Source organism: Flavobacterium sp. DW-iso2, from assembly GCF_058725285.1.
Window position 1 is genome coordinate 1 of record NZ_JBZXDY010000010.1, and the last position, 115,343, is coordinate 115,343.

The window sequence follows — 115,343 nt, forward strand, 5'->3', positions numbered from 1 at the left end:
GATGAAAATTAAAACAATGAAAATCAAATAGATAAAAAATAAAATATTACGATTTTATTTTTTATCGGACATTAATGTTTTGTTTTAGTATTTGTATGCTCTTATAGTTAAAAATGTAAACTTAATTAGGATATGATATACAAACGTTTCGTTCCAGTTTGGTAAGAGTGCAAATAATTCGACACTTAAAACATGCTTAAAATAGCTTTGAAAAGTTATCGTTATTATTGTTCTTTTATAGGTGCTTTCTTTAAACGTTTATTGGTAAAGTGAATTTAAATTCGCTTCCCTTTTTAGCAATGCTTTGAACCCATATTTTACCTCCTAGTTTTTCAATGAATTCCTTGCACAAAACCAGCCCTAATCCGTTTCCTTCTTCATTTCCCGTACCTATTTTTGATTTATTAAAATCTGCTGTAAAAATGTTTTCAATTTCAGTTTGTGACATGCCTATGCCCTCGTCTTTAATTGTAACTTCAACAAAATCATTTTTCGCTATGGAAGTGACTGCTATTTCTCCATTAGAAGTAGAATATTTTATGGCATTGGATATTAAATTTCGTAAAACTGTACCTAACATGTTCTCGTCTGCAGCGACACAAGTGTTTTTATCAACATTTATAATTATTGAAACTTTCTTATGTAGTGCTTGTATTTCAAGTATTTTTATCTCATCTGTAAGCAAATTTAAAAGTAGGATACTTTTAGTTTTAAGAATAGTCTCTTGACTTATTGCCCAAATAAATAACTCATTTAAAATAGCGGAAGCTTTGCGAGCTGCTTCATTAATGGATCTCAAAAACAACATCTTTTCGTTCTTATCTAGGGAAGTACCGTCATCAATCATTAGTTCTGTGAGGCCTTCTATTGAACTTAACGGATTCTTTAAATCATGTGCTAGAATTTTAAAGAACTTATCTTTTGCACTGTTTAAAGCTTTTAAGTGATCTCGCTGAAGAAGAATTTCATCGTTCATTACGCTAATCTGTTCGCTTTTGGCTGCTAATAATTTGTAAGACTTCTTTTTTGCGGTCTGTTGTATTATTAAAAACGCAATAAAACCGATAGATACAGAAAAAATAAAAACAAAAAAATAATTCAATCTTTTTTTAGATTGTAATTTTAGCTCAGTATTTTCATTTTTTATTGTTAAGTCATTTATGGTGACTAATTTTTTCTCATGATCAATCAACTGTTGAAATAATTGAATTGTTCCATCATTGCTGTCGGAAAGCATTTTTTCTTTTACTTCAATATATTGATTTTTATATTTTAGTGCAGTTTTAAAATTTTTGAGTTTTTCATATGCTTTTGATAACGTTAATAAATTAATATTTTGATAGTACAAATCATCAATTGCTATACTTAACTCCTGACTTTTATTAGCATAATTAATCGCTTCTATGAAATTATTTTGTTCGTATTTTATAGTTGCAACATTCAAATAAATTAATGCAATCATTGCTTGGTTATGAATCCTTTGAGAAATAGACAAGGATTTTGCAAAATATTCCAAGGCTCGATCATATTCTTTTAAAATAATGTAAGTGTCGCCTATATTGTTATAGTTTACCGCTACACCATAGTCATCTTTAAGTGAAATGAGTATTTCGTTTGACTTGGTGTAAAAATCTAATCCTTTATCAAAATTGCCACCATCTGTAATAGAATTAGCAATGCTGGTATAACAATGAGCCACTCCATTTTGGTCATTATTTTTTTTATAAAGTTCTAATGCTTTATTAAAATAGTCAACAGAAATAGTGTAATTTTTTTTCTTATAATATATATTTCCAATTCGAGAATACACTTTTGCGATTCCTATTTCGTCTTTAATCTTACTATAGATATTTAAAGCGCGTAAATAACTTTTAAAAGCTTTGTCTTCAGAGTAAGAGTACTCATAATCGCTCCCCATATAAATATTAACCAAAGCTAGTTTCTTGTTATCTTTTAGTTCGACTAGCAATAAAGACGCCTTTTCAAAATATTTAATCGCTTCTATATAGTGATATCGATTATGATAAAACTTGGCTTCGCTTAGTAATACTTCTGCTAGTTGAGCTTTAGAATCCACTGAGTATGCTAGTGCTGTTGCTTTGTCAAAATATAAAGTAGCAGAATCCAAGTGCTTTATTGAGTAGCTATTTGCTTTTTTAAGTAGAGATGCTATTTCATTGTTGGAAAAAGAATTAATTGTAATATTCAATTCCTCTTTTTTAGTATTTAAAATATCTTGTCCCAATACAAGGCTCGAAAACCCTATTATTATTATTATTAAAAATAATAAATACTTTTTCATCCTGGTAAATATATGTATGCTTTGCAATTCTATTGTAAATTATATCGTAGTATGGTTCACTTGTTACCTATAAAAAACATTGGTCATGACTTAAATAGTATATGCTAATTTGTAAAGAGATTTATTTGAATAATGAGTATTTCATACAAGCTGTGAAGTTAGACTAAAGAAAGGTTAAAATGCAAATTAATACGTTAAAGTGTAATTAAATTCTGGAACTATATGTTAATTACTATAGTCACTGTTCATATTCTTAGTAATTATATGACTGTTCTAACTGTGTTTATTGGTCTCAAATGGAGTTTAAAACTATGTAGTTTCAATGCATCTCGCTTAGCTTCTAAAAAATGTTAACACCGCAGATTAGCAAATTTTAAAATAATTGGTACAAAACAATTTGCGAATCTTCGGTAAATATTAGTAATACAACATGCAGACTTTAAGTATGACAACCAAATCTATGGACTTTAAGTCCATAGTGGTTTAGTTTTCTTTTAATTATACTGTTTTTTTATTGAAAAACGTTGCTTTTACAAATCTTGATAATTTGTCATTGATAGGATACTATTTTTCTTTTAGTGATCCCACCAAATAGTAATATTGGACAAAAGCCGTGTTAAGTTCAATACTTTTCTGAGAAAGTCATAAGAAAACAAGCTGCGTTAAAGCAGTAATAATATTAAAGCAACGTTAATATTATTTTCTCAGGAATTATTATCCTCTATTCCAACTGGGATTTAATAGGTTGAATTTCAATATGGAAATACACAAAAAACAGTCACTATTCTATAGTTAGGGAAACCTTAATTTATTCTTTGGCACGCTAGTTGAATATCTCATTTCAAATAACAATGAAATAGCGTAAGCCGAAAAGCTCAAGAGTAGGCAAAACACAAAATATAAATATCATGAAAAAAATTACCTTTTTAGTAGCTAGTATTTTCTTAATTGGAGGTAGTGTAGCAAATGCAACAGTTAAAAATAACTTGCCAAATGCAACAAGAGTTGCTGTGGATTTTAGAAATGCGGAACCAATTATTTTCACAGATGGTGGAATTGAGTTCTACGTGTTTGCCGATGGACAATTTGATTTTAATGCACGAGCTTTTGCTCGAGATAAATCTTTTAAACCAAATAGAAGAGGCAGTGGAAATAGAAACTATGGTACAGCTGCTTCTTTTCGGAGAGATAATTACGGTGTAAAAGTGGAATACAATAGAAGAGGGAATATAACACGTATTGGAAATGTTTCTATCAATTTTGATTTAAATGATAGAATTAAACGTATCGGCTCTGTTCAAATGTCTTACAATCGTTATTCTTTAGAACGTGTAGGTGGTTTAGAGATTATCTATAACCGTCGTGGTCAAATTGTTGATACTTATGGTTCTGTAAAAGGTGTTAGAGGGTATGCAAGTAACCAAAACAACGATAATGACTATGTAATTAATAGAAATGTAAGTGATCGTGATTATAGAGTGAACGATACTAAAGTCGTACAACGAGATACTAGAGTTGCAACTACTATAGATGTAAGAATCGTAAAAAGAAACTAGTTATTTATATATAATTGATAGTAAATGTCCCGTTGGTAATTGTATTAGCGGGATTTTTGCTTTTATTAGTAACAGTATTAAAAAGCTTTTCATAGAAAAATAGCTTAGCTTATTTGGGTTGCCTTAAATATTAAAATTGATTAGAGTCTACAATCATATTATTTGTCTGAGAAATAGTTTTTTATAAATTGATGTTGTTCCGCAGGATTCATCTGATCGGTATTTGTGATTTCGATTTTTGTTTTTAGAAATCTTTCGTCTTCACTTAATACATCGAAGAGTTCGGTTTTTGCATTTGTGGGGCCAAAAATAATTATTCTGTCGTAGTTTTTTATTTTACTAGCTATTTTATAATAATAAGTTTGTAAAAGACGATCTCTTTTCTCTAATAGTGCAGCCAGTGTTTTAATAGGGTATAGTTTAGTCGATTCGAAAGAAGTCGATTCGGCTTTTATTATTTCAAAGGAGTTTGAAGTAAATCCTGTTAAATAAGCGATGGAATAATCCATCCATATTCCCATTTTCTTTGGTAGTCCCATTTTATCTATATTTTAATTAGACTTAAAGTTCAGTTTTTTAGGCGTTAATGTTTCTGATAATAAGGCGGTTGTCTTCTTTTCTAAAGGCAAATAGTAATAAAGTGTCGATTAGTGGAAACGAATTATTTTTAAACGGGGGTGTTGTATTTGTAAACTGAAGAGAGCAAAAAAAAACCATTCGTCGCGACGAATGGTTTTTTGTATAGTTTTAAAAGATAGTTTAAGCTAATAAATCCAAAACATAGGATGGAAACAAACCTAATGCAATATTCAATACAATCGCTATTACTGCAACTGCATATATCACAACGGGAGTTCCTGTTCTTTCTTCGTTAGGCTCCTTGGTGTACATTGCCATGATCAATTTAAAGTAGTATCCCACGCTTATAATTGAGTTGATTACTGCAACAATCACTAAAGCAATAAAACCTGCTTGTAACATGTTATTGAATAAAAATAATTTGGCAAAGAAACCTGCGAATATTGGAATTCCGGCCATAGACAATAAGGAAGCAGTTAAGATTGCCGCTAATAGTGGGTGCGTTTTTCCTAATCCATGGAAATTAGCCATGTCTTCATTTTCGTTGTTTTTACAAACATAGATTATTACACTAAAGGCAGCGATTCCCGCCAATGAGTAAGCTGAGGTATAATACAATAATGTTCCAGCTGCGTTTGTCGTGTTCAGTAAAGTCATTAACATAAAACCTGCATGTGAAATTCCAGAGAAAGCTAAGATACGTTTTACGTTTACTTGACGCAATGCCATTATATTTCCTACGGTCATCGAAGCCATGGAAATGATGACAATAACTATTTGAAATGAAGGCGAAATATCCGCATTCATAATCGTTAGCAATTTAAATAAAGTGGCAATAGCTACTACTTTTGCCAATGTACTCATTAAAGCAGTAGTTAAAGTAGGAGATCCTTCGTAAACATCAGGAGCCCAGAAATGAAAAGGTACTGCGGCAATTTTGAAAAACATTCCGATAGTAACTAGTACAATCCCAATTGGGAACCAAACTGGCAATTCAGCTGATTGTGATAATTCACTAATTTCGATAACATCAAAACTTCCCATCGCTCCGTAAATTAAACAGATACCGAAAAGGATAATTCCTGAAGCAAAAGATCCCATTAAGAAATATTTTAATCCAGCTTCATTACTTTTTATACTCAATCTGTTGCTTGCCGCCAAAATGTATAGGGCAATAGATAATACTTCAATCCCTAAAAAGAACATAGCTAAGTTTCCAAAAGAAACCATCGCAACAGTTCCTGCCAATAAAAATACTTTTATGGCAATAAAATCAGAGATCTTAGTTTGGTGATGCTCATAGAATTTATGGCTCAAGGCCGCTAAGAAAATGGTTAATATGATAAACAAACCACTGAATGCAGTTGAAAATTTACTCACAATAATCATGTTGTTGTAGTAGGTGGCAGGAGAATTAAATTCTGAGATATCAAGACCAAGTATAGCAAGTAACCCAATAATTGTTATCGGAATAATGGCTTTTCTTAAATTGAAAATTTCAAATAAAAGGCATAAAACACCTAATCCTATTATAGCTATTAATGTATTCATTTTTTTTATTTGACTAGTTAATTCTATTAATATGAGTTAAAATATTTTCCAAACTTGGTGTGATTAAGTCTGTAATTGGTTTTGGATACATCCCAAAAAAGAATAAAACAGCAATGATAGTAACCAAAGCAAATCCTTCTTTAAAAGTAACGTCGGTAAATACTTTTGTATTCGTTTCTCCAAGCATTACTTGTTGGTACATTTTCAACATATAGTATGCTCCTAAGATGATAGTTGTTCCTCCTAAAAAGGCAAACCATACATTTATTTGAGACAGACTGTATAAAACCGTGAATTCCCCAACGAAGTTAAAAGTAGTAGGAAGCGCAACAGAGGCTAATACTAAAAGTAAAAACATCGAAGCAAATTTTGGTGATTGCGAACGAATACCGCCCATTTCAGCGATAGTTCTTGTTTCATATCTTCTAAAAATAATTTCAGAGATGAAAAACAATCCAACTACCACAAAACCGTGAGAAATCATTTGTAATACTGCACCACGTAATCCATCAATTGTTAGCGTATAGGTTCCTGCTGCAATTAAGCCAACGTGAGCTAATGAAGAATAAGCAAGTAGCTTTTTCAAGTCTTTTTGTCTCAAGGCTACAATCGAACCGTAGATTACACCCGCAATTCCAAGGCTGATGAAGATATACATGTATTCTTTTGCTGCAAGCGGAGCAATAGGTAGTTGCCAACGAATAACGCTGTACAATCCCATTTTTAGCATAATCCCTGAAAGCAACATCGTTCCCACTGCAGGTGCTTTTTGGTAAACGCTTGCTTGCCAGGTGTGGAACGGAATAAGTGGAATTTTAATAGCGTAGGCTAAGAAAAACGCCAAGAATATCCACAATTGTTCGGTTGCTGATAAGTTTAATTTGTATAAATCTTCTAATAAAAAGCTTCCTGCTTGTTGGTATAAATAAACAAAAGCGATTAGCATAAATAAAGATCCAGCTAGGGTGTAGATAAAGAATTTTATCACTGCTTTTTTACGTTCTTCCGCATCACCATTACCCCAAATTAAGGCAATGAAGTAAATAGGAATTAATGACAATTCCCAGAAAATGTAATATAAAAGACCATCTGAAGCTAAAAATGTTCCAACCATGGCAAAGGCCATAAAAAGAATCAAAGCATAAAACGCTTTCGCATTTGTGTAAACATTTTCAAAAGAAGAAAAGATAATAATAGGTGTCAATGCTAATGTCAATAGTAACATAGCAATTGATAAACCATCTGCTTGTAGTGCAAATGAGATATTTGGTTGGTTGATCCATTGGTGGATAACACTAATGTTTTCACCAGCGTTAAATTGATTTAACAATACAATTGCACATCCTAAAGACGATAGGCTAAAGAACAGTGCTACTTTTGAAGCCAGTTTGTCACCAGCCAGATACGTTGCAAAGGCGCCAACAAAAAGTATAATTAACAGTATAGATACATTCATAATATAAAATTATTGAGCTAAAAATAAATAGGTTACAATGGCACACATGCCTAAAACAAACGCAAAAAGATAACGTCCGATACTTCCGTTTTGTATTTTCTTGCCTTGAAACCCGATTTCGTTGGTTACTTGTCCTAATCCAAAAACTAAAGAGGTCAAAGTAGTTTCCACATGGTCTCTAAAGAATTTTGATAGGCCGTTGATTGATTTTATGAATAAAAAGTCATAGATTTCATCTACATAATATTTATCGTATAACACTTTTGTAAAACCAGTAATTGCAGCATCTTCTGCAGGAACTTGATTTTGTTTGATGTATTTGGCGTAAGCAATTCCTATTCCTACTAATCCACCTATAACGGCAACTAGCATCAATGCATATTCAGTTGTTCCAAAGTGGTGTTCCTCTGTAGCTGCTTTTGTAAATAAAGGAGATAGGTATTCGTTCAACCAACTATTAGTGGGTAAACTAATTAATCCACCTAATGTTGCTAGAATTGCCAAAACAATTAAAGGAAACGTTATCAAAGTTGGACTTTCATGTAAATGACTTCGTTGTTCTGCGGTACCTCTAAATTCTTTGAAGAACGTAAGATATAATAATCTAAACATATAGAAAGCCGTCATTAACGATGCTAATGAAGCAATGAACCAAAGTATTTTGTTGTGTTCAAAAGCCACCATTAATATTTCATCTTTCGAGAAAAATCCAGAAAAAGGAGGGATTCCTGATATTGCTAATGAAGATATTAAAAAGGTAATAAATGTTATTGTCATTACTTTTTTCAATCCACCCATTTTACGCATGTCTTGTTCTCCGTGTAATGCATGAATAACAGATCCAGAACCCAAGAACAAACATGCTTTAAAGAAAGCGTGTGTGATTACATGGAAAACGGCTACTTCGTATGCTCCAAGACCTAATGCCAAAAACATTAATCCTAATTGAGAAACGGTAGAATAAGCAAGTACTTTTTTAATATCGGTTTGAACTAAAGCGATAGTTGCAGCTACAAGAGAAGTAACAGCACCAACAATAGCAATAATGTTTTGTACATCAGGAGCTAAGTCAAACACGAAGTTTAATCTTGTAATCATAAAGATACCTGCAGTTACCATTGTTGCAGCATGTATTAATGCTGAAACAGGTGTTGGACCCGCCATTGCGTCTGGCAACCAAGTGTATAATGGAATTTGTGCTGATTTTCCACAAGCTCCAATGAATAGAGCAAAAGCAGCAGCAGAGATCCAATACATATTCAAATCGGTAGCACCATTAATCGCTGTTTTTAAAGTAGCATAATCTAATGTAGAGAATAATGATCCTATAATGAAGATTCCAATTAGTAAACCTAAATCTCCAATTCTGTTCATAATGAATGCTTTTTTAGCCGCATCATTGAATTCTTGGTTTTTATGCCAAAATCCAATTAGAAGGTAAGAACAAAGTCCAACGCCTTCCCAACCGATGAACAATACTAATAAGTTGCTTCCAATGACCAAAGTAATCATGAAGAAGATAAAAAGATTCAAATAAGCAAAGTACTTATGCATGTTTTCGTCATCATGCATATAGCTGATGGAGTACATATGTATCAGAGCGCCAATTCCAGTAACAAAAAGCAGCCATAAAATTGATAATTGGTCTAATAAAAAACCAAAGTCTACTTTAAAGTTGCTGATTTGAATCCAATCAAATAATTGAATTTGGATCGCTTGATGCGTTTGATTTATTTGGAGGAAAAAATAAACAGATACTGCAAACGAAAGTGCAACTGTAAGTGTTCCAATTATCCCAGAAGCGGATTTTCCGATACTTTTTCCAAAGAAAACATTAAATAAAAATCCTAAAAAAGGAGCTAGTAATAAGAGTAAAGTTAAACTTGTATCCATTGAAATTTATCCTTTTAAGTTTTTTAAATTATTGATGTCAATTGAGCCTAAATTCCTAAAAATAGAAACTAGAATAGCTAAACCTACAGCAACTTCGGCAGCAGCTACAGCCATAGAGAAAAAGACGAAAATTTGTCCTTGTGCATCTTGGTGATAGGTAGAAAATGCAACAAACAAAAGATTGACTGCATTCAGCATAATTTCGATAGACATAAATACGATAATTGCATTTCGTCTGTATAAAACGCCAAAGACCCCAATACAAAAAAGTATCGTAGAAAGGAAAATGTAGTTTTCGATGCCTATTTCATTTAAAATATTGTTCATGTTATTTCTCTGTTTTTTCTTTTTTAGACAATAAAACCGTTCCAATCATTGCTACTAAAAGCAATATAGAGGCAAATTCAAACGGAACCATATACTCATTCAATAAGACTTTACCCAAAACTTTTATAGATTGGTAATCTTCTCCAGTAGTGATGTATTCTCCAACGATAGGTTTAGAGTTGATGAAAACTAATATCAAAACGATACAAATCAAGCAAAAAGAAACAATAGCTCCTAATCGTGTAATTCTAGGTTTATGTACTTCGTTTTCTTTATTCAAGTTCATCAACATGATAGTGAATAAGAATAAAATCATAATCGCTCCAGAGTAGACAATAATATGAACAATGGCTAGAAACTGAGAGTTCAATAATAGATAATGTCCTGCAATTGAGAAAAAACAAATTACAAGATATAAGGCACTGTGAATTGGGTTTCTGCTAAAGATGGTCAAAAAAGCGGTGGCTATAGTGACTGCTGCTAAAACACAAAAGATAATTAGTATAGTTGACATTAGTTAGCGTTTTTAAGTTGTGCATTTTGCATTGCGATATCTAAAGGCATGACCAATTTATCTTTTCCATAAATGAAATCTTCTCTGTCGTAACTAGAAGCTACTAGTGTTTTTGAGGTGGTCAAGTAGATGGCGTCTTTTGGACACGCTTCTTCGCACAAACCACAAAAAATACAACGCAACATATTGATTTCATATATCGAAGCATATTTCTCTTCTCTGTACAAATGCTTTTCCTCTGGTTTACGTTCTTCCGCTTTCATTGTGATCGCTTCTGCAGGACATGACAAAGCACATAATCCACAAGCAGTACAATTTTCTCTACCTTGTTCGTCCCGTTTTAATTGGTGCTGACCACGGTAAACCGGACTCATTTCACGTACCTGTTCAGGATATTGTATGGTAACTTTTCTTGTAAACAAATGTTTAATTGTGATTATCATTCCTTTGACAATCGCAAGTAGATACATTTTTTCCAAAAAAGACATCTCTTTGTTAGAGACTACTTTTTTTCTTCCAGATAAGGATATCGTTTCTATTGACATTTTTTTGTTTTATTAGTAGCTTATTCCTGCTATTCGCTTCAATCTTTAATTCTGAAAAGGTTCAGAATTAAAGGATTTTCACTGCTATCAGGGCTAGGCATTTTTCACTCCTATTTAAAATCCTAAGTAAATTGCTATTTCTGCTCTCAAAATTACAATTCCAGTAATAATGATATTGACGATCGAAAGTGGTATTAATATTCTCCATCCCAAATGCATCAGTTGATCGTATCTAAATCTTGGAATAGTCCATCGTACCCACATGTAAAGGAAAATGAAACCGCATATTTTGATAAACAAAGCGACAATTCCTAATACGTTAGCAAAGTTTACACCCCAGTTTTCTACTGCCCAACTCATTCCTGGATAGTTATATCCTCCAAAGAATAAAACAGCAAGAATAGTAGAGGAGATAAACATATTAGCATATTCAGCAAATAAGTAGAAACCCATTTTCATGGAGGAATACTCTGTGTGGTATCCACCAATTAATTCTGTTTCACATTCTGCTAAATCAAATGGAGTTCGGTTTGTTTCTGCAAAAGCACAGATTAAGAATATAAGGAACGACAACGGTTGGTAAAAAACATTCCAGTTCATCCCAGATTGTTGTAATGAGATTTCTCTCAAACTCAAAGTTCCAGTCATCATCAATAAAGCGATCAACGAAAGCCCCATCGCGACCTCGTAAGAGATCATTTGAGAAGCCGCACGAACAGCACCAATTAATGAAAATTTATTATTAGAAGCCCATCCACCAATCATGATTCCGTACACACCGATTGACATTACACCAATAAGGTATAGTAAAGCCACATCTATGTCAGTTGCCTGCAGAATAATGTCTCTACCAAAAAGATGAAAGTGATCACCCCAAGGGATAACGGCACTTGTCATTAAAGCAGTGGTCATTGCAAGTGCAGGCCCTGCAAAAAACAAAAATCGGTTGGGAGTATCTGGTTCAAATTCTTCTTTCGAAAATAATTTTAATCCATCCGCTAGTGGTTGTAATAATCCACCTTTTCCAGCTCTATTTGGACCGATACGATCTTGAAGCCAAGCGGCTACTTTTCTTTCAGCCAAAGTAGAATACATTGCCATTAGCATCGTAATTCCAAATACAACTAAAATAATAACGCTTTTTTCTATAATTATAGTACTATCCATTTTCTAAATGTTACCCTGTTTAAAATCTGCCTCTTCGTCTTTATCTAAAGGGATAGCAGGCATGCTTATTTTCTTACGATCTTGATCTCTACCTTTTAGAATCCCTTCTTCGGTAGCGATTACAACTGTTTCCAGTTCTTGAGTGTAATTATTTTGATTGATAACAGAATCTTTGTCAAATGCTCTTGGCCCTTCAATGACCCAGTCCGCAGTGGTTTTGTGGTCAAAACGACATTCGTTGCAAATGAATTCTTCTACTTCATGATAGACATCTTTACGACCGGTAACTCTTTGAATTTCGTCTCCAAACATCCAAAGAGTTGTTTTTCCACAACATCCTGGAGTCGTACACTCTCTATGAGCGTTGTAAGGCTTGTTGAACCAAACTCTAGATTTGAATCTGAAAGTTTTATCCGTTAATGCACCTACTGGACACACATCAATCATATTTCCGGAGAACTCATTGTCGATTGCTTTAGAAATACAAGTCGAAATATTCGAATGATCTCCTCTGTCCATCACACCGTGTACACGATTGTCTGTCAATTGATCAGCAACCATTACACAACGGTAACAAAGAATACAACGATTCATATGTAATTGAATATTTGGACCAATATCTTCTGGCTCAAATGTTCTTTTCTCCTCTATAAATCTACTTTTAGCTTTACCATGCTCAAAACTTAAATCTTGTAAATCACATTCTCCCGCCTGGTCACAAACTGGACAATCTAGTGGATGATTGATCAATAAAAATTCAGTTACTGATTCTCTAGCTTCTTTAACTCTGTCAGAAGATTTACTGTTAATTTCCATACCATCCATGCATCCTGTAACACAGGAAGCCATTAGTTTAGGCATAGGTCTGGGATCTGCTTCACTACCTTTCGCTACTTCCACTAAGCAACAACGGCATTTTCCACCACTTCCTTTTAATTTAGAGTAATAGCACATTGCTGGTGGCACAGATTCTCCACCTATCATACGTGCTGCTTGCAGAATAGTTGTTCCTGGTTCTACTTCAATTGCTTGACCGTCTATTGTTACTTTCATTGTATTTTTGTTTGTATGTTTCAGGTTTAGCGTTTGAGATTGTGAGAACCAAACTGAGAAACTTTAAACATTGAACTTTAAACTTATTATACTATTACTTTAGGAACTAAATGCTTTACTTTTTCAAAAGGTTCAGCAACAAAATGGTTTCTATTTTTTATTTTTTCTGGGAAACGAACATGATATTCAAATTCATCTCTAAAATGTCGAATAGCTGCTGCTACTGGCCATGAAGCCGCATCACCTAATGGACAAATCGTGTTTCCTTCAATTTTACTTTGAATACTCCATAGCAAATCAATATCTTCTTCACGTCCTTGGCCGTTTTCAATACGCCACAACACTTTTTCTAACCATCCTGTACCTTCACGACATGGAGAACATTGTCCACAACTTTCATGATGATAAAAACGAGCAAAATTCCAAGTGTTACGCACGATGCAAGAAGTGTCATCATAAACAATGAATCCTCCAGAACCTAACATCGATCCTGTTGCAAATCCACCATCACTTAATGATTCGTAAGACATCAAACGATCTTCGCCGTTCGCTGTTTTGTATATTAAATCGGCTGGTAAAATGGGCACTGATGAACCTCCTGGTACTAATGCCTTCAAAGGTCGGTCTGAACTCATTCCGCCTAAATATTCATCTGAATTCATGAATTCGTAAACACTTAGTCCCAATTGAATTTCGTACACACCAGGGTTTTTTATATGCCCTGAAGCTGAAATTAATTTGGTTCCAGTAGATCTTCCGATTCCAATTTTTGCATAGTCATCACCTGAATTGTTCACAATCCATGGCACTGATGCAATAGTTTCAACATTATTTACCACTGTTGGGTTAGCCCATAAACCTGATACTGCAGGAAATGGTGGCTTGATACGAGGATTTCCTCTTTTTCCTTCCAATGATTCAATAAGAGCGGTTTCTTCACCACAAATGTAGGCTCCAGCACCACAATGAACATAAAGCTCTAAGTCGTATCCTGTTCCTAATATGTTTTTACCCAACCAACCAGCTGCTTTCGCTTCGGCAATGGCTCTTTCTAGGATTTTATAAACCCACATGTATTCACCGCGAATGTAGATGTACGATAGGTTTGCACCCAAAGCAAAACTGGAAGTAATCATTCCTTCGATCAATAAATGGGGAATAAATTCCATCAAGTAGCGATCTTTAAAAGTTCCCGGTTCAGATTCATCTGCATTACAAACTAAATGTCTTGGTTTTCCTGATTTTTTATCAATAAAACTCCATTTTAATCCAGCAGGGAATCCAGCACCACCACGACCACGAAGTCCTGATGCTTTCACTTGCTCAACAACTTCGTCAGGAGTCATTGTTTTCATTGCTTTTTCCACTGAAGCGTAACCACCGTTTTGGCGATATACTTCATAGGTTTTGATTCCTGGAATCTTGATTTTGTCTAATAATATCTTTTTTGACATATTATTTATCGTGTAGTATTATTTTATTATCTCGGCAATCAACGATTAATTGATCGATTTTTTCCTTTGTAAGATGCTCTTTGTAAAAATCGCCTAATTGCATCATAGGTGCATACCCACATGCTCCTAAACATTCTACTCCTTTTACTTCAAAAAGTCCATCTGCAGTAATTTCTCCTGTTTTTACACCTAGCTTTTCGCAAGTGTAGTCCATCAAATCTTCTGTTCCATTTAAGCAACATGGAGAAGTGTGACAAAACTCAAAAAGGAATTTTCCAACAGGTTTTTGATTGTACATCGAATAGAAAGAAACAACTTCATATACCTCGATTGGTAATATTTGGATGATTTCAGCTACCTTATCCATCAATTCAGTACTCAACCAATTGTCGTGAGCATCTTGAACTTCATGTAAAACAGGTAATAAAGCTGATTTTCTTTTGTCTTCTGGGTAATGACTAATTAATTCATTGATGCGAGTCATCAATGTTTCAGTCATATTTATTTCTTGTTTGTAATGTGTTCTTTCCATTTTTCTTTTAAATCTGAAATCTAAAATCGTTATTCTTCAATCTGAAATCTCTATGCGTCTAATTCTCCTGCAATTACATTTAAACTTGATAAAATAACAATCGCATCAGATAGTAATGCTCCTTTTATCATTTCTGGATATGCTTGATAGTAAATAAAACAAGGTCTTCTAAAGTGCAGTCTGTAAGGAGTACGACTTCCGTCAGTCACTAAATAAAAACCTAGTTCTCCATTTCCACCTTCTACAGGATGGTATATTTCTGCAACTGGAACAGGAACTTCTCCCATTACAATTTTGAAGTGATATATTAAGGATTCCATGCTAGTGTAAACATCCTCTTTTGGAGGAAGGTAATAGTCAGGAACATCAGCATGGAAATCGTTTCCTTCTGGCATTTTTGCAAGTGCTTGGCGAATGATACTTATACTTTCCCAAACTTCAGCATTACGGACGCAAAAACGATCGTAAGTATCTCCAGATTTTCCAACAGGAATTATAAAATCAAAATCTTCGTAAGAACTATAAGGTTGTGCGACACGTACATCGTAATCTACTCCTGCAGCACGTAAGTTAGGTCCTGTAAATCCGTAAGAAATTGCTTTTTCCGCAGATATTGCCCCAACATTTATAGTACGATCCATGAAAATTCTATTTCTTTCGAATAGATTTTCGAATTCTTTCCAAGCAACTGGAAATTCTTCTAAAAACACATCTAATTTTCTGAAAGCTTCTGGTGACCAGTCTCTTTCGAAACCACCAATTCTTCCCATATTAGTTGTCAATCGAGCACCACAAATTTCTTCGTAGATCTCATATACTTTCTCTCTAAATTGGAAAACGTAAAGAAATCCGGTATAGGCACCTGTATCAACTCCTAAAATGGAATTACAAATAAGGTGATCCGTGATTCTTGCCAATTCCATTACAATAACCCTTAAATACTGAGCACGTTTTGGGACTTCAATATCCAATAATTTTTCTAAAGTCATCCACCATCCCATATTATTGATAGGAGAGGAGCAATAGTTCATTCGGTCTGTAAGAGGAGTAATTTGGTAAAAAGGACGATTTTCTGCAATTTTTTCAAAAGCGCGGTGTATGTAACCAATAGTTGGTTCCGCTTCTAAAATACGTTCCCCATCCATCAACAAAATATTTTGAAAGATTCCGTGCGTAGCGGGATGAGTAGGACCTAAATTCAGGATTGAAAGTTCACTTCCATCTTCGTTTAGCTTCTCTTTTATGATTTTAGCATATCGATGCTCTGGTGGTAATAATAGTTCTGACATTTATAGAATGTGAAAAATTATAGATTGTGTTTTTAGCAATTGTCGATTGTTCTACCGAAAAAACGGTCGTCTTTATCTGTTCGTCCGCCATCTTCTAATGGAAACTCTTTACGCATAGGAAATGAAATCATTTCATCCATGTTCAAAATACGTTTCAACTGTGGGTGACCTATGAAATCTACTCCGTAAAAATCAAAAGTCTCTCTTTCCATCCAGTTTGCACTTAGGAAAATGTTAGATATTGTTTTTATCTCCGGTTTTTCACCATTGATAAAAGTTTTGATTTTGATGCGTTTGTTGTCGTACCAATTGTGCATGTGATACACAATTGTAAATTGTCTGTCAACTTCATTATCTGGATAATGTATTCCACATAAATCAGTTAAAAAATTAAAACGCAATAATGGGTCGTTTTTCAAAAAAAGGATGATCGCTGTGATTTTATCAGCAGCTACTTCAAATGAAAAGATATCTTTCTCTTGATTAAAGTGAAAAACATACTCACCAAACGTTTCTGTTAATTTATCTTGAATATCTGTGTTTTCTAATGCCATGTCGTTATTTGATATTATAAGAGGCCAATAATTCTTGGTACTCTGGAGAACTTCTTCTTCTTACAGATTCCGATCTAACCAATTCTTGCAATTTCATTACGCCATCTACAATTTGTTCTGGTCTTGGAGGACAACCTGGTACATATACGTCAACTGGTATTACTTTGTCAATCCCTTGAAGAACGGAGTACGTATCGAAAATACCTCCTGAAGATGCACAAGCACCAACAGCAATAACCCATCTTGGTTCTGACATTTGTTCGTATACTTGACGTAAAATAGGAGCCATTTTTTTAGAAATAGTACCCATTACCATTAACATATCTGCTTGGCGAGGAGAAAAACTCACACGCTCAGAGCCAAATCGTGCCAAATCATAATGTGAAGCCATGGTAGCCATGAATTCTATACCACAACATGAAGTTGCAAAGGGTAATGGCCAAAGTGAATTGGCACGAGCCATACCTACAACGTCATTTAGTTTTGTGGCGAAAAATCCTTCTCCAACAACTCCTTCTGGCGGCTCAACCATTTTTATACTTGAATTACTCATTTTTTTGTATTTTGAATTAGAAAATTTGAATTACAAACTAATAGTAGTCTACGATTCAATATTTATAATAAATTCTTATTCCCACTCTAGCGCTTTCTTTTTGATGATGTAGAAAAACCCCACTAAAAGTAAAAGCATAAATATGATCATTTTGACCATTCCTTCCATTCCTAATTCTTTGAAATTGATTGCCCATGGATAAAGGAAAATAACTTCAACATCAAACAGAACAAATAAAATCGCAACTAGAAAGTATTTTACAGAGAATGGAATACGTGCATTTCCTATACCTTCAACACCACATTCAAAATTTTTATCTTTGGCTGCTGACTTTCTTTTTGGTCCCAATTTTCCAGAAACAATAATAGTTCCCACTACAAATCCGGCAGCTAATAAAAACTGTATTAAAATCGGAATATAACTTAATTGATCAGATTGCATAATTAATGATTTTTATGTACTAAAATAAGCAACAAAGATAGGTTTCAAGGATTTAAAACACAAGTGTAATACATAATTTAGTTACATTGAAAATCAAATCACCTCCTAATTTTTAATGATTATAAATAATAATTATAATTCTGTTTTTCTGTTGCCGATATTTAAGATGGAAGCAAAAAAAAAACGTTCCGAAATAAATCGGAACGTTTTAAACATTCGTAGGCAAAAAAATATTTTTTTGCTTAGATAACTGCTACTTTCGCAGCAACTTTTCCTTTTCTTCCTTCTTCTTCTTCATAGCTAACTCTATCACCTTCGCGTAATTCTTCCGCGTTGATTCCTGAAGCGTGAACAAAAATGTCTTTTCCTGTTTCTTCGTCTGTAATGAATCCGTAACCTTTTGATTCATTGAAAAATTTAACTGTACCTGTACGCATTGTAATAGTAATAATAATTTATAATGGAGCAAATGTAATATTTAATATCATATGATTGTTAATAAATATTCTTTTTTTTTGAAAATAATTGATATTCAACGTTTTCCGGTGATTTTTACCGATTGACTATTGAACATTTAATTTTATATGTAGTTCTTTCAACTGGGATTCATCAATTGCCGATGGTGCATCAATCATGACATCTCTTCCAGAATTATTTTTTGGAAAAGCGATAAAGTCACGTATGGTTTCCTGTCCTCCAAGAATAGCAACTAGTCGATCTAATCCAAAAGCTAGTCCTCCGTGCGGCGGAGCTCCAAACTGAAATGCGTCCATCAAGAAACCAAACTGCTCTTTGGCTTGGTCTGGGGTGAAACCTAAATATTTAAACATGAGTTGTTGCGTTGCTTTATCATGAATACGGATAGATCCTCCTCCAATTTCATTTCCGTTCAAAACCATATCATACGCGTTAGCGCGTACTTTTCCTGGATCTGTTTCTAATAAGTGCATGTCTTCCGGTTTAGGGGAAGTAAACGGATGGTGCATCGCGTGGTAACGACCACTTTCTTCATCAAATTCTAATAATGGGAAATCAACAACCCAAAGCGGTGCAAATACTGCAGGGTTTCTCAATCCTAAACGAGTAGCTAATTCCATACGCAAGGCACTTAACTGTGCTCTTGTTTTATCCGTAGGGCCTGATAAAACAAAAATCATATCGCCTGCTTTTGCTTCGGTTACTTTTGCCCAATTGCTTAAATCGTCTTGATCGTAGAATTTATCTACAGATGATTTGTAAGTGCCATCTTCGTTGCATTTTACATAAACCATTCCTGAAGCTCCTACTTGTGGACGTTTCACCCATTCGATTAAAGCATCTATTTCTTTTCTAGTGTAGTTTCCAGCGCCTGGAACTGCAATACCTACAACTAATTCTGCAGCATTAAAAACAGGGAAATCCTTGTTTTGTGCGACTTCGTTTAATTCTCCAAATTCCATTCCGAATCGAATGTCCGGTTTGTCATTTCCATAGGTTTTCATCGCATGTTCGTATGTCATACGAGGGAATTTGTCTACTTCAATTCCTTTAATTTCTTTTAGCAAATGTCTTGTAAGTCCTTCAAAAACATTTAGAATGTCTTCTTGTTCTACAAAAGCCATTTCGCAATCGATTTGTGTGAACTCTGGTTGTCTGTCTGCACGCAAATCTTCGTCACGGAAACATTTCACGATTTGGAAATATTTATCCATTCCGCCTACCATCAATAATTGCTTGAAGGTTTGAGGTGATTGTGGTAAAGCGTAAAATTGACCTTCATTCATTCGAGAAGGAACAACAAAATCTCTTGCTCCTTCCGGAGTTGATTTTATTAAATAAGGCGTTTCTACTTCACAGAAGTCCAAATCTGAAAGATACTTGCGTACTTCCATTGCTACTTTGTGACGAAATAGTAAACTGTTTTTTACAGGATTTCTTCTGATATCAAGGTAACGGTATTTCATTCGAATGTCTTCGCCGCCATCTGTTTCATCTTCAATAGTGAATGGAGGAGTCAAAGCAGCATTCAATATGTTTAGTTCGGTCACTAAAATCTCAATTTCACCCGTTGCGATGTTTTTGTTTTTAGCTTCTCGTTCGATAACAGTTCCCTTTACTTGGATTACAAATTCTCTTCCGAGAGTTTTAGCTAATTCAAAAATGGTTTTATCGGTACGACCTTCGTCGAATAACAATTGTGTGATTCCGTAACGGTCACGTAAATCTACCCAATTCATAAATCCTTTATCACGTGATTTCTGAACCCAACCCGCAAGTGTAACTTCAGTATTTATATGTGAGGCGTTGAGTTCTCCACAGTTATGACTTCTATACATTTTATTTATTTTTATATGCTGTTTTTACTAATGCAAAATACCTGAAGCCCACTGGGCTTCCTCCTTTTAATTTCAAATGCCACAATTATGACTTCTATACATTATGAAAATTTTAGGATACAAAAGTAACCACAAAAATTAAATTAATGCCGAAAACGGCGAAACTTCAATAAATTAATTTTTTGTTAATTTGTTATTTCCCTTCAGAATAATAAATTAGATTTGATTAACAGTATAAATACTACATTTTATGAAAAAATTATTTTTTATTGCTATTGCGCTGGTTTTCTCTTTTAGCGGAATTGGGCAGACGAAAGCAGCAGTTTCTTTTAAAGGCGAGATTGCCAATAGAAACACAGATTCGATTAGTATACTTAACAAGAATAATAGAAAGGAAATCAAAAAGATTTTAGTTGGAAAGGATGGTTTTTTTAAGGATTCTTTTGCAGTAGAAGAGGGTTTTTATATGTTGTTTGACGGAAAGGAATATACTGAACTGTTTCTTAAAAACGGATACGATTTGAATCTTACAATGGATGCTCAAAAATTTGACGAATCTATTGTGTACTCTGGTAAAGGAGCTTTGGAGAATAATTTTTTGGCACAAAATACAATAACGGAGCAAAAGTATGATTATGACGCGCTTTTAGCTTCAAACGAAGAAGTCTTTATGAAGTTGGTAAAGGAGAAAAAAGCGGCTGACTTTTTGAAATTAGATAATCAGAAATTAGATCCTGTTTTTGTATCGCTGCAAAAGAAAAGTATAGAAATGGCTATGGATAGTGGGACTGAATATTATATGGAAGGACTAGAAACCAAGAAATTAAATGGGGTCATGTCGCCATCTTTTGATTATGATAACTATAATGGAGGCAAAACGAAACTCGAAGAGTTTAAAGGAAAATATGTATATATTGATGTTTGGGCTACTTGGTGCGGGCCTTGTATTGGTGAAATTCCTTCTTTAAAAAAGGTTGAAGAGAAATATCACGATAAAAACATTGCGTTTGTGAGTATTTCTATAGATAAACTAAAGGATATCGAGAAATGGAAGTCGATGGTAAAAGGAAAAGAACTAGGTGGTGTTCAGCTTTTTTCTGATAACGACTGGAATTCGCAGTTTGTAAAGGACTTTCATATCACAGGAATCCCAAGATTTATCCTTATAGATCCCAATGGAAAAATTGTTAAAGCGGATGCGGCAAGACCTTCATCTCCGGGACTTGAAGCAGAGTTGGATGCGCTTTTGAAGTAGAGACTTTCTTTTAAATATAACGGAAACTGTTCATCATTTGGACAGTTTTCGTTGGTTTATAACCTTTTTTTTAATATACTTTTTTTAATAGTTAATGTGTTTTAATGCCAATTATGTATATAATGTGACCCAATACCACGTTATATACTTTCACAAACTACACCGCTTAGTTTGTTTCGCTGAAAGCGTCTCAGGATTCGTGAGCAAATGTGTTGAGACAATTCCAGCGTGACAAATAGTACGAATGATTGTTAACTAAACCACATTGGACTATAAAATAAATAGTATTGGTATAATTATAATGAAAGATGTTATGAGTCAATGTTCTAATGTATTATTTGCTATTTTGTTAATTACTGCGGTGTAGAATACGTAATGAAGAATGTGTTTTTCGAATTAGGCAGCAGTGCTTTCAAATTTCCAATGTTAAGTTTTCGTCCAATGTTATTAAATTGTTACCAAATAGTATTTTAAATGTAAATAGTTTTATATATTTGACAAAGAAACTATTAAAACCATACGTCATGAAAAAATATATAATTTTAGGTACAGTGTTAATTTCAGGAATGATTTTCGCGCAAAACACGAAACCACAGTTGGAAGCTGTTGGAAATTTAGTTAAAGCAACCTACCATTATGAGGATGGTAAAGTACAACAAGTAGGTTTCTTTAAAGATGGGAAATTAGAGGGAGAATGGACTTCTTATGATATAAATGGTAACAAAACTGCTATTGCAGTATACGATAAAGGTCAAAAAACAGGGAAGTGGTTTTTTTGGAATAATGCTGTTTTAAGCGAAGTAGATTATTCTAAAAATCAAATTGCCTCTGTTAAAAATTGGAAACATGATCCTTTAGTTAGCGCTGAGTAAGGAAATAATACAAATCGTAAAAAAGGCTTTCACTATCTGTGAAAGCCTTTTTCTATTTAATACAGTTTGCAGTGCAATCTGGTGAGGATAGCCAAAAAAAATTCCTGTTCAAATTAATGAACAGGAATTTTTATGGTTTAAAGAATTACTGTTAATCTTTATGTTCATTATTGTATTCGTCCTCACTCAATACTTGAGGCTCATAGTCAGCAACTATTAGCGCATCAAAATCTGTTTTTTGCCCTTTTGTGAACTTATGGATTAGTTTTTCCATGATTTCATAAATTACTGGAACAATAATTAACGTAAGGAATAGTGAACTGATCAGACCACCAATGATTACCCATGCCAATCCATTTTTCCATTCGGCACCTGCTCCAGCTGCTAGTGCAATTGGGAACATACCAAACACCATCGCAATTGTTGTCATTAAAATGGGACGCAAACGAGCGTGATTGGCTTGAATTAAAGCGGTTCTAATCGTTTCACCGGCAGCTCGTCGCTGGTTCGTGTAATCCACAAGCATAATCGCATTTTTACAAACCAAACCAATTAACATAATAACCCCCAGAATAGTAAATATATTTAAAGTGTTATTTGTTAAAGCTAAGGCTAATAAAGCTCCAATAAAAGAAAGGGGGATAGCAAACAATACCACAAACGGGTGCGCAAAACTATCGTATAATCCAACCATTACCAGATAAACTAGAATAATAGCAGCTAATAAAGCAAAACCTAAGGTTCCAAAACCTTCACTTTGATTTTCCTGATCGCCACCCCAAATGTAATTCACTCCAACAGGTTTTTTCATCGTCGTTAATTTCGATTCAAGTTGGGCAACAACAGTTCCTACCGGAACACCAACAGTCTGTCCTTTTACGGTAACAGATGCCGTTTTGTCTCTACGTTCTAATTGACTTGGTCCAGAACCTTCTTTTACAGTTGCAAATTGAGACAATTTAATTTGTTCCCCCCTGTCATTTGCAAAAATAAGGTTGCTCACATCATTAATGCTTTTTCTATCGAAACTGCTGTATTTGATGTTAATATCATACTCGTATTCACCCGCTCTAAATTTACCGTCCGTATTTCCGCTATAAGCAGTTTGCATTGTCATACCAACAGTTTGTAAAGAAAGTCCAAGTGCAGCCATTTTATCTCTGTCAACCTGAACGTTAATTTCAGGATTTCCAGTTTCTACAGATAATTTTACTCCAGTTGCCCCAGGAATTTTATTCAATTCTTTTTCGGCAGCTTTTGCAAAAACCATCGCGCTTTCTAAACTTGTTCCTGTTACGATTAATGCAATAGGAGCATCTTCAGCAGTTCCAAGAATACCTACTGGTACTGTTTTTACTTTGGCACCAACTAATATTTTTTCTAATTGCAGTTTCATTCTGGCAGCATAGACATAGGAGTCATCTGTTCTATCCTTTTGATCAATCATTTTTACGTCAATCTCTGATTTGTATGCAGTAGATTGAGAAGCACCCATACCTTCACTGGTTTGACCTACTTTAGTAATCAGACTTTTCACATATTTTTGTGTGTTCAAAAAAGCTTCTGCTTTTTGAGCCATAAAATTACTTTGTTCCAATGAAGCATCTTTTGGCAATTCTATTTGAACCAAAAATTCTCCACTATCTGATTTGGCAAAAAACTCTCCACCGATGAATCCAAATGGAACTAATGCTACGGAGCTAAAGAATAAAACTAACACAACGGCCAAGGTAGTTTTATAATGATCCAAACACCATTTTAGTAACTCAGTAATCCAGTTGGTAAAACGAGTTAATAATTTTTCGAATCCAAGAATAATTCTTCCAAAAGCATTTTTACCTTCAATATGTTCTAGTTTTCCAAAACGAGAAGACAACCATGGGATTATTGTGAATGAAGCTAATAAAGAGAATAAAGTAGAGATAATTACCGTAACACAAAACTGTGTAATGATATTCGAAACTAATCCTGTACTCATAGCAATGGGTAAGAATACAACAACGATTACCAAGGTAATGGAAGTTACGGTTCCACCTATTTCGGCTGTTCCGTCATAAGCTGCACGTACTCTGTTTTTTCCCATTTCCATGTGCCTGTAGATATTCTCTAATACCACAATGGCATCATCAACAAGAATACCCACCACTAGCGATAGTCCTAGTAAACTCATCAAGTTTAAAGTATATCCCAGATATAAAAATCCGATGAAGGTAGAGATTAAGGAGGCAGGAATAGAAATCATTACAATCAATGAGTTTCTTACGCTGTGCAAGAAAAATAACATTACAAAAGCAACAAGGAATACCGCGATCAATAAATCATGAATTACTGAATCAGCAGCTTCTAAGGTAAAAATAGTGCTGTCATTAGCGACATTCAATTTCACCGCGTTGTTTTTATAATCGTTTTCTAATTTCGTAATGGTTTTATACACTTGCTCACTAACTGCAACCGCATTAGCATCCGATTGTTTTACAATTTGTAAAATAATAGCGCTCTTTTGATCGACACGGGCAATTTTTTCAGCTGTTTTTTGCCCATCTTGAACATCGGCAATATCGCTTAAACGAACTTGAACTCCGTTTTTTGATGACACCACTAAATTTCTTAGCTCTTCTACATTTTTGTATTTACCGGCTAAACGAATCAATATTTTTTTATCACGTGTTTGAATATTACCAGTAGGAAAGTCTAAGTTAGAGGATAAGATTACCTGTTGTACTTGTGGAATTGAAAGGCCATACCCTTGCATTTTAATCGCGTCAAGACTCACTTGTATTTCGCGTTCCTGTCCACCAATAATGTTTACCTGAGCCACTCCATTTACACGGGACAAAACAGGAGCTATTTTTTTATCGATTAAGTCGTAAAAAGCAACTTCATCCATATTACCATTGGCGCCAATGGTCATAATTGGTAAATCGCTTAGAGAGAATTTACTTAATGACGGTGCTTTGGCATCTTTAGGTAAATCACTTATGATTGCATTTATTTTACGTTGCGCATCGTTTAACGAAAGATCAACTTTTGCTTTTGTGTTTAGCGTAATGGAAACTGTAGATAAACTTTCGTACGAACGAGAGTCGATTTTTTTAATATTTTCCAATGAAGCCACAGCGTCTTCAATTTTTTTTGTTACCGTATTTTCTACTTCAGAAGGGGACGCACCTGGGTAGATGGTTGCTACCGTAATTACATTCTGTTCAAATTTAGGGATTAATTCATACCCCAATTGGCTGTAGCTAAAGAGCCCACCTAGAATCAAAATTGTAAACAATACAATTACTAACGATGGACGTTTTATGGATATTTCTGCTAATTTCATATATAATTTAGTTTCAGGTTTCAGGGATAAAATTTTAGTTTAACAAACTTGAAATTTTACATCTGGAACAATTTTTCGATTTATTTGATAACCTCTACTTTTGTTCCGTCAGTCAAGTTAATTTGACCCGTGACAATTACAATTTCATTATCAGAAAGACCGTTTAAGATCTCTACTTTATCACCAAGAATTCTTCCTGCCGTTACATTCTTTAATTTAGCTATTCCGTTTTCTACAACAAAAATCTGATTGCTGCTTACACTTCCCACAAAGGCATTTCGAGGTACTACCATCATGGATTGTTTTTGTTGTTTTGAAGCAAATTCTGCCGTTCCGTACATTCCCGCTTTTAGGTCATTAGAAGCGCTGTTTGTAATTTCGATTTCTACTGGAAAGTTTAAGCTGGAATCTGCCATTGGAGCGATGAATGTAATTTTTCCTGCAAACTTCATGTCAGGATATACGCTAGCAGTTACATTTACTAGGTTTCCTAATTTCAAACCGGCCACTTGGGTTTCATTGATGGAAACTTGCAGCTTCAATTTAGAAACATTTACAATTTCAAACATTTGCGTAGCGGCACCCAATACAGAGCCGGGTTCAATATATTTTTTATTCACTATTCCGTTTATAGTAGACTTAATATTAGTGTCGCCTACATTTACTTTTGCTTGTTGTAATCTCGATTTTGAAGTTACCAAGTTTAATTTAGCCTGATCTAATTGTTGTTTTGTTACCCCTCCAGTTTGGTAGGCATTTTCAAAACGATTGAAGTCAGTTAATGCATTTTGATAAGAGGCTTCTGCTGTAGTTAAGTCAGAATTAATTTGTTCGCTTCTTACTATGGCCAAGGTCTGACCAATGCGAACAGAAGATCCTTCGTCAACTAAGACTCTTACAACTCGTCCTGGTTTTTCTGCTGAAAATTTCAATTCTTGTAGTGGCTCAAAAATTCCATTTACTGAAAAATCTAAAGAAATTTCTTCCGTTTTAACTGTTTCTGTTTTCACGGATACACTTGCATTCTTTTCTGCGACAATAGCAGTTTTTGCTTCGTTTTCTTTCTTATTGTTTATTAAAGTAAAAGTAATCAGCCCCAATGCTCCAAGTATTACAATTGCTATTAGTATATTTCTTTTCATTTTATTAATTATTTAGTAGTGATTTTAGTTCTCCTTTTGATTTTATTAATTGAATTTCCGCTAGTTTGTAATCTAATATTGCAGAGGTATAGTTATTTTGTGCCTCTGTAAAGGCATTTTCTGCATCTAACAAATCAGTTAAAGAAGCTAAACCCTGTAAGTAATTATTTTTGGTGTTTTTTAAGACGTCTTGCGCTAATTGTGCATTTCCTTTTTGATTTTCGATAGTGATAATACTATTGTCAATTTGGGTTTTCGCATTGGCATAAGCCAAATCAAGAGATAGTTTTGTGTCTATTAAATCTTCTTTCACAGATCTTAATTGGACATCTGCTTGTCTTACTTTAGATCGAGTCTCAAAACCAGAGAAAATAGGAACTTTTAAATTCAATCCTATAGAGGAAAAATCAGACCAATATACGCCATCGGAAGGTTTTGCTCCCCAAGGCATTTTTGGTCCCTGACCAATATAATTGTATCCTGCAGAAAGTGATAGCGATGGATAGTATCCCGCAATTACAGATTTCTTTTGGAATTCTAATAGTTGTTCCTGTTTTTTCATCAATAAAAACTCTGTTCGGGTCTCTGTATTCGGTACTTCTGAAAATGCTGAAGGCGTGACTTCGAATGCAGCTTGTGGAATATCTATTTTTGATTCGATTGGCATTCCCATATAAAACTTCAAAGCGTTTTCTTGAATTTGAACGGCATTCAAGACTTGCTGGCGTTGTGTTTTTATATTCGAAAGTTTCACTATAATTCGGTCTAAATCAATTTTTTTAGCTAAACCATTGTCATAACGTCCTTTTATAATATTTTTCACTTTGGTAGTATTTATGAAAGTACTATCCAAAACGGTTAAGTTTTGTCTGCGGACATAGACTTGGTAGTAGTTGTTTGCTACTCGTTCAATAACTTGTTCTTCAGTTAACTGCTCGTTAATTTGGTAGAACTCTCTCGTTGTTTTAGCGGCTTTTAATCCGATAAATACCGATTGGTCATACAGATTTTGAGTAAGGGAGACTCCGGCGGTAGAAATCCATTTTTGACCAAAAGTAGCCTGAATTGTAGTTCCTGGCTCTCCTCCAAAAGAGCCTGCATCTAGAAAAGTAGTCTGTAATATTGGATTATAAGTTAGTGATCCGTTTGCAGAAATTTTAGGTAATGCACCTGCGCGAACTGCTTGAATCTGGTACTCACTGTTCTCTACTTTAAGTCTTGCTTTCTTAGCGTCGGACTTGTTTTCTAAAGCATAAGTAATGGCATCCTTTAAAGTAAGTATCTTTACTTCTTGTGCATTTGCCGTGTAGGCAAATGTTAGGAATGTTATTAAAAGTAGTCTTTTCATTATATCGTCGGGTTTAGTAATTGTTTTTCAAGTTCGATTATTCCGGCATTGGTAGCCATAGCTCTGGTATGGTATTCTAAAATTTCCAATTCTAGGTTTTGTGATTCTTTTTCTGAACTGGTACTTTCTTTTATACAAAAAATTAAGTTGTAATAAAATCTTGTATAGTTTTCAATATTTAAGGTGTCACGATACAGCCCTTGTTCAATACCTTGTTCAATGTTTTTTTTAAAAACAGCATTACATTCATTTATTTCTCTAAGCATTACTTTTTCATAAATTTCAGGGTAATGTTTTTTTAATTGATAGATAGGAGAAGTATCTGATGATTGAAACATTTCTTTGAACATTTTTCGAATCTCAAAATTTTCTTGAATTGCATTATGTTTTTTAGTCACAATGTTTTCAATTATTTCGTGTACTTCTTTATGCAATAATGCGGTGCTTTCTTCAATAAGAACTTCTTTATTACAAAAATATTTATAAATTGTTTTTTTAGAAATGCACATTTCACCAGCAATATCATCCATTGTAATGCTCTTAAAACCTAGTTTTAAAAACATCTCGCTTGCTTTGTTAATTATTTTTTCTTTCATTATTGATCTTGACTTTGATCTGTTCTATTAATTTCTTTATATTTCCACAAAGGATTATAGTATAATTCGGGTGCAAAAGTAGTACGGAAACTTTTAACACCCAAATAGTTTCCGAAGTATTGATGTAAAATTAACATTACAGGATTTAAATCGTAAATTCTAAATTGGCAATTAGTTTGATGTCTTGACCCAGAGAAATTCCGGCGGCGTGGTGATAAGAGTTTGTTGTGAGTCCAAAATCTTTGCGATTTATGTTTCCAGTAATTTCAAACAAGGCTTTTCGTCTTCCTTCATACGTGGTTATGCCAATTAATGCGGCATCAAGTTCAACTACTTTTGTAATGTTTTTGATAGTCAGATTGCCTTTTAAGAAATTGATATTTTTGCTTATTTTTTGAAATGAGGTTGATTTAAAATTAATAGAAGGAAAGGTGTCAATGTCTAAGTAATCGTTTAGAATTAGATGAGTGTCAATATGATTGATGTTACTGTCTTTGTTTTTAACATCTAATTGAAATTCAACAGAAGCATCTTCTATCTCATTCTCATGAATATCTAAATGACCATTAAATTTATTTAGAGAGCCAGCTATGTATGCGATCGTGGCATGTCTTGCTTTAATTAGAACATCAGATTGATTGGAGTCGATAGTCCATTTTGTTGCTGTAAGAGGAAGAGTTGCATTCATAATTATAAAGTACAATAAGTTAAATTTCGAATGCAAATGTAAGACGGAAACTTTGGATACCAAAATAGTTTCCGATGTATTTTTGTTTATTTTGCATTTCATTTAAAAACGTAGTTTGTAATCAAGGTTGAATGCTGTAAATTAGCGCAAAAATTAGTTTTATGCACGCCATTGACCAGTTCCAGGATTTTTTCATTACCTATTTAGAAAAGCAGACAATTACTAAAGAACCTGAAAATCTTTATGAGCCCATCGCTTATATATTAGGGTTAGGAGGAAAGCGCATTCGTCCAGTCCTAACATTAATGACCACTGAGGTTTTTAACGGAGATTATAAAAAAGCACTTCCTGCTGCGATGGCGGTTGAGGTTTTTCATAATTTTTCATTAGTTCATGATGACATTATGGATGATGCTCCTTTGCGCCGTGGGAATACAACGGTTCACGAAAAATGGGATATTAACACTGGGATTTTATCTGGTGATGCAATGCTTATTTTAGCCTATCAATATTTTGAGCAGTATGAGCCAGTGGTTTTTATGCAATTAGCAAAATTATTCAGTAGAACGGCACTAGAAGTTTGTGAAGGACAGCAATGGGATGTTGATTTTGAAACCCGAGATGACGTCACCATCCCAGAATACCTCAAAATGATTCAGTATAAAACGGCAGTTCTTGTTGCGGCGGCCATGAAAATGGGAGCGATAGTTGCTGAAACTTCAGAGGAAAATGCTAATTTGATTTATGAGTTTGGATTGAACTTAGGTTTGGCTTTTCAGCTGCAGGATGATTATCTTGATGCTTTTGGCGATCCAAAAACTTTTGGGAAGCAAGTAGGCGGCGATATTATTGAAAATAAAAAAACGTATTTATATTTAAAAGCGATAGCATTTTCGACTAAAGAAGAAGTAGCACATTTATTGCATTTATTTTCGATGCAACTTGAAGATAATGTAGCTAAAATTGAGTCTGTAAAAAAAATATTTAATCTTTCAGGCGCGTCAAAGGCTACTCAAGAGGCTATACATGATTATACTTTCAAGGCTTTTGAGACCTTAGAAAAAATGGATATTGAAGAAGATAAGAAGAATGTTTTAAGAGCTTTTGGTGATAATTTAATGGGTCGAAAGGTTTAAAATTGCAGTTAATAACGCAAAATATCTAGGCTAAAAATCAACAGTACACAAAATAACGCCCATGTTTATAGCTCCAAAAAATACAGATTTATTACTTTCCGAGGCAGAAAGTGAAACCTTATATCTTAAATTAATTGAGCAAATTAATAAGGATTTTAATTTAGCTAATGAAGGGATAGATTTTTCAATGAGTATTTCTCCAAATGAACTAAAAATTCAATTGCATGAAAAAATCTACAGATTGATTCAGTACAAATTTGCAGAATACCTTAATCTGCTTTACATCATCGATGTTTCTGAAGAGGAAGTAAAAAAAATGGATGGTTCAGACTTAGTTGTATTAGCAGAGCAAGTTTCTTTTCTAATACTAAAAAGAGAATGGCAAAAAGTTTGGTTTAGGAATAAATATCGTTAGAGTTGTACTGATGACTAGCTTCGGTTCAGTACTCTATTCTTTTTGCTCTATATTCTATCTCTTTCTCAAAAATAAATCCTTACAAACGGCATGAAAGCGCTGCCATAAATATTATTACTATCGTTTAGTACATTATAACGGGCGCCCATTGTCACGTTTCCACTGCGGTATCCAGCTCCTAAAAATAGCCCAGTATTCCAATAGTCTTGTGAATTGCTATTAGATCCATCTAGATTGATGTTTACGCGCAACTCCTCTAATTCAGCAGAGAGCTGAATTTCTGGTATGGGATTAAATAAACCTATAATACTACCGCCATATAAATGGGAAGCATAATAATTTTTTTGCTTTAGATACGTATATTGTGCGCCTAGACCCAAAGCAACATATTCATTGAAATTATAAATGGCACTTGGAGCCAAAGTGATGTCAGTGTATCCAGTACCAAAACCTAAGCCAATTCCACCTCCAAATTGTACATTTTTCCAAAAATAACTGCTTGAATTTGATGTAATTGTTTGTTGCTGTGCCAACAAAGCATTTGAAATTAATGCGATAATGACAATCAAAACTGACTTCGAATCAGTCTTAAAGTTATTTTTTCTCATAAGCATCTATTTTTTTAACATATTAATATATAAAAGTAAATATAAATTTAGCGGATTATTGTACTTTTGCGAAACTATTTTAACAAAAAGTATATTCACTAATATTATGGATAGGTTTTCATTTCTAAACGCAGCACATACAGAATTTTTCGCACAATTATACGATCAGTACGTAGATAATCCAGATAGCGTAGAGCCAAGTTGGAGAAGTTTCTTTCAAGGTTTCGACTTTGGGATGGAATCTTACAACGGGGAAACTCCGGTGCAAAGTAGTCCCGGCATTTCTGCTGGAACGGTGGACTATGATCAAATTTCAGAAAAACTTCATAAAGAATTTAATGTATTAAAACTGATTGAAGGTTACCGTACTCGTGGACATTTGTTTACAAAAACGAATCCCGTTAGAGACAGAAGGATTTTTGAGCCTTCACTTGACATCAGTAATTTCGGACTTTCATCAGCAGATTTAAACACTGTTTTTGACGCAGGTAAAATAGTAGGTAAAGCACCTTCTACACTTACTGAAATAATAAAACACTTGGATACTATATATTGTCAACATATTGGTGTTGAGTACATGTATATTAGAAAACCGGAGATCATTCAATGGATACAGGAAAAATTAGGGGTTAATGACAACCAGCCTAATTTTTCAATCGATCAAAAGAAATCAATCCTAAATAAATTAAATGAAGCAGTATCTTTCGAGAACTTCTTGCATACAAAGTATGTTGGTCAAAAGCGTTTTTCACTGGAAGGTGGAGAATCGATAATACCAGCCCTTGATACTTTAATTGAAAAAGCTGCCGAAATGGGAGTGGAACAATTTGTAATGGGAATGGCACACCGTGGTCGTTTGAATATATTGGCAAACATATTTGGGAAATCAACTCAGGATATTTTCGGAGAGTTTGACGGTAAAGATTACGATCAAGAGTATTTTGACGGAGATGTTAAGTACCACCTTGGTTTAACCGCTGACAAAATAACAAGTACAGGAAAGAAAATTAATATCAATCTGGCTCCAAATCCTTCTCACCTTGAAACAGTAGGTGCTGTAATCGAAGGAATTACAAGAGCGAAACAAGATAAGTATTTCCCAGATGATTTTTCAAAAGTATTGCCTATCGCCGTTCACGGTGATGCTGCGATTGCAGGACAAGGTATATTGTATGAAATTATCCAAATGGCACAATTAGACGGATACAAAACAGGAGGAACCATTCATATTGTAATTAATAACCAAGTTGGTTTTACTACTAATTACTTAGACGGACGTTCTTCTACCTATTGTACTGATGTGGCCAAAGTAACCTTATCACCAGTACTACACGTAAATGCAGATGATCCCGAAGCAGTGGTACACGCCATGATTTTTGCATTGGATTTCAGAATGCAATTTGGACGCGATGTGTTTATTGACTTATTAGGATATAGAAAATACGGTCATAACGAAGGGGATGAGCCCCGTTTTACACAACCGGTGTTGTATAAAATCATAGCAAAACATAAAAATCCTAGGGATCTTTATGCTGAAAAATTGATTACAGAAGGTGTAATTGACACCAATTATGTAAAAGGACTTGAAAAAGATTACAAGTCTGATCTGGAAATGAATTTAGAAGCTTCTCGCAAAAAAGCCTTAACAATCATTACTCCATTTATGAAAAATGAATGGTTAGGTTTTGAGCAGGTTACTGACGTACAAATGCTTCAAAAAGTAGACACTTCATTCTCAAGAGCAGGATTGACTCAGGTTGCTGATGCCGTTTGTAATTTACCAACAGATAAAAAGTTCATCAACAAAATCCAAAAGTTGATCAACGATAGAAAAACAATGTTTTTCGAAACAAACAAGCTGGATTGGGGAATGGCGGAGCATTTAGCTTACGGGTCATTACTACAAGAAGGATTTGATGTTCGTATTTCTGGACAAGATGTAGAACGCGGAACTTTTTCTCACCGTCATGCGGTAGTAAAAGTAGAAGACTCTGAAGAAGAAGTAACTTTAATTAATAGATTAGAGGGGAAAAAAGGGAATTTCAATATCTTTAACTCGCTATTGTCTGAATATGGAGTTTTAGGTTTTGATTATGGATATGCATTAGCAAATCCAAATACATTGACAATATGGGAAGCGCAATTTGGAGATTTCAGTAATGGAGCCCAAATTATGATTGACCAATACATTTCATGTGGTGAGGACAAATGGAACAACCAAAACGGAATAGTTTTATTATTACCTCACGGATATGAAGGACAAGGAGCAGAGCATTCCTCAGGAAGAATGGAGCGTTACCTGCAACTTTGTGCAAGACAAAATATGTTTGTAGCTGATTGTACAACACCCGCTAACTTCTTTCACTTGTTGAGAAGACAAATGAAAACGAAATTCCGCAAGCCACTTATCGTGTTTACACCTAAGAGTTTGTTGCGTGATCCACGATGTGTTTCTACTATCGAAGAACTAGAAAACGGAAGTTTTCAAGAAACGATCGATGATGATGCAGTAAACAAAGCAGAGGTAAAAACGCTAGTTTTTTGTACAGGTAAATTCTATTATGACATAACAGCCGAAAGAGAGAAAAACGGACGTAACGATGTAGCAGTAGTAAGAATAGAACAATTATTCCCATTACCGGTAGAGCAACTAAAAGCGATTATTGCATTATATCCAAACGCTGACGATTACGTTTGGGCACAAGAAGAGCCAAAAAACATGGGGGCATACAGCTTTATGTTGATGAATTTTAACTTAGTGAAATGGAGATTAGCGTCGTTAAAAGCGTATTCTGCATCAGCTGCGGGAAGTTCTACAAGAGCAAAACGCCGTCAAGCAGATGCAATAAGAATGGTTTTTGATAAAGATTTATTTAATTCTTAGAAGCTATTTGCTGCTGTCCGCTGCATCTTTTTATTTTTAAAGAAAAAATAAAAGGTAATTGCGGGAGCAATTCGACCATCAGGGCTAAAAGTACAAGCATAAAACAAACAGTAATTGTTGTTAAAACAATTCAAACAATAAAATTCATAATTTAAAAATTATACAAGATGATTTTAGAAATGAAAGTCCCATCACCAGGGGAATCTATAAAGGAAGTTGAAATTGCAACTTGGTTAGTAAAAGACGGAGACTATGTAGAGAAAGACCAAGCAATAGCTGAGGTTGATTCAGATAAAGCAACTCTCGAATTACCAGCAGAAGCTAGTGGGATTATTACATTAAAAGCAGAAGAAGGTGATGCAGTAGCAGTAGGAGCAGTAGTTTGCTTAATTGATACAGCTGCCACTAAACCAGAAGGATCAGCTCCTGCACCAGCAGCAGTAGCACCGGTTGCTGAAGCGCCAAAAGCAGCGGCTCCAACTCCAGTTGCTGCAGCTCCAGTAGCAACTTATGCTTCAGGAACGCCATCTCCGGCAGCAAGAAAAATATTAGACGAAAAAAATATCGCTCCAGCATCTGTTACAGGAACTGGTAAGGATGGTAGAATCACTAAAGATGATGCTGTAAATGCTACACCATCTATGGGAACTCCTACAGGAGGAAGCCGTGGATCTGAGCGTACAAAATTGTCAATGTTGCGCCGTAAAGTAGCAGAACGTTTAGTGTCTGCTAAAAACGAAACGGCCATGTTAACTACTTTTAATGAAGTAAACATGACGCCTATTAACTTGATTCGTAATCAATACAAAGAGGAGTTCAAAGCAAAACACGCAGGTGTTGGTTTAGGATACATGTCTTTCTTTACAAAAGCGGTTACAAGAGCATTAAAATTATATCCAGATGTTAATTCTATGATGGATGGTGATTATAAAATAGCTTATGATTTCTGTGATATCTCAATCGCAGTGTCTGGGCCAAAAGGATTAATGGTTCCTGTTGTTCGTAACGCAGAGAATTTAACTTTCCGTGGAGTAGAAGCAGATATCAAAAGATTAGCGATTAGAGCACGTGATGGACAAATTACTGTTGATGATATGACTGGTGGAACTTTTACAATCACTAATGGTGGTGTGTTTGGTTCTATGTTGTCGACACCTATTATCAATCCTCCACAATCAGGAATTCTTGGAATGCACAACATTATCGAGCGTCCTATTGCCGTAAACGGTAAAGTGGAAATTCACCCAATGATGTATGTGGCGCTTTCATATGATCACAGAATTATTGATGGTAAAGAGTCTGTTGGATTCCTAGTTGCTATTAAAGAAGCATTAGAAAACCCAATGGAACTTTTATTGGATAACAATCCTAAGAGAGCTTTTGAACTCTAATAAATAGTTTTTAATTAAATACTAAAACCGCCTTATTGCTACAATAAGGCGGTTTTTATACTACTGCTAGTGTCAATAGGCTTATAGCAAATACAAGTAGTGATTGTAATAATCTACAATTGCCTTTCCCTTCAATAATATATCAGCCCCAATGATTCCGTGAATGGGTTTAGACTTGTGCTGAATTAAAGCTTCATTTACATGGGATAAATCAAAAATCACCAAATCAAATTCTAGATTTTTCCAGTATCCAAGTTGCAGTTTATTATTTGATGCAGTTTGTGTATGCATTCCCGTAGCTCCTGCTCCAGAAGCTTTGGTTTTGGACGCTTCTGCATTGAGTAAGAAAAACGCAATACTTTCAAACCCCACACAGCTGTTTGACGCTCCGGTATCAAGAATGAAATTACCTGAGACCCCATTGATTTTTGCTTTTATCAAAAGGTGTTGCGTTTTGGTAATTTTAAACTTGATCTTTTTGTATTTTTCTTTTTTAAGAATGTCTTGGAGGTTTTTCATGAAGTACGGATGATATTCAAAAGTAATCTAAAAAAGCTAAGAATCTAAAAAACTAACAATTCAAAATGGTAACTTTGCAGCTTTCAAATAAACAAAATGACAATTACTGACACACACACCCATCTATATAGCGAAGAATTCGATCAGGATCGAGAGGAGATGATTCAAAGAGCTATTGATTCTGGGGTTTCCCGTTTCTTTATTCCCGCAATCGACTCTTCGTGTACTGCCGCAATGTATGATTTAGAAAAGAACTATCCTGAACATGTTTTTCTAATGATGGGATTGCATCCTACCTATGTGAAGGAGAACTATCTGGAAGAATTACAGCATGTGGAAGAAGAATTGGCTAAAAGGAAATTCTATGCCATTGGAGAAATTGGTATTGATTTGTTCTGGGATAAAACTCGTTTACCCCAACAACAAATTGCTTTCAGAAAACAAATTCAATTGGCAAAGCAATATAAATTACCCATTGCGATTCATTGTAGAGAAGCTTTTGACGAGGTGTTTGAAATATTGGAAGAGGAGAAGTCACCTGAATTGTTTGGGATATTTCACTGTTTTACCGGAACTTATGAGCAGGCATTACAAGCGATTTCCTATAATATGAAATTGGGAATTGGTGGGGTGGTTACTTTTAAAAATGGAAAAATTGACCAATTTTTGAATCAAATTGATTTAAAACACATTGTTTTAGAAACGGACTCCCCTTATCTTGCTCCGATTCCTTTTCGAGGAAAAAGAAATGAAAGCAGCTATTTATTAAACGTAATAGATAAATTGGCTGGTATTTATAATCTTTCAGCAAAAGATATTGCTAATAGTACGACCGAAAATTCTAAAATGATTTTCGGGATTTAAAATAGAATTCATTAAAAATTAATATTTTTTTTGTTCATTTGCGCACCTAAAATAACCAAAATGCAAAAATTTGACGCTATTCGGCCATTTTATGATTCCGAAATTAACGAGGCTATACTAAATGTGGTTCATCACCCGATGATGAAGTCATTGATGAATTTTACCTTTCCAGAAATGCCTGATGAAGAATGGAAGGAACAACTAAAAAAAACACATTCTATACGTGACTTTCAATGTAATTTTATTTATCATACACTTTTAAAAGTGCTTGAAAAAAGTTCTGATGGTTTAACGACTACAGGTTTTGAAAAGTTAGAAAAAGGAGAATCCTATTTATTTATATCAAACCATAGAGATATATTGTTGGACACTACATTGCTTAACGTGGCTTTATTCGAACATGGCTTAGTAATGACTGCCTCAGCGATTGGCGATAACTTGGTACAGAAAGATTTTCTTAACATCTTGGCAAAGTTAAATCGTAATTTTTTGGTTCAAAGAGGTCTGACTCCGCGTGAGATGTTGCAAAGCTCAAAAACATTATCTGAATATATAGGTCATTTGTTGCAACATGAAAGCCGATCTGTCTGGATTGCACAACGTGAGGGAAGGACTAAAGACGGTAATGATGCTACTAACCCAGGAGTATTAAAAATGGTTGGAATGGGATCTGATGAGGATAATCTGATGGACTATTTCAAAAAAATAAAAGTGGTTCCGGTTTCCATCTCGTATGAATATGACCCAACGGATGTGCTGAAAATCCCTCAGTTGCTGGCTGAAGCCAATAATGAAGTCTATATCAAGGAAAAGAATGAAGATTTCATGACGCTATTAAGCGGAGTGATGGGGCAAAAGAAACGAATTCATATTCATATAGGTGATGTTCTTGATGCTGAACTTGATTCAATTAAAAAAGAATTTAATAATTCAAACAAGCAAATTCAAGCGCTAGCTCAGTTAATTGATGATTCTATAATTGAGAATTATAAATTATGGCCTACCAATTATATAGCGTATGATATTTTAAATAAAACCAGTACTTATTCTGATCTGTATACAGCCGATGAAAAATCGCTGTTTGAACGAAGATTAGAGATGCGAATAGATGCTGAAAACCCGGTTGCATTACAAGGATTGCTGGATATGTATGCTAATCCAGTAGCTAATAAATTAAAATACACGGATGAACTTAAAGGCTAAAATTCTTTTAATATATACTGGGGGGACCATCGGAATGCGCAAGGATTTTGATACTGGAGCCCTAAAAGCATTTAATTTCAGTAAATTATTACAAAGAATTCCTGAGTTGAAGCAATTGGATTGTGAAATCGAAACCATTTCATTTGAAGAGCCGATTGATTCCTCAAACATGAATCCGCAAGAATGGGCAAGAATGGCAACTATAATAGAGTCAAACTATTTAGAATTTGATGGCTTCGTTGTACTTCATGGATCCGATACGATGTCCTACTCTGCTTCAGCATTGAGCTTTATGCTTGAAAATCTGGCAAAACCAGTCATTTTTACCGGTTCTCAATTACCGATAGGGGATTTGCGTACCGATGCTAAAGAAAATCTGATTACCGCTATCCAAATTGCTTCATTGCAAGAAAATGGATTGCCCGTTATCACTGAAGTATGCCTTTATTTCGAATATAAACTATATAGAGGGAATAGAACTACTAAAATAAACGCAGAACATTTCAAAGCATTTACTTCGCCCAATTATCCTGCTTTGGTTGAATCTGGGGTGCATTTAAATATGAGACCGGAGTTGTTTTTAGCCAAAAACACAGGGGATAAATTGGTAGTGCACAAAAATTTAGACAATAATGTAGTAATAGTGAAAATGTTTCCGGGAATGAGCGAAACTGTTTTGTCTGCTATTTTTAATATACCTAGTTTAAAAGGAATTGTATTAGAAACCTATGGTTCTGGTAATGCGCCTACTGAAGATTGGTTTATAGCTTTATTGGTTAAAGCTATTAATAGTGGACTTCATATTATCAATGTAACCCAATGTTCTGGAGGTAGCGTAAATATGGGTCAGTATGAAACTAGTACTGGCATGAAAGCAATAGGAGTAATTTCAGGAAAAGACATTACTACTGAGGCTGCTATTACAAAGTTGATGTATTTATTGAGCCGAAATAGTGCGCAAGAAGACTTCAAAACTATCTTTGAAACTTCTTTGCGAGGTGAAGTACTATAATATTGTGATTTTACTTTTGTAAGTCACTTTTTTTAGTGTTCTTTGCAAACCTTAAATAAATAGAGAGGTGTCCGAGTGGTTGAAGGAGCTAGCCTGGAAAGCTAGTATGTGGGTAACTGCATCGTGGGTTCGAATCCCATCCTCTCTGCAATAAAATGAATGCTTCCTGAAAGGGAAGCATTCTTTGTTTGTGAGACTCTCTGTTTTTCGAGACACGAGGCCATCGCTTTCGATCAACAACAGCGCATATCAGCTTACTTTCACCGAGCCTTTTTAGTATAATTATCGTGCTGGGTCGGGAATAGTGCTTAAATTGTTTTTTGAAAGCAATATGCATCAAGAACCTTTCAAAATCCTATATTTGTATAATAATAGAAAAGAACCCAATCGAAAATTCTAGGTACGACCGCTATGAAGCAATCATTCAACCAAAATAATACTATGCGAATCATTTTTAGTTTTTTTCTTGTACTATCGGTTTCCGCTATTTTTTCACAAGAAATAGAGCCAATTATGGATAGTGCAACAGTGAAAGTTGATTCCCTATACAGAGAGGATCAGTTTTATTTTGGGTTCACGTACAATACATTACAACAGAAACCTATAGGGGTGTCGCAAAGTAAGTTCTCAACAGGCTTGTCTGCTGGTTTTCTAAGAGATATGCCGATAAATAAAGATAGAACGCATGCTATAGCAGCGGGGTTGGGTTTTACCTATAACAATTACATTCAGAACCTTGCTATAACTGGAACTGGGGAGCTGCCCGTCTATTCTGTTATAGACGGAAAAACAGCATATAACAAAAATAAATTCACCCAATTATTAGTCGATTTGCCCATCGAATTTAGATGGAGAACATCTACATATCAGAGTTATAAGTTTTGGAGAATATATGGTGGGGTGAAATTCAGCTACGTGCTTTACAATAAGTCTCTGTTTACTGATGATCAAAGCAAAGTAGTAATCACAAATAACAAGGATCTTAATAAATTGCTTTACGGACTCTCTCTTTCGGCCGGTTATAACACTATAAATGTATATGCCTATTATGGATTAAATTCTATTTTTAAGACGGCAAAAATTGATGGGGAAAAGGTAAATATGAGGTCACTTAATGTTGGGATTATTTTTTATATCCTATAACCACAAGTACAGCAACAGCATCTGTGGAATGCTGCCTAAAAAAAGCCCGATAATTAATTCTTTAAAAGTGTGTGCTTTCATCACTAAACGGGATGAAGCCACAAGTCCATTTATAAGAATGAGAAAAGTAATGGCAAAAATATTTTGGGTATGATAATGTAAGCTTAGCCCAAAAACAAAGATAGTCAATGCACTTATGCCCATCATATGAAGACTCACTTTTGTCTTAACAAACAAGAACAATAGCGCAATTAAAGCGCTCAATAAGGCTCCTAAAAGGAAAAAGTGTAATTCAGGATAGCGTTCAAGTGTAATACTTTTTCGAACTAAAAGAATAAGTAAAAAGGATTGAATCAGAAGTGGTATTTTCCGTTCAGATAACAATGGTGCCATCATAGAGCTAATTTTACCAGTTGCTCGCAAAAGAAGGAAAAAAAGTAGCGGAACTAGGACGGTAATAATGAGCACTTGAAGTAGTACAAAATATTTTTCTTGGTTAAAAAAATAAGAATTATTCGAAAAAAGATAAAATAGCGTAGCATATACCGCAATAAATATCGGATGAAAAACATAAGAAAATAAGGGAAGGATTTTTTTCAAGAGTACTGCAATTGATTATCCAAACAAATATAAGGAATATAGTAAAAAAGTCCCTTTAAAAGGTCATGATTTAAGCGAAATAAAAAATGGTTCCTCCTGTTTTAATTATGTTATGTTGTCGTAATTCTGAAAAGAAGTGTTATTTTTGAGAAAGTTCCAAATGACAATTATTTTCCAGTACGCTGCCGTTTCTATGATAGTATGCTATTTGTAACACTAATATAAATAAAAGTTGCGTTAATCGCATTACATAACAATGAGTATACGTATTCAAAACATAGTTCCTATTCTTAAGGCGAGAGCCTTTGGCAATACTGCAGAAGCGGTTATCGACACTGTTTCGATAGACAGTCGATCGTTACAAAACAGCGCTCATACTTTATTTTTTGCATTGGTTGGCCCTAATAATGATGCGCATGCCTATATTGAAGATTTGATAGCAACAGGGGTTCAAAACTTTGTGGTTTTGCATATTCCGGAAGGATGTGCAGATAAAGCTAATTTTCTAATTGTAGAAAACACCTTGGATGCTTTACAGCAATTTGCCGCCTATTATCGCTGCCTTTTTCATTTTCCCGTTATTGGTTTAACCGGAAGTAATGGAAAAACGATAGTGAAGGAATGGCTCAATTTCCTGCTAAGCCCTGATTTTAATGTGATCCGCAGTCCAAAGAGTTACAATTCTCAGGTGGGTGTCCCCTTATCGATATTTGCCATTAATGAAAAACACAATCTGGGTATTTTTGAAGCAGGGATTTCTACGGTTAACGAAATGGAGAAATTAGAAAAAATTATTCAACCTACCATTGGGATTCTTACAAGTATAGGTTCATCACATGACGAAGGTTTTCTTGATTTAGAAGAAAAAATTAACGAAAAATTAGTTCTTTTTAAGGAGGCCGAAATTGTAATTTACCAAAAAAGAGATCTTGTCGATAAATTGATTCTTCCAAGAACAAAAGCATTTACCTGGAGTTTTAAGAATGCGGAAGCAGATGTTTTTGTTTATAAAAAAGAAACCGAAAATCTAAACACCACAGTATATTACAAATACAAAGGAAACTCCCATGAGTTGATAATCCCATTTCAGGATAAGGCATCCATAGAAAATGCAATCTCTTGTTTAATGGCATTGTTGTATTTTAATTATGATAGTACAACAATTCAATCAAGAATGTTATTGCTTTTTCCTGTGGAAATGCGATTAAAAGTAAAGAATGGTATCAATAATTGCAGTCTTATCGACGACAGTTATAGTTCGGATTTTCAGTCGTTGAAAATAGCATTGGATTTTCTGGAAAGTCAAAAGCAATTTCCCAAGAAGACCGTTATCCTTTCTGATATTTTCCAAAGCGGTTTGTCCAATGAAGAGCTATATTCTAAAGTTTCGCAATTGATTATTTCCAATAATATAAGCCGGGTTATAGGCATTGGAGAAACCATATCGGCATTTAAAGATACCTTCGTCAATTGCATCACGTTTAATAATACGGCTGAATTCATCTCCAATTTTGAAAACCTAGATTTTGCAAATGAAACCATTTTGATAAAAGGGGCAAGGTCATTCCAATTTGAAGAAATCGTTTATTTGCTCGAAGAAAAAACCCATGAGACTGTTCTAGAAATTAACTTGAACGCCATCAGTTATAATCTGAACTTCTTTAAGTCTAAACTGAAACCCAATGTAAAAATTATGGTTATGGTAAAGGCATTCGGTTATGGGAATGGTGGTTTGGAAATCGCCAAATTACTCGAACATCATAAAGTCGATTATCTGGGGGTAGCTTTCGCCGATGAGGGCATTTCGTTAAAGAACGGTGGTATTCATTTGCCAATTATGGTGCTTAATCCTGAGAACACGAGTTTTTCGGCAATTATACAATACCAATTAGAACCAGAAATATATTGTCTAAAAGGGCTTTATGCTTTTTTGAAAATTGCAAAGGAAAAAAACCTGTATCATTTTCCAATCCATATCAAACTGGATACGGGGATGCATCGTCTAGGTTTTGAGGAAGATACAATAGAGGAGCTAATCGCTACTTTAAAGGGGAATGATACCGTTCAAATACGAAGTATTCTATCGCATCTGGCCACAAGTGATGATTTGATTTATCGTGATTTTACACTTTCGCAAATTAAGTTGTTCGATACGATGTCCTCTAGAATTGTGAGGGAATTGGGAATTGACCCGATTCGACATATTTTGAATACTTCTGGAATAAGTAATTACCCAGATTCTCAATTTAACATGGTTCGGCTAGGAATAGGACTTTATGGAGTGTCAAATGATCCTGCGGAGCAAAAATACTTGGAAAACGTGGGTACTTTGAAATCCGTGATTTCACAAATCAGAACGATTACAGCAGGTGAAAGCGTTGGCTACGGTCGAAAGTTTATGGCTGAGAAACCTACTAAGATTGCAACAATACCCATTGGTTATGCAGATGGTATTTCTAGAGGTTGGGGAAATGAGGTAGGATTTGTAAGTATAAAAGATAAAAAAGCAAAGATTTTAGGTAGTATTTGTATGGATATGTTGATGGTTGATGTCACTGAAATTGATTGTACAGAGGGGGATTCGGTGATTATTTTTGGCGAAAGCCCAACGGTTTCTTATATAGCAAAAAAATTAAATACAATACCTTATGAAGTACTAACGAGTATTTCTCAACGTGTAAAAAGAGTATTTTACAGATAATTAACTATTATTGAGGGTAATAATTTTAAATTATGTTAAAAATTTATTAATTTAGATTTTTATAAATAGTAACTAAAAAAAAGATATGGGATTTTTCAGTGATTTTAAAGCATCTTTAATGAAAGGTGATGTGTTAAGTTTAGCTACTGCCGTTGTGATTGGTGGTGCATTTGGTAAGATTGTCAGCTCAGCAGTAGATGATGTAATTATGCCAATTGTTGGTTTGATAACTGGTGGAATTGATTTTACAACAAAATTCATAACACTTGATGGCAATAGTTACGCCGATTTGGCTGCTGCTAAAACAGCAGGAGCTGCCGTAATTACTTATGGGAATCTCGTGCAATCCACTATCAATTTTGTTATTATTGCATTATTTGTCTTTGTCATTTTAAGAGCTGCTGAAAAAGCAAAGAAAAAAGAGGAAGTTGTTGCTACAGTAGCTGCCCCAGCTGGACCAACTCAAGAAGAATTACTAACTCAAATTAGAGATTTGTTAAAAAAATAAGAATACCGCTATACTATATGTTCCACTTAACCATCCGCAAAACGGATGGTTTTTCTTTACTGTTATAATTGTAACATTTTGTTATTTTTTGTGAAGCGTCTTGTTTTGATTTGAATATTACTTACTTTTGCAGTTCAAATTAAGAATTCTATAATAAATATATACTATGAGAATAGCAGTTGTTGGTGCTACCGGAATGGTTGGCGAAGTAATGTTGAAAGTATTGGCAGAGAGAAATTTTCCTGTAACTGAATTAATCCCGGTCGCTTCTGAGAAGTCAGTGGGTAAACTAATTGAATTTAAAGGAAAGAGCTATCCTGTTGTAGGAATGCAAACTGCAGTAGACATGAAAGCAGACATCGCTTTGTTTTCTGCTGGAGGAGAGACTTCTTTAGAGTGGGCTCCAAAGTTTGCTGCTGCCGGAACAACCGTTATCGACAACTCATCAGCATGGAGGATGGATCCTACTAAAAAATTAATCGTTCCTGAAATCAATGCCGCTTCATTGACAAAGGAAGATAAAATCATTGCAAATCCAAACTGTTCTACTATCCAAATGGTATTGGTTTTAGCACCCTTACATAAAAAATACAATATCAAACGCGTGATTGTTTCTACTTACCAGTCTATTACTGGAACAGGAGTGAAGGCCGTGCAACAATTAGAAAATGAATATGCAGGAGTTCAAGGCGAAATGGCGTATAAGTATCCAATTCATAGAAATGCAATTCCACAATGTGATTTATTCGAAGAAAATGGATACACTAAGGAAGAAATGAAACTGGTTCGTGAGACGCAAAAAATATTAGACGATAAAACAATTGCAGTAACTGCTACGGCGGTTCGCGTGCCTATCGTTGGTGGACACAGTGAGGCAGTAAATGTGGAGTTTTCAAATGATTTTGTGGTTTCAGATATTCAAAATATTTTACATCATACTGATGGAGTAGTAGTTCAAGATAACAATGACACCTATACGTATCCGATGCCAATGTATGCTCAAGGAAAAGATGATGTTTTTGTAGGTAGAATTCGTCGTGACGAAAGCCAGGCTAATACATTAAACATGTGGATTGTTGCAGACAACTTGCGTAAAGGAGCCGCGACAAATACAATTCAAATTGCTGAATACCTTATTGCTGCAAAGTTAGTATAAGGCTATAATAGACAGTTTGTTAAGTCTATCTAAGTTAATAATTCTTTATGTTTTATTAATTTAGATAGATTTTTTTTTAAGGTTTACCTACATTTGCACTCTATGAAAAAGATAAAACTATTATTAAGTCTTTCTTTGGCGATGACGGTATTGTTTTCAATACTTTTTCAATCGTTGCATAGTTATGCGCATTTTGTTCAGCAATTCTCGAAAACTGAATGCCACCACAAGTACAATGTAAAACATACCGCCGAAATTACGCACCAACATCACAGCTTTGATGATTGTAAAGTGTGTCATTTTAGTTTTGGTTCTTATATAACTCCTCAAGTATTTCCGTATTCACTTCATTCAAATTACGAACAGACTCCCTATTTCTATGAGAAGGGAAAAACCTTTATTTCGTTTCCTGGTAGTTTGTATTCTCTTCGAGGGCCACCTTCAGTTATTATTTAAATTAAAGTTATTTCCAACCAATTCTTATTGTTTTTTGTTGGGAAGTTTTACTTATTAAATAATTTCAATTCAGTTATCTTTTTAAGATTTCTGTTTGAGCATACTACAATCATTTCTGATGAAAAAAATTATAATTACCCTACTATTAGGGTTTTCAGCGCTGCTTCATGCGCAAAGCAAAGTATCTGGGACAGTATCGAACATAGCAAACCAACCTCTAAAAGGCGTGTCAGTTTATGCGGCAGAATTGCATAAAGGTACTACAACAGATGAAAACGGAAAGTACAGTTTGTCAAATCTTCCTAATGGAAATGTAAAATTGAGTTTTACTTTCGTGGGATTTACAACTGAGAATAAGACAATTAAAGGACTTCAACAAGCAAATACTCTAGATGTGATATTGGAAGAAACCATTTTCGAAATGGATGAGGTAATCGTTTCTACTGCTTTCAATAAAATACAGTCACAAAATGTGATGAAGGTGGAACATGCAACCATCAAGGAATTACAACAAAAAGGAACAGCAACCCTAATTGAAGGCTTGGCAACGATTCCTGGTGTTTCTCAAGTTTCAACTGGAACTTCGATAGGGAAACCAGTAATTCGTGGCTTGAGTGGAAACCGTGTGTTAGTTTATTCTCAAGGAGTCCGAATGGAAAACCAACAGTTTGGAGACGAACATGGTTTGGGATTAAATGATGCAGGAGTAGAAAGCGTTGAGGTAATCAAAGGTCCTGCTTCTTTATTATATGGCTCAGATGCACTGGGCGGCGTTTTGTATTTTAACCCAGAGAAATTTGCCGATGCGAATACGTTTAAAGCTAATTTTAGTCAGAAGTTATTTTCCAATACTTTAGGAAGTAATTCTTCTCTTGGATTAAAAACATCCACAGACAACTGGAAATTTATAACCAGGGGAAGTTATAATACGCATTCTGATTATAGAATATCGGGAGGAGATCGCGTAACCAATACTCGTTATAATGAAACAGATTTTAAAACAGGTATTGGCTACAGCAATTCTAGTTTTTCTTCGGTTCTTCGATACAATTATAACAAACTGGATTTAGGGATTCCAGAGGATGGGATAGCAGAACAAACGTCAAGTAAAAACACTGCATTTCCGAGACAAGGCGTTTTTAATCATCTGTTGAGTTTGAATTCAGTTATCTATCTAAAAGATTCAAAACTAGATATTGATTTGGGGTATATTGCAAATGATCGCTCTGAATATGAAGATAGTAATGTGGCAGGTTTACATATGAAATTGAAAACTTTTAACTACGATGCGAAGTATTATTTGCCTAACATGGGTAAATTGGAATCGATTTTTGGAATTCAAGGAATGCACCAAACCAATACTAATTCAGGCGAAGAATACTTGATTCCAGATGCTGTCACTAATGATTTTGGTGTTTTTGGGACTATTAATTATGAATGGGATAACAACAGTGCACTTCAAGGAGGTTTGCGTTTTGACAATAGAAAAATCACTTCAACCGAAAATGGAATACTGGGAGAAGAAGGTTATTTTAAAGCAGTTGATAAATCCTTTGACAGTTTTAATGCTTCCTTGGGGTACAAAAGGAAGCTTGCTCAGGATTTGACTTTAAGGATGAATCTAGCTTCAGGGTTTAGAGCACCTAATTTAGCCGAGTTAACGTCCAACGGAGTTCACGAAGGGACTAATCGCTACGAAGTAGGAAATAGTGATTTGAAAACAGAGCAAAACGTACAGTCTGATATTAATTTAGAATACAACAACAGTCATTTTGAGTTTTTTGTAAATGGTTTTTACAATCATATCAACAATTATATCTACACTTCGCCAACAGGAGCTGTATTGGATAATAATGATGTGTTCAATTACATTCAAAGCAATGCCAAATTGTATGGAGGAGAAGTTGGTTTGCATTTTCATCCTCATCCATTGGATTGGTTGCATTATGAAACTGCTTTTGAAACCGTTACGGCGAAAAAACAGAACGGAGACTACTTGCCACTGATTCCTGCAAACAATTGGAATAATACGCTTAGAGGTGAATTTAAAGTTAAAGAGTGGCTCGAAGCCGGATTCGCTACTTTTAATGTGAATACAACATTTAACCAAGACAATGTAAGTGGTTTTGAAACCAAATCTAATGGCTATACTTTAATAAATTTAGGCCTTGGCGGAACAGTAAAACTGGGGAAAACTGTTTTTGATGTTAACCTTAACGGAAATAATTTATTCGACAAAAAATACATAGCCCATTTGTCAAGATTAAAAAATGACGGAATCCCGAATATAGGCCGAAACATAGTTGTGGGTGTCAATTTCAATTTATAGAAAAAGTCTAAATAATGAAGCGCTATCCGAAAGGGTAGCGTTTTTTTTGTCATTTAATTTTGAGAGCATTATAGGCTTTTTCGGAAAAGAAAAATTACACGAAGCGTCGCAAAGCAAACGCTAAGTTTCTCAAAGAGTTTTAAACATGTAGAAATTAAGGGTCATTAAATGTTGGGTAGTTTTTTTACCATATAAGTCATATCAGTTTAATGAGTTTTAGGCTTACTTTTTGTAAATCATTGGGATAGTAAGAGACATTAAGAGTTGGCTTAATTTCTTAATGGTTTTAATTGTTTATGGTTTGCATATTTGTGTGGAACCTCAATGCCTCTCTCCGGAACCATTGCGCGTCTCTGTGGAATATATTTCCGTAATGATAAATTAATAAAAAACTTATATGGGTTATATGTTTTAAAATTTCAACCCTATTTTAAATCTAAGTTTCGTATCTTTGTTTATCAAAAACAATAAAAGATTAAACAACTTAATCTTAAACAAAAGCAATAAAAATCAATTAAAGTGCTTAAAACTACAATAAATATTGTTTGGTTTAAAAGAGACCTGCGTTTTACAGATAACGAAGCTTTGTTTAGCGCACAGAACTCAGGATTGCCTTTATTGTTCGTTTATTTCTTTGAACCGAGCGTTATGAATTATGACGATGCTGACGTGCGTCATTGGCGTTTTATATATGAATCCATTCAAGACTTACAAACCAAGTTAAACGCAACAAATTCTAAGCTGTATTTTTTTCACAATGAAGTGGAACCCGTGTTTGTCGAGCTGTTAAAACAGTATGACATAGACACTGTTTTTTCCCATCAAGAAATAGGTAACAAGCTTACTTTTGATAGAGATCTAGCGATGCAGGATTTTTTTCAAAAAAATAATATTAGTTGGAAAGAGTCACAAATGCATGGCGTCATTAGACGATTGAAATCAAGGCAGCATTGGGATAAGCGCTGGGAAGAAGTGATGCGTGCCGAACCTAAAATGAGTGTGATTCAAGATTTCAATTTAATTCAACTAGAGGATGTTTTTTATAGTTCCATAAAAGGAAATTCACTTTCTGAAAGCATTACAAATCCAAATAAAAATTTCCAAAAAGGAGGTGAAAATCTTGCTTGGCGCTATTTAGACAGTTTTGTAAAGGAGCGTTATGTCAATTACAGCATGCATATTTCGAAACCAGCATTGAGCAGAAAAGGCTGTAGCCGCTTGTCTCCTTATTTGGCTTATGGTAATATCAGTATGCGATTGATTTATCAATATACAAATCAGCATTATGAGAATTCTAAAAATAAACGAGCGATTCTTAATTTTGTTTCAAGATTGCATTGGCATTGCCATTTCATGCAAAAATTTGAAGATGAATGCCGCATGGAATTTGAAAATGTAAATAGAGCGTATGACACTTTGGTTAAGCCAAAGAATGAAAACTATATCAAAGCCTGGCAAGAAGGAAAAACGGGAGTGCCTATTGTTGATGCCTGCATGCGATGTTTGGTTGCAACGGGCTATATCAATTTTAGGATGCGCGCCATGGTAGTTTCCTTTTTTACGTTTAATCTGTGGCAAGATTGGCGAGAGTTACATTTTCTTGCAAGACAATTTTTAGACTACGAACCCGGAATTCATTATCCGCAAATCCAAATGCAATCAGGAACAACTGGTATAAATACGATTAGGATTTATAGTCCCATTAAAAACTCTCAAGATCATGATCCTGACGGTGTTTTTATTAAACAATGGTTGCCTGAATTAGCGGAGATTCCAGTTAGTTTAGTTCATGAACCGTGGAAGTTAAATCCAATTGAACAACAATTTTATAGCTGTGAAATAGGGATAGATTATCCCGAACCTATTGTCAATATTGAAGAAACTAGAAAACGGGCTAGTGATATAGTATGGAGTTTCCGTAAGAAAGACGAAGTGAAAGAAGAAGGAAAACGGATTTTGAAAAAGCACGTTTCTAATCCGAATCGAAGAACAAAAAAAACAAAAACATAATGACTATCTTTTTAAAAGCAAATTGGGAAAATATCATAATGGCAAATTATGAAATTGATCCTGCAATACTAATTCCGTTCTTGCCCAAAGGTGTCGAACTCGATTTATATGCAGGGAAGGCTTATGTAAGTTTGGTGGGTTTTATGTTTAAGAAAACCAAACTTTTTAATGTTCCAATTCCGCATTTTGGAACTTTTGAAGAAATTAATTTGCGCTTTTATGTGGTTCGAAAAGAGGGGAATATCGTAAAACGCGGTGTAGTTTTTATCAATGAAACCATTCCGTATCCTATCGTGGCTTGGATGGCGAATAAATTATATAAAGAGCATTATACCGTGGTTCCTACGAAACACGAAATCACATCAGAAAACAAAAGTAAAAAAGTACAGTTTGAGTGGCTTTTAAACAAAAAATGGAATAGTATTTATGTAGAAGCAACCACGGAATCTAAGGTGATGAAAAGTCAATCTTTAGAAAAATTTATATATCAACATTATTACGGCTATACTAAAGTCGACCAAAATAATACCGAAGAATACAAATTGCAACATCCAAGTTGGCGGGTAAATCAAGTGTTAGATTATAAAATGGATTGTGATTTTACGGCGATGTATGGCGATGCCTTTTCGGTTTTAAATACTACAAAACCCGAAGCAGTTTTTATAGCCGAAGGTTCTTCAGTAGGAATAGAATGGAAAAGAAACCGATTAAATCTTGACAATGAAAGGGGTTAAAAAACAAAACTTACCTACTAAAACCTGTTTGGTTTGTCAAAGACCTTTTTCTTGGCGTAAAAAATGGGAAAAGGTTTGGGATGAGGTAAAATATTGTAGTGATAAATGTAGAAGCAACAGAAAAGATGTCAAATAAAACGTTACGATTAGTTCTCGGCGATCAACTAAACAGCAATCATTCCTGGTTTAAAGCTGTAGATGATTCGGTGACTTATGTTATGATGGAAATTCGAACCGAGACCGATTATGCGTCGCACCATATTCAAAAAGTGGTTGGTATTTTTTCTGCAATGAGAAGTTTTAGCAAGGAACTAAAGTTAAATAAGCACAACATAATTTATATCAATCTAGTTGATGTAAACAACTTACAATCATTTGAAAACAACATCGAAAACCTGATTTCAAAACATAATTTTACTCATTTTGAATACCAATTGCCAGATGAATTTCGTGTTGATGAAGCTTTAAAAAATCTGTGTAAAGTAATCGCAATTTCAAGTTCGATCGCTGATTCGGAGCACTTTTTTACAACACGAAATGAATTAGAACACTTTTTTGAAGGGAAGAAAACCTTTGTGATGGAAAATTTTTATAGGATGCTTAGAAAAAAGCATAATATTTTAATGGAAGGCAATCAGCCACTAACCGGCAAGTGGAATTATGATAGCGACAACCGAAAAAAGTTGCCCAAAAATCATAAACCGACACCGCCATTAGTTTTTAATAATACTGTTTCAGAGGTTCTTGATGAAATCAATAAAACAGATATTAAAACCATAGGAAATATTGATGCTGTAAATTTTGTTTGGCCAATTAATCGAGAACAATCTTTGCAATTATTAGATTTTTTTCTAGTAGAATGTTTGCCTTTGTTCGGAAGTTATCAAGATGCGATGTCCTCAAATGAGTGGTCTTTATACCATTCTCGTCTTTCATTTTCTATGAATTTAAAGATGATTTCACCACAAGAAGTTATTGATAAAGCCATAAAAGAGTGGGAAAGTAGGCCTAATGAAATTGAATACAATCAATTAGAAGGTTTCGTCCGGCAAATAATAGGTTGGCGCGAATACATGCGAGGGATTTATTGGCTAAAAATGCCTGAATATGCCAGCATGAATTTTTTTAATAATCAAGAAAAGTTGCCAGATTGGTTTTGGACAGGCAATACTAAAATGAATTGTTTAAAAGATGCTATAAATCAATCGTTGAATTTTGCATATGCCCATCACATTCAGCGATTAATGATAACTGGGAATTTTGCACTTTTAGCTGGAATTCATCCTGATGAATTAGATGCTTGGTATCTCGGAATCTATATTGACGCCATTGAATGGGTCGAAATTACAAATACGCGTGGGATGAGTCAATTTGCAGATGGCGGAATTGTAGGCACAAAACCGTATGTAAGTTCGGCATCTTATATTAATAAAATGAGCCATTATTGTGGCAGTTGTTTTTATAACAAACAACTTAAAACAGGCGAAAAAGCTTGTCCTTTTAATAGTTTATACTGGAATTTTTATGATAAAAATGAAGATAAATTAGCAAAAAACCCAAGGATAGGAATGATGTATAATGTTTGGAAAAAAATGGAACCAGAAGCAAAGGCAGCCTTATTAGAACAAGCAGATTATTATCTAAAAAAAATAAATGAATTATGAAAACGGCTATAGTTTGGTTTACAACTGATTTACGATTATATGATAATGAAGCGCTTAAAAGAGCAATTACTCAAAGTGAAAGTGTTATCCCTGTTTATTGTTTTGATGATTCCCATTTTGAAACTTCCCAATATGGTTTTAAAAAATCAGGTAATTTTCGAACGCAGTTTTTATTGGAATCATTACAAGATTTAGATGATAATTTACGAAAAATGGGTTCGGGCTTGATTATTTTAAAAGGAAAGCCAGAAGTTGAAATCCCGAAAATTGTAGCAGAATATAGAGTTCGAAAAGTTTTTGCCAAAAGAGAAGTAGCATTTGAAGAAAAACAAACAGAAAGCGTGGTTCAAACGGCACTTTTCAAATTGCGTTGTGAACTAGATACTTATAGTACGAGTACTTTGTATCATGCAGAAGATCTGCCGTTTTCGCTAAAAGACATTCCGGATGTTTTTACCACTTTTAGGAAGAAAACAGAATTAGATGCCGCCGTAAGAAATGTTTTTGACCAACCAATAACAATTGTTTCTCCAGAAATTCCGGAATTAATTTTACCTACTTTAAAAGATTTAGGATTACATTTTTCTCCAATAGATTCTCGTGCAGCCATTCAATTTAAAGGCGGAGAAACAGAAGCGATGAAGCGATTAAATCATTATTTTTTTGAAACAAAAAGCTTATCGGCATATAAGGAAACTAGAAACGGAATGGTAGGTGAAGATTATTCGTCAAAATTTTCGGCTTGGTTGGCTTTGGGATGTATTTCACCGAGAACAATTTATCATGAAATAAAAAAATATGAAAAGGAATATGGCGCTAACGAATCTACATATTGGTTGATTTTTGAGTTGTTGTGGCGTGATTTTTTTCGATTTATGTTTAAAAAACACCAAACTAAATTTTTCTTATATTCTGGTATTAAAGGCGATAAAGTCAACTCAAAATCCTTGAATAAAAAGTTACTTTCTCAGTGGATAAATGGCACAACTCCTTCTGAGTTTATCAATGCTAATATGCTTGAATTAAAAAAAACTGGGTTTATGAGCAATAGAGGCCGACAAAATGTGGCGAGTTATTTTTGTAACGAACTCAATATGGACTGGCGCATTGGCGCAGCTTATTTTGAGTCGCAGTTAATAGATTATGATGTGTGCAGTAACTGGGGGAATTGGGCGTACTTGGCAGGAGTAGGTAATGATCCAAGAAAACACCGTTACTTCAACATTGAAAAACAGGCTAATGATTATGATAAGGATAGGGCGTTCCGTGATTTGTGGTTGCAGTAGTTTTTTGTTCCGCAAAGAGTCACAAAGCAAGCGCAAAGATGCACTAACTTTTTTTACCATATAAGACCTATAAGTTTAGGAGCTATTTCAGATTGGTTTTTCGAATCGATTGATATTTATTACCTGTTGGCTTAATTCTCTTAATTCCTTAATGGTTTTATTTTTTTAAAATTTGTGTGTCTCTGCGTTGCCTCTGCGCTTCTCTGTGAAATATATTTTATCCACACTAAATTAAAGAAACTGATATGACTTATATGTTTTAAAATTAGTAACAATAAACGACTTTTAACGACCAATCTTACTAACGCCTTTCTTCCTACGAGGAAGCCAGAGATTTTCCTTATTTTTGTTAACCAATATAAAAGATTTTAATGAAAAAACTAATTTTAATAATGGCAGTATTACCTTCAATAGCTTCTTTTGGACAAAACCAAAAACCAATGCACTATCCAGAGACCAAAAAAGGAGAAACGGTAGACCAATATTTTGATGCCAAAGTAGCTGACCCGTATCGTTGGTTAGAAGACGATCGCTCTGCAGAAACCGCGGCTTGGGTTAAGGCCGAAAACGAAGTGACTTATGGTTATTTAAACCAAATTCCTTTTCGCGATGCGCTTAAAAACCGCATGGAGAAACTGTGGAATTACGAAAAAATAGGCTCACCCTCGAAAGAAGGAAACTTTACCTACTACTCTAAAAATAACGGGTTGCAAAATCAGTCCGTCATGTATAGAAAAGATGCTTCGGGGAAAGAACAGATTTTCTTAGATCCTAATACTTTTTCTAAAGACGGAACAACCTCACTAGGAGGAATCGATTTTTCTAAAGATGGCGCAACTGTAGCTTATGCCATTTCAGAAGGGGGAAGCGACTGGAGAAAAGTGATTATTATGGATGCATTATCTAAGAAAATAATAGAAGACACATTGATTGATGTCAAATTCAGTGGATTGTCTTGGAGAGGAAACGAAGGTTTCTATTATTCGAGTTACGAGAAACCAAAAGGAAGCGAATTGTCTGCTAAGACAGACCAACATAAATTGTATTTTCATAAACTGGGAACGGCTCAAAAAGAGGATAAAGTAATTTTTGGCGCTGACCAAAAGCGTAGGTATGTAGGAGGTTATGTTACAGAGGATGATCGCTATTTAGTGATTTCGGCAGCTAATTCTACCTACGGTAACGAATTGTATATTAAAGATTTAACGGTAGAAAATAGCCCTATAGTTACTATTGTGGATAATTTCAACAGTGATAATAATATAATTGATAGCGAAGGAACAAAGTTATTTATTGTAACCGACTTAAATGCACCCAATAAACGCATTGTAACTACAGATTTTAGTACACCCACGCCATTAAACTGGGTTGATTTTATTCCAGAGACAGAGAATGTATTGTCCCCTTCGACAGGAGCAGGTTTTTTCTTTGCTAATTATATGAAAGATGCCGTTTCGGTAGTGAAACAATATGATTATAATGGGAAACTGATTCGTGAGATTCAGTTGCCTGGATTAGGATCTGCGGGTGGTTTTGGCGGAAAGAAAAAAGAGGAAACGCTGTATTATTCGTTCACTAATTATACTACGCCAGGAACGATTTACTCTTTTGAACCTAAAGCAGGAAAATCAGGGGTTTATGCACAGCCAAAGGTGGACTTTAAAAACGATGATTTTGAATCCAAACAAGTATTTTATACCTCCAAAGACGGTACTAAAATACCAATGATTATTACTTACAAAAAAGGATTGAAATTAAACGGTAAAAACCCAACGATGCTTTATGGTTATGGCGGTTTTAACGTGAGTCTAACCCCAGCTTTTAGCATTGCTAATGCGGTGTGGATGGAAAACGGAGGCGTTTATGCCGTACCAAGTTTAAGAGGTGGTGGTGAATATGGGAAAAAATGGCACGATGCAGGAACTAAAATGCAAAAACAAAATGTATTTGATGATTTCATCGCCGCTGCCGAATACCTGATTGCTGAAAAATACACTTCCTCAGATTTTCTTGCCATTCGTGGTGGGTCAAATGGAGGTTTGCTAGTAGGTGCAACGATGACTCAGCGTCCAGAATTGATGAAAGTAGCTTTGCCTGCAGTGGGAGTGATGGACATGTTGCGTTACCATACTTTTACCGCAGGCGCAGGTTGGGCTTATGATTATGGAACCGCTCAAGACAGCAAAGAAATGTTTGAATATATCAAAGGCTATTCTCCGGTACACAACGTAAAGGCAGGGATTCATTATCCCGCAACTATGGTGACCACAGGGGATCACGATGATAGAGTAGTGCCAGCACATAGTTTTAAATTTGCAGCAGAGTTACAGGAAAAACAAACAGGGACTAACCCAACATTAATTCGAATTGATGTGAAAGCAGGTCATGGTGCAGGGAAGTCAGTGGCGGCGAGCATTCAGGAAAATGTGGATATCCAGGCTTTTACACTTTATAATATGGGTTTCAAAGCATTGCCGAAATCGAGATAATTTAGATTTTATTAGGAGCTATTTCCCGCTTTCCGCTGTATCTCTTGTTATCTCGTAAAAACGAGAAAACAAGAGGATGCCGCTTCAATCAGGGCTAGGGAATAGACACACAACAAGTATTTTTTATAACAAAAACGTCAATCGGAAGATTGGCGTTTTGTATTTGCACTAACTATAACTGAATGCGTTTTTTTTATAAGTCGGAAAGTAATATTTTAGACAAGCGCTCGTCGTGTGCATAGATATCTTCATAAAAATGGATTTCCCGCTCGCTATCAACCCAGGCGGTGAAATAACCAATATATACTGGTATTTGGGTTCTTAGATTATAAGTTTTCTCGACTTCTCGATTCATGGCTGCATCTATTTTTTCTACAGTCCAGTTTTTATCACCCTCTAAAACTTTGATTGCTAAATCTCTTGGACGTGCTACTCGAATGCAACCATGGCTAAATGCCCTTTGTTCCTTGTCAAATAGAGTTTTTGAAGGGGTGTCATGCATATAAATAATATGAGAGTTTGGAAAAACAAATTTCACTTTACCCAAGGCATTTTGTTCTCCCGGCCTTTGTCGCACGCGGTTTCCAACCCATTCCATATCGTGTTTGGCCAGATAGTTGCTGTTTTTGGCAATAGCCGGCAAAATTTCTTTTCTTAAGATACTTGGAGGTACATTCCAGTAGGGACTAAATATAATTTGGTTCATCTGACCACTAAAAACGGCTGTTTTATTCATGGATTTTCCCACGACCACTTTAGAGACAAGTACAGGCTTGCCTTCTTTAAAATAGGTAAGGGTAAAAGAAGGGATATTGACCACTATCGATTGTTGTGTTTGTGTCAAGCTAGGCGAGATCCATCTGGAGCGCTCCATATTGACCATGATAGTCTTGATGCGAGCGTGAACGTTAATATTCATGCTGCTGATATGTTTGGGCAACAATAAAGAATCGGTGGTGAATGCGTTGCGCTCTTTGTATTTTAGAAGCCCTTCTAATAGCTCAGTGTCAAATATGTTTTTTTGAGAATCAATTTTTAAGTCTCGGGTAATAAACAAGCGTTTTCTAACTTGTAAGATAACGTCAGAAGTATCTCCAGGTTTCAGAGATTTTATTGTTTTTGGAAAGACAATTGGGTCCCAGCCTCCATTTTTTTCAATGTTGCGGTAATTTTGAAGAGCATCTTTTAAAAGATAATATTGCCCAGGAAGGTCTTTAAGTTGTTTGTTAATCAGGCTCGGATCTTGGAGTAAAGAGTCTAGTCGATTCACATACGATTGTTTTTTTCGAGGAAGGTACCAACCCAGTTCTACTGTTTGTTTCGTATCTATTCCCTTAAACACGCGGTCAGCATAAAAAAAATAAAGAGAAGACATCAGCAATTCCACTTCCACATCTGACTTTTCCATATTTTCTGCGTCCTGAAAAATGGTTTGTAATTTCTCGGCATAAGGCACGCGGGTTTTTATTCCTTCCTGCTCTAAATTATTTACCTTACTGTATAACAAAGCTGCAAACTCATTCATGCCGCTACCATCATGCCAAAGGAACTCGTAATTGTGTTTTCTGTAGAGTTGGACAACTTCTGGTTTTAGGTATTTGAATTTTGGGTATTTAGCAAAAAAAGGAGCTACTAATGTACTGTCAAAAGGAATTGGGGGAAAGGAAGGGATTTTTTGGTAACTAAGAGAAACAGAAGCAGTCGCATGGCTACTCGCTTTTGCAGGAGTAGGAAGTCCGACTATTAGAAAGCAGTTTATTAAAAAAACAGAAATGACAAGTATACGTTTCATGTCAATATATTTATAGAGTCAACTATAAATATACAAAAAAATGGGGAGAATTTGGAAGGATTGAATTCACAAAGTCCAAGTTATAAAACAAGGGGTCAAGAACAATCCTATCCAGAATATCTACTGTGTGCTATCGCTGTGAATGGCTATTTTATAAATAACAATGATGCTAACTCATCGTCTCTATTATAGATGTCTTCATAAAAATGAATTTCTCCTTTGTCATCGGCCCAAGTGGTAAAATAGCCAATGTAAACTGGGATTTTGTCTTTGAGTGTGTACCATTTTTCTTCTCCGCTATTCATGGCTTCTCTAATCTTTTGCTCATTCCATTTTTTATCATTTTTCAAGATAAGAGTTGCTAATTCGATGGGTTTTGCTACTCGAATGCAGCCGTGGCTGAAGGCTCTGTCTTCTTTATTGAATAGACTTTTTGCAGGAGTATCGTGTAAATAAATAGCATTCGAATTAGGAAACAAAAATTTTATTAATCCCAATGAGTTTTTAGGTCCCGGCTTTTGTCGCACGTAATCGCCATGCCACTCCATATTGTGTTCTTCCAAATAATTTGCGTTTTTTTCAATACCTGGAAGAATTTCTTTTTCCAAAATACTCTTTGGGACATTCCAATAAGGACTGAATACGATTGATTTCATGGGTGCGCTAAAAATGACGGTTTGATTCATCACTTTTCCCACTACAACATTAGATCTTAATTCGGGTACACCGTTTCTAAAATACGTTAACTGATAAGCAGGAATGTTAATAGCAATCAATTCTTTTGCTTTGGTGATGTCGTTTGAAACCCAGCGGCAGCGTTCCATGTTGACAATAAGTGTTTTGATGCGTTTCTCTACAGGGATGTTCATTTCTTTGATATGTTCGGGAAGAATTTTAGTATCCGCATTATTGCCGCTTCTGTTTTTGTATTTTGAAACTCCGGCGGCGAGATCTTTATCATATACGGCACTTTTAGAATCTTTAGACAGATCTCCCGTAATAAATAGTCGCTGTCTTATCTGTGCTATTGTGCTTGAGCTGTCACCTATGTTATAAGATCTCACATCAGAATCGATCGTTATGGTTTTCCAGCCTCCTTGTTGTTCTATTTGGCGGTATTTTTTTAGTACGTTTTTTAGTAAAAAATATTGACTTAATACGCCTTTCTCATCTTTGTTTATTAAAGTTGGGTCGATCAAGAGAGAATCAAGATACGTACCATACGATTGTTTTTTTCGCGGTAGGTACCATTCCATTTCGGTAGACTTTTTAGCGTCTAAGCCATGATATACATTATCGGCATAAAAAAAATAAAGCGCTGAGTGCAGTAATTCAGTTTCAACATTTGGTTTGTGCTTTTCATCAAAATTTTGATAAACGGCATCTAGTTTATCTTTATAAGGAACAGTATCTTGGATTCCTTCTTCTCTCAGGTTAATCAGTTTATTGTGTAATAAATTAGCAAACTCATTTATCCCGTTGTGATCATACCACACATAGTGAAATTGATGTTTTCGGTACAATGTCTCCACATCAGATTGGTATTCCTTTAACTTTGGATGCTTGGTAAAAAAAGTTTGTACTAGCGTACTATCAAAAGAAGTTTCGATTTCGTCTGGAATAGCATGCACGACAATGTCTTTCTTTTTACAGGATACTGTTGTAACTAAAAGTAGGAAACAAACAAATGCGATGGATAAATATAACTTTCTCATAGTATGGGGCTTATACTTTCTTTTAAAAGTGATGCTAAAATACATTAAAATTGTTTGCAATATTACAAGGTTACTCTTGGTATGATGATTTGGAAAATTAAATAAACGCAACGAATTTTATATTTAATTAATTTTCAGCTGCTTAAATTGTTTAGTGGTGTACTAAATAATAATAGTGCGATTTTAAAATGATAGAATACTCTTATTCTGTGACATCAGAAAACAATAAATCAGCTAGGCGATCGTCTCTTTGGTATAGATCGTTATAAAAGTTAATCACTCCATCATCAGAAACCCAGGCAGTGAAGTAGCCAATATATATCGGAATTTTATTTTTCAGGACATGAATGGTCTGTTTCTCCCCTTTCATCGCTTCATTTATGCTTGCTGCAGTCCAGTTTGGATCATCTCTCAGCAGCAGAATTGCCAGTTCTTTGCCTTTGTCCATATTGATACAACCATGACTAAATGCGCGGTAATCAAATTCAAATAAACTTTTATATGGTGTATCGTGTAAATAAATGTCATTAGAATTCGGAAACATAAATTTAACCAATCCCATTGGATTTTTTACTCCTGGTCTTTGTATGATGTTGCCATTGTTCCATTCCATTTCGTGAGATTCAAGATAATTTTTGTCTTGAAATATTGCCTGTTTTATTTCGTTTTCGATGATACTTCTTGGGACAGTCCAATACGGACTAAAAACAATCGAACTAATGGAACCACTGAAAACGACTGTTTCGGTCATGTCTTTACCTACTAAAAGATTAGATTCTAGTTCTTTTTTGCCGTTTTTTATATAATTCAGTTTAAAAGCCGGAATATTTATAAATATATATTCAGGTACTTTTGTAAATTTGGGATCAATCCATCGACAACGTTCCATATTCACTATAATAGTACTGATGAGTTTCTCTATTGGAATATTCATTCGTTGTGCTTGCCAAGTCGAAAGTATTTTATTGGTTTTGTATCCGTTTCTTTTTTTGAAATTCATGACACCTTCCATCAGTTCCTCGTCATAGAGGTTGCTTTTAGAATCCCGCTTTAAATCTCCCATAACAGCAAGATGATGCCTGATTTGACCAATGGTTTTTGAGCTATCATTATGTTTGTAATATTCTATTGAGGGATCTATGTCAATAGGATCCCAATCACCGCTTTGTTCTATCGCTCTATATTTTTTCAGGACGTCACGAAGTTTGTAATATTGAGTAAATAGCTGTTTCTCGTTTTTACTTAATAGTTGAGGGTCCGTTAAAAGGGAATCTAATAAATTATCATATGAAATGTTTTTTCGGGGCAAAAACCATCCGATGTCGGTGGTTTTAGCGACATCAATCCCTTGGAATACTTTTTTTGCATAGTAAACATACACAGTGGTTAGTAGTATTTCTGTATCAGTTTTGGAAATTTTATTTGAAGCATTAGCATTAAATATTCCGTTAATGATCGAAGCATAAGCCAGGGTAGATTTCAGACCTTCTTCTTCGAGGGAATTGACTTTCGAATAAAGCATATCAGCAAATTCAATAAGGCCTTTGTTATCATACCAGATTGAATTGTAATTCCGGTTTTTATATAAAGTAACTACATCAGATTCGTATTTTTTTAAATCGGGATATTTTTCAAAAAAAACCTTGAGAATAGTCTTGTCAATGGGGATTGCTAATTTTTCATCAGGTGTTGTTTGAAAAATTTTGACAATAGAAATCATCTTTGCCGGTATATCGTCATTTCTGTAATGATAAAAAGCGGCAAGTGAAAAACCAAATAAAACAACTACAATCGATAAAAAGAAATTTTTCACAATACAATCATTTACATAAAGGTAAAGAATTATGTCCTTGGTATAAAATAATTAGTGATTAAGAAGAGTTTACAGGAGGTTTTTGATTGATTTGATACTGTTTTTCTATTTTTTCTTTCAAAGAGCAGAAGTTTTTCTATTTTTATCTAAATTCTAAGCTCATGAGAAAAATCATTTTCGTTCTAGTTCTAATTGTAGTGTCATGTAAGCCAATTAAAGATACTTTCGTTTCAGATAACAATAAAGTCAATGTGCTACTTGATTCTTGGCATAAAGCCGCAGCAGATGTAAAGTATGATTCCTATTTTGAAAAGATGACCGAGGATGCTGTTTTCATCGGGACAGATGCGACAGAGAATTGGGGTAAACCTGCCTTTCAGGCATTTGCCAAACCTTATTTTGATAAAGGGAAGGCTTGGAATTTTACAGCATTGGAGCGCCATATTTATTTCGATAAAACAAAAGAAGTTGCTTGGTTTGATGAATTGCTGAATACGCAAATGAAAATTTGTCGCGGGTCAGGAGTATTGATAAAAATAGATGGTGAATGGAAAATCAAACATTATGTTTTATCGATGACTGTCCCCAATGAAAATGTAAATGAAGTTATTAAAATCAAAGCGCCCATAGAAGACAAACTTATGTCGGGTTACAATAAGTCGAACCAATAGCCAAATAATTTGCTGCAAATGGTGCTTTTTTACGGGGTCTTCTGTGCTTCGTATTAATTTTTCTTTCGTTCTGCGGTCGGTCTTATATATTTCGTTAATTTTGCAAAAATATTTGAAAAATCGTGGGAAGCAAAAATAAATTAAAAAGGTTCAAGGAAAACGAAACATTTACCAATGTTTTTCAACCAACAAGAGAAGAAGTAGTGGGTGATTTGTTTCCTTTAAAAGGGAAATGGAATTCAGATTTCTTTAAAAATGATAACCCGGTTGTCTTGGAATTAGGTTGTGGTAAAGGGGAATATTCTGTTGGTCTAGCCGAAAGATATCCCAATAAGAATTTCGTTGGAATTGATATTAAAGGAGCTCGTTTTTGGCGTGGTGCTAAAACTGCTGTGGAGACAGGGTTGCATAACGTAGCTTTTATTCGAACTCAAATCGAATTAATCAATCATATTTTTGCCGAAAATGAAGTAGATGAAATCTGGATTACTTTTCCGGATCCTCAAATAAAATACAAACGCACTAAACATAGAATGACAAACTCTGAGTTTTTGCAATTGTATAAAAAAGTACTTAAAAAAGAGGGTGTTGTAAATCTTAAAACAGATAGTGAGTTCATGCATGGGTATACACTTGGTTTACTCCATGGTGAAGGGCACGAAGTTTTGTATGCAAATCACAACGTATATGTTAATGAAGGAAGTCCGGAGGAAGTAACTGCTTTCCAGACTTTTTATGAAAAACAATATTTGGAAGTTAACAAAGCAATTACGTATATTCGATTTAAAATCAAAGAGTAATCATTTTTTTAAAGTTTGAATTGGTAGCCTTTTGTAAATACTGACACCTTGCCTATGAATTTAATTATATCTTTACTTTCCGGTTTCATTACTGCTTTAATAGGGATTACTCCACCAGGATTGCTCAATATGACGGCAGCTAAAGTGAACTTGAAAGAAGGGAAAAGAAACGCCTTTTGGTTTGTATTTGGGGCGGTAATAATTATTTTTTTTCAAGCCTATTTAGCTATATTGTTTGCCCGCGTGATAAACATTCGGCCAGATATAGTAATTCTATTGCGGGAGATAGGTTTCGCGATTTTTGGTGCTTTGACGGTTTATTTTTTATGGATAGCTAAAAAACCAAAAATCAAAAAGGCGAAGATTGTAAAAAGTAGTAAAAAGACACGTTTTTTTCTTGGAATGCTACTCTCGGCTCTTAATTTTTTTCCAATCCCGTATTATGTTTTTGTCAGTATAACATTGTCTTCTTATAATATTTTTTCTTTCAATGAGAGCTCAATTCTTACTTTTGTCATTGGCTCGGTATTAGGATCTACGTTAGTTTTTTATTTTTACATTACCTTCTTTCAAAAAATAGAAGACAAAGCGGATTATCTATTGCGGAATATGAATACTATTATTGGTAGTATAACGGGTGCTGTTTCGATAATTACTTTATTCAATATCATAAGATATTACTTAAGTTAGTTCAGTAGGTTCTTTCTGATTGATCTGTTTCATTTTAATAACTTAAAACTATGTCAAACGAGAATTTTTTCGAAAGGGTTTATGCCGTTGCAAGACAAATTCCTTACGGAAAAGTGACTTCTTATGGTGCTATTGCAAAAGCGTTAGGAACCGCCCGTTCAGCAAGAATGGTGGGTTGGGCAATGAACGCTTCACATAACTTGGAAGATGTTCCTGCTCATCGGGTGGTGAATAGAAACGGATTGCTTACCGGAAAATTCCATTTTGAAGGGACTAATCTCATGCAGCAATTATTAGAAAGTGAAGGAATTGAAGTAGTCGAAAATCAAATCATTCATTTTGATGAGCATTTTTGGGAACCGCCAATGACTGAATAGGAATCTGAATTCAATTGATTAAAAAGTTTATATAACAGAGACATTCATTCATTAATTAGTAAGTAAAAAACGGCTGTTCTGTACTGAAATCTTAAGCGTAATTCCTTTAAATTCCCGCATCAACCCCCTCCCGTTTTAACTATTTCCTTGAATAAAACAGATGGTGAAATGCGTTTTACCTCCTGATAGGTCAGAATCAGTTTTATGACTCAAATAACCGCCGTGGGCTTCTATGATATTTTTCGAAAGCGTAAGTCCAATACCAGCGCCATTTTTTCTAGTAGTGAAAAAAGGGAGGAATATTTTGTCTGTAATTTCGCTTTCAATTCCTCCTCCATTATCAGATATGATGATGTAAAAACGATTGTTTTGTGTTGCCGTAGTCAAGTGTATACTCTTTTCCTCTTTTTCTTTTAATGCAAAAACACTGTTAGTAAGCAAATTGATAAGTACTTGTTCTATTTGGTTTTTATCAAGGTCAATTATTTTATTTTTTTCGATTTCGTTGCTGATTTTTATATTTTCCGATTCGAAAATAGGAGACATCATTTTAAGACAATCTTCAAACAATAAATGAATTGGAGTTGGTTTTTTGTTTGGCGAAGGAAGCGCAGCGAGCTTCCGATAGTTCTCGACAAAAAACTGCAAATGATCACTTCTGTTGATAATGGTCGAAATGCTGCTTTTGATGTCTTCAAAATCTTCCGATTCTAAATGGTCTTGATCTACGATTTGTAGTAAATTTTGCGAAAGCGATCGAATAGGTGTCAAGGAATTCATTAATTCGTGAGAGATGATTTTCATCAAATTAATCCAAGCTTCTTTTTCTTTTTTCTCAATAACACGCTGGATGCTGTCTAATAGCACGATGAAGTAGTCTTTGTTAAACGATTTTGTTAACGAAGTTTGCAACATAAACGTCTGCGCTTCTTGTTGCTCTATTTTGATGTTAATGGACGTCTTTAATTCTCTAAAACCGGTGTTTTCAATTTCTTCGCAAAGCGACGGCAGGTAATTCTTAAGATATTCCCAATTAGTCACTTTTGGGACACTGAAAAGAGTGGAAAAACAATCGTTCATCAAGAAAATGGTCGAGTCGTTATTTTCTTTTTCTAAAATTAAAACAGCGGTATCTATATTGTTTATTATCGAACGATAAATTAATTCTTTTGAGCTGCCGTCGTGTTGTTTCTCTTTCAAAGTATCATACAGCAGACATAAATTTTTATAATCTCCTTCTTTGTATGCAGCAGGAAAACGAGCAGAAAAGTCGTTATTTAGTATCGAAAGTATGGTTTTGTCGTAAAAAATCAATTTGTTTTTGATGTACGAATACATTTCGGCACAGATCAAAAAAGAAAATAGCATAATTAAAATACCACTATACAAATAACCGTTTCCAAATAGATAAAGTGAAAATGCGAGTGCAATAATGACAATAAGAACTCTTGCAAAAAGGGCATTGTAAAATTTCCAGCTATTCATTAGTCGTTAATTTTAAGATCGTATTTTTCAAGTCTACGGTACAACGAACCTCTGGATAAACCCAATTCTTCAGCAGTTTTACTGATGTTTCCGTTGTTTTTAAAAAGGGATTTTTCGATGGCGTTTTTCTCTATTTCGGATAAGGGATGTTCCTCCGTTGTTGTTATGTATTCAAAGTTAAGTAAGTCTAAATCAGTTACCGAAATTATATTGTCATCTGACATGATCAAGGCTCTTTCAATCTTATTTTCTAATTCTCTAATGTTTCCTTTCCAAGGATAACGTTCCATATATTCGGCCACGTTAGTGTCAAAAATGACATCGTTTTGACCGTATTTCTCTCCTATCTGCTTTAGAAGGAAGTGCGCCATGGGCACAATATCGTCTTTTCGTTCTCGCAAAGGCGGTAGGTTTATTTCCATGGTATTAATACGATACAACAAGTCTTCTCGAAATGTTTTGTTTGCGACTTCGGCTTTAATATCGCTGTTAGTTGCTGCTATGATTCTTACATTTAATGTTCGCGGTTTGCTTTCGCCTAGCCGTGTGACTTTCTTTGTTTGTAAAACATGCAGTAGTTTTGATTGCAAATGCAAAGGGATATTGCCTATTTCGTCAAGAAAAATAGTTCCATTATCGGCAATTTCAAATCGTCCTGGGGTATCGGTTTTTGCGTCGGTAAAAGCACCTTTGGCATAACCAAAAAGTTCACTTTCAAACAAGTTTTCGCTTAACGAACCCAAATCAATATGAACGAATGGTTTGTCTTTTCGATCAGAATGCTGATGTATATGTTCAGCAAAGACAAATTTACCTGTTCCGTTTTCTCCTAAAATAAGGACGTTTGCATCTGTTTTTGCTACTTTTTCAGCAATGGAATACGCCTGTTTTGTTTTTTGGGAACTGCCAATGAACTGTTTTTTAGGAGCGGGTTCTGAGTTTGATGTTCGGCTGAGTTTTCGACCTTCCACAACGGCTTTGTCTATAGTGGAGAGTAATTTTTCATTATCCCAAGGTTTTAAAATATAATCAAAAGCACCTATTTTCATGCCTTCTACTGCGGTTTCTATTTTGCCAAAAGCGGTCATTAAGAGCACGACTGTTTTTGGCGACAGTGTTTTTATTTCTTTCAGCCAGTGAATGCCTTCGCGTCCATCTTCAAAACCAATGCGGTAGTTCATGTCCAATAGAACAACATCAATTTGGTTGTCGCCAAGGATAGTAATTATTTTTTTTGGATCATTTGTTGTGAAAATTTCTTCAAAATGCTTCTTCAAGATCATTTTTGCCGAAAAAAGAATCTCTTCTTGGTCATCAACAATAAGTATTTTGGCTTGTTTTTTTCGCATCAGTATTTGTTTTTGTTCACTTATGAACAGGGGACTGTCCGTTTTCGAACAGTTCGATTTCTAGATTTTTTGCAACCGTATTGATAACCATTGTTTTACGGATTATAAATCCTTTGGCATGCTTTTGTATGTTGATAATCAGTAAATTATTATAAAAATGGACAAGGTTATTCCCCGTAAAAATAGAAAATTTAGGTACTTAACAATAGGATTTGTGAGTTTTTTAGTTGCAGGAGCAGTAGTTTATGCTTCGGTATCTAAAAAACGAAGTTTAAATGTAAAAGTGGATGAACTATTAGTAAAAGAAGTAAGCCAAGAATTTTTTGAAGATTTTATTGTTTTTCAGGCCAAAGTGGAGCCATTGAATTTGGTGTTGGTCAATATCATCGAAGGTGGTTCAGTCAAAGAAATTTTTGTAGAAAACGGAGCAATGGTGACGCAAGGACAACCGCTGGCAAGAATGTACAATCCGAATACAGAATTGAATTACTTGACGCAGGAAACCGCAATCATTGAGCAAATCAATAATTTAAATACCGGAAAACTAAATATTAGAAATCAAGAATTGAACTTAACGAAAGATCTTGCTTTAATAGAACATGATTATAATGATGCTAAAAGAGTGTATGATATGAATGCCAAATTATTCGAAAAAGACATTATCTCAAGAAATGATTGGAATTTAATAAAGGAAAGTCTGCGTTTTCAAGAAGAACGTAAAAGCAATATTCGTACGAGTATTCAAAAGGAGAAACAAACCAATCAAGTGCAAATTTCGCAGATTAATCGTTCGATCCAAACGATGGAAATGAGTTTGGATATTCTAAGGAGTAATAAAAAAAACTTCTTGATTACGGCACCAGTTTCAGGAAGATTAACTTCATTTGAACCTATTTTAGGAAAAACATTTCAAGCTGGAGAAAGTATTGGTAGAATTGATTCTCGCGAAGGCTACAAGTTAAGCGCGCAGGTGGATGAGTTTTATTTAGAGAAAATACGTGTGGGTTTAAAAGGACAAATTGAATATAAGGGAAAAACAGTAATCGTGTCTGTGGTAAAAGTGATTCCAGAGGTTAAAAGTGGTCGTTTTCAAGTGGAATTGCTTTTTGATTCTAAAGAAGAGTTAGCGTTACAAGACGGATTAAGTTTTGGCGTGAAGCTTATTTTATCTGAAAAGAATAAAATTTTGGTCATTCCAAAAGGAAGTTTCAATCAAGAAACCGCTGGAAAGTGGCTGTTTGTTGTCAACGGAAGCAAAGGAGTGAGAAGAAATATAAAATTAGGCAGAGAAAATCCTTCTTATTATGAAGTGTTAGAAGGATTAAAACAAGGAGAAAAAGTAATAACGTCGTCTTATGCCGACTATAAAGAAGTCGAAGAACTGAATATACAATAAAAACGCAATGCAGCTGTACTGCGTTCTTAAATCAAAAACATAAAAAACTATAAAAGGATGATAACAATTCAAAACCTAACCAAGATCTTCAGAACAGAAGAGTTAGAAACTTCGGCGTTAAGCGGGATTAATTTGCAAATCAATGAGGGAGATTTTCTTTCGATTATGGGGCCTTCGGGTTGCGGAAAATCAACATTACTCAATATCATCGGATTACTGGATAGTGCTTCAGAGGGGAGTTACACCTTGTCGAACCAAGAAATGATTGGACTAAAAGAAAAAGGACGTTCTAGTGTTCGTAAGGAAAATATCGGATTTATTTTTCAGAATTTTAACCTTATCGACGAGCTTTCGGTTTATGATAATATCGAATTACCGTTAATTTACAATAACGTAAAGGCTTCAGAAAGAAAACGAAAAGTAGAAGCAATTGCTGAAAAATTAAATATTGCGCATCGATTGAAGCATTATCCCCAACAACTTTCTGGTGGGCAGCAACAACGTGTGGCCGTGGCAAGAGCTTTGATAAATGATCCTAAAATTATTTTGGCTGATGAGCCTACAGGGAATTTGGACAGTAAAAACGGAAACGAAGTAATGGAATTGCTAACTGATTTGCATGCCAAAGGTGCGACAATCTTGATGGTTACCCATTCTGATTATGATGCGTCATTCTCGCAAAGAACCATCCTGATGAAAGATGGCGTTGTTTTCTCTGAAAAAATGAATCAAAGAAATGTAGATGTTTTTAAAATAGAGTAATCATGATACTAATAATACTATTAATCAGCGAATTCATTTTTGAGTTGCTTTGCAGCACACTCTTTCAATAAGCTACGATTTCAATCATCACACGAGCCAAAGTGGCGAACTGGCGAAGCAATCAAAATTAACGAATTAAAAATTATGTTACACAACTGGATAAAAATATTTATATACCATCTCAAGCAAAACAAACTGTTTTCGTTTCTCAATGTTTTGGGATTAAGTATTGGGATTGCGGGGTTAATTTTTGCTTTATTGTATTGGAATGATGAGCATTCGTATGATGCTTGGAACCCGAATAAAGAGAATGTTTTTCAGGTTTTAGTTAAATTAAGTGATTCGCCTGCTTCGTCAGATTGTTCTTTATTTCTAAAACCTGTTTTAGATAAAGACACTAATGTAGAAAGCATTATGTATGCTGACAGTTGGTATCAAAAGGATAAAATTATTTATAATGGAAAGAAAGAGTTTATAGATAAAATCGTTAATGTAGAGCATGATTTCTTTTCTTTTTTCCCTTTCAAAATTATCAAAGGAGATGCTATTTCAGCTTTAAAAGATGATTCCAGTATTGCTATTTCTGATGGTATAGCCAAAAGAGTTTTTGGAGATGAAAATCCAATTGGGAAACAAGTAAAATGCTTAGACCACACGTTTGTTGTGCGAGCCGTTTATCACATTCCTGGGAATTCATCAATCGCACCAAATGTCATAGTCAATAGAATGAAGGAGTGGACTACGGCAAATTCACAAGCACCTTTTGCTTTTAAATTATTACTAAAAGTTAAAGATCCATCAAAAATTGAGAATACAAGAAAGAGCCTAGAAAGGCTATATAATTATGATTTTATAATAAGAGTGGCAAAGGAGGCGGGCTTTACTCCTGAGGAAATGGCTAAGAAAATCGGTCATTTTACAGTTTTTATGGAGCCTCTTTCAAAAGCAAGATTGCATTCTATAGCGGATGGCTATCCTGAAGGCAGAGGTAATTATCAGTTTTTGTTAATCATGATGAGTTTATCCATTTTGATTCTCATTTTATCCATTGTTAATTATATCAATTTGGCAACAGCCAATGCAATAAATCGAGCCAAGGAAGTTGGAGTCCGTAAAATTGTAGGTGCTTCTAAAGGCAACATTATAAGGCAATTTATTTTTGAAACTATTTTAATAAGCTTGTTTTCGATTTTACTAGCATTAGTAATTGTAGAACTAACTATGCCTCATTATAACAACTTTTTAGACAAAAATCTTGTACTTCTAGGAAATCAATTTTACCTGCAATTAATTCTGATTTTTATAATTACAGTTTTGGTTGCAGGAATATTTCCAGCGATTTATGTATCCAATTTTGAAAGTTTAAAAGTATTAAAAGGAAATTTTGGAAGAAGCAAAAACGGTATAGGATTGCGTAATGGAATGCTTATTTTTCAATTTGCAGTTGCTACTTTCTTTATTATTGGTTCTTACATTGTATATCAACAAGTTCAATACTTAAGCAGTAGAGACCTTGGTTTTAAAGGAGACCAAGTGATTTCTGTACCGTTACATTTTTCATCGTCAGATTATGAAGTAGAAAATGTTGGACAACATATTTACAATAAATACACCACCATAAAACAAGAATTAAGCAAAATTAAAGGAATTAAGCAAGTTTCAACTGGTCTTATGTCCTTTGATGGTTCAGATAAATCAATAACAGCCGTTTTATATAATGATGAACTGTTTAAAGAAAAGAGTATTGCTGTAGACTTTGAGATGTTTGAGATGCTAAATATAAAAATAGCAAAAGGTAGAAATTTTGATAGAAAACTAGCTTCGGATACGATTAGTTCGGTGATGATAAACGAAACTGCTCTAAAATTAATGAACATTAAAAATCCAATTGGTAAAGAAATTGTGGTAAGAGAAAAAAATATGAAAATTATTGGAATTATTAAAGATTTTAATCTGTTAAGTCCCGAAGAAAAAATACCGCCAATTGTTTTTTATCATTTAAAAACGGTAGATATAGCTAGAAATATAGGCAAGGTTTTCATAAAACTGGATTCTGATACTATGGTAAATACTATTGTGAATATCGAGAAATTTTGGAGAACAGTTGATAAAGAATACCCGTTTAAATATGATTTTGTAGATAAAGAATATGCCAGAACATATGAAAGTTATGTTAAACAACAAAACATCTTTTCAGTACTAAATGTAGTTGTTATTGGTATTGCTCTTTTTGGCTTGTTTGCTTTGGCTTCTTACTCCATACAAAGGCGTATGAAAGAAATTGCGATTAGGAAAGCATTAGGCGCAGATACGAATATGTTACTCAGAGAGCTGTCTAAGCAATACATTTTGTATTGCATTATCGGGTTTTTGATAGCGTTGTTTCCTGTTTATTATTTGCTAAATAAATGGCTTGAGAATTTTGCTTATCGAATAGATATTTCTATTTATCCCTTTGTAATTGGATTTCTCGCTTTAATGTTACTCACTTTAATAGTTGTTTTGTCTAAAGCCTATCAAGCAACAAAAGTTGATATTTTAAAATATTTAAAATATGAATAATTGGCTTTGTAAAAACGGTACTAGGCAACTTAGAAAGGCTTTCATAGCCGATTAATTTTTTAAAACAAATAAACGATGTTACACAACTGGATAAAAATATTTATATACCATCTCAAGCAAAACAAACTGTTTTCGTTTCTCAATGTTTTGGGATTGAGTATTGGAATTGCGGGATTGATTTTCGCTTTGTTATATTGGAATGATGAACATTCTTATGATGCTTGGAACCCGAATAATGAGAATGTTTATCAGGTCTTGAATCAAATGGGCCCGCAGAAAGAAGTTTGGGCATCTAACTCAGCTCCTTTTGGACTTACATGTAAGGCGACTATTTCAGAAATTGAATCGATCTGCTTTTTCCAGAAGAGTTATAGTGGAGGGCTTTTAAAATATCAGTCTAAAAAATTGATTATAAAAAAAGCAGTCATTTCTGATGAAGAGTTTTTTAATATTTTCCCTTTTCCTATTATTAAAGGGGCAAAAACGGCTATTCTTAAAGAGAAAAATAGTGTCGCTATCTCTGAAGCAACTTCCAAATTGCTGTTTAAAGAGGAAGATCCTATTGGCAAATCAGTCAATTTTGAGAATGAATTTTATACTGTAAAAGCAGTTTATAAAATCCTAAAACCATCGGCGGTAGAACCTGATTATGTGTTTAATGGACTAATCAAGGAAAGAGACCTCGAGAGCTGGGGGGATTACAACTATGGATTGATGATTAAAGTTAAAAAAGAGGTTTCCATTGCAGTTGTTTTAAAAAAAATGGAGCAGGTTGTTTTTGAGAATAGAACCCAGAAAAACGCTAAAGAAAGTGGTAAAACTGTTGCTCAGTTTATTAAGGAAAATGGGGAGTCTAAGATTATTTTAGACCAACTAAAAACGGCGCGATTGCATGGTACAAAATCATCTATAGGAAGTAATTTTCCAGAAGGACAGGGTAATTTACAATTGGTTTATATTATGATGGGTTTGTCGATCTTGATATTGGTTTTGTCCATCGTTAATTACATTAATTTGGCAACAGCCTCAGCTATTAAAAGAGCAAAAGAAGTAGGGGTTAGAAAAGTTGTAGGGGCTAGTAAATCATTGATTATTATGCAATTTATCTTTGAGACGGCTATTGTAGTTTGTTTTTCGGTTATTCTTGCATTAGCTATTGTAGAGCTTGCATTGCCTTTTTATAATGATTTTTTGAATAAAGATTTAACTTTAAATGGGAGCGAGTTTTACCTGCAAATCGTTTTAATTTTTATTCTAGTAATTATTTTTGCAGGGATATTTCCAGCAATTTATATATCAAAATTTGAAACTTTAAAGGTCCTTAAAGGGGATTTCTCTAGAAGTAAAAGCGGGATCTGGATGCGAAATTCAATGTTGGTTTTTCAATTTTCGATAGCTGCTTTTTTTATCATCGGAGCTTTGATAGTGTACCAACAGGTAAGTTATATGAGCGATAAAGACTTAGGTTTTAGTGGTGATCAGATTATTCGAATTAGGTTTAGATATGATGATTGGGAAACCAAATTAAAAAAGTATGAAACCACTAAGCAAGAGTTACTCAAAATATCAGGTGTCCAAGAAGTTTCAACATTCGAAGGGTCTTTCGGTGATGGTACTAATTCTACTTCTGGATTTACCCACAATGGTGTCTTTGTGCAGGGACATAATGTGAATATGGATTTTGGTTTTCTCGATATGATGAAAATTAAGATTGTAGAAGGAAGGGATTTATCGCCTGAATTTGCTTCAGATACCGTAAGCAACATGTTGATGAATGAAACTTGCGTGCGATTGTTGAATCTTAAGAAGCCAATAAATACAATTATCACCTCGGGTTGGGCAAATGAGAATGGAGATCTGAAATTTAAAATTGCGGGTGTAGTTAAAGATTTTAACATTAGTGGTTTAAAAAACAAGATTCCTCCCATGATTTTTGTAAATCTAAAAACGTTAGGATGGAGTAATTTTAGCTTTGTTTATGTTAAGGTAACTCCTGATAATTTAAAGGGAACACTTTCGGAATTAGAGACCTATTGGAACAAGAATATCAATCAAGATTATCCTTTTGAATACGAATTTATAGATAAAACGTTTGCCAAAACCTATCTAGAACAATTAAAACAAAAAAACTTATTTTTCATTCTCAATTTGATTGTGATTGTGATCGCCATTTTTGGATTATTTGCTTTAGCTTCTTTTTCGATGGAACGAAGGTTAAAAGAAATCGCCATTCGTAAAACCCTTGGCGCGGAAACCAATACCTTACTGAAAGAGCTGTCAAAACAATATGTATTCTTTTGTTTAGCTGGTTTTCTAATTGGGATATTTCCTGCCTATTTTCTATTGCAAAAGTGGCTTGAAGATTTTGCATTTCGCATCGATATTCCATTCTTTCCATTTGCTGTAGCGTTGGTGAGCTTGCTGTTTTTGACTTTAGTAATTGTTTTAGCGAAAGCGTACCAAGTAACTAAAATGGATATTTTAAAATATTTAAAATACGAATAATTGGTTTTATAAAAGTGCTAATTAGACCCGTCAGCGATTCAAAGCTAGTCGGGTTTTTTTCTTGTCAAATTAGGACTTATCGGCCTATCAATAAATGCAATGCAAATACTTTAAAATAAGAACTTTTCACCCTATCTTTACAATCTGAAATCAGTTTAAATAAACATAATGTTTCAACTGTAATTACCAATTGAAAACAGTACAATTATAATGAAATTAGATAGAAAAGAAATACTTAAAGCTTTAGAAACAATTACTATAGCGGGAGAAGGAAAGAATATGGTAGAAAGCGGAGCGGTTGCAAACGTAGTCACTTTTGGAGATGAGGTTGTTGTTGATTTAGTTTTGCATACACCAGCGATGCACATCAAGAAACGTGCAGAAGAAGATATTAAAAAAACGATACACGATTTAGTTTCGCCAGAAGCCAAAGTGAAAGTAAATACTAAAGTGGAAGCAGCTGTGGCTGAAAATCCAAATCAAATAAAAGGAAAAGCTATTCCTGGAATAAAAAATATAATCGCTGTTGCCTCTGGTAAAGGAGGTGTAGGTAAATCTACAGTTACTGCAAATCTAGCGGTAACATTAGCAAAAATGGGATTTAGTGTTGGTGTTTTAGATGCTGATATCTACGGACCTTCCATGCCAATCATGTTTGATGTAGAAAATGAAAAACCAGTTTCTGTAGTTGTTGACGGTAAATCTAAAATGAAACCGGTAGAGAGCTACGAAGTAAAAATACTATCGATTGGTTTTTTCACTTCGCCAAGTCAAGCTGTAATTTGGAGAGGGCCAATGGCTTCCAAAGCGTTGAATCAAATGATTTTTGATGCAGATTGGGGTGAATTAGATTTCATGCTAATTGATCTACCTCCAGGAACTGGCGATATTCATCTTTCAATCGTCCAGGCTTTGCCAATAACTGGAGTAGTTGTAGTAAGTACACCGCAAGCAGTAGCTTTGGCCGATGCCAAAAAAGGAGTTTCTATGTTCATGTCGGAGGCGATTAATGTTCCTGTTTTAGGGATAATCGAAAATATGGCGTATTTTACACCTGAAGAATTGCCTGACAACAAGTATTATCTTTTTGGGAAAGATGGAGCAAAAAACTTAGCTGAAGACTTGGGCGTTCCATTCTTAGGCGGAATACCTATTGTACAATCGATCCGTGAAGCCGGAGATTACGGTCGTCCAGCGGCAATGCAAACTGCATCTGCAGTGGAGCATATTTTTGACGAAGTAACTCGCAATGTTGTGCAGGAAACAGTAAAACGAAATGAAAATTTACCTGCTTCAGAGGCCGTTAAGATTACCACAATGGCAGGCTGCTCAGCCGTTAAAAAATAATATAAGATTAAATAGTTCGCTATGATAATCTTTAAATAAAATAAAATGACAACAGAAGAATTAACAACAGAAGTTCAAAAAGCACTTGAGGAAATCAGACCTTTTTTGAATTCAGACGGTGGAGATATTACTTTAGTTTCCATCGAAGAAGGCAAGCATGTCAAAGTGAGATTGGAAGGCGCCTGCACTAGCTGTAGCGTGAATCAAATGACATTGAGAGCCGGAGTCGAAACGACTATTAAAAAGTTTGCTCCACAAATAGAAACTGTTGTGAACATCCTATAAATTTCTTGGGCATGACCGCGTTCATAAAAAAGGCTAATTTACTTTGTGGTGATAAGCCTTTTTTATGAACACGGTCGGGCTATTCGCGCTACTTCGGTAGCTAGCTACTATCCCTCATGCAAAACCGTTTAACTTAGAACTAACTCATAATTAATGGATGTATTAATAAAAATTAAAGATAGAGAAGGAGTAGTGCATGAATTGCAGGCTCCCACAGATATGGCCATGAATATCATGGAACTATGTAAAGCCTACGAACTTCCGGTAGAAGGAACTTGTGGCGGGATGGCAATGTGTGCTTCTTGTCAATGTTATGTGCTTAATGATGTTCCATTACCAGAAATGGGAGATGATGAAGAAGCGATGCTGTCAGAGGCATTTTATGTCAAGCCAAATAGTCGATTGGGATGTCAAATTCCAATCACCGAAAGTTTAGAAGGGCTAGAATTAGAACTAGCTCCAGAAAATTAAAAAAAGCGTCACAATTAAATGTGACGCTTTTTTTAGTTATTGTTATGTCCTTTGCTGAAATTAAGATGGTACCATTTATTTTTCATAACACGAAATAAAAGGCATTCAATAATAATAGATAGACAAAATCAGTATATTAGATACAAAAAAGATTAAACCATTTCGACTTTCATTGCAATGGTTTCTTCGATAGCATCCCAAAGACCAATTCTTTTTTCTAAAGCCACCACCGATATTTCTTCAACCTCAGTCCATTTTTGAGCATCGTCTCCACATAGTTCTGTTATCATTTGCATTGCCATCGGTCCATGCTCATCTGCATCTAATTCGATATGTCTTTCGAAATAATAAATCAATTTTCTTAAATCAGTATCTGGAAAGTTAGCTTGAAAATTCTTAAGAATTTCTGTAAACATACTCGGAATTAAATCTTCTCTTCCAAAGGTAAAAGCGGCTGCGATTTCATGTGGTTTTCCTTGTTCAATAACACTAAAAGTGAAATCTAGAAACGCTTTTATCTTGGGGTGTAAATTACTGGTTTTTATAGCGACAAAGATATTTTGTAACGAATTAACCTCTGCAAGGAAACTTTCAATTTCAAGTGTGCTTGCGCCACAATCGTGCATGGCTTCGACGTACATTTCATAATGACTTTGTCTGCGGCCATCAAGAGTTAAATCAGATTCTTCTGCTAGTACAATTTCATTAATCAAATACCTTGTTTCTGGATTTTTGGTGGCAAACCAAGGAGTCGTCGTACAAGTTAATTTAGATTGTAATGCTTTTAGTAAAGACATAAAGTCCCATACGGCAAATATGTGATTTTCTAAGAAAGACTGTAAGTCTTCTATCGTTTTTACTTTTTTGTATAAAGAGTGTTGCAAAAGAATTTTTTTCTGTGGTTCAATCGCGTTATTTATATTCTGAATGTTCATAGGTGGTATTTTGCTGTAAATATAAAAAAGCTTCTTGTTTCCAAGAAGCTTTTTCCATCATTTTTATAGATACTTTAATAGTTGTTTACTACTATTTAAAAGCAGGAATTCCTGTAATATCCATACCCGTAATTAATAAATGGATATCGTGTGTACCTTCATACGTGATTACGGATTCTAAATTCATCATATGACGCATGATAGAGTATTCACCACTTATTCCCATAGCTCCTAATATTTGTCTTGCCTCACGTGCAATATTAATTGCCATGTCGACATTGTTTCTTTTAGCCATAGAAATCTGAGCGGTCGTTGCTCTTCCTTCATTTCTCAAAACACCTAATCTCCAAGTCAATAATTGTGCTTTGGTGATTTCGGTAATCATTTCGGCTAATTTCTTTTGTTGTAATTGTGTTCCGGCAATCGGTTTGTCAAACTGAATTCGTTCTTTAGCATAGCGAAGTGCAGTGTCATAACAGTCCATAGCAGCACCAATAGCTCCCCAGGCAATACCGTAACGTGCTGAATCCAAGCAACCAAGTGGTGCTCCTAATCCAGATTTGTTAGGTAGTAGGTTTTCTTTAGGTACTTTTACATTATCAAAGATCAATTCTCCTGTCGACGACGCACGAAGTGACCATTTGTTATGTGTTTCTGGAGTTGTAAAACCTTCCATTCCACGTTCTACAATAAGTCCGTGAATTCTTCCTTCTTCATTTTTTGCCCAAACAACTGCAATGTCTGCAAACGGCGCATTTGAAATCCACATTTTGGCACCGTTCAATAAATAATGGTCGCCCATATCTTTAAAGTTGGTAATCATACTTCCTGGATCAGAACCATGGCTAGGTTCAGTCAAACCAAAACAACCGATGAATTCACCGGTAGCTAGTTTAGGAAGGTATTTCATGCGTTGCTCTTCATTACCATATTTCCAAATAGGATACATTACTAAAGAAGATTGAACTGATGAGGTAGAACGAACACCAGAATCTCCACGCTCAATTTCCTGCATGATTAATCCGTAAGATATTTGGTCTAAACCAGCTCCACCATATTCCACGGGAATGTAAGGGCCAAAACCACCTATTTCACCCAAACCTTTGATGATTTGTTTTGGGAATTCTGCTCTTTGAGCATATTCTTCTATAATAGGAGATACTTCGCGTTTTACCCAAGCGCGAGCAGAATCACGAACTAATTTGTGTTCTTCGTTTAGTAAATCGTCTAGGTTATAATAATCTGGAGATTGAAATAAGTCTGGTTTCATATGTCAGTTTTTATTGTTTGTAATGGCTTTGTGTAACTGCTATAGCTTTACGAGTTTTCCAACTAATTTTACTAGGAGCGTTTTTTATAATAGTCTGTTCTGCAAGTTACACTATTCTTAAAGTAGGTAGCGTATTTTGCATTATTTTTAATTTTTATGCAACAAATTTACGCAAAGGAATATAACAAAACTACTTTGAAATGTTATATTTAATCAATGCTCGACTTTTTATTTTGTATGTCGAGCGAAAACTCGGATGATTATTATCATTTGTTCCCCTATTAATTTTTACATTTGGGATTTAATTTTTTAAATCAAAAGTTACAATGCGGTATTTGTATTATTGTTTTTTTTTAATATTAACTTCATCGTATTCCCAAAGCAAATCGAATTTGTCCCAAAAGGAATATCTGATTTTAGAAAATAAAATAAGATCACTAATAACTTCAAATGTGGATAGTGCTTTTGTTTATACCAACAAACTAGAAAAATCTAGCAATTATTCGCATCAAGCTTTCGCACTAGCGACCAAATCCTATCTTTATCAACTGAAAGGTAATCGGGCAAATTCGAAATTATCCATGAATCAAGCTTTTCAGAGTTTGAAACAAGTTCAGCCGTCAAAAGAGAAAACAAAATTAAATGCATACCTATTGAATTGTAGTGGATTAGTTGATTGGAAACGAGGTGATTTTAGTATGGCGTTAGATAAATTTCAGGAAGGAAAGAAGTTATCCTTAAGTATCAGCGACAAAGTTGGAGTAATTAAATTCAATATTAATATCGGATTGATATATAATGAGTTAAGAAATTACAGGCAGGCTATTAGGATATCAAAAGAATCAGATAAAATGATTGATGGTAGCAGAGAGCTCTATTCAGACGAACAATTTAATATCTATAAAAATAGTTTAAATTTAAACCTAGGGACGTACTATGAAGATTTTTATAAAAGTAAATCGAGTAAAGAAGGATCATACCTTGATTCTGCCCAGTTTTATTACAAAAAATCAATAATTTACTCCAAATCGAGAGATTATAATAGAGTTGCAGCTCAAATCAGTTTGGCAAATATTTTCTATATTAAAAAGAATTTTACTGAGGCAGAAAAGGGCTATCAAAGTATTTTGCAGACCTCAAAAGAGAATGGTTTTAACAATGAATATTTTAGGATAGTATATAATTTAGGAGATTTGTATTACTACAAAAAGGAGTTTAAAAAATCGTTGGTGTATCTTAAAAAAGTTGACTCCATTTATTATGCTAGCAAAGTAAATCCAATTGAGTTTTTAAAGTCTAATTATTACCAAGCCAAGATTTATCAAGCTATTAATAATAAGGAAGAAGCCGCAAAGCACTCGGAGATATATTTGGATAATTTTGAGAAGAGTGAATTTAAGCTCAATACAGAAATTTCCGAAGTAAACTTTAAAGTAAGTAAGGAGCAGTTGCAAGCTGAAATGAAGGTAATTCAGAAAGAATTCAACAACAAAAGAAATCTTAATCTCATCATTTTTCTAATTTTAGTAGGAGTAGTGTTCTTTTTAGTTTTAATCGTTTTGAGGAGTATCAAAAAGAAAAAGATTGCTGAGCAAAAAGTGGCTGATTTAATCAAAGAATACAAAAAAAATAGGTTTAATAATCTACAAAATAGTGTCTTAAATAAAGAATTAGTAAAAAATGCCTCTACATTAATAAGTGTGGAAAAGGAAAATGAAATTCTAGATAAATTAATGCTGTTAGAAAAGAGATTAGATTATTTAAAACCCGATTTTACGCAGCAATCAGCCGCAAAAAAGATAAAAACGAATACATCTTATCTTTCCAGTGTGGTTAATAACCATTACAATAAATCATTTAGCGAGTACTTGAACGAATTGAGAATCAATTATGTAATTGAAGAAATGATTTCTAATGCTACGTATAGGAAATATTCAACCCAAGCAATAGCAGAAAGTGTGGGTTTTAAAAATGCAGTTTCCTTTACAAAGTCCTTTAATAAAAGAACAGGAGTAATCCCAGTTCAATTTATTAAAGGACTTGAAAAAGATTCTGATGATTAAAGACTCGGCACCAAATTGTATTTTTATCTTTTGAATTGCAATTACACATTTTTTATAGGACTCCAGACCCGCCAGAATTCGAAGTTGTAGTTCCTGGTTTTGGATCTGTTATATCACCCCCATAAATTGTCGCTAATTTACGTTTTGAGATTTCATTTTTTTTGAAATTTTCGAAGCTTATTTTTTTAGTTTTCATAATAAATATTGTTAGGTGGTTAAATAGAATGTTTTACTTATTTCAAAAGTAAGGGATTTGATAGCCGCTTAATTTCTTTTTCAGAACGACACAAAAAATTCTGTCTTAAAATTAGTTAGTGTGCTGTATATTAAGTAATTAATAATTTAAAATGGATACCATAATTTATAAATTGTCTATGTGATAATATATATATTGTAAGTTTGAAACGCTTAATATCGAAAAAAAACTAAATATTTGTAAAAGTATCTATATCAATTCGTTTGTTTATAAAGAGAAAATTTATGATAAGTTTAGTTGAAAAGTATTTAGAAATCAGTCATTATTCGAGCCAAAAATCGGAGTTTGAAGACTTGTTTCAATCCCATCCAAATTATCCTAGTTTGTTTGCAATAACAGATTCATTAGATCTGTTATCGATAATGAACATGGCCGTAAAAGTTCCCAAAGAACAATTAGTCGAATTACCAGATTCTTTTTTAGCTATTTTTAATCAGGGCTTAGTTCTAGTATCTAAAACAGACACTGAGATTAGTATTGTTACAGAGAAGGGGGAGAAACAGGATTTATCGTTTACTGAGTTTATTGCAAGTTGGAGTGGAGTAGTTATAGTTATTGAACCTAACGACGATGTCTTAAAAGTGAGCGGTAAAGGAAATGCGAAAGGGTTACAATATGTTTTGCCTGTTTTAGCATTAATAGGGGTATCGGTGTTTTATAATAGTTATACGATCTATGATTTTGTTTTTCTTTTAACGGCATTAGCGGGTTTGTTTTTCAGTATTCTTATTATTCAGGAGAAGCTAGGTTTTAGTAATGACATAGTCTCAAAATTTTGTAATATCAGTTCGAATACTTCCTGTGATTCTGTTATTCGATCAGATAAGGGATTGATTAACAAATGGTTTAGTTTTTCAGATTTGCCACTGCTTTTTTTTAGCATAAATCTATTGTCATTATTATTTCAGCCTTCCCATTCTAGTGTCGTAGCAGGCTTGCTTAGTTTTCTTTCTCTTCCAGTAATAGCGTACTCTATTTGGATTCAAAAAATGCAATTAAAAAAATGGTGTTTGCTGTGTTTGGTGATTGCATCGATTGTCGTAGTGCAAAGTTTAGTTTGGTTTTTTATGGCACAGCCTTTTTCAGACATTGCGTTTTTTGTTCCCTTTGCCTATTTGTTTTCTATGATAGCGTGTGCTTCTTTGTGGTTTGCTTTAAAACCAATTTTGGAAAATAAAATCAAGGCGGAGAAATCGGTAAACGAATTAATGAAGTTCAAAAGAAATTATATGGTTTTTGATTTCTTGTTAAAAGACATTCCTGTTCCTGATGGTTTTGATCAATTGGAAGGTTTGCGATTTGGAAACAGAAGTTCCTCACTGAATCTCACATTGATACTTAGCCCAAGTTGTGGTCATTGCCATACAGCATTTAAAGATGCATATGAGTTGGTTGCAAAGTTTCCTGATAAAATACTCTTGACGGTCTTGTTTAATATCAATCCAGAGAACAATGATAATCCCTATAAAGTGGTTGTGGAGCGTTTATTGACAATTAACAATACTGACCAGGACAAGATGGAAGAAGCGATATCAGATTGGCACATCAAAAAAATAGGATTGGAAGCGTGGAAACAAAAATGGATCGTTGACTCGATTTCGATGAAAGTGAATCATGAAATTCAAAAACAGTACGATTGGTGTGGAGAAAATGAATTCAATTATACTCCTGTAAAACTTATAAATGAAAAGCTATTTCCTACTGAATATGAAATAGGCGAGTTGAAATATTTTCTAAATGATTTTCAAGAAAAAGAAGCGCTTTTACTAATTGATAATTTAGTCGAAAGAGTTTAAAAATATAATGATTCCTACAAGGAGACATAAGCCCCAAGTGTCTATAAGTGATTGAGGTATTAACCAAATTTTTTAAACTATATATTATGTTAAAAAACATTTTAAAATTAGAAGGTGCTCAGAAATTAACCAAGAATGAGCAAAAAAGTATTAATGGTGGAAGGTTAGCTTGTGATGCTACTCATTTCTGTCCAGCTGGTCAATGTTGTTCGAAGGGGACCTGCTGGTATTGTATTGAATAGTTTGAAGTATTGAAGGTATAGCTTTTGTATCTTTTTTAATTAATGTTAAACAGAAATGCCCAAAGTATATATAAACGATTGGGATAGTAATCAAATTTTTAAAACTTTACATTATGTTAAAAAACATTTTAAAATTAAACGGAGCTCAGAAGTTGAGCAAAAGCGAGCAAAAATCAATTAGTGGGGGAAAAGCTCCTGCTTGCTGTTTAGATTGGAACCCTCTTACAAGAGTTTGTTCTAGGTGGGATTAAAGTTGTTTGGGAAATTAAATTTAGTTTAGTAAATAGACTTGTTTCAAAAATAGACGCATGCCCCAAGTGTCTATAAATGATTGGGGTATTAACCATTTTTTTTAAACTTTATATTATGTTAAAAAACATTTTGAATTTAGAAGGTGCTCAGAAATTGACCAAGAATGAGCAAAAAAGCATTAGCGGTGGAAGAATGGCTCTTGCGATAGAAGGTAGTTGTAAAAAATGCTGTTGGGCAGGTACTAATAATTGTAGTACCGGAGTAGAAGGTGGTACTTCATGTGTTTCTGGTGCTGAATTAAGAGACTGTTAATTTATAATTGCAGTAGCTTAAGTGTGGAATACATTCTTTTTATATTCCAAGACCTTAAAACAGATTATGAATTTTACTGTTTGTACAATTTTGAATAATCTGTAGAAATATTTAGATGAAATAGAGAAGAGAGGAGTGAAATTCTCCTCTCTTCTTATTTTTATTCGCATGATTGCGATAGTTGCCAATTTTTAAAACTTTAGATTATGTTAAAAAACATTTTGAAACTAGAAGGTGCTCAGAAATTAACGATAAATGAGCAAAAAGAAATCAATGGAGGAATTCCTCCGACTCTATGTGATGAAGGCGGACAAGCAGGACTTAGCGAAAATTCTTGTTTGTGTAAAACAGGAACTTACAGTAGAAATACAAATACATGTTCGAATGGTTCAAATGATAATACTGGTCATTATTATGAAATTGCAACAGGCTGTTGTTATTTATCCCTCTAAAAATGATAAACAGGAATCGACAAAGGTAATGCCAAATAAATTTACTGTTATTATTAACAAGGAGTATTAATTTTTAAAACTTTAGATTATGTTAAAAAACATTTTGAAACTAGAAGGTGCTCAGAAATTAACTGCAACTGAGCAAAAATTAATTAAGGGCGGAGTAATCAAATATAATTGTTATAGTCCGGATATATGTGGTTCAGGTGGAGGTGTTTTATGTAAAAATCCAAATGATTCATTGTGCTACAAAGGATGTATTTGTTACTAGAATTTTTTTAGTGAAATAATTATGACGCAAGCCCCAAGTGTATGTAAATGATTGGGGTATTAACCAAATTTTTTAAATTATATATTATGTTAAAAAACATTTTGAAACTAGAAGGTGCTCAGAAATTAACGATAAATGAGCAAAAAGAATTAGTAGGAGGTAGAGCGCCAGAGATTGGGGGCGAATGCGATGGTTATAAAGTTGTCTATGCTTATGATGAGCAAGCTTGTCTGCGAAATGATCCTTATTACAGGCCACAGTATATCGGTACACATAAGTGCTCACTAATGTTGCCGCCTTGTAATTAATAAAAGCTTGAAGTATTTTATTTGTAGTCTAAAGCAAGCATATTCTTTGGACACTCTTATTAATTATAAAACTGCCTAAAAATGTAATTTTTGGGCAGTTTTTTTAACCTATTTTTGAAGACAAAAAGAGTAAGATTGAAAAAATTCCCCAACTACATACAAGCAGACTCCAAAGACTGTGGTCCAACCTGCTTGAAAATTGTATCCAAGCACTACGGTAAAACGATTAACATACAGGAACTACGCGATTTTAGCGAGACGACCCGTGAAGGTAGTAATCTCTTATTTTTAAGTGATGCCGCCGAGAAAATTGGTTTTAGAACATTAGGAATAAAACTTAATCCTCAGCGTTTAGAAGAAGCGCCCTTGCCTTGCGTGTTGCACTGGAACAAAGAGCATTATGTGGTACTGTATAAAATAAAAAAAGGCAGCTATTTTATTTCAGATCCAGGATTTGGGCTGATTGAATACAACCAAAAGGATTTTATAAAATTTTGGATTGGTAACAATGCCAATGATACTACCGAGGAGGGAATTGCTCTATTGCTGGAGCCTACACCAAAATTCTTCCAATCAGATTTTGATAAAGAAGACAAAAAGGGTTTCGGATTCGGTTTGTTGGCTCAATATGTTTTAAGGTACAAGTCATTCCTAATACAGTTGAGTATTGGGTTACTGGCAAGTAGTTTGTTGCAGCTTATTTTTCCTTTTCTTACCCAAAGTATTGTCGATGTTGGGATTCAAAATCAGAATATTCATTTTATCTATTTAATCTTGTTCGCGCAATTGTTTCTTTTTGCCGGAAGAACGGGTTTAGAACTGATTAGAAGTTGGATATTATTGCATCTTTCGACCCGGATAAATATTTCCTTGATTTCTGATTTCTTTATTAAATTAATGAATTTGCCTATCTCCTTTTTTGATGTGAGAATGACGGGTGATATCATGCAACGTATTAATGATCATCATCGTATTGAGCGAATCCTAACGACTTCATCATTAAATGTATTGTTCTCAGTGATTAATATGTTTATAATGGGTGGTGTTTTAGCGTATTATAATCTTCAAATATTCTTTGTTTTTTTTGCAGGAAGTATACTTTATTTTGGTTGGATCACTTTGTTTTTAAAACGAAGAGAAGTATTGGATTACAAACGATTTTCTGAAGTTTCCCAAGAACAAAGTAAAGTCATGGAGCTCATCAACGGAATGCAAGAGATAAAACTGCACAATGCCGAAAAGCAAAAACGTTGGGGATGGGAATATGTACAAGCTAGATTATTTAGAGTATCGATAAAAGGATTGGTTCTGGAACAAACGCAAACTATTGGCTCATCAGTAATTAATGAGTTGAAAAATATTTTCATCATTTTTCTTTCTGCAAAACTAGTTATTGATGGCTCCATTACCTTAGGGATGATGCTTGCAATAAGTTCTATAGTGGGTAGTTTGAACGGTCCTATTGCGCAATTGATTGAGTTTGTTCGTGAGGTGCAGGATGCTAAAATATCTTTGGCGCGTTTATCTGAAATTCATGACAAAGAAGATGAGACGCAACAAGAAGCACATCAAACTCATATTATCCCAAAAGATGCTGATATTATAATTAAAGACCTTTCGTATCGCTATTTAGGTTCTGATATTCCGGTATTGCAAAATTTAAACTTAACAATTCCTGCTCACAAGGTTACGGCAATTGTAGGGGTGAGCGGCAGCGGAAAAACAACCTTGATGAAATTATTGCTTAAATTTTACGAGCCAGACAAAGGCGAAATCAATTTAGGGAATAGCCAATTAAAAAATATATCACAAAAATCCTGGAGGTCTAATATTGGAGCTGTCATGCAGGAAGGATTTATTTTTAATGATACTATTGCCAATAATATCGCTATTGGGGTTGATATTATTGACAAAGAAAGGCTCGTTTATGCCGCAGATGTGGCTAATATAAAAGAATATATTGCAGGTTTACCGTTGGGTTATAATACTAAAATCGGCTCTGAAGGAACGGGAATGAGTACGGGGCAAAAGCAACGTTTATTGATTGCTAGAGCGGTGTATAAAAACCCTGAAATGCTGTTTTTTGATGAGGCTACTTCGGCATTAGACGCCAATAACGAAAAGGAAATTATGGGTAAACTGGATACTTTCTTTAAAAATAAAACCGTAGTAGTAATTGCACACCGTTTAAGTACGGTCATGAATGCAGATCAAATTGTAGTTTTAGACAAAGGTAAGATCATAGAAATAGGGAGTCACTCTGCATTAGTGGAACAAAAAGGGAATTATTTTGAATTAGTTAGGAATCAATTACAATTAGGAAATTAGTGTCATGGTAGAGGATAATACAGCATTTGAATTACGCAGCGAAGAGGTTCAAGACATTCTTACACGTGTGCCGCACTGGATGATCCGCTGGGGAACAGTTGTGGTTTTTGGAATTATTATCATGCTTTTCTTCGTGTCTTGGTTTGTTAAGTACCCAGATGTTATTACAACTCAAGTTATTATCACAACAAACATTCCTCCTGAAAAGTTGGTTGCTAAAACTTCGGGTAGAATTCAATCGATTTTGATTGCTGATAAATCCATCGTGGTTGCAAATACTCCTTTGGCGATAATTGATAATCCTGCGAATTTTAAAGATGTGTTTTTGCTAAAAAGTATTTTGGATACTTTAAAAATAAACAATAGCGAAAGTAAATTCCCTTTTGAGTTATTAAGAAATGCTCAATTAGGGGATGTTGAAAGTGCGTTTTCCATTTTTCAGAAAGATGCCGTCGCTTATGATCTCAATTCAAATTTGCACCCTTTTCAAGTTGAAAATAATGCCAATAGCTCCGAAAACATTCAAATTAAAGAGCGATTAAGTCTTTTACAACAGCAAAAAGACATCAATGAATCTGAATTACAACTACAGAAAAATGATGTCAACCGATTTGAAACCCTGTTTAATAAAGGGGTTGTTTCTGCTCAAGATTTTGAGAATAAAAAATTAGGATACCTCCAAGCTCAGAAAAACTATAAAAGTTTACTAAGTAGCATTTCACAATTGAAATCTTCGCTGATCAGCAATCTAAAAAGTACAGATGGCACCAGAATTAGCGGTAAAAAGGAAGAAGTTAATTTAGAAGGAAGTAGAATTCAGTCTTTTTATCAACTGAAGAAAGTAATTAAAGATTGGGAGTTGGCCTATGTGCTGAAGTCATCGATTGCTGGGAAAGTGTCTTTTTTGCAAATTTGGACAGCCAATCAAACCATTAAAGCGGGTGATAATGCGTTCTCTATAATTCCCACAATAGAAAATGGATATATTGGTAAGGTGAAGGCGCCGGCGCAAAATTCAGGGAAAATTAAGATTGGTCAACAAGTTAATATACGTTTGGCAAATTTTCCTAATAGAGAGTTTGGTACGTTAACTGGAAAAGTAAAAAATATATCGTTGATACCGGATGCAGAAGGGAATTTATTATTGGACATTTCGCTTCCGGAAAACCTAAAAACCAATTATAATAAAATAATTCCTTTTCAGCAAGAAATGACAGGATCGGCCGAGATCATCACAGAAGACTTGCGTTTGTTAGAAAGAATATTGTATCAGTTTAGAAGTATTCTTAAGGCAAACTAAAGCTTTAAATAAAACTCCTTAGTCAAAGAAATGTATTCTGGAGTATATACGTGTCTGGCAATCTCGATGATTAATTCATCAATAGGAAAGTCTGTAACTTCGTTCCGGCCAAAAGCCAACAGACTGCGTTTGATTTCGGTAGTTGGCGTTCCTTTTACGCGAGTAATTTTTATAGGATAAAGTTCCATTTCTTTGGCTAAAGCCAAAAACCTTTCTTCTTCTTTAAAAGGAATAATAACAGCGAATATTCCGTTTTCAGAAAGTAACAAACCGGCTGCTTCTATTAAATCTTCAAAGGGTAATGCGTCTTGAAAACGAGCCAAATCTCTTTGTTCGCTTTCTGTTTTGTAGTCTTCAGAATAAAATGGGGGATTGGAAACGATTAAGTCGTACTCGTCTTCCGGCTCTTCAATAAATTCATCTAAACCAGCATGAAAGCAGAATAAACGATCACTCCAAGGAGAGTTTTCAAAATTATCCATCGCTTGTTCATAGGCTTCTTCATCAATTTCTAAGGCGTCAATTTGTTCAGCAAATGTGCGTTGTGCTAACATTAAAGCTATAACTCCAGTTCCTGCTCCAATATCTAAAATACTGAATGGATTATTAGTTATAGGTGCCCATGCACCAAGTAAAACACCATCAGTCCCGATTTTCATGGCACAGCGGTCTTGGTTTACAACGAATTTTTTGAATTGGAATTTAGACAAAACAAAGATTTTAAAGATTAAACCATTAAGAAATTAAGAGAGGTAAGGAAAAAACTTAATGAACCTTAATTTCTTAATGGTTCAAAAATTCACTCTAAAGGTACATTTCGATTAATCCTTCTGGAAGATCCATGATGACTTTTTTATTTTCTCTGTCAATTTTGACAAGGAAATGATCAATCATTGGAATAAGGATTTCTACTGCACCGTTGAGTACTTCAAAAAGAGGTTGGGCAGTCGTATCGTTGATAGATTCGATTTTTCCAACAACACCAAGGCGTTTGTCTTCCACTTCAAAACCAATAACTTCGTGATAGTAGAATTTGTTACCGCTAAGTTTTGGCAACATATTTAGCGGAAGGTAAATGTCGTTACCCATAATGGCATCGGCATCTTCTTCAGTATTCATGTCTTCAAAACGAATTCTTAAGAAATCGTTTTTATGTAAGGAGCTATTTTCAATAAAAAAAGGAACCAAGTGTTTGTTGCATTCAACAAACACTGATTCCAAGTTTTCGTATAACTCTGGTTCATCCGTGTCTAAATAGGCAAGGACTTCCCCTTTAAAACTAAATTTTTTGGCGATTTTACCTAAGTAGAAACAATCTTCTTTACGCATCTTCGCTTATAAATTTATGCTTGAGTTTCTTCGTTGTTTTCTTCTGCAGCAGGAGTTTCTTCAGTTGAAGTTTCAACTTCAGCAACTTCTTCAACAGCAGGAGCAGCAGCTGCAATAGCATCCGCCTCCGCTTTAGCTGCAGCAGCTAAACGTTTTGCGTTTACATCTTGTTCTGCTTTGAAAGCTTTAGCTTTAACATCAGCTTGCGCTTTAGTTAAACCATCTTTCTTAGCGTCAACTGTTCCAGTTTTAGCTTCTAACCAAGTAGCTAATTTTGTATCAGCTTGTTCTTGAGTTAAGGCACCTTTACGAATACCACCATCAAGGTGATGTTTCAATAAAGCTCCTTTGTAAGAAAGAATTGCTTTAGCAGTTTCTGTTGGTTGTGCACCATTGTGCAACCATTTAACTGCACTATCAAGGTTTAAGTCGATAGTTGCTGGGTTTGTGTTTGGATTGTAAGTACCGATTTTCTCTAAGTATTTACCGTCTCTTTTTGAGCGAGCATCTGCTGCTACAACCCAGTAAAAAGGTTTTCCTTTTTTACCGTGTCTTTGTAATCTAATTTTTACTGACATAATCTAAATGATTAAATTTTGAGGTACTCGACCTCTGTTAATTAAGGGTGCAAAGATATACTATTTATTTTAATATGCCAATAGCTTGTTATTATTATGAATTAGAATGGGTTAAGCGGTTTCTAGTCTTATTTTATTGGAATAATTAAGTCTTTTTATCCTTCAATTGTATACTTTTGTTTGTTTAAAGAACTGTTTTCATGAAAAATATTTTCCTTTTTTTTGTCGTGCTTTTTACCTTGATTTCCTGTCAGGAAGATGTAAGGTTTAACAATCCTTCGTTTCAAGGAGTGAAAAACAATGTTTTTTGGAGGGCTAGTTTGTCAACGGCTACTTTAGGTGATAATGGGGCGCTCATAATTACAGGCTATTCAGGGAACGAAATAATTACGTTGAGAACTTCTTCAGCTGCAGAGGGAGTGTATGTTTTGGGAAGTAGCGATTCTGAAACTGCTGTCTACGTATTAACGGATGCTACTGCTAAGATAACTTTTGCTACCAGCTCTGGGAAAGGAGATGGTCAGATTGTAATAACAGAATATGACCTTATCAACAATACAATATCGGGTACTTTTAAATTCAATGCAGAAAACAGCTACGGTAATCCTTTGGCTGGGTCAACTTTGAATTTTCAGCAAGGAGTTTTTTATAAAGTGCCTATAATTGTGCAAGCATCAACAAATTAAGGATTAAGGTGGGTGTTTAATTCTTTTATGAAGTTGTTTTGTGCTTTTTTATGTGTTTTCGAAATAAAATAAAAACAGAAATATGCTAATTTATAGTGGGTTATAAAAAAATAGGAGTATATTTGTTGCATATTATAAATAAGTACATATGAATATTTTTGTTGGAAGCCTTCCATTCAGTATTGAGGAAGCAGATTTAAGAGAGTCTTTCGAGGCTTATGGTGCAGTTGATTCTGTAAAAATTATTACTGATAAATTTACTGGAAGAAGTAAAGGATTCGGTTTTGTTGAAATGACAAATGATGATGAAGCTCAAAAAGCGATTGATGAATTGAACGGTGCAACTGTTCAAGGACGTGCAATTGTGGTTAACAAATCTGAGCCAAAACCAGAAGGAGAAAGAAGAAGTTTTAACAATAACAGTCGTGGTGGAGATTCACGCGGTGGTTATGGTGGTGGAAACAGCCGTGGTGGAGAAAACCGTGGTGGTGGAAACAGAGGAGGATATTAATATTTTTTTCTACAACTATAAAAAAGGGTGTCAATGTAAATTGACACCTTTTTTATTTTAAATAATTCCCGTTAGAGAGGTATAGTATATCTATCTAACAGGAATTTATTAATTACAAATTAGCTACTAACCAATCTCCAACATCGCTTGTTTTGTAAACAGTTGCTCCTTTTGCCGCTAAGTCTTCTGTGACAATTCCTTGTTCTAGTGATTTGTTTACGACTGCTCTAATGGCAGCGGCTTCTTCATGCAGTCCAAAAGCATCTTCAAACATCATTGCTGCTGATAAAACAGTTGCTAATGGATTTGCAATGTTTAATCCTGTTGCTTGTGGATAAGAACCGTGAATTGGTTCGTACAAAGAAGTATGTTCTCCTACTGATGCTGATGGCATTAATCCCATAGATCCTGAAATAACAGAAGCTTCATCGGTTAAAATATCTCCAAATAAATTTTCAGTAATCAATACATCGTACGAGTTTGGCCATTGAACCAAACGCATTGCAACTGCATCAACAAATTCATAACTTACGGTTACTTCAGGATAGTCTTTTTCCATTGCTTGTACCGTTTCTCTCCACAAACGAGAGGTCTCCATTACGTTTGCTTTGTCAACACAACATAATTTTTTAGTACGTGTCATCGCTAATTCAAAACCTTTTTTTGCTAGACGTTGTACTTCTGCTCTGGTGTAAGTACAAGTGTCAAAAGCAGTTTCTCCTCCGTCAAGTCTTCCTTTTTCTCCAAAATAGATTCCTCCTGTCAATTCTCTTAAGAAAACTAAGTCGGTTCCTTCGATACGTTCTCTTTTTAAAGGAGAGTTATCGATCAATGATGGGAAAGTAAAAGTAGGGCGTACATTAGCAAACAAACCTAGTTTTTTGCGCATCAGCAATAATCCTTGCTCTGGTCTAACTTTTGCTGACGGGTCATTGTCATATTTTGGATGTCCGATAGCACCAAAAAGCACAGCATCTGCAGCCATGCATAATTCGTGCGTTTCATTGGGATAAGGAACGCCAACAGCATCAATAGCGCAAGCTCCTGTTAATGCTGGTGTCCATGTAATTTCGTGATTGAATTTTTTTGCAATTGCTTCTGAAACTTTTACAGCTTCATTTATAACTTCTGGTCCGATTCCGTCTCCGGCTAAAAGGGCGATCGTGTATTTCATTACTAGTATTTTGTGTTAATATAGTTTTTTATTGTGAATTAGCTCGTCACTACATTCAGCATTTTTTGTGTTGCAATGATTGCTGCTACGGTCTGGTCAGAGTCTAATCCTCGAGTTTTAAATTCTTTTCCATTATTAGTCCAGGTAATAATAGTTTCGCATAATGCATCAGAGCTACTTCCTGGTGGGATTCTAACTGCGTAATCGATCAGTTTGGGTAATTCCAGTTCTTTACTTTTATATATCTTTGCCAATGCATTCATAAATGCATCAAATTGTCCGTCGCCTTGAGCGTGTTCTTCAATTACTTCCCCGTCTATTTTCAAACAAAGGGTGGTTGATGGTCGTAACCCTTTTGCATGAGATAGAACATAAGACTCCACTACTATTTTTTCTTGATACGTTTGGCTATCCAGAACATCAGAAATAATGTAAGGCAGGTCTTCTCTAGTAACAGTTTCTTTTTTGTCTCCCAATTCAATAATTCTTTGGGTAACTAATTTTAAATCTTCGGCATTTAGCTTTAATCCTAGTTCTTGAAGGTTTTTCTCAATATTAGCTTTACCAGAAGTTTTTCCTAAAGCGTATTGGCGTTTTCTGCCAAATCTTTCGGGAAGCAAATCGTTGAAATACAAGTTGTTTTTATTGTCTCCATCAGCATGAATACCGGCAGTTTGAGTAAAAACATTGTCTCCTACGATGGGTTTGTTAGCGGGGATTCTATATCCTGTAAAAGTTTCTACTAGTTTACTTACAGAGAATAAAGATGATTCTTTTACATTGATTTGAACGTCAGGCATGAAATCATTGATTACGGCAACCGTACTTTCAAGAGGTGCGTTTCCAGCACGTTCTCCCATTCCATTTACGGTTACATGCAATCCTTGAATACCTGCTTTTAATGCTTCCATAACATTAGCAACACTCAAATCATAGTCGTTGTGTGCGTGAAAGTCAAAATGAGTATTTGGGTATCTCTTTATAATTTTCGAAATAAACTCAAACGTTTCAGAAGGAATTAAAACTCCTAAAGTATCGGGTAATAAGATTCTTTTAACTGGTTGTTTTGTCAGAAAGTCCAAATATTGGAAAACATAATCAGGAGAGTTGCGCATTCCATTGCTCCAATCTTCTAGATATACATTCGTTTCAATATTGCTCTCTTTAGCTAAAGCAATAGTCTGCGCAATTTCGGAAAAATGTTGTTCCGGAGTCTTTTTTAATTGGTGGGTTAAATGATTTAGTGACCCTTTGGTCAATAAATTTTGAACTTTAGCGCCCGCTTTTTTCATCCATTCGATAGAAAGACCTCCGTCAACAAAAGTTAAAACTTCGATTCGGTCTTCGTATTCTTTGGCCGAAGCCCAAGCCATAATCCCTTTTACTCCTTGAAATTCGCCTTCGCTTACTCGTGCCGAAGCAATTTCTATTCGATCAACATTTAATTCTTCCAGCAACAATTGTGCAATGGTTAGCTTTTCTGCAGCAGAAAAGGAGACTCCTGAGGTTTGTTCACCATCACGGAGTGTCGTGTCCATTATTTCAATTTTTCTTTTTTCCATTTCTAAATTTGATAGTAATACGATTTTGAGTGTAAGGATTTAGAATCGTACAATTATATTTTATAAAATAACAAAAGCAGTTACTTCAGCATATTCCCAAAAAGGATGCTTCAGTAACTGCATATATTGGGTTGTGTTTTAGTAAGGAAGCTTGTCAGCAAAAGTTACAATTTCTTCCTTGATATTTTGTAAATAGTCAATATCATCATAACCATTTAGCATATTGTTCTTTTTGTATCCGTTGATATCAAAAGATTCTTTTTCGCCTGTAGCTAACAACGTAATTGTTTGCGCTTCCAGGTTAATTTCTAGTTCTGTTTTTGGATCAGCTTCTATGGCTTTGAAAATTGCTGCTGCAAATTCTGGAGAAATTTGAACTGGTAAAACACCAATATTCAAACAATTTCCTTTGAAGATGTCAGCAAAGAAAGACGAAACAACTACACGGAACCCATAATCGTAAACTGCCCAAGCTGCATGCTCACGAGAGGAACCTGAACCAAAGTTTTTTCCTCCCACTAGGATTTTGCCTGAGTAAGTTGGGTTGTTCAAAACGAAATCAGTCTTAGGGGTATCATCTCCGTTGTATCTCCAGTCACGGAAAAGGTTGTCTCCAAAACCAACACGTTCTGTTGCTTTCAGGAAACGAGCAGGGATGATTTGATCTGTATCTACGTTTTCTATTGGTAACGGCACTGCGCTACTGGTAAGGATATTAAATTTATCGTATGCCATGGGAATTTTAGATTTTTGATTAACGATTTTTGAATTCAGATTTGCTGTGTGGCAATAGAATGTCAAAATGTAAAATCATATATTTTATAATAATTAAATATTTTCAAAAGAACCAAAAATGTGATAACGATTGATTTTAAATCGGAAATCAAAAATCGTTAATCTACATTCTTAAATCATTAAGTCTCTCGGATCTATCAATTTTCCAGTAACTGCAGCTGCAGCAGCCATAATAGGGCTTGCTAACAATGTTCTTGAACCAGGACCTTGACGACCTTCGAAGTTTCTGTTAGAGGTACTTACTGAATATTTTCCAGCTGGTACTTTATCATCATTCATTGCTAAACAAGCGGAGCATCCTGGTTGACGCAATACAAAACCAGCTTCGGTAAGAATGTCTAGCAATCCTTCTTCTTTAATTTGTGCTTCTACAACATGTGAACCTGGAACTAGCCAAGCGGTTACATTAGCTGCTTTCTTGCGTCCTTTTACAATTTCTGTAAAGGCTCTAAAATCTTCGATTCTACCATTGGTGCAGCTTCCTAAGAAAACAAAATCAATTGGTTTCCCAATCATTACGTCATCTTCTTCAAAGCCCATATAGGCTAAAGATTTTTTGTACGTCTCAGCTCCACCTTCAACTTGGTTGGCAGTTGGGATATTTTTTGAGATACCAATTCCCATTCCTGGATTAGTACCATAAGTAATCATAGGCTCGATATCTTCTGCTTTGATATTTAATTCGGTATCAAAAAGGGCATCAGCATCTGTTTTTAGTGTTTTCCAATAAGCAACGGCTTTAGTCCAATCTTCTCCTTTTGGCGCGAATAATCTTCCTTCTAGAAAATCGAATGTTTTTTGGTCAGGAGCAATCATTCCACCACGAGCACCCATTTCGATACTTAGGTTGCATACGGTCATACGGCCTTCCATTGACATTTCTTCAAAAACATTTCCAGCATATTCAGCAAAGTATCCTGTACCTCCCGAAGTCGTTAGTTGAGATATAATATAAAGTGCCACATCTTTTGGTCCTACACCTTTACTCAAAGTTCCATTTACGTTGATACGCATTTTCTTTGGTTTCGGCTGCATAATACATTGTGTAGCCATGACCATTTCAACCTCAGAAGTTCCAATTCCGAAAGCAATTGCTCCAAAGGCACCGTGAGTTGAAGTATGTGAATCACCACAAACGATAGTTGCACCGGGTAAGGTAATTCCGTTTTCAGGACCTACAACGTGTACAATTCCATTTTTTGGATCACCTAGTCCCCAATGCGAAATACCGTATTCGGCAGCATTGTCTTCTAAGGCTTTCAGTTGATTTGCAGATAACGGATCTTCAACAGGTAAATGTTGATTTATGGTTGGGGTATTGTGATCAGCAGTGGCAAAAGTACGATCAGGGTACAAGACTTTAATATTTCTAGATTTTAATCCTAAAAAAGCAACAGGGCTAGTCACTTCATGAATGAAATGACGGTCAATAAAAAACACATCTGGTCCATCTTCAATTTTACGCACAACGTGCGAATCCCATACTTTGTCAAATAATGTAGTGCTCATTTTACTATTTTTTAATTGTAATTTTACAATGCTAGCTTTTCGCGTCATCGTAATAGAGAACAAAATTATAAAAAGACTGTAAAGCGTCAACTTCGATATTTCAAATTATACGATACCCAAAGTCTGTTTCAAGGGGGAAGTAGTTCTTTTTTTTAGATTCTAGATTTTATAGTTAAAAGGAGGGAATTTTTGCATGCTTTTGGATTTATAGAAACGTGATAGTTAACTCTAGTTCCGTTTTTAATAATAACGCAATATTTGAGGTTTTTTTTAGTGTTTATTTTAAGACAACTTGATTAATTGCTGTTATTTTTGTTAAATAAACAATTAAGCTTCTTTGGGTGAGACTTTATTTGAGTCCTTTTTTCGCAGTTTATAGTTGGTTTGCTACTGCTTTAAGATCATTTTTTTATCGTTTTTTTTACTTCAATACTACGACATCCAAAGAATGATTATCTTTTATTTTAATGAAATCGGAACGATTTTTATGAGAGGAATTAATTATTCCTGAACAATAAAAATTTTGAATATATGTATTTTATGTTAAATGTTCTTGACGAATTTATTCCCACTTTCTCTATTCATTTTAGGTCAAAACGGGTGTTTATACCTGATTTAAATGAGTAGGTAGTTAATAGATTTTTTCGAAGGTTTCAACTAGTAACGGTAATAAAGTTTTTGGTGTACCAAATAAAGGATTGTTTTAGAAAGTGAATAATTTCATTTTTTTTAAGAAGAATAATAGTATATTAGTAAAATTTTTACTGATGCATGTGTGTGACTTATAGTTCTTTATGAGGAATGGTTGCTGCTGGATAAAGTAAGAGTGCGATGTGGAGCTTTTAAGTTTTATTTTTTTGGTGTCAAGCCTAAGTTTTACGGCTCATTTTCCAATGTTTAAAAAACGTTTGACGATAGAATTAGTTTCATGACAATAAATAGCGCTTTCATGACATTTTTGTTTCTAGACAGAGAATTGTAGTTTAATTTTGATTGATTAAATAATACAACGGTTATTTATGCTTTTTAAAATTAATTAAGCACAATTAATTTTAAGAAAAACAAACTAATACTAACGGATTTAATATAATAAGTAAATAAAATAAAAGTTATGGAAGAATATTTAGGAATAATTAAAATTTTCGCTGGTACTTTTGTACCAAGAGGATGGCATCTTTGCGATGGTAGTCCAATGTCAATCTCTCAAAACGCAGCATTGTATTCTCTTCTAGGGACTGCATACGGAGGTGATGGGGTACAAACATTTAATTTACCGGACTTAATGGGACGTGTGCCTGTGGGAACTGGCAGTGGTGCTGGTCTTTCTCCTGTAATAGCAGGACAAAAGGGCGGGGTAGAAGGAGTGATTTTAACAGCTGCACAAATGCCTCAACATACACATGCTTCTAATGTGAATTCAACTATCGCAACTCAAGCGAATGCAACAGGTGGTGCTGCTATAGCAAGTCCTGGGTTTTTAGAAGGAAGGGTTGCAACAGCTACTCTTGGATTCAACATGGCAGCCCCTAATACGGCCTTAAGTCAAGCTTCTATTGGTATGTCAGGAGGTAATTTGGCTCATAATAATATGCAGCCTTTTTTAGGGTTAATGTATATTATTTGTACAGTAGGAATTTATCCTGCAAGAGACTAAAAACTCAATAAGGTGAAAGGAATATTTCTTTTACCTTATTTTATAGTCGAAAACTAGACTATAGAATTCTACGATTCAACAACGCATACTTTTTCTTAATTAAAATTTTTGTTTTATGAAAAAAAAATACTTTATCGCTTTATTAATTGTTTTATATACTCAGATTTTTTGGGCGCAAACCACTGAGACATTTGAAACGGAAACAGCAGGATCAACAAGTTTTACAGATAATGGGCAGGTTTTTAATGTTAGCTCGCAAGTAGGTACTTTTGGTATATTTAATGATCCTGCACAAACTGGATGGGACGGAGCTAATCCTGACTTTAAGTATATAGATAATACAGGGGCAACAGGGGCTAGTTGTGCTTTTACAATTTCTTCTGCTGGTGCAACAGTTTTTAGATTAACTAAATTTTACGCTTATTTAGCTTTAATCGATGCATCTCTAACTGATGTGGGAACTATGACAGTTACTGGAAAATTAGGAGGGGTAACTAAATATACAGCAACATTAGCTTCAGGAACAAGCAATACTAATTTAGGTTTTCAAAATGGTTTTACCTTAATTGATTTAGCAGTATTAGGAGGAAGTAATAATTCGATCACAAATATTGATGAATTTGTGATCTCAACAACGGGTAACTATAAGTACATGGCCTTGGATGCTATGACATGGGCTTTTGCACCCGCCAGTTCTTTAGCAACTCTTAGCACCGCAACTGCGACAACGATAGGTGCTGTAAAAGCGACACTTGGTGGTAATGTAACTGCTGACGGAGGTGCAACAGTAACAGAAAGAGGTATTGTTTGGGCAACTACTGCAAATCCTACCACTGCAAATAATAAAGTAGCTATTGGATCAGGAACTGGAAGTTTCTCTTCACTTGTGTCTTCTTTGCCGTCTGCAACGCTAATTAATTTTAGATCTTACGCCATAAACTCAGTGGGAACTTCCTATGGAGCTAATACTACGTTTACGACCAATGCGGTCTTATCGGCTACCACGTCACAAACTAATGTGTCTTGTAATGGTGGTTCGAATGCATCTGCAACAGTAACTCCTGCGGGAGGAAAGACCGCTTATACTTACGCTTGGTCTCCGTCTGGTGGTTCAGGAGCTACTGCTTCTGGTTTAACAGCAGGGGCTTATAGCTGTACAATAACAGATGGTGAGAGTAGTTCAATTGTCAAAAATTTTACTATAACGCAACCAACTGCCATTGCTTTTACTCCAGCTTCGCAAACCAATGTTGGATGTAATGGTGCGGCTACTGGTGCGGCTACTGTTAATGCTGCCACAGGAGGAGCTGGTGGTTATACTTATGACTGGACGCCAGGAAATCCTACGGGTGATGGGACACCTGCTGTTACAGGTTTAACAGCAGGTGTTTGGACTTGTACGGTTACAGACGCTAATTCTTGTGCTAGTTCACAAAGCTTTACTGTAACGCAGTCATCAGCCATTGCATTAACCCCAGCTTCGCAAACCAATATTTCTTGTAATGGAGGATCAAATGGAGCAGCAACTGTAAATCCTGCCACGGGAGGCGTAGGTGGTTATACTTACAACTGGACTCCAGGAAATCCTACGGGTGATGGAACAACTAGTGTATCTGGATTAACAGCAGGAACTTGGACTTGCACGGTTACAGATGCTAACGGATGTACAAAATCGCAAAACTTTACTGTAACGCAGCCATCAGCAATTGCCTTAACTCCAGCTTCGCAAACCAATATTTCTTGTAATGGAGGTTCAAATGGAGCAGCAACTGTAAATCCTGCCACGGGAGGCGTAGGTGGTTATACTTACAACTGGACGCCAGGAAATCCTACGGGTGATGGAACAACTAGTGTATCTGGATTAACAGCAGGAACTTGGACTTGTATGGTTACAGATGCTAACGGATGTACAAAATCGCAAAACTTTACTGTAACACAACCTACAGCAATTACAGCTACTACTTCTCAAACTAATGTAAGTTGTAATGGTGGTTCTAACGGATCTGCAACTGTAGCCACTAGCGGTGGGACAGCTGGTTATACATACTCATGGGCTCCAACCGGAGGAACAGCTGCAACTGCAACTGGATTATCTGCAGGACCCTATACGGTGACTATTACAGATGCTAATGCATGTACTGCTACTAAAAACTTTACTATTACGCAACCAAGTACTTTATTAGCAACTGCTATTTCACAAACGAATGTAAGTTGCAATGGTAGCGCTACTGGATCAGCGACCGTAGTCCCTAGTGGCGGTACTGCAGGTTATACCTATTCATGGGCTCCATCTGGCGGGACGGCTGCAACTGCAAGTGGACTTTATGCAGGAACCTATACGGTAACAATTACAGATGCTAACGCATGTACAGCTACTACAACCTTTATCATTACACAACCAAGTGCTTTAGTAGCAACAGCTATTTCACAAACGAATGTAAGTTGTAATGGTGGTTCTAACGGATCTGCAACTGTAGCCGCTAGTGGCGGAACTGCAGGATATACATATTCTTGGTCTCCATCAGGAGGAACAGCTGCAACTGCAACAGGACTTTCTGCAGGAACCTATACGGTAACAATTACAGATGCTAACGCATGTACAGCTACTAAAAACTTTATCGTAACACAGCCTTCGGCTATCACGGCTACCACTTCTCAAACTAATGTTTCTTGTAATGGTGGTTCAAACGGTTCGGCTACAGTATCAGCTTCTGGCGGAACTGCAGGTTATACTTATTCATGGTCCCCATCAGGAGGAACAGCTGCAACTGCAACAGGACTTTCTGCAGGAACCTATACGGTAACAATTACAGATGCTAACGCATGTACAGCTACTAAAAACTTTATCGTAACACAGCCTTCGGCTATCACGGCTACCACTTCTCAAACTAATGTTTCTTGTAATGGTGGTTCAAACGGTTCGGCTTCGGTAACTGTTTCAGGTGGGACTCCGGGTTATACGTATTCATGGTCTCCATCAGGAGGAACAGCGGCAACTGCAACTGGACTTTCTGCAGGAACCTATACGGTAACAATTACAGATGCTAACGCATGTACAGCTACTAAAAACTTTATCGTAACACAGCCTTCGGCTATCACGGCTACCACTTCTCAAACTAATGTTTCTTGTAATGGTGGTTCAAACGGTTCGGCTTCGGTAACTGTTTCAGGTGGGACTCCGGGTTATACGTATTCATGGTCTCCATCAGGAGGAACAGCGGCAACTGCAACTGGACTTGTTGCTGGTGCTTACACTGTTACTATTACGGATGCAAACGGTTGTACGGCTACAAATAATTTTACGGTAACACAGCCTACAGCCATCACAGCTTCTACTTCACAAACGAATGTGGCTTGTAACGGTGGTTCAAATGGTTCGGCTTCAGTAGGCGTTTCGGGTGGAACTCCGGGTTATACTTATTCATGGTCTCCATCAGGAGGAACAGCTGCAGCTGCAACTGGACTTGCTGCAGGGAATTATACGGTAACTATTACGGATGCTAACGGATGTACAATTACAAGGAGTTTTACTGTAACACAGCCTACAGCATTGAGTTTTACAACTACTACTTTGCCTAAGTATGATTATAATACTGCCTATTCTCAAACAATTGGGGTAATAGGAGGTACAGGAGTTAAAACCTATATGGTTACAACAGGAAGCTTGCCTGTAGGGTTTGCCTTGTCTTTAAATGGGACTTTAACAGGAATTTCAACTCAGGTAGCTGATAGTAATTTTACGGTTACGGCTACTGATTCAAATGGCTGTCTTGCTACTTATAATTATATTTTACAATTAAGTCAAATACCAATAACAGTTACAGCAAATGCAGTAACAAAGGTTTATGGTGATGCTAATCCTAGTCTAACTTATACAGTGACACCTGCATTATTAGCTGGGGATAGTTTTACAGGTAATTTAGTTCGAACAGTAGGAGAAAATGTTGGGACTTATGCTATAAGTGTAGCAACACTCTCGGCAGGTTCTAAGTATTTAATGACATATGTTCCTAATAACTTTGCTATTACTGCTAAGCCAATCACCGTAACAGCAAATGCTTCTCAAACGAAAGTGTATGGAGCCGTTGAACCTAGTTTGACTTATTCAGTATCACCTACTTTAGTAAGTGGAGATTCATTTATTGGCTCTTTAACAAGAACAGCAGGTGAGAACGCGGGATCTTATGCGATTACGCAAGGAAGTTTGAGCGCAGGTTCAAATTATAATGTTACTTACGTAGGTGCTAATTTTAGCATTACTAAAGCAAATCAGACTATTAGTTGGAGTCAAACTTTAGGATTTGATTGTGATGTAGCGGCTACAGCGATTTTAACAGCTACTTCTACTAGTGGTTTGCCAATAAGCTATACTTCTTCGAATGCTAATGTGGCCGTTGTTTTAAATGGGGTATTAACCTTTACTAATTTTGGTTCGGCAACAATTACTGCTACACAAGCAGGTGATGGTAACTATAATGCTGCTTCGGTAGTAACAGTACCAGTTGAAAAAAGCCAACCCAATTTGATTAGACAGCAATTCGATACTGTTATTTTCTTTGATAATAGTTCTAATAGTTTTATAACGTATAGCTGGTATAAAAATGGAGCTTTAGTGGCGGGTCAAACGGCACAATATTTTAAAGATAGCGAATTTTTAAGTGGGGTGTATTATGCTAAAGCTACAAAAGCAGATGGTACAGTAGTTACGGCTTGTCCTTTGACATTCTCTCCTTCAATCGAGCAAGAGTATTTAAAAATTACGCCTAACCCTGTTAGAAGTAATTCAAGCTACCAGTTGATAACTAATGTTACACCGGCTAAGTTGCAAAACGCACGTGTTATGGTGTTTAATATCCTTGGAACGGTAATCATGGACAAAGTCATTAACGAAAGTACAATAGAGATGGTGGCGCCAGTTGTTGAAGGGATTTATATTATAAAAATGACCTTGGCAAACGGAAAAATTCTCACAAAAAACCTTTTAGTTAAAAATTAAAAAAATCAAGTTATTAAGAGTAAGAAATCCTCATTTTATAAGAATGGGGATGGATTATTCTAATAGTAAAAATAGAAAAACATATGAAATTTGATGTTAAGTATATAGTAGGAGTTGCGGTAATTCTATTCTCTACGGGAGTAAAAGCGCAGTTTTATGTGGGTGTGCAATCTGGAGTTGCAAATATTCAAAGTGATGTAAAAGGAGTTACGGCAGCGCATGAAATTGGAGGAGCAATAAAAGTAGGGTACATCTATTCATTGACAGATCACATAGGGATTGGATCAGGAGTAGAGTTTGCACAATACAAGCAAAAGGTCTCTTTAAATCAAGGGGGAACAACGCTAACCAATTATGAGGTTGATCAAACTGGTTCTGCATTTGCTTATAGTGTGACTACGGGAAACTACAAAGAATCTCAAACACTTCAAGCTATTCAGATTCCGCTTTTTTTGCAGTACAAAAAGAATATCAACAAAGGAGTTGATTTTAATTTTAGAGCAGGTGTTAAGTATTTTCTACCTGTAAATTATAAGATTGAATCTTCGGCAGTATCTGTAAAAGGGAGTGGGTATTATCCTGATGTTAATTTATACATTGATAATTTGCCTGAATACGGTTTTGGGAATCAAACTAATTATTCTGCATCTGGAGAGTACAAAACCAAAGGTATTTTGATGAGTACTTTTGAGTTGGGGTTTACGTTTCAAATGGGCGCAAAGAATGCTTTGTATGCTGCGATGTTTTTGGATAGCGGGTACGGATCAATCATTGACCAAAAACAAAATGAGTCCTTTGTAGGTTATAATCCAACATCAGTCACTGATAGAAAAGCAAACGGATTGTATAGCACGGACAAAGATGCAACAATCAAACCCGTTGCATTTGGTTTAACATTGGGATTGAATTTTCAATAAAGGAACATACTTTTTTAAATAGGTTTTAAGGTCTTGAGCAATCAAGGCCTTTTTTGTTTTTGACAAGCATTAGACGACTTAAATAATGCGCCATAGATTTTTTATAAATTTTACGTAATCACATCAAAAATAAAATGGCACTTAGGTAATTCAGGTTTTGGCTTTATTGTAAAGAAATATAGTTTTTTTAGAAAAAAAATTCTGATAATACTCTGTTTTAATAAGTTTAAGCTTTGTAAGACTCTTGATTTAGTTTTTACATCCATGGTAAATGCTGCACTTAGGTTTAGGTTTTTAAATGTGATTTTGTAAAGTGTTGTTCCAATTACGTAGGTAAGGAGATTAAAGAAATGATCCTGATTTTTTTAACTGTAAAGACACAGCATACTGAGTAAGATATCCTCTCTCGAAGTTCTTTTAATACGCTGTAATTGGGGTTGTTTTTAATAATATTTGAAGTTGCTATAGTGCGTAATTCATAAAGATTGTTTATACATTGTATAACAAATATAAATAAAAATTTATGAATTTAATGTATAATATTTGCCCTAGAATTAAAAGTCTAATCATTAATACAGCAATTATGGATACAAATGCATTAACAAAATCGGAAAAAATTAAGCAAAAATTTCAATTGGTAAAAGGAGATTTTACTCCTTCTGACGCTTCAGATGTAATGATGTCTTTGATTGATGAAAAAATTAATTTTCATCAAAAACAAAGGCTTCAAAAATGGGAACAAAATCACAAATTTAATTCAGATGAAATAGATGACCGCATCAATCAGCTTGAAAAAGAAAAACAAGCTATCAAAGAGTTTATTACTAGCGCCAGAAATTCAAAAAGCAATTTAAATATAAATGGGATTCTTGAAATCACAATCGTAGATAATCAACAATAAAAACTAAAAAAAATGATATTAAAAAATCATCTATCCCTATTTGTTAACAAGACAACCAACTACTTATTATGGTTATTGTTTTTAGGTAATCTGACTTATTTAATATACAACTTTCCAAATGTTCCAGAATGGTACTATGGGAATGTTTTAAAAATTAATGGCTTTACTATACTTATTTGGACACTTGTAACATTCTTTAGTGCGATTATAAGTAGCTATGGAAAAAATTATTTAAAAGGATTTGAATATCACTCTAAATTTTCACTGTTGTGTTTAGGGTTTACGTTTTCCATCATGATTTTTGTAATGTCTAATCATGTGTCACTTTTGTTAACGATGTGGCTATTAATGGGGATTTTTATGTCTCAGTTAATAGGAGTAGATTCTCGATGGGGTGAAGCAAGAGAAGCGTCAAAATTTGCTCTTAAATATTTTGTAGCTGGGAGTTTGTTTTTAGGTGCTGGAGTGTTATTATTGGCTTTTCAAACGGAAGCTTTTACCCTAAGCGAGATTATTTCTAAGTTAAGCGATGTGCCTCAAAGCATCACCCTTATCGCGGGTTTGTGTATCATTACGGCCGCTATAATTCAATCGGCAATATATCCTTTCCATCGTTGGTTGCTTTCTGCGATGACAGCACCAACTCCGGCCTCGGCATTGATGCATGCTGGTTTTGTAAACGGTTCGGGAATTTTATTGGCCTTATTTTCCACTGTATTATTTGCTTCGAATACTTTAATTATCCTCTTTATTATTGGAGGTTTGACCGCAGTTATTGCCCAATTTACTAAACTGCTTCAGGTTAATGTGAAACAAAAATTAGCCTGTTCCACCATTGCCCAAATGGGTTTTATGATTATGCAGTGTGGTTTGGGATTTTTCAATGCGGCCGTTGTTCACTTACTACTTCATGGGTTCTATAAAGCCTATTTATTTCTATCTGCAGGTGAGGAAATAGGGCATTCGAAACCGCAAAAACCAACGCCAATTAAAATCAAACCGTTACAGGCTATAATTGTACTTTTCTTTGGTATTCTCGGCGCTTTTCTTTTTGCCTATTTAACAGGAAAAGGCACGGAATTGAATAGCAGTATTTTTCTAACACTTATTGTCGCTATTACTGTTGGTCAGGCTACTTACAATATTGTTAAAGAACAAAGTCTAAACCTGTTCCAAAAATCATTTTTGCCGCCACTTTTGTTTGTCTCTGGTATGGTAACTTACGCCTTAATCTATAAGGGAGTAACAGTATTAATGAGTGATATGCCAATGGTAGTTGTGCCTTTATCATTATCTGTAATTGAAATAGCGTTTGGGATTCTATTCTTAGCAGGCTTTTTTATAATGAAGTTAGGTGTCTACCGCAACTATCCATGGCTTTATGCGAAATTGTTAAATATATCTCAACCCTACAAAAAAACTGTTTTAATGTATAAATCGAAATCATTATGATCAATCCAATCATTCAAAAAAGTATAGAAGAAGCATCTCAAGTCGTAGGAAAGACTTGGCCTTTGTATTCTTTTGTAACTTCGAATCCGTTATCAGGTTATGAGGGAATGCCTTTTAAAAATGCAGTAAATCAAGCACGAAAATTTCTTAATGCTAATGTATTTCCAGAAACCAATTTATTCCGTCAAGCATGGGAAAAGGGTGAAATTGATGAAAAGGTACTTTTAGAATTGCTTAAAGAAAACCAACTGTTAGAATCTCCTGAGTATTACTTAAAACAGATGGCAACTTACAAAAGAAGCGATGCTACAAACAACCATCATGATTTAGATAGAATCATGGCTAAATGGCTCGCCGCCTTTATGGATGAAGGTTTGGCAGAATGGGAAATGCCCAATAAAAGTGAAGGGTTTTATGGCGCTTGGCGCAAACTAGCGGTATATGATACTGATCTGCCCAAAATGAGAATTGGAGAAATCCCAAAAACAAAGACTGAGGCACTAAATGAAGTGTTGAATGGTTATTCCGCTGCTGATTTCACTAAAATATTTACCTACCACTTAGCTGCATTACCAGGCTGGGCGGGATACATAAACTACCGAAGCACATCCAATTCACAATGGCAACAAGAATATCCTATTACATTAGAAGATTATCTAGCAGTTAGATTGTGGATCGCCCAAAAAATAGGTGCTGAAATTTTTCCGAAAAATAATGAAACTGCAACAACGTCATCGATTTCTAGCGTGCAATACATTTGGTTAAGAGCATGGGAAAAAAGCTGGCAAAAAGAACTTGTAAAAGTATTAGATCACCAACAAATAAGTACTTCAACTGTCAAAAAAGAAGAACAAGTTCCAGATGCTCAAATGGTATTTTGTATAGATACTCGATCAGAGCTAATACGAAGACATGTAGAGAATAAAGGGCATTATGAAACTTTTGGATATGCTGGTTTTTTTGGGATAGCAATGGATTATGAGAGTTTAAAAGATGGTTTAACACGCAAATCGTGTCCTCCAATTTTAAACTCTGCGTACCATGTTTCAGAAGTTCCGCAAGTGAGTCATGCTGAGAAAGCACAAGCATACAAGCAAAAAAATGACGTTTCAAACTTTAAGGAATATTTTCTAAAAAGAATGAAGAACATGCTTCCTTCTGCCTTTGGATATGTTGAAGGCGCGGGATTCTTTTATGGGATGTCTTTAATAGCAAGAACACTCATGTCGGGTTATTTATATAGACTTAATAATAAGAATACAGCTGATTATGAAGCTGTTTTTGAACCGCAGATTAGGAATTCGTGTACTACTGAACAGGCTCATATTACTATTCCTCTGGAAGAAAAAGTAGCTATTGTAAAAGGCGCTTTTGATTTAATGGGATGGGAAAAACTTGCGCTATTAGTTCTTTTTATAGGTCATGGAAGCCATTCTGCAAATAACCCTTTTGGTTCCAGTTTAGATTGTGGAGCCTGCGCTGCAAGTCCTGGCAGGCATAATGCAAGAATGCTAGCCAAAATAGCAAATATCCCCGAGGTGCGACAAGCTTTGAAAGAGAATCATAATATTGAAATCCCAAACAGCACCATTTTTATTGGAGGCGAGCACAATACCACTACAGATGCCATTTTGCTGTTCGACTCAGAGATTCCAGACTCTCACAAAGAACAATTGCAAAAATTGAAATTAGATTTGCTAAAAACACAACAAACGGCAACACAAGAAAGGCTGGGTGTTGCCAATAACAGTGTTTCTTTTGCTAATAAAAAAGCGAATAACTGGGGAGAAACCAGACCTGAGTGGGGCTTGGCTAAAAATGCAGGGTTTATTGTTGGACCGCGAGAATTAACAAAAAACAACAATCTAGACGGGCGTTGCTTTCTACATTCGTATAATTGGGAGACAGATAAAAGCGGGAAAGCACTAGAAGCCATCATGCAAGGACCCATGGTAGTAACCCAATGGATAAACAACCACTATTATTTTTCAACTGTTGATAATGAAGTTTTTGGCGGAGGATCTAAAATAACCCATAATATCACAGGAAAATTTGCGGTGGTTCAAGGAAATGGTGGCGATATAAAAATGGGACTTCCGCTGCAATCTGTAAAACAATCTGATGAAGAAATGTACCACCAACCTTTAAGATTATCAGTCATAATAAATGCGCCATTAAAAAGAGTGAGTGAAATTCTAGAAAGAAACGAACACCTAAAAAATTTACTCGATAATGAATGGATTTATTTGATGGTGATGGATCCATTAGATGGAAACAAGATACAGCACTATCAACAAAACCTCAATTGGGATTCTACTAGTCAAAAAAGTAACACTAACAATGTAGTAGAAATGATGACTACGTAGTAATTCACTATCAAACAAATAAAGCCGTTTCATAATTTGAAACGGCTTTATTGTTTTTATCAACCCCTCTTTTTTCAAAGGAGTCAAAATAGTTATCTTTAAATTTCTTAATTCTAAGGTAAATAAAAGACTATTTAAAAAAAAACGATAAAGTTGAATATATAAAAACAGGTCTAAAGCCAAATTTATGATTTGAATTTGGTACGTATAGAAAAGAATAATTCTGTTTATATTTCTTTTGATTGTTGATAACTTAGCTATTTATTTACCCCAAAAAAACCTAAATTTGGAGTTCTATTTTTGCGATTACTACTAATTTTAAAGTGTTAAAAACCAGTTAAATACACGGTTTAAATTTAAAGATTTAGACTCCCTCCCCTTCGGGGAGGGTTGGGGAGGGAACTTATGTACTTAATATTCGATACCGAAACTACAGGATTACCAAAGCGTTGGGATGCACCCATCACTGATACTGATAACTGGCCGCGTTGTATACAAATTGCATGGCAGCTGCATGATGATATGGGGAAACTCGTAGAGCATCAGGATTATTTAGTAAAACCAGATGGATTTAATATTCCGTATGATGCAGAACGAATTCACGGTATTTCGACTGAATTAGCGGCAGAAAATGGAATTTCCCTAGCGGAAGTTTTGGAGAAATTAAATGAGGCATTGGGTAAAGCGAAGTTCATTGTAGGTCAGAACCTGGGTTTTGACTTGAATATTATGGGTTGTGAGTTTCATCGTTTAGGGGTAGAAAGCCAAATGAGTACTATGCCAGTTCTCGATACTTGTACGGAAGTTACTGCTTCCTTATTAAAATTACCTGGTGGTCGTGGAGGTAAATTTAAACTACCTACGTTAACCGAATTACATAGTTTTCTTTTTAATAAAGCATTTGGAGAAGCGCATAACGCGACTGCCGATGTTGAGGCAACAACACGTTGTTTCTTAGAATTAATTCGAAGAGAAAATTATACCAAAGAGCAACTGGATGTGCCAGCTGGTTATTTTCAGGAATTTCAGAGTAAAAATCCAAGGGAGATTCAGCTTATTGGGTTAAAGCATATTAATTTAAAAGAAGCTTCAGATGCTATTCGTCAGCAATTTGGCGAAAAACAAACGGCAACGGTTTCAAAACAGGAACTTTCAGAGAATAAAAAAGTACTGGTTGATACGGATTTTGTCCATTTACACAACCACACTCAATTCTCTGTTTTACAATCTACAATAAGTATTGCGCAGTTGGTAAAAGCAGCTTCGAAAGAAAAAATGCCTGCAGTTGCAATGACGGATCATGCTAACTTGATGGGGGCTTTTCACTTTGTTCGTGATGTTTTAAACCATAATAAAGCGGCTGAAGCCAAAAATGCAGCCTTGGTTGAAAACGGTGAGGAACCTACAGAAGTTTCGATGAAACCTATTGTAGGGTGCGAGTTTTTTGTTTGTGAAGATCATAAAGACAAATCCCGTAAAGATAATGGCTACCAAATAGTGCTTTTGGCGAAGACCAAAAAAGGCTATCATAATTTGGCTAAAATGTCTTCGATAGCCTATACTCAAGGTTTTTATTATGTACCCAGAATTGATAAAAAAATCATTCAGCAGTATAAAGAAGATATCATTGTATTATCTGGAAATCTTAATGGAGAAATCCCGAATAAGGTTTTAAATCTTGGTGAAAACCAAGCCGAAGAAGCCTTGTTATGGTGGAAAGAAGAATTCAAGGAAGACTTCTATGTTGAGGTGATGCGTCACAATCAAGAGGATGAAAACAGAGTGAATACTACTTTGATTTCTTTGGCTAGAAAACATGAAGTGAAAATAGTAGCTACGAACAACACTTTTTATATAGATAAAGAAAATGCCAATGCACACGATATTTTATTGTGTGTTCGTGATGGTGAAAAACAAACTACACCTATAGGTCGTGGTCGTGGATATCGTTTTGGGTTGCCCAATCAAGAATACTATTTCAAGACAGGCGATGAGATGAAGCAACTCTTTACGGACTTGCCTGAAGCGATTTCAAACTTGTCTGAAATTGTCGATAAAATCGAAATATACAATTTAGCAAGAGAAGTTTTGTTACCCAAATTTGAAATTCCTGAGGAGTTTTTCGTTGCAGAAGATGCTGTCGATGGAGGAGTGAGAGGAGAAAATGCTTATTTGAGACATCTTACTTATGAAGGTGCAAATAGAAGGTATCCTGAAATTACAGAAGTAATAAGGGAACGCTTGGATTTTGAATTACTGACTATTTCTAACTCCGGTTATCCGGGATATTTCTTGATTGTGCAGGATCTTATTGCTGAAGCCCGAAGTATGGGCGTTTCGGTAGGGCCAGGGCGTGGATCTGCTGCAGGATCAGTAGTGGCTTACTGTTTGAAAATCACAAACATTGACCCATTGATGTATAATCTGCTTTTTGAGCGTTTCCTGAATCCCGATCGTGTGTCACTACCCGATATTGATATCGATTTTGATGATGAAGGACGAAGCAGTGTAATGGATTATGTGATCCGGAAATACGGTTCAAAACAAGTGGCACAAATTATCACTTATGGTAAAATGGCGACTAAATCTGCAATTAGAGATACGGCCCGTGTACTAGATTTACCTTTATTTGAAGCTGATAAAATAGCCAAATTAATTCCGGGGATGATGCCTGGAAAATGGAATCTAGCCCGATTTTTAAATGAAGACGAAGCATTAATAAGGAAAGCGGTTCGTCCAGAAGAGTTTGATAAAATTAAAGAATTAATCGCTCTAGCTGGTGAAGATGATTTGGGAGGCGAAACCATTCAGCAGGCTAAAGTGTTGGAGGGGAATTTAAGAAATACAGGAATACATGCCTGTGGGGTGATTATTACGCCTAGTGATATTACTGATTTTGTTCCTGTGGCTACCGCCAAAGATTCTGATTTGTATGTGACGCAGTTTGACAACTCGGTGGTGGAAACCGCAGGTTTGTTAAAAATGGACTTCTTGGGTTTGAAAACCCTAACACTTATTAAAGACACGGTCAAATTAGTAAAATATAGAAATGGAATTGATCTCGATCCAGATACCTTTCCTATTGATGACTTAAAAACGTACGAGCTTTTCCAACGTGGAGAGACAGTGGGGATTTTTCAATATGAATCTGCCGGAATGCAGAAATACATGAAGGAATTGAAACCAACGGTTTTTCCCGATTTGATCGCCATGAATGCGTTGTACCGTCCGGGTCCGATTGCTTATATCCCAAGTTTTGTAAAAAGGAAAAATGGAGAAGAGGAAATTATTTATGACCTTGATGCCTGTGAAGAATTATTGAAAGATACTTATGGGATTACCGTTTACCAAGAACAGGTAATGCTTTTGTCCCAAAAACTGGCTGATTTCTCAAAGGGTGATGCCGATGTTTTGCGTAAAGCGATGGGGAAAAAGCAAAAAGATGTCCTTGACAAAATGAAGCCTAAGTTCATTAGTCAGGCTGCGGCCAAAGGGCATCCGGAGGACAAGTTAGAGAAAATATGGAAAGACTGGGAAGCCTTTGCTGAATACGCGTTTAATAAATCGCACTCTACTTGTTATGCGTGGATTGCCTATCAAACGGCTTATCTAAAAGCCAATTATCCTGCTGAATATATGGCTGCGGTATTGTCTAATAATATGAGTGACATCAAGCAAGTTTCTTTCTTTATGGAGGAATGCAAGCGTATGGGACTAGAAGTATTAGGTCCAGATGTAAATGAGTCCTTCTATAAGTTTACTGTAAACGATAATTATGCCGTTCGATTTGGGATGGGAGCCATCAAAGGAGTAGGAGCAGGAGCAGTAGCTACCATTGTCGAAAACAGAAAAGACGGGAAATACAAGTCGGTTTTTGATTTGACCAAACGTATAGATTTGAGAGCTGCTAATAAAAAAGCATTAGAAAACCTTATACTTGCTGGAGGATTTGACTCCTTTTCGGGCACCTTGCGTTCGCAGTATTTTCATGATGATGGCGACGGAATTACCTTTTATGAAAAGGCGATAAAGTATGGCGCTAAATTTCAAGAAAACGAGAACTCGTCTCAGGTGAGTTTGTTTGGGGAAAGTAGTGATGTGCAAATTGCTGAACCTATCATTCCGCCTTGCGAGGACTGGAGTACGATGGAAAAATTGGCAAAAGAGAAAGAAGTTGTAGGGATCTACATATCAGGACATCCATTAGATGATTACAAATTTGAGATGAAGTATTTTTGTAATGCCAAGTTGGAAGCACTAAGGAGTTTAGAGCTTCATGTGGGCAAGAGCCTGACTTTTGGTGGCATTATCAACAATGTGCAACATCGCGTAGCAAAAAACGGAAAAGGTTGGGGGATATTCACTTTAGAAGGCTATGACGAAAGTTATGAGTTTAAGATTTTTGGAGAGGAATACCTAAAGTTCCGTCATTTCTTTATTCAGAACAATTTTACCTATATGAAAGTTTTGGTCAAAGAAGGATGGGTGAATCAAGACACCGGTAAAAAAAGTGAGCCAAGAATACAGTTTATGTTGGTGCAATATTTACAGGACGTATTAGATGATTTTGCAAAAAAACTAATTGTTTTACTAAATATAAGTGACTTGGATCCTGATTTTATTCATAAGCTGGGGCATCTTTTTTTCGAAAATAAAGGAGATGATCAGGTGACTTTTGAAATCATGGAATTAGAAAAAGTCAAGAAAATAGTTGAGGCTACACCAATTACTGCAGATGGTGAAACGGACGATTTTATTGATGAAGCTGATGCATTGGAAATCTCTGAATCTGTAGAAACAGAAACTGCTGCGGTTATTGAAGTAGAAGAAATAAAAGTGGTTACTAAATTATCGATGGCAAGTAGGAAACTGAAAATAAAGATTTCAAATGAGTTGTTGTTTGAATTAGAGAAAATGCAAATTAACTTTAAGCTAAATTAAAGTAATGTATTAAAATTCGAGATTTAGAATCGCATAAATTGCCGCCTGAATTGAGCGCGATAACGTTTGAAAAACGTCTTTTTCTGTAATGAAAAGGACGTTTTTTTATTTTTAAAACTGGTTTTTAAAACTTTAACAGTTTTTTTTTATTTCGTAACTCGTTGATTTTTATATGCATGCATAATTGTTTTTTTAATAAAGCATAATTTGTTAGTAAATACAGAATATAAACACAGTAAAACCTTGTATTTTTGTTAACATTAACAAAAAAAAATATTATGAAAAGGAACCTATTTTTATTAGGATTAATGGCTTGCTCTATGACTATGATGGCGCAAACTGACAAAAATGAAAGCAAGAAAGACGGTTGGTATTTTAAAGTGGGAGCTTCTTACTTCACACAAGCTACGGCGACTGAATTTCCAAGTGTTAATGGTAGAGAGCCAAATAAGGATGTTTATGTAGCAGGTAAATTAGCTTCTAGAGAAAGTATTACAGGATCTTTTGGAGAAGGTTTTCGTTATGGTGGAAACGTGGGTTATCGTTTTACAGATCGTTTAGGAGTGGAGATGGGTGTTAACTACTACAAAAGTAATAGTAAAACTATGGTTGAGACTACTTCTGATAATGTTAAAGTTTTAGACATTAAAGGTCAAGTTAAGGCTTTAGATTTGGCACCTGCTTTAGTTTTGTTTTTAGGCGAGCATTCAGGTTTTGAACCGTACACTAAAGTTGGGGTAATTGTGCCAGTTAATGGGCAATTAGATATTAGAACGAATGCTGTAACAGCAGCAGGTCCAGTATATCGTAAAGATGTAATTAAACCACAACCAAGTGTTGGATTCTTAGCTGTATTAGGTACATCATATAAATTAGGTAAGAATCTATCGGCATTCGCAGAAGTTGAATATCGTAATTTTACTGTACATGGTAAAGATAAAGAAGTAACAGACTACACGGTTAATGGAGCAGACGGTTTTAAATTACCAGCTGGACACCCACTGCATATAACAAATTCAGAAATCAACGTTAATTATGGTAGTAGCTTAAACAGTACTTCTAATAATAAATTAACAAATTCTGCTGGTTTTGATCCAAGTAAACCTGGAGATGATTTAAGTTCTTACATCAGTATTAGCGGTGTTGGATTAACTTTAGGATTGAAATACAGCCTATAATTCTAACAACCATAATTTATTAAAGACCTTCCGAAAAGAGGGTCTTTTTTTTTGGGTTATAAGTTTTATGATAGTCGAATTGTCCTAGCCCTGATCGTAGTGGCATCCTTTTTATGCTGAATTTTATTCAGGATAAAAAGATATAGCGAAGAGCGGGAATAGCTTCTAATTAAAAAAAACATTATTTTAAACTCTTTTTTATAAACGTTGACAATGCACTTATAGCCAAAACTAATTTGGGAATAGTGTTTCATTTGGTTTTAATGCTTAAATTTGTATCCAACTTTTGAGTAAGATTAGAACTTTAAATTTTAAATAAAAAAATTATGGCTTTAGCAATAACAGATGCTACTTTTGAAGAAGTAGTTTTGAAATCAGATAAACCAGTAATGGTAGATTTTTGGGCAGCATGGTGTGGACCTTGTAGAATGGTTGGGCCAATCATTGACGAGTTGAGTACTGAATACGAAGGAAAAGTAGTTATCGGGAAAGTAGATGTTGATGCAAACCAAGAATTTGCTGCAAAATACGGTGTGAGAAATATACCAACAGTATTGGTTTTTCATAACGGTGA

93 protein-coding genes and 1 tRNA gene (1 of these 94 running past the window's edge) are annotated in these 115,343 nt (G+C 34.9%); 53 read left to right on the forward strand and 41 right to left on the reverse strand.

Annotation, left to right across the window (positions count from 1 at the left end; all coding sequences use genetic code 11):
• Nucleotides 1-250 precede the first annotated feature (250 nt).
• Nucleotides 251-2,302 (reverse strand): tetratricopeptide repeat protein, encoded by a 2,052-nt coding sequence (locus AC4PRO_RS08890; RefSeq protein ID WP_492117099.1) that lies wholly within the window; start codon nucleotides 2,300-2,302, stop codon nucleotides 251-253.
• Between the two features lie 908 nt (nucleotides 2,303-3,210).
• On the opposite strand from AC4PRO_RS08890, the gene AC4PRO_RS08895 reads away from it, so the two are divergent.
• Nucleotides 3,211-3,858, forward strand: a complete 648-nt coding sequence (locus AC4PRO_RS08895) for a hypothetical protein (RefSeq protein WP_492117100.1) — start codon at nucleotides 3,211-3,213, stop codon at nucleotides 3,856-3,858.
• Nucleotides 3,859-4,016: 158 nt separating this feature from the next.
• On the opposite strand, the gene AC4PRO_RS08900 is transcribed toward AC4PRO_RS08895, so the two are convergent.
• The 17 genes from AC4PRO_RS08900 to aspS all read right to left on the reverse strand — a co-directional run bounded on the left by AC4PRO_RS08900 (nucleotide 4,017) and on the right by aspS (nucleotide 20,081).
• Nucleotides 4,017-4,397, reverse strand: a complete 381-nt coding sequence (locus AC4PRO_RS08900) for a hypothetical protein (protein ID WP_492117101.1) — start codon at nucleotides 4,395-4,397, stop codon at nucleotides 4,017-4,019.
• 220 nt (nucleotides 4,398-4,617) lie between these two features.
• Nucleotides 4,618-5,988, reverse strand: a complete 1,371-nt coding sequence (locus AC4PRO_RS08905; protein WP_492117102.1) for an NADH-quinone oxidoreductase subunit N — start codon at nucleotides 5,986-5,988, stop codon at nucleotides 4,618-4,620.
• Between the two features lie 13 nt (nucleotides 5,989-6,001).
• Nucleotides 6,002-7,444, reverse strand: coding sequence for a complex I subunit 4 family protein (locus tag AC4PRO_RS08910; protein ID WP_492117103.1), 1,443 nt, complete (start codon nucleotides 7,442-7,444; stop codon nucleotides 6,002-6,004).
• A gap of 9 nt (nucleotides 7,445-7,453) precedes the next feature.
• The gene (gene nuoL, locus AC4PRO_RS08915) at nucleotides 7,454-9,337 is read right to left on the reverse strand and encodes an NADH-quinone oxidoreductase subunit L (protein ID WP_492117104.1); all 1,884 of its coding nucleotides are present in this window, start codon (nucleotides 9,335-9,337) and stop codon (nucleotides 7,454-7,456) included.
• A 6-nt stretch (nucleotides 9,338-9,343) separates the two neighbouring features.
• Nucleotides 9,344-9,664, reverse strand: a complete 321-nt coding sequence (gene nuoK / locus AC4PRO_RS08920; protein WP_074723985.1) for an NADH-quinone oxidoreductase subunit NuoK — start codon at nucleotides 9,662-9,664, stop codon at nucleotides 9,344-9,346.
• A 1-nt stretch (nucleotide 9,665) separates the two neighbouring features.
• Nucleotides 9,666-10,178: an NADH-quinone oxidoreductase subunit J family protein gene (locus AC4PRO_RS08925; RefSeq protein ID WP_074723986.1), complete on the reverse strand. Its 513-nt coding sequence runs from the start codon at nucleotides 10,176-10,178 to the stop codon at nucleotides 9,666-9,668.
• Entirely contained in the window at nucleotides 10,178-10,723 is a 546-nt protein-coding gene (locus AC4PRO_RS08930) for a NuoI/complex I 23 kDa subunit family protein (protein WP_074723987.1), read from the reverse strand. The genes AC4PRO_RS08925 and AC4PRO_RS08930 overlap by 1 nt, the downstream gene beginning before the upstream one ends.
• A 114-nt stretch (nucleotides 10,724-10,837) precedes the next feature.
• Nucleotides 10,838-11,890, reverse strand: a complete 1,053-nt coding sequence (nuoH, locus tag AC4PRO_RS08935; RefSeq protein ID WP_074723988.1) for an NADH-quinone oxidoreductase subunit NuoH — start codon at nucleotides 11,888-11,890, stop codon at nucleotides 10,838-10,840.
• Between the two features lie 3 nt (nucleotides 11,891-11,893).
• Entirely contained in the window at nucleotides 11,894-12,943 is a 1,050-nt protein-coding gene (locus AC4PRO_RS08940; RefSeq protein WP_074723989.1) for an NADH-quinone oxidoreductase subunit G, read from the reverse strand.
• 86 nt (nucleotides 12,944-13,029) lie between these two features.
• Complete coding sequence (nuoF, locus tag AC4PRO_RS08945) at nucleotides 13,030-14,397, reverse strand: NADH-quinone oxidoreductase subunit NuoF (protein WP_492117105.1); 1,368 nt, start codon at nucleotides 14,395-14,397, stop codon at nucleotides 13,030-13,032.
• 1 nt (nucleotide 14,398) lies between these two features.
• A complete protein-coding gene (locus tag AC4PRO_RS08950) occupies nucleotides 14,399-14,929 on the reverse strand; it encodes an NADH-quinone oxidoreductase subunit NuoE family protein (RefSeq protein WP_492117106.1) in 531 nt (176 codons plus the stop codon).
• Between the two features lie 50 nt (nucleotides 14,930-14,979).
• Nucleotides 14,980-16,218, reverse strand: a complete 1,239-nt coding sequence (locus AC4PRO_RS08955; protein ID WP_074723992.1) for an NADH-quinone oxidoreductase subunit D — start codon at nucleotides 16,216-16,218, stop codon at nucleotides 14,980-14,982.
• Nucleotides 16,219-16,250: 32 nt separating this feature from the next.
• Nucleotides 16,251-16,772, reverse strand: coding sequence for an NADH-quinone oxidoreductase subunit C (locus AC4PRO_RS08960; RefSeq protein WP_074723993.1), 522 nt, complete (start codon nucleotides 16,770-16,772; stop codon nucleotides 16,251-16,253).
• Nucleotides 16,773-16,776: 4 nt separating this feature from the next.
• Nucleotides 16,777-17,325, reverse strand: coding sequence for an NADH-quinone oxidoreductase subunit B (locus AC4PRO_RS08965; protein ID WP_074723994.1), 549 nt, complete (start codon nucleotides 17,323-17,325; stop codon nucleotides 16,777-16,779).
• Between the two features lie 75 nt (nucleotides 17,326-17,400).
• Complete coding sequence (locus tag AC4PRO_RS08970; RefSeq protein ID WP_074723995.1) at nucleotides 17,401-17,766, reverse strand: NADH-quinone oxidoreductase subunit A; 366 nt, start codon at nucleotides 17,764-17,766, stop codon at nucleotides 17,401-17,403.
• Nucleotides 17,767-18,008: 242 nt separating this feature from the next.
• Nucleotides 18,009-18,203 carry a cold-shock protein gene (locus AC4PRO_RS08975; protein ID WP_007137066.1) on the reverse strand — a complete coding sequence of 65 codons (195 nt, stop codon included), beginning with the start codon at nucleotides 18,201-18,203 and terminating at the stop codon, nucleotides 18,009-18,011.
• Between the two features lie 126 nt (nucleotides 18,204-18,329).
• Complete coding sequence (aspS, locus tag AC4PRO_RS08980) at nucleotides 18,330-20,081, reverse strand: aspartate--tRNA ligase (protein ID WP_492117107.1); 1,752 nt, start codon at nucleotides 20,079-20,081, stop codon at nucleotides 18,330-18,332.
• 250 nt (nucleotides 20,082-20,331) lie between these two features.
• Between aspS and AC4PRO_RS08985 the strand changes: the two genes are divergently transcribed.
• Both AC4PRO_RS08985 and AC4PRO_RS08990 read left to right on the forward strand, forming a co-directional pair.
• Nucleotides 20,332-21,336 carry a TlpA family protein disulfide reductase gene (locus AC4PRO_RS08985; protein ID WP_074723997.1) on the forward strand — a complete coding sequence of 335 codons (1,005 nt, stop codon included), beginning with the start codon at nucleotides 20,332-20,334 and terminating at the stop codon, nucleotides 21,334-21,336.
• 524 nt (nucleotides 21,337-21,860) lie between these two features.
• Nucleotides 21,861-22,208, forward strand: coding sequence for a toxin-antitoxin system YwqK family antitoxin (locus AC4PRO_RS08990; RefSeq protein ID WP_074723998.1), 348 nt, complete (start codon nucleotides 21,861-21,863; stop codon nucleotides 22,206-22,208).
• Between the two features lie 151 nt (nucleotides 22,209-22,359).
• Here the strand turns inward: AC4PRO_RS08990 and AC4PRO_RS08995 are convergent, their stop codons facing one another.
• The 5 genes from AC4PRO_RS08995 to AC4PRO_RS09015 form a co-directional block, all read right to left on the reverse strand.
• Complete coding sequence (locus AC4PRO_RS08995) at nucleotides 22,360-25,533, reverse strand: efflux RND transporter permease subunit (protein WP_492117108.1); 3,174 nt, start codon at nucleotides 25,531-25,533, stop codon at nucleotides 22,360-22,362.
• 80 nt (nucleotides 25,534-25,613) lie between these two features.
• Nucleotides 25,614-26,675, reverse strand: a complete 1,062-nt coding sequence (locus tag AC4PRO_RS09000; RefSeq protein WP_492117109.1) for an efflux RND transporter periplasmic adaptor subunit — start codon at nucleotides 26,673-26,675, stop codon at nucleotides 25,614-25,616.
• Nucleotides 26,676-26,679: 4 nt separating this feature from the next.
• The gene (locus AC4PRO_RS09005; RefSeq protein ID WP_492117110.1) at nucleotides 26,680-28,023 is read right to left on the reverse strand and encodes a TolC family protein; all 1,344 of its coding nucleotides are present in this window, start codon (nucleotides 28,021-28,023) and stop codon (nucleotides 26,680-26,682) included.
• A complete protein-coding gene (locus AC4PRO_RS09010; RefSeq protein ID WP_074724002.1) occupies nucleotides 28,023-28,619 on the reverse strand; it encodes a TetR/AcrR family transcriptional regulator in 597 nt (198 codons plus the stop codon). The genes AC4PRO_RS09005 and AC4PRO_RS09010 overlap by 1 nt, the downstream gene beginning before the upstream one ends.
• 145 nt (nucleotides 28,620-28,764) lie before the next feature.
• A complete protein-coding gene (locus tag AC4PRO_RS09015; RefSeq protein ID WP_492117111.1) occupies nucleotides 28,765-29,307 on the reverse strand; it encodes a YceI family protein in 543 nt (180 codons plus the stop codon).
• 161 nt (nucleotides 29,308-29,468) lie between these two features.
• Between AC4PRO_RS09015 and AC4PRO_RS09020 the strand changes: the two genes are divergently transcribed.
• Nucleotides 29,469-30,443, forward strand: a complete 975-nt coding sequence (locus AC4PRO_RS09020; protein WP_492117112.1) for a polyprenyl synthetase family protein — start codon at nucleotides 29,469-29,471, stop codon at nucleotides 30,441-30,443.
• Nucleotides 30,444-30,504: 61 nt separating this feature from the next.
• Nucleotides 30,505-30,858, forward strand: a complete 354-nt coding sequence (locus tag AC4PRO_RS09025) for a hypothetical protein (RefSeq protein WP_492117113.1) — start codon at nucleotides 30,505-30,507, stop codon at nucleotides 30,856-30,858.
• 65 nt (nucleotides 30,859-30,923) lie between these two features.
• Here the strand turns inward: AC4PRO_RS09025 and AC4PRO_RS09030 are convergent, their stop codons facing one another.
• Entirely contained in the window at nucleotides 30,924-31,466 is a 543-nt protein-coding gene (locus AC4PRO_RS09030) for a hypothetical protein (RefSeq protein WP_074724006.1), read from the reverse strand.
• Between the two features lie 106 nt (nucleotides 31,467-31,572).
• Between AC4PRO_RS09030 and AC4PRO_RS09035 the strand changes: the two genes are divergently transcribed.
• A complete protein-coding gene (locus AC4PRO_RS09035; protein ID WP_492117114.1) occupies nucleotides 31,573-34,350 on the forward strand; it encodes a 2-oxoglutarate dehydrogenase E1 component in 2,778 nt (925 codons plus the stop codon).
• A gap of 167 nt (nucleotides 34,351-34,517) precedes the next feature.
• The gene (odhB, locus tag AC4PRO_RS09040) at nucleotides 34,518-35,741 is read left to right on the forward strand and encodes a 2-oxoglutarate dehydrogenase complex dihydrolipoyllysine-residue succinyltransferase (protein ID WP_492117115.1); all 1,224 of its coding nucleotides are present in this window, start codon (nucleotides 34,518-34,520) and stop codon (nucleotides 35,739-35,741) included.
• Nucleotides 35,742-35,822: 81 nt separating this feature from the next.
• Here the strand turns inward: odhB and AC4PRO_RS09045 are convergent, their stop codons facing one another.
• The gene (locus AC4PRO_RS09045; RefSeq protein ID WP_074724008.1) at nucleotides 35,823-36,260 is read right to left on the reverse strand and encodes a retropepsin-like aspartic protease; all 438 of its coding nucleotides are present in this window, start codon (nucleotides 36,258-36,260) and stop codon (nucleotides 35,823-35,825) included.
• Between the two features lie 96 nt (nucleotides 36,261-36,356).
• Between AC4PRO_RS09045 and AC4PRO_RS09050 the strand changes: the two genes are divergently transcribed.
• The 5 genes from AC4PRO_RS09050 (at nucleotide 36,357) to AC4PRO_RS09070 (ending at nucleotide 40,482) form a co-directional block, all read left to right on the forward strand.
• Nucleotides 36,357-37,124 (forward strand): TatD family hydrolase, encoded by a 768-nt coding sequence (locus AC4PRO_RS09050; RefSeq protein ID WP_492117116.1) that lies wholly within the window; start codon nucleotides 36,357-36,359, stop codon nucleotides 37,122-37,124.
• A 60-nt stretch (nucleotides 37,125-37,184) separates the two neighbouring features.
• On the forward strand, nucleotides 37,185-38,327 hold the full coding sequence (locus AC4PRO_RS09055) for a 1-acyl-sn-glycerol-3-phosphate acyltransferase (protein ID WP_492117117.1): 1,143 nt from the start codon (nucleotides 37,185-37,187) through the stop codon (nucleotides 38,325-38,327).
• Complete coding sequence (locus AC4PRO_RS09060) at nucleotides 38,311-39,339, forward strand: asparaginase (RefSeq protein WP_492117118.1); 1,029 nt, start codon at nucleotides 38,311-38,313, stop codon at nucleotides 39,337-39,339. The genes AC4PRO_RS09055 and AC4PRO_RS09060 overlap by 17 nt, the downstream gene beginning before the upstream one ends.
• Nucleotides 39,340-39,400: 61 nt before the next feature.
• Nucleotides 39,401-39,487, forward strand: a tRNA-Ser gene (locus tag AC4PRO_RS09065).
• A 293-nt stretch (nucleotides 39,488-39,780) separates the two neighbouring features.
• The gene (locus AC4PRO_RS09070; RefSeq protein ID WP_492117119.1) at nucleotides 39,781-40,482 is read left to right on the forward strand and encodes a porin family protein; all 702 of its coding nucleotides are present in this window, start codon (nucleotides 39,781-39,783) and stop codon (nucleotides 40,480-40,482) included.
• On the opposite strand, the gene AC4PRO_RS09075 is transcribed toward AC4PRO_RS09070, so the two are convergent.
• Nucleotides 40,477-40,878 (reverse strand): hypothetical protein, encoded by a 402-nt coding sequence (locus tag AC4PRO_RS09075; protein ID WP_492117120.1) that lies wholly within the window; start codon nucleotides 40,876-40,878, stop codon nucleotides 40,477-40,479. The genes AC4PRO_RS09070 and AC4PRO_RS09075 overlap by 6 nt on opposite strands.
• Before the next feature lie 460 nt (nucleotides 40,879-41,338).
• Here AC4PRO_RS09075 and AC4PRO_RS09080 point away from each other — a divergent pair, with 460 nt between their 5' ends.
• The 11 genes from AC4PRO_RS09080 (at nucleotide 41,339) to AC4PRO_RS09130 (ending at nucleotide 56,415) form a co-directional block, all read left to right on the forward strand.
• Nucleotides 41,339-43,783: a bifunctional UDP-N-acetylmuramoyl-tripeptide:D-alanyl-D-alanine ligase/alanine racemase gene (locus tag AC4PRO_RS09080; RefSeq protein WP_492117121.1), complete on the forward strand. Its 2,445-nt coding sequence runs from the start codon at nucleotides 41,339-41,341 to the stop codon at nucleotides 43,781-43,783.
• Between the two features lie 85 nt (nucleotides 43,784-43,868).
• The gene (mscL, locus tag AC4PRO_RS09085) at nucleotides 43,869-44,291 is read left to right on the forward strand and encodes a large conductance mechanosensitive channel protein MscL (RefSeq protein WP_492117122.1); all 423 of its coding nucleotides are present in this window, start codon (nucleotides 43,869-43,871) and stop codon (nucleotides 44,289-44,291) included.
• Nucleotides 44,292-44,457: 166 nt separating this feature from the next.
• On the forward strand, nucleotides 44,458-45,447 hold the full coding sequence (locus tag AC4PRO_RS09090) for an aspartate-semialdehyde dehydrogenase (RefSeq protein ID WP_492117123.1): 990 nt from the start codon (nucleotides 44,458-44,460) through the stop codon (nucleotides 45,445-45,447).
• A 102-nt stretch (nucleotides 45,448-45,549) separates the two neighbouring features.
• Nucleotides 45,550-45,903, forward strand: coding sequence for a hypothetical protein (locus AC4PRO_RS09095; protein WP_492117124.1), 354 nt, complete (start codon nucleotides 45,550-45,552; stop codon nucleotides 45,901-45,903).
• Between the two features lie 118 nt (nucleotides 45,904-46,021).
• On the forward strand, nucleotides 46,022-48,232 hold the full coding sequence (locus AC4PRO_RS09100) for a TonB-dependent receptor (protein ID WP_492117125.1): 2,211 nt from the start codon (nucleotides 46,022-46,024) through the stop codon (nucleotides 48,230-48,232).
• Between the two features lie 519 nt (nucleotides 48,233-48,751).
• Entirely contained in the window at nucleotides 48,752-50,242 is a 1,491-nt protein-coding gene (locus AC4PRO_RS09105) for a cryptochrome/deoxyribodipyrimidine photo-lyase family protein (protein ID WP_492117126.1), read from the forward strand.
• On the forward strand, nucleotides 50,242-50,976 hold the full coding sequence (locus AC4PRO_RS09110; protein ID WP_492117127.1) for a YqjF family protein: 735 nt from the start codon (nucleotides 50,242-50,244) through the stop codon (nucleotides 50,974-50,976). The genes AC4PRO_RS09105 and AC4PRO_RS09110 overlap by 1 nt, the downstream gene beginning before the upstream one ends.
• The gene (locus AC4PRO_RS09115; protein ID WP_492117128.1) at nucleotides 50,963-51,112 is read left to right on the forward strand and encodes a DUF2256 domain-containing protein; all 150 of its coding nucleotides are present in this window, start codon (nucleotides 50,963-50,965) and stop codon (nucleotides 51,110-51,112) included. Before AC4PRO_RS09110 ends, AC4PRO_RS09115 begins: the two co-directional genes overlap by 14 nt.
• Nucleotides 51,102-52,640 (forward strand): cryptochrome/photolyase family protein, encoded by a 1,539-nt coding sequence (locus tag AC4PRO_RS09120; protein ID WP_492117129.1) that lies wholly within the window; start codon nucleotides 51,102-51,104, stop codon nucleotides 52,638-52,640. Before AC4PRO_RS09115 ends, AC4PRO_RS09120 begins: the two co-directional genes overlap by 11 nt.
• Complete coding sequence (locus AC4PRO_RS09125) at nucleotides 52,637-53,926, forward strand: DASH family cryptochrome (RefSeq protein ID WP_492117130.1); 1,290 nt, start codon at nucleotides 52,637-52,639, stop codon at nucleotides 53,924-53,926. Before AC4PRO_RS09120 ends, AC4PRO_RS09125 begins: the two co-directional genes overlap by 4 nt.
• A gap of 392 nt (nucleotides 53,927-54,318) precedes the next feature.
• Complete coding sequence (locus AC4PRO_RS09130) at nucleotides 54,319-56,415, forward strand: prolyl oligopeptidase family serine peptidase (protein WP_492117169.1); 2,097 nt, start codon at nucleotides 54,319-54,321, stop codon at nucleotides 56,413-56,415.
• A gap of 193 nt (nucleotides 56,416-56,608) precedes the next feature.
• Here the strand turns inward: AC4PRO_RS09130 and AC4PRO_RS09135 are convergent, their stop codons facing one another.
• The 3 genes from AC4PRO_RS09135 to AC4PRO_RS09145 form a co-directional block, all read right to left on the reverse strand.
• Nucleotides 56,609-58,207 carry a L,D-transpeptidase family protein gene (locus AC4PRO_RS09135; protein WP_492117131.1) on the reverse strand — a complete coding sequence of 533 codons (1,599 nt, stop codon included), beginning with the start codon at nucleotides 58,205-58,207 and terminating at the stop codon, nucleotides 56,609-56,611.
• Nucleotides 58,208-58,353: 146 nt separating this feature from the next.
• Complete coding sequence (locus AC4PRO_RS09140) at nucleotides 58,354-59,922, reverse strand: L,D-transpeptidase family protein (RefSeq protein WP_492117132.1); 1,569 nt, start codon at nucleotides 59,920-59,922, stop codon at nucleotides 58,354-58,356.
• Between the two features lie 202 nt (nucleotides 59,923-60,124).
• A complete protein-coding gene (locus AC4PRO_RS09145; protein WP_492117133.1) occupies nucleotides 60,125-61,735 on the reverse strand; it encodes a L,D-transpeptidase family protein in 1,611 nt (536 codons plus the stop codon).
• A 161-nt stretch (nucleotides 61,736-61,896) separates the two neighbouring features.
• On the opposite strand from AC4PRO_RS09145, the gene AC4PRO_RS09150 reads away from it, so the two are divergent.
• The 4 genes from AC4PRO_RS09150 to AC4PRO_RS09165 all read left to right on the forward strand — a co-directional run bounded on the left by AC4PRO_RS09150 (nucleotide 61,897) and on the right by AC4PRO_RS09165 (nucleotide 64,273).
• On the forward strand, nucleotides 61,897-62,406 hold the full coding sequence (locus tag AC4PRO_RS09150) for a nuclear transport factor 2 family protein (protein WP_492117134.1): 510 nt from the start codon (nucleotides 61,897-61,899) through the stop codon (nucleotides 62,404-62,406).
• A 122-nt stretch (nucleotides 62,407-62,528) separates the two neighbouring features.
• Nucleotides 62,529-63,206 (forward strand): tRNA (guanosine(46)-N7)-methyltransferase TrmB, encoded by a 678-nt coding sequence (trmB, locus tag AC4PRO_RS09155; RefSeq protein ID WP_074724028.1) that lies wholly within the window; start codon nucleotides 62,529-62,531, stop codon nucleotides 63,204-63,206.
• Nucleotides 63,207-63,260: 54 nt separating this feature from the next.
• Nucleotides 63,261-63,896 carry a LysE family transporter gene (locus tag AC4PRO_RS09160; protein ID WP_074724029.1) on the forward strand — a complete coding sequence of 212 codons (636 nt, stop codon included), beginning with the start codon at nucleotides 63,261-63,263 and terminating at the stop codon, nucleotides 63,894-63,896.
• A 50-nt stretch (nucleotides 63,897-63,946) separates the two neighbouring features.
• Complete coding sequence (locus AC4PRO_RS09165) at nucleotides 63,947-64,273, forward strand: MGMT family protein (RefSeq protein ID WP_492117135.1); 327 nt, start codon at nucleotides 63,947-63,949, stop codon at nucleotides 64,271-64,273.
• 135 nt (nucleotides 64,274-64,408) lie between these two features.
• On the opposite strand, the gene AC4PRO_RS09170 is transcribed toward AC4PRO_RS09165, so the two are convergent.
• Nucleotides 64,409-65,758, reverse strand: a complete 1,350-nt coding sequence (locus AC4PRO_RS09170) for a sensor histidine kinase (RefSeq protein ID WP_492117136.1) — start codon at nucleotides 65,756-65,758, stop codon at nucleotides 64,409-64,411.
• Nucleotides 65,758-67,107 (reverse strand): sigma-54-dependent transcriptional regulator, encoded by a 1,350-nt coding sequence (locus tag AC4PRO_RS09175; protein WP_492117137.1) that lies wholly within the window; start codon nucleotides 67,105-67,107, stop codon nucleotides 65,758-65,760. Before AC4PRO_RS09175 ends, AC4PRO_RS09170 begins: the two co-directional genes overlap by 1 nt.
• Nucleotides 67,108-67,264: 157 nt before the next feature.
• Between AC4PRO_RS09175 and AC4PRO_RS09180 the strand changes: the two genes are divergently transcribed.
• From AC4PRO_RS09180 to AC4PRO_RS09210, 7 genes are all read left to right on the forward strand, one after another.
• Nucleotides 67,265-68,503, forward strand: a complete 1,239-nt coding sequence (locus AC4PRO_RS09180; protein ID WP_492117138.1) for an efflux RND transporter periplasmic adaptor subunit — start codon at nucleotides 67,265-67,267, stop codon at nucleotides 68,501-68,503.
• A gap of 57 nt (nucleotides 68,504-68,560) precedes the next feature.
• Nucleotides 68,561-69,265, forward strand: a complete 705-nt coding sequence (locus AC4PRO_RS09185) for an ABC transporter ATP-binding protein (RefSeq protein ID WP_492117139.1) — start codon at nucleotides 68,561-68,563, stop codon at nucleotides 69,263-69,265.
• Nucleotides 69,266-69,409: 144 nt separating this feature from the next.
• Entirely contained in the window at nucleotides 69,410-71,827 is a 2,418-nt protein-coding gene (locus AC4PRO_RS09190; RefSeq protein ID WP_492117140.1) for an ABC transporter permease, read from the forward strand.
• 75 nt (nucleotides 71,828-71,902) lie between these two features.
• Nucleotides 71,903-74,332 (forward strand): ABC transporter permease, encoded by a 2,430-nt coding sequence (locus tag AC4PRO_RS09195; protein WP_492117141.1) that lies wholly within the window; start codon nucleotides 71,903-71,905, stop codon nucleotides 74,330-74,332.
• 210 nt (nucleotides 74,333-74,542) lie between these two features.
• Nucleotides 74,543-75,679 carry an Mrp/NBP35 family ATP-binding protein gene (locus tag AC4PRO_RS09200; RefSeq protein ID WP_492117142.1) on the forward strand — a complete coding sequence of 379 codons (1,137 nt, stop codon included), beginning with the start codon at nucleotides 74,543-74,545 and terminating at the stop codon, nucleotides 75,677-75,679.
• Nucleotides 75,680-75,724: 45 nt separating this feature from the next.
• Nucleotides 75,725-75,964, forward strand: a complete 240-nt coding sequence (locus AC4PRO_RS09205) for a NifU family protein (protein ID WP_016990021.1) — start codon at nucleotides 75,725-75,727, stop codon at nucleotides 75,962-75,964.
• A 153-nt stretch (nucleotides 75,965-76,117) separates the two neighbouring features.
• Nucleotides 76,118-76,435: a 2Fe-2S iron-sulfur cluster-binding family protein gene (locus AC4PRO_RS09210; protein ID WP_091084941.1), complete on the forward strand. Its 318-nt coding sequence runs from the start codon at nucleotides 76,118-76,120 to the stop codon at nucleotides 76,433-76,435.
• A gap of 152 nt (nucleotides 76,436-76,587) precedes the next feature.
• Here AC4PRO_RS09210 and AC4PRO_RS09215 read toward each other — a convergent pair whose 3' ends face one another.
• A complete protein-coding gene (locus tag AC4PRO_RS09215) occupies nucleotides 76,588-77,370 on the reverse strand; it encodes a DUF3050 domain-containing protein (RefSeq protein WP_492117143.1) in 783 nt (260 codons plus the stop codon).
• 91 nt (nucleotides 77,371-77,461) lie between these two features.
• Nucleotides 77,462-78,640, reverse strand: coding sequence for an acyl-CoA dehydrogenase family protein (locus AC4PRO_RS09220; protein ID WP_074724039.1), 1,179 nt, complete (start codon nucleotides 78,638-78,640; stop codon nucleotides 77,462-77,464).
• 452 nt (nucleotides 78,641-79,092) lie between these two features.
• On the opposite strand from AC4PRO_RS09220, the gene AC4PRO_RS09225 reads away from it, so the two are divergent.
• Nucleotides 79,093-80,703, forward strand: coding sequence for a helix-turn-helix domain-containing protein (locus tag AC4PRO_RS09225; protein WP_492117144.1), 1,611 nt, complete (start codon nucleotides 79,093-79,095; stop codon nucleotides 80,701-80,703).
• Between the two features lie 52 nt (nucleotides 80,704-80,755).
• Here AC4PRO_RS09225 and AC4PRO_RS09230 read toward each other — a convergent pair whose 3' ends face one another.
• Nucleotides 80,756-80,899, reverse strand: coding sequence for a TIGR04149 family rSAM-modified RiPP (locus AC4PRO_RS09230; protein ID WP_492117145.1), 144 nt, complete (start codon nucleotides 80,897-80,899; stop codon nucleotides 80,756-80,758).
• A gap of 284 nt (nucleotides 80,900-81,183) precedes the next feature.
• Between AC4PRO_RS09230 and AC4PRO_RS09235 the strand changes: the two genes are divergently transcribed.
• The 7 genes from AC4PRO_RS09235 to AC4PRO_RS09265 all read left to right on the forward strand — a co-directional run bounded on the left by AC4PRO_RS09235 (nucleotide 81,184) and on the right by AC4PRO_RS09265 (nucleotide 88,220).
• Nucleotides 81,184-82,755 (forward strand): vitamin K epoxide reductase family protein, encoded by a 1,572-nt coding sequence (locus AC4PRO_RS09235; protein ID WP_492117146.1) that lies wholly within the window; start codon nucleotides 81,184-81,186, stop codon nucleotides 82,753-82,755.
• 608 nt (nucleotides 82,756-83,363) lie between these two features.
• A complete protein-coding gene (locus tag AC4PRO_RS09240) occupies nucleotides 83,364-83,561 on the forward strand; it encodes a hypothetical protein (RefSeq protein ID WP_492117147.1) in 198 nt (65 codons plus the stop codon).
• Nucleotides 83,562-83,767: 206 nt separating this feature from the next.
• On the forward strand, nucleotides 83,768-84,013 hold the full coding sequence (locus AC4PRO_RS09245; RefSeq protein ID WP_492117148.1) for a hypothetical protein: 246 nt from the start codon (nucleotides 83,768-83,770) through the stop codon (nucleotides 84,011-84,013).
• An 88-nt stretch (nucleotides 84,014-84,101) separates the two neighbouring features.
• Nucleotides 84,102-84,284 (forward strand): hypothetical protein, encoded by a 183-nt coding sequence (locus AC4PRO_RS09250; protein WP_492117149.1) that lies wholly within the window; start codon nucleotides 84,102-84,104, stop codon nucleotides 84,282-84,284.
• Between the two features lie 86 nt (nucleotides 84,285-84,370).
• A complete protein-coding gene (locus AC4PRO_RS09255; RefSeq protein ID WP_492117150.1) occupies nucleotides 84,371-84,592 on the forward strand; it encodes a hypothetical protein in 222 nt (73 codons plus the stop codon).
• A 135-nt stretch (nucleotides 84,593-84,727) separates the two neighbouring features.
• Nucleotides 84,728-86,920 (forward strand): peptidase domain-containing ABC transporter, encoded by a 2,193-nt coding sequence (locus AC4PRO_RS09260; RefSeq protein WP_492117151.1) that lies wholly within the window; start codon nucleotides 84,728-84,730, stop codon nucleotides 86,918-86,920.
• Between the two features lie 4 nt (nucleotides 86,921-86,924).
• On the forward strand, nucleotides 86,925-88,220 hold the full coding sequence (locus AC4PRO_RS09265) for an HlyD family secretion protein (RefSeq protein ID WP_492117152.1): 1,296 nt from the start codon (nucleotides 86,925-86,927) through the stop codon (nucleotides 88,218-88,220).
• Here AC4PRO_RS09265 and AC4PRO_RS09270 read toward each other — a convergent pair.
• From AC4PRO_RS09270 to AC4PRO_RS09280, 3 genes are all read right to left on the reverse strand, one after another.
• Entirely contained in the window at nucleotides 88,217-88,879 is a 663-nt protein-coding gene (locus tag AC4PRO_RS09270; RefSeq protein WP_492117153.1) for a tRNA1(Val) (adenine(37)-N6)-methyltransferase, read from the reverse strand. The two genes, AC4PRO_RS09265 and AC4PRO_RS09270, sit on opposite strands and share 4 nt — an antisense overlap.
• A 145-nt stretch (nucleotides 88,880-89,024) precedes the next feature.
• Nucleotides 89,025-89,549: a ribosome maturation factor RimM gene (gene rimM, locus AC4PRO_RS09275; protein ID WP_492117154.1), complete on the reverse strand. Its 525-nt coding sequence runs from the start codon at nucleotides 89,547-89,549 to the stop codon at nucleotides 89,025-89,027.
• A gap of 14 nt (nucleotides 89,550-89,563) precedes the next feature.
• Nucleotides 89,564-90,127 carry a 30S ribosomal protein S16 gene (locus AC4PRO_RS09280; RefSeq protein WP_492117155.1) on the reverse strand — a complete coding sequence of 188 codons (564 nt, stop codon included), beginning with the start codon at nucleotides 90,125-90,127 and terminating at the stop codon, nucleotides 89,564-89,566.
• Nucleotides 90,128-90,327: 200 nt separating this feature from the next.
• Here AC4PRO_RS09280 and AC4PRO_RS09285 point away from each other — a divergent pair, with 200 nt between their 5' ends.
• Nucleotides 90,328-90,813: a DUF6252 domain-containing protein gene (locus tag AC4PRO_RS09285; protein WP_492117156.1), complete on the forward strand. Its 486-nt coding sequence runs from the start codon at nucleotides 90,328-90,330 to the stop codon at nucleotides 90,811-90,813.
• Nucleotides 90,814-90,961: 148 nt separating this feature from the next.
• Nucleotides 90,962-91,324, forward strand: coding sequence for an RNA-binding regulator (gene rbp / locus AC4PRO_RS09290; RefSeq protein WP_007137132.1), 363 nt, complete (start codon nucleotides 90,962-90,964; stop codon nucleotides 91,322-91,324).
• A gap of 112 nt (nucleotides 91,325-91,436) precedes the next feature.
• On the opposite strand, the gene leuB is transcribed toward rbp, so the two are convergent.
• The 4 genes from leuB to leuC form a co-directional block, all read right to left on the reverse strand.
• Nucleotides 91,437-92,498, reverse strand: coding sequence for a 3-isopropylmalate dehydrogenase (gene leuB, locus AC4PRO_RS09295; protein WP_492117157.1), 1,062 nt, complete (start codon nucleotides 92,496-92,498; stop codon nucleotides 91,437-91,439).
• A 38-nt stretch (nucleotides 92,499-92,536) separates the two neighbouring features.
• Nucleotides 92,537-94,060 carry a hydroxymethylglutaryl-CoA lyase-like TIM-barrel protein gene (locus AC4PRO_RS09300; protein WP_492117158.1) on the reverse strand — a complete coding sequence of 508 codons (1,524 nt, stop codon included), beginning with the start codon at nucleotides 94,058-94,060 and terminating at the stop codon, nucleotides 92,537-92,539.
• Between the two features lie 138 nt (nucleotides 94,061-94,198).
• Nucleotides 94,199-94,795: a 3-isopropylmalate dehydratase small subunit gene (gene leuD, locus AC4PRO_RS09305; RefSeq protein WP_492117159.1), complete on the reverse strand. Its 597-nt coding sequence runs from the start codon at nucleotides 94,793-94,795 to the stop codon at nucleotides 94,199-94,201.
• 171 nt (nucleotides 94,796-94,966) lie between these two features.
• Nucleotides 94,967-96,364, reverse strand: coding sequence for a 3-isopropylmalate dehydratase large subunit (gene leuC, locus AC4PRO_RS09310; RefSeq protein ID WP_492117160.1), 1,398 nt, complete (start codon nucleotides 96,362-96,364; stop codon nucleotides 94,967-94,969).
• 1,111 nt (nucleotides 96,365-97,475) lie between these two features.
• Here leuC and AC4PRO_RS09315 point away from each other — a divergent pair.
• From AC4PRO_RS09315 to trxA, 9 genes are all read left to right on the forward strand, one after another.
• Nucleotides 97,476-98,018: a phage tail protein gene (locus AC4PRO_RS09315; RefSeq protein WP_492117161.1), complete on the forward strand. Its 543-nt coding sequence runs from the start codon at nucleotides 97,476-97,478 to the stop codon at nucleotides 98,016-98,018.
• Between the two features lie 115 nt (nucleotides 98,019-98,133).
• On the forward strand, nucleotides 98,134-103,014 hold the full coding sequence (locus AC4PRO_RS09320) for an MBG domain-containing protein (protein WP_492117162.1): 4,881 nt from the start codon (nucleotides 98,134-98,136) through the stop codon (nucleotides 103,012-103,014).
• An 83-nt stretch (nucleotides 103,015-103,097) separates the two neighbouring features.
• Nucleotides 103,098-103,931: a hypothetical protein gene (locus AC4PRO_RS09325; RefSeq protein ID WP_415583316.1), complete on the forward strand. Its 834-nt coding sequence runs from the start codon at nucleotides 103,098-103,100 to the stop codon at nucleotides 103,929-103,931.
• A gap of 523 nt (nucleotides 103,932-104,454) precedes the next feature.
• Nucleotides 104,455-104,832: a hypothetical protein gene (locus AC4PRO_RS09330; protein ID WP_492117163.1), complete on the forward strand. Its 378-nt coding sequence runs from the start codon at nucleotides 104,455-104,457 to the stop codon at nucleotides 104,830-104,832.
• Nucleotides 104,833-104,844: 12 nt separating this feature from the next.
• The gene (locus AC4PRO_RS09335; RefSeq protein WP_492117164.1) at nucleotides 104,845-106,284 is read left to right on the forward strand and encodes a proton-conducting transporter transmembrane domain-containing protein; all 1,440 of its coding nucleotides are present in this window, start codon (nucleotides 104,845-104,847) and stop codon (nucleotides 106,282-106,284) included.
• Nucleotides 106,281-108,650 carry a DUF2309 domain-containing protein gene (locus AC4PRO_RS09340; protein ID WP_492117165.1) on the forward strand — a complete coding sequence of 790 codons (2,370 nt, stop codon included), beginning with the start codon at nucleotides 106,281-106,283 and terminating at the stop codon, nucleotides 108,648-108,650. Before AC4PRO_RS09335 ends, AC4PRO_RS09340 begins: the two co-directional genes overlap by 4 nt.
• Before the next feature lie 405 nt (nucleotides 108,651-109,055).
• Nucleotides 109,056-113,591 (forward strand): DNA polymerase III subunit alpha, encoded by a 4,536-nt coding sequence (dnaE, locus tag AC4PRO_RS09345; protein WP_492117166.1) that lies wholly within the window; start codon nucleotides 109,056-109,058, stop codon nucleotides 113,589-113,591.
• Nucleotides 113,592-113,869: 278 nt separating this feature from the next.
• Nucleotides 113,870-114,769 (forward strand): outer membrane beta-barrel protein, encoded by a 900-nt coding sequence (locus tag AC4PRO_RS09350; RefSeq protein ID WP_492117167.1) that lies wholly within the window; start codon nucleotides 113,870-113,872, stop codon nucleotides 114,767-114,769.
• A gap of 326 nt (nucleotides 114,770-115,095) precedes the next feature.
• Nucleotides 115,096-115,343 carry the 5' portion of a thioredoxin gene (gene trxA, locus AC4PRO_RS09355; RefSeq protein WP_072945763.1) on the forward strand. It continues 70 nt past the right edge of the window, so 248 of the gene's 318 nt are visible here — the first part of the coding sequence; its start codon is at nucleotides 115,096-115,098; the stop codon falls past the right edge of the window.

Bases quoted from the DNA above. Each gene is read 5' to 3' on its own strand.
- AC4PRO_RS09120 (WP_492117129.1), top strand. From the start codon at position 51,102: ATGTCAAATAAAACGTTACGATTAGTTCTCGGCGATCAACTAAACAGC.
- AC4PRO_RS09045 (WP_074724008.1), bottom strand. From the start codon at position 36,260: ATGAAAAACCTCCAAGACATTCTTAAAAAAGAAAAATACAAAAAGATC.
- odhB (WP_492117115.1), top strand. From the start codon at position 34,518: ATGATTTTAGAAATGAAAGTCCCATCACCAGGGGAATCTATAAAGGAA.
- AC4PRO_RS09150 (WP_492117134.1), top strand. From the start codon at position 61,897: ATGAGAAAAATCATTTTCGTTCTAGTTCTAATTGTAGTGTCATGTAAG.
- mscL (WP_492117122.1), top strand. From the start codon at position 43,869: ATGGGATTTTTCAGTGATTTTAAAGCATCTTTAATGAAAGGTGATGTG.
- AC4PRO_RS08950 (WP_492117106.1), bottom strand. From the start codon at position 14,929: ATGGAAAGAACACATTACAAACAAGAAATAAATATGACTGAAACATTG.
- AC4PRO_RS09080 (WP_492117121.1), top strand. From the start codon at position 41,339: ATGAGTATACGTATTCAAAACATAGTTCCTATTCTTAAGGCGAGAGCC.
- AC4PRO_RS08905 (WP_492117102.1), bottom strand. From the start codon at position 5,988: ATGAATACATTAATAGCTATAATAGGATTAGGTGTTTTATGCCTTTTA.
- AC4PRO_RS09025 (WP_492117113.1), top strand. From the start codon at position 30,505: ATGTTTATAGCTCCAAAAAATACAGATTTATTACTTTCCGAGGCAGAA.
- AC4PRO_RS09050 (WP_492117116.1), top strand. From the start codon at position 36,357: ATGACAATTACTGACACACACACCCATCTATATAGCGAAGAATTCGAT.
- AC4PRO_RS09070 (WP_492117119.1), top strand. From the start codon at position 39,781: ATGCGAATCATTTTTAGTTTTTTTCTTGTACTATCGGTTTCCGCTATT.
- AC4PRO_RS09165 (WP_492117135.1), top strand. From the start codon at position 63,947: ATGTCAAACGAGAATTTTTTCGAAAGGGTTTATGCCGTTGCAAGACAA.
- nuoF (WP_492117105.1), bottom strand. From the start codon at position 14,397: ATGTCAAAAAAGATATTATTAGACAAAATCAAGATTCCAGGAATCAAA.
- AC4PRO_RS09300 (WP_492117158.1), bottom strand. From the start codon at position 94,060: ATGGAAAAAAGAAAAATTGAAATAATGGACACGACACTCCGTGATGGT.
- AC4PRO_RS09350 (WP_492117167.1), top strand. From the start codon at position 113,870: ATGAAAAGGAACCTATTTTTATTAGGATTAATGGCTTGCTCTATGACT.
- AC4PRO_RS09195 (WP_492117141.1), top strand. From the start codon at position 71,903: ATGTTACACAACTGGATAAAAATATTTATATACCATCTCAAGCAAAAC.
- AC4PRO_RS09110 (WP_492117127.1), top strand. From the start codon at position 50,242: ATGACTATCTTTTTAAAAGCAAATTGGGAAAATATCATAATGGCAAAT.
- AC4PRO_RS08965 (WP_074723994.1), bottom strand. From the start codon at position 17,325: ATGAGTAATTCAAGTATAAAAATGGTTGAGCCGCCAGAAGGAGTTGTT.
- AC4PRO_RS09190 (WP_492117140.1), top strand. From the start codon at position 69,410: ATGTTACACAACTGGATAAAAATATTTATATACCATCTCAAGCAAAAC.
- AC4PRO_RS09240 (WP_492117147.1), top strand. From the start codon at position 83,364: ATGTTAAAAAACATTTTGAATTTAGAAGGTGCTCAGAAATTGACCAAG.
- AC4PRO_RS09210 (WP_091084941.1), top strand. From the start codon at position 76,118: ATGGATGTATTAATAAAAATTAAAGATAGAGAAGGAGTAGTGCATGAA.
- leuD (WP_492117159.1), bottom strand. From the start codon at position 94,795: ATGGCATACGATAAATTTAATATCCTTACCAGTAGCGCAGTGCCGTTA.
- AC4PRO_RS08890 (WP_492117099.1), bottom strand. From the start codon at position 2,302: ATGAAAAAGTATTTATTATTTTTAATAATAATAATAATAGGGTTTTCG.
- AC4PRO_RS09315 (WP_492117161.1), top strand. From the start codon at position 97,476: ATGGAAGAATATTTAGGAATAATTAAAATTTTCGCTGGTACTTTTGTA.
- AC4PRO_RS09055 (WP_492117117.1), top strand. From the start codon at position 37,185: ATGCAAAAATTTGACGCTATTCGGCCATTTTATGATTCCGAAATTAAC.
- nuoK (WP_074723985.1), bottom strand. From the start codon at position 9,664: ATGAACAATATTTTAAATGAAATAGGCATCGAAAACTACATTTTCCTT.
- AC4PRO_RS08940 (WP_074723989.1), bottom strand. From the start codon at position 12,943: ATGAAAGTAACAATAGACGGTCAAGCAATTGAAGTAGAACCAGGAACA.
- rimM (WP_492117154.1), bottom strand. From the start codon at position 89,549: ATGCGTAAAGAAGATTGTTTCTACTTAGGTAAAATCGCCAAAAAATTT.
- AC4PRO_RS08930 (WP_074723987.1), bottom strand. From the start codon at position 10,723: ATGTCAATAGAAACGATATCCTTATCTGGAAGAAAAAAAGTAGTCTCT.
- AC4PRO_RS09115 (WP_492117128.1), top strand. From the start codon at position 50,963: ATGAAAGGGGTTAAAAAACAAAACTTACCTACTAAAACCTGTTTGGTT.
- AC4PRO_RS09175 (WP_492117137.1), bottom strand. From the start codon at position 67,107: ATGCGAAAAAAACAAGCCAAAATACTTATTGTTGATGACCAAGAAGAG.
- leuC (WP_492117160.1), bottom strand. From the start codon at position 96,364: ATGAGCACTACATTATTTGACAAAGTATGGGATTCGCACGTTGTGCGT.
- dnaE (WP_492117166.1), top strand. From the start codon at position 109,056: ATGTACTTAATATTCGATACCGAAACTACAGGATTACCAAAGCGTTGG.
- AC4PRO_RS09235 (WP_492117146.1), top strand. From the start codon at position 81,184: ATGATAAGTTTAGTTGAAAAGTATTTAGAAATCAGTCATTATTCGAGC.
- AC4PRO_RS08895 (WP_492117100.1), top strand. From the start codon at position 3,211: ATGAAAAAAATTACCTTTTTAGTAGCTAGTATTTTCTTAATTGGAGGT.
- AC4PRO_RS09325 (WP_415583316.1), top strand. From the start codon at position 103,098: ATGAAATTTGATGTTAAGTATATAGTAGGAGTTGCGGTAATTCTATTC.
- AC4PRO_RS09020 (WP_492117112.1), top strand. From the start codon at position 29,469: ATGCACGCCATTGACCAGTTCCAGGATTTTTTCATTACCTATTTAGAA.
- AC4PRO_RS08955 (WP_074723992.1), bottom strand. From the start codon at position 16,218: ATGTCAGAACTATTATTACCACCAGAGCATCGATATGCTAAAATCATA.
- AC4PRO_RS08990 (WP_074723998.1), top strand. From the start codon at position 21,861: ATGAAAAAATATATAATTTTAGGTACAGTGTTAATTTCAGGAATGATT.
- AC4PRO_RS09075 (WP_492117120.1), bottom strand. From the start codon at position 40,878: ATGATGGCACCATTGTTATCTGAACGGAAAATACCACTTCTGATTCAA.
- AC4PRO_RS09285 (WP_492117156.1), top strand. From the start codon at position 90,328: ATGAAAAATATTTTCCTTTTTTTTGTCGTGCTTTTTACCTTGATTTCC.
- AC4PRO_RS08995 (WP_492117108.1), bottom strand. From the start codon at position 25,533: ATGAAATTAGCAGAAATATCCATAAAACGTCCATCGTTAGTAATTGTA.
- AC4PRO_RS09280 (WP_492117155.1), bottom strand. From the start codon at position 90,127: ATGTCAGTAAAAATTAGATTACAAAGACACGGTAAAAAAGGAAAACCT.
- AC4PRO_RS09255 (WP_492117150.1), top strand. From the start codon at position 84,371: ATGTTAAAAAACATTTTGAAACTAGAAGGTGCTCAGAAATTAACGATA.
- AC4PRO_RS09005 (WP_492117110.1), bottom strand. From the start codon at position 28,023: ATGAAAAGACTACTTTTAATAACATTCCTAACATTTGCCTACACGGCA.
- AC4PRO_RS09250 (WP_492117149.1), top strand. From the start codon at position 84,102: ATGTTAAAAAACATTTTGAAACTAGAAGGTGCTCAGAAATTAACTGCA.
- AC4PRO_RS09100 (WP_492117125.1), top strand. From the start codon at position 46,022: ATGAAAAAAATTATAATTACCCTACTATTAGGGTTTTCAGCGCTGCTT.
- AC4PRO_RS09330 (WP_492117163.1), top strand. From the start codon at position 104,455: ATGAATTTAATGTATAATATTTGCCCTAGAATTAAAAGTCTAATCATT.
- AC4PRO_RS08925 (WP_074723986.1), bottom strand. From the start codon at position 10,178: ATGTCAACTATACTAATTATCTTTTGTGTTTTAGCAGCAGTCACTATA.
- rbp (WP_007137132.1), top strand. From the start codon at position 90,962: ATGAATATTTTTGTTGGAAGCCTTCCATTCAGTATTGAGGAAGCAGAT.
- AC4PRO_RS09245 (WP_492117148.1), top strand. From the start codon at position 83,768: ATGTTAAAAAACATTTTGAAACTAGAAGGTGCTCAGAAATTAACGATA.
- AC4PRO_RS09010 (WP_074724002.1), bottom strand. From the start codon at position 28,619: ATGAAAGAAAAAATAATTAACAAAGCAAGCGAGATGTTTTTAAAACTA.
- nuoL (WP_492117104.1), bottom strand. From the start codon at position 9,337: ATGGATACAAGTTTAACTTTACTCTTATTACTAGCTCCTTTTTTAGGA.
- AC4PRO_RS09265 (WP_492117152.1), top strand. From the start codon at position 86,925: ATGGTAGAGGATAATACAGCATTTGAATTACGCAGCGAAGAGGTTCAA.
- AC4PRO_RS09180 (WP_492117138.1), top strand. From the start codon at position 67,265: ATGGACAAGGTTATTCCCCGTAAAAATAGAAAATTTAGGTACTTAACA.
- AC4PRO_RS09220 (WP_074724039.1), bottom strand. From the start codon at position 78,640: ATGAAACCAGACTTATTTCAATCTCCAGATTATTATAACCTAGACGAT.
- AC4PRO_RS08910 (WP_492117103.1), bottom strand. From the start codon at position 7,444: ATGAATGTATCTATACTGTTAATTATACTTTTTGTTGGCGCCTTTGCA.
- AC4PRO_RS09270 (WP_492117153.1), bottom strand. From the start codon at position 88,879: ATGAAAATCGGGACTGATGGTGTTTTACTTGGTGCATGGGCACCTATA.
- AC4PRO_RS09335 (WP_492117164.1), top strand. From the start codon at position 104,845: ATGATATTAAAAAATCATCTATCCCTATTTGTTAACAAGACAACCAAC.
- aspS (WP_492117107.1), bottom strand. From the start codon at position 20,081: ATGTATAGAAGTCATAACTGTGGAGAACTCAACGCCTCACATATAAAT.
- AC4PRO_RS09125 (WP_492117130.1), top strand. From the start codon at position 52,637: ATGAAAACGGCTATAGTTTGGTTTACAACTGATTTACGATTATATGAT.
- AC4PRO_RS09060 (WP_492117118.1), top strand. From the start codon at position 38,311: ATGAACTTAAAGGCTAAAATTCTTTTAATATATACTGGGGGGACCATC.
- AC4PRO_RS09340 (WP_492117165.1), top strand. From the start codon at position 106,281: ATGATCAATCCAATCATTCAAAAAAGTATAGAAGAAGCATCTCAAGTC.
- AC4PRO_RS09130 (WP_492117169.1), top strand. From the start codon at position 54,319: ATGGCAGTATTACCTTCAATAGCTTCTTTTGGACAAAACCAAAAACCA.
- AC4PRO_RS09090 (WP_492117123.1), top strand. From the start codon at position 44,458: ATGAGAATAGCAGTTGTTGGTGCTACCGGAATGGTTGGCGAAGTAATG.
- AC4PRO_RS09135 (WP_492117131.1), bottom strand. From the start codon at position 58,207: ATGAAACGTATACTTGTCATTTCTGTTTTTTTAATAAACTGCTTTCTA.
- AC4PRO_RS09320 (WP_492117162.1), top strand. From the start codon at position 98,134: ATGAAAAAAAAATACTTTATCGCTTTATTAATTGTTTTATATACTCAG.
- AC4PRO_RS08970 (WP_074723995.1), bottom strand. From the start codon at position 17,766: ATGCAATCTGATCAATTAAGTTATATTCCGATTTTAATACAGTTTTTA.
- AC4PRO_RS09185 (WP_492117139.1), top strand. From the start codon at position 68,561: ATGATAACAATTCAAAACCTAACCAAGATCTTCAGAACAGAAGAGTTA.
- AC4PRO_RS09030 (WP_074724006.1), bottom strand. From the start codon at position 31,466: ATGAGAAAAAATAACTTTAAGACTGATTCGAAGTCAGTTTTGATTGTC.
- AC4PRO_RS09015 (WP_492117111.1), bottom strand. From the start codon at position 29,307: ATGAATGCAACTCTTCCTCTTACAGCAACAAAATGGACTATCGACTCC.
- AC4PRO_RS09160 (WP_074724029.1), top strand. From the start codon at position 63,261: ATGAATTTAATTATATCTTTACTTTCCGGTTTCATTACTGCTTTAATA.
- AC4PRO_RS09200 (WP_492117142.1), top strand. From the start codon at position 74,543: ATGAAATTAGATAGAAAAGAAATACTTAAAGCTTTAGAAACAATTACT.
- AC4PRO_RS09095 (WP_492117124.1), top strand. From the start codon at position 45,550: ATGAAAAAGATAAAACTATTATTAAGTCTTTCTTTGGCGATGACGGTA.
- AC4PRO_RS08900 (WP_492117101.1), bottom strand. From the start codon at position 4,397: ATGGGACTACCAAAGAAAATGGGAATATGGATGGATTATTCCATCGCT.
- AC4PRO_RS08960 (WP_074723993.1), bottom strand. From the start codon at position 16,772: ATGGCATTAGAAAACACAGATATTCAAGATAAATTAACAGAAACGTTT.
- AC4PRO_RS09170 (WP_492117136.1), bottom strand. From the start codon at position 65,758: ATGAATAGCTGGAAATTTTACAATGCCCTTTTTGCAAGAGTTCTTATT.
- AC4PRO_RS09205 (WP_016990021.1), top strand. From the start codon at position 75,725: ATGACAACAGAAGAATTAACAACAGAAGTTCAAAAAGCACTTGAGGAA.
- AC4PRO_RS09215 (WP_492117143.1), bottom strand. From the start codon at position 77,370: ATGAACATTCAGAATATAAATAACGCGATTGAACCACAGAAAAAAATT.
- AC4PRO_RS09140 (WP_492117132.1), bottom strand. From the start codon at position 59,922: ATGAGAAAGTTATATTTATCCATCGCATTTGTTTGTTTCCTACTTTTA.
- AC4PRO_RS08985 (WP_074723997.1), top strand. From the start codon at position 20,332: ATGAAAAAATTATTTTTTATTGCTATTGCGCTGGTTTTCTCTTTTAGC.
- leuB (WP_492117157.1), bottom strand. From the start codon at position 92,498: ATGAAATACACGATCGCCCTTTTAGCCGGAGACGGAATCGGACCAGAA.
- AC4PRO_RS09000 (WP_492117109.1), bottom strand. From the start codon at position 26,675: ATGAAAAGAAATATACTAATAGCAATTGTAATACTTGGAGCATTGGGG.
- AC4PRO_RS09035 (WP_492117114.1), top strand. From the start codon at position 31,573: ATGGATAGGTTTTCATTTCTAAACGCAGCACATACAGAATTTTTCGCA.
- AC4PRO_RS09230 (WP_492117145.1), bottom strand. From the start codon at position 80,899: ATGAAAACTAAAAAAATAAGCTTCGAAAATTTCAAAAAAAATGAAATC.
- nuoH (WP_074723988.1), bottom strand. From the start codon at position 11,890: ATGGATAGTACTATAATTATAGAAAAAAGCGTTATTATTTTAGTTGTA.
- AC4PRO_RS08975 (WP_007137066.1), bottom strand. From the start codon at position 18,203: ATGCGTACAGGTACAGTTAAATTTTTCAATGAATCAAAAGGTTACGGA.